Raw genomic sequence first — 115,343 nt, 5'->3', positions numbered from 1 at the left:
GCAACCGGTGCGGTCGCCCCCGATCTTGACTGGGACAGGATCTGCCCGGTCCTGGCCAGCTGACTACGCCAAGAAATCAATCGCACACGCCCCCTGACCACGCCCCTGAAAAGGAAAGCACCATGTCCAACACCCCGCTCGCCCCCGCCCTGCCTGGCTCCGTCACTGAACTGCTGCAGTTCTCGCAGGAGGTTGCCGCCGCGCGTGCCGGCGGACGGCCGATTGTCGCCCTGGAATCGACCATCATCACCCACGGCATGCCGTTCCCGCAGAACGTGGAAACCGCGCGCCAGGTGGAAGCCGACATCCGCGCTGCCGGCGCGGTGCCAGCGACAATTGCCGTTCTGGATGGCCGCATTCGCATCGGCCTCGACGACGCCGATCTCGACCGCCTGGGTCAGGCGACGGGCGTGATGAAATGCTCGCGCGCGGATCTTGCCTTTGCTGTCGCCACCGGCCGTCCGGGTTCGACCACGGTTGCCGCCACGATGATGGCCGCCCATGCGGCCGGTATCGCGGTCTTTGCCACCGGTGGGATCGGCGGCGTGCACAAGGGCGCCGAGACCAGCTTCGACATTTCCGCAGATCTCGATGAGCTCTCCCGCACGCCGGTCTGCGTCGTCTGCGCCGGCGCAAAGGCGCTGCTCGACATCCCCAAGACGCTGGAGGTGCTGGAGACGCGCGGCGTTCCGGTGGTCTCCTATGGTGTCGACGAGGTGCCCGCGTTCTGGTCACGCACCAGCGGCCTCAAGTCGCCCTACCGGCTCGACACCGCAGCCGATTTTGCCCGTCTGATCCGGGCGCGTCAGCTGTTCGGCGATCACGGCGGCGTTCTGGTCGCCAATCCGGTTCCGGTCGAGGCAGAAATCCCGCAGGCCGAAATGGCCGGCTACATTGATGCGGCGATTGCCGAGGCCGCCCGCCGCGACATTCGCGGCAAGGACGTGACGCCCTTCGTGCTGGCGCTGATCTTCGAACTGACCAAGGGCCGCAGCCTTGTCACCAACATCGCGCTGGTGCGCAACAATGCAAGGCTGGCGGCAGGCATCGCCGTCGCCCTTTCGGCGGGCTGAAACGCGGCCTGAAGATTGCCGCCAGAGGTCGCCAAAGCGGGCTGGTGGCAATCTTCCGCAGTGTCACGTTCCGGTTACAGGGCGCACGGATATCATTGACCTGACCTGCCAAGGCGTTGACTTCATCTCGATGCACTGACCTATTTGGTGCACTGCGCAAGGAACGCGAGGCTCGGGGGCGGTTTCCGCCCCTGGAAGCCCGGACGAACAGTGTGCAGATACAAGGGGCAATACCGGATGCGGCACCCGCCGGGCAGAACGGGTGGCACCGCTCCGGACGAGACGGCCGCAAGGCCGGGAAACAAGGCCTGAATGGCCGGCGGATGCCACGACAGGGCACCAAGTCCCTGCGTGAACAAGGAGCGGCAAATGACCGAGACGACTGCGCTTTCTCCCCTTCAGTATCTGGACAAGGCCGTTGGCGCCTTGCGTGACATGGGCCTGATGCCCGAGACCCAGGCCGACGCCCCGATCAACGCGCTGCTGGAGCAGATTTCCGACCTGTCGCCGGACAAGATCGCCGTGATCACGCGCACCCTGGGTCAGGCTTCCACCTTCAACGAAGTGGTGCGCACCCAGATCCAGGCCATGTCCATCGGCGAGCGCTATGAAGCGATCACCGAGGCCTTCAACTCGATCCGCGACGATGCCAAGTCGCTCGTTGACCAGCTTGCCGACGGTAAGATCTCCTTCATGGAGAACCTCTCCAACCGCTGGCGCGACATGCGCCGCGGCACGATCTCCGACCGCTTCGACGACATTCGCAAGACCTACATCGATGTCGCCAAGGCCACCAAGGACCAGATCGAGCGCGAACAGGTCATCCTCAACGCCTACCGCGACTATCGCGGCGCGCTGAAGCAGGCCGAAGTCCTGGCGCTGGAAGTGCTGAACACGGCGACGGCCCGTCTGAACGATGCCAAGACCGCGCTGGAGGCAGCCTCTGCCGAAGTCAGCGCCTACACGGGCACCGATGCGGCCGCCAAGGCCCGTCTGGAACTGGCGCGCGATGAAAAGATGCGCCTGATGCAGGACGAGGAGAAGCGGTACCAGGTGTCGAAGGATCTCGCCGACAACCTGACCATTGGCTACAACACCTCCGAAGTCATCATGGCGCGCCTGCTGCAGACGACCAATGCCAAGGAACGGGTCTACGCGCAGTCGGTGAGCTTCTTCTCCACCAACGAGTCCGTGCTCACCGCCCTCAACGCCTCCTTCACGGGGCTGCAGGGCCTGCATGAATCGACCGAAACGCTCAACGCGATGAAGGACGGGGTCAACAAGAGCCTCGAGACCCTCGCCGAGATCGGCGGCGCGGTGCAGGAAGCAGCGATCAAGGCCGGTTATGGCCCGACCGTTCAGGCCGCCTCGGTCAAGAAGCTTGTCGACAGCGTCATCTCCTTCCAGGAGAATTCCCGCTCGATCATCAACGAGATGCGCGAGATGTCGACGAAGAACTCCGAGGAGATCCGCGTCGCGGTCGAGGACGGCAAGCGCCGTCTGGCCAAGCTCGCCGCAGAAGGCAACGCCCTGCGCTGATCCAGGTCCGGGGCAGCGCCGGAGCGGATCCGGCGCTGCCCCGCCCCCTCTGTTCACGCGCCTTCCACGGGCCCATATGTGGGCCGGAGGATCTCGATGGCCGATACGGCAAATGCAGGGCAACCGCCCCTTGATGACCTGATGATGGCGATGGATGTGGTCGACACGCTGCGCCATGACGATGCACTGGTTCAAAGGGAGCTTGGCAAGGACACCAGCGATGCGGCGTTGATCGCACGCCTGCGCGAGATCTATGCCTCCCAGGGAATATCGGTCCCCGATCACATTCTCGAGCAGGGCGTCAGCGGCCTGAAGCAGGACCGTTTCGTCTATGCTCCGCCTGCCGCCGGCTTCTCCCGCACGCTGGCGCTGGCCTATATCCGCCGCGGCGTGATCGCAAAATTCACCGGCATCGCGCTGGCCTTGATCATTGCCGCCGTTGTCGGCTGGCAGACCCTTGTGGTTGCCCCGCGCGAGCGCGCCGCCGCTGCGCTGACGCAGGAACTGACAAGCGGTATCCCGGCCGATGTCGCGCGGCTGGTGGCGGCCATCAACAAGGTGGCAACCGACCCCGCCGCAAAGACACAGGCTGCAACCCTTGCCGCAGACGCAGACCGCGCCCTCGCCGCCAAGGACGTGACCGCCGCCCGCAAGGCCGTCGCCGATCTGGCCGCACTCGAGACCGAGCTGAATGCGCGCTACGAAGTCCGGATCGTGTCGCGTCCCGGCACGCCGACTGGCGTCACCCGCATTCCCGATGTCAACCAGGGCACCCGCAACTACTACCTCGTTGTCGAGGCCATCGGCCCGGACGGCAAGGCGCTGGAGCGGACGATTGTCTCGGAGGAAGACCGCAAGCCCAAGGCCGTGACGATCTGGGCCCAGCGCGTGCCGCAGTCCGTCTTCAATCGCATTCGCGACGACAAGGCGCAGGACGGGATCGTCCAGGACGCGGTCCTGGGCACCAAGGTGCGCGGCAAGCTTGGCATTGACTGGACCATGAAGGTCGAGAACGGGGCGATCACATCATGGTAACGGCGACAGCTTGCAGAGGGAGACGGCCAACATGCTGAGCGGACGCCAGACCCTCGGCTCCATCGAACAGGCGCTGGCTGACCTGCGCCGCGAGGAGTCCGAACTCAATCATCGCATCGAGCGGGCAACCCGGTCGATCTCCGATCTGCACGCCGAACAGGGCGAGGCGTTCCGCGCGCTGGCCCGGTTCCGGCTCGAGACCGGCAAGGCGAGCGACATCGACAACCGTCTCGAAGGCGCGTCCAAGGGCGCGCGGCAGCTGCTCGAAACGCGCGCCAAGGATATCGCCGCGCTGAACGAGCGCCTGCGCGTCAAGGAGGCCAAGCGCGCCGAGCTGCAGCGCGACCGCGAGAAGCTGGCCGACGAGCGCGACGCCGCGGAAGACCAGCTGGAAGATCTCGCCGGCAAGCTGGGCGAAAAACTCGCCGCGGACAGTGCCTATCAGGCCCTCAAGCAGGCGGCAGAGACGGCCCGGACCATGGCCGACGCGGCTCGGGCCAAGGCGACGACAGCTGCCAACGACCAGGCGGAAAAGGGCAAGGCTTACGAAAACGACCCGCTGTTCGTCTATCTGTGGCAGCGCGGCTTCGGCACCTCGGCCTATACCTCCACCGGCCTCATCCGCTCGCTCGACCGCTGGGTGGCCCGCGTGATAGGCTTCGATGCTGCCCGTCCCAATTATGCAATGCTGACCCAGATCCCCGAGCGGCTCGCCGGCCACGCCACGCGTGTCGAGGCGGAGGCGGTGGAACAGGCCGCCCGGCTGGAGCAGGCCCAGCGCCGCGCCGCCGCCGACCTTGCCGGACAGGATCTCAACGCGGTGATCGAGCAAAAGGCAGCCGCAATGGCGGCGCAGGACCGTGCGCTCGAAGAACTTGAAAAAGGCATCGCCGAGGTCAGTGCCGAGCTGCAGCGCTACGCCAGCGGCGAGGACGACACGTATCGCGCAGCTGAAGCCAAGCTGGCGGAGGCCCTGCAGGGAACCGACCTGACGGACCTGTTCCGAGCCGCGCTCGACACCCCCTCCCCCGAGGATGAGAAGATCGTGCGCAAGCTGCAGGACCTCGAGGCGCAGGTGGCCGACCTCGCCCGCGAAGTGCGCCAGGACAAGGAACTGCAGCGCGATCTGTCGCGCCGTCGCGAGGAACTGACCAAGGTCGCCGGCCAGTTCCGCGAAAGCGGCTACGACGACTGGGACTCCACCTTCAAGGACGACAATCTGACCACGGTTTTGCTCGGCGAACTGGTGAAGGGCGCCATCACGGGGGCCGACTACTGGGCACGCGCCAAGCGCTCGCACAGCCGCAAGCCGTCAAACCGGCGTCAGGCAGGCCTACCCGGTGGATTTGGGGGCGGTTTGGGCGGCGGTTTCCCGGGCGGCTTCGGCGGTGGCCCGTCCGGAAACTCTGGCGGCGGCAACCGTTCCGGCGGCGACGGCTTCCGCACCGGCGAGACGTTCTGATCGGGCTTTGCCTGCAAGTTGCGTGGCAGGGACAAAGCCATGGAACTTTTGTCAGGGGCTCTGCGTTCAGCGCAGGAGGGCCGCGCAAAAACGAGGGGCTGGAACGCGTGGATATGTCGCGAGCCGGACTTTCCTTTGCGGCCAATCTCGCTATCACAGGGCCTTCCCGCTTGTCGGGTTAAGTTTTTTGCAACCAAGTTTTGGCCTGTTGGTTCGGGTGGTCCTGTCCGCCCAGCCACCAAAAGCTCCAGGGATTGTATCCATGCGCCAGCTTCTGCTTCTGCCGCTTCTCGCCGGTCTCGCCGCGTGCCAGTCGTCCAGGCCGGAGCCGGTTGCCCCTGCCCTGCCCGCTCAGCCTGAACTCGCCGTTCCGGCCGGTGCACAGTCGCTGACGATTTCCGCAAGCCCGGAACAGGTTCGCGCCGCCCTCGTGGAAAGCGCCCAGCAGCGCGGCACCCCGGTGGTGCAGCAGGATGCCAACATGGTGGTGATCGAGCGCAAGATGACCGGCGCGAACCCGGCGCTGGATGCCGAATTCGGTGCCTCCGACAATGGGGACCGCGTCATCCGTGTGCGCGTCCGTTTCACCGGCCAGCCCTGCAGCACACTCGCGGTGCAGGATCTGGCCGTCATCAACAATGCCCGCACGGCACTGGAGCAGAGCTTCGTGCTGCCGGGCAATGCCAACACCATGGACAGCCTGAAGGGCCTCAAGTCCCGCGCCGAAAAGACCTCCGGCTGCCCGGCCGTCTGACAGGGGAACTTGCAGCGGGAGGCCGGACGGCAGTCCTCTCGCGGCCACAAGGGAGCCGATGAACCGTGGTGCCGGCCATACCCCTGCCCTTCGTGCTGGCACTGCTATTGCTGATCCTGCTGCTGCAGAACCTGCAGCGCAGCGGCTTCCGCCCGACAGCCTCGACCGTGTTCATTGGTGGCTGCACGCTCCTGACCGCCGTTGTCGGGCTGCGCTGGACGATAGACATGCCCGCGCTGCGAATGCTGCAGCCGGTCGTGGCGTCCCTGTTGCCGCCCTTCGCCTGGCTCTCGTTCACTGGCCTCGCCCGCCAGCCTTTCCGCCATGCATGGCACCACGCCGCCGGACCGGTGCTGGTCCTGATCCTGAGCGCGACCTGGACCCGATGGCATCCGCCGCTTGATCTGGTCCTTGCGGGTCTGTTCTTCGGATATGGCGCCGCGCTACTGCGCCAGGCTGCGGCGGGGACGGACCGGCTCGTCGATGCAAGGCTGAGCGATGCGCCAACCGCGCGTCGCGCGGTACTTTTCGCAGGCCTCGTGCTGGTTGGCTCAGGCTGCGTCGATCTTGCAGTCGCGGTCGATTTCGATCTCTTCGGCGGCCAGCACGCGGCATCGATCGTCAGCCTCGCCAACATGCTGACCCTGCCGGTCATAGCCTATGCCATCATGGTCATCGGCCGCAGCCAGCCCGGACATGAAACAGGCGATGATGCGGCCGCCCGTTCAGACTTTCCGGCCGATGAGAGCAACGGCAATGTCCCGCCACAGGCCATCACCTCCCCGTCCACGGCTGACGATGCAGACGGACAACAGGCAGCCGATGCCGCCATTCTGGACCGTGTCGACCGCGCGATGCAGGAGCGCCAGCTCTACCGCGATCCGGACCTGACGCTGACACGCCTCGCCCGGCGCATCGGCATCCCGGCACGGCAGATATCGGCAGCGGTCAATCGCATCCACGGCCGCAACGTGTCGCAGGTCGTCAATGAGTACCGCATTGCCGAGGCCATGCGGCTTTTGCGGGAGACTGACAGACCCGTCACCACGGTGATGTTCGACTGCGGCTTCCAGACCAAGTCCAACTTCAACCGCGAGTTCGCCCGCGTCGCCGGCATGACCCCAAGCGACTACCGCCGCTCGGGGTCCTAGGCGTTCCGCCTTATCGCGGCGTTGCGAGTGCCTTGCCGAGGAAGTCGATCACCTCGGCCGAGATAGCCGCATGCAGGTCCTCGCGGCTGCGTCCGCGACCATCCTTGCAGACGATGCCGTCGCCGGGGGTTTCTTCCTCAATCAGCTCGACCGCACCTGGCTTGCACAGCTGCATGAAGCTGAAATGCGCCGCATCGGCGATCTCGTTGTAGCGTGCGCTCGACGCTGGCAGATGCTCGGCGAGATAGCCGGACTCCAGCTGCGCCGGCAGATCGCCGATGTCCACGCCTGCACCGAAGATCAGCGCCGGAACGCTCAGCTGGCTCAGGCTTTCCGGCGTGAACCCGCGTGCAAGTCCAAGGTCAAGCGAGACGAAGGCCCCGATGCGCGGATCCTTGAGATCAGCCTCAACACTCGCATTGTCGAGCCCCAGTTCCTGCAGCAGGCCGCAAGCGCGCGGGCTGTGCCCCTTGGCGCAGTCCTTAGCAAAGCGCCGCGTATCGAACCTTGCCCCCGCCGCCGCCGTGACGGTCCAGCCGCCCAGTGAATGCCCAATGGCCGCGATCTGCCCGCCATTCACGCGCGCCCCCAGTGCCGGATCGGCCAGCACGGCATCGATGACCCGGGACAGGTCCTTCGGCCGCTCCCAGATCTGGGCTGCCGCTTCCGGGTCACGGTTGAAGGTCGTGGTGCCGGGATGATCGGGCGCGGCCACCACATAGCCTTCGGCGACCAGACGGTCGGCCAGCCAGTTGAGATTGCGCCAGCTGCCACCATAGCCATGCGACAGCACCACGAGCGGATGGCTCAGCCCCTCTGGCGCCGCATCCCGAACGGCCATGATGCCGTGGAAGACCCGGTTCTCGCCGACTGAGACCGGAGATCCGCCAGCCTCGGCGGGATACCAGAGGCTGACCCGCAGCGGTCGCGGCGTGCCTGCACCTGTTTCGAACTCCCGAAACCCGATGTCGGCAGCAGAAGCGAGGCTGGAGGCGCAAAGAAGCAGGGCGACGGCTGAAAGTGCCGTGCGGTGGAAAAGGGTAGTCTGGAACATGATCCGTCTCCGGTAGGGAATGAACGGCACTGTTCTGCCCGTCCTCGTCCCTCCCGGAGACCTGAAACGTGATCGAGGACCTCAGTCGAAGCCCCGTTTGTCCAGCCCTCAGCTCGACAGCACGTCCTTCACCGTTGTCGCCAGCTGCTTCAGCGTGAAAGGCTTCGGCAGGAAGAAGAACTTCTCGTGCGCCGGCAGATTTTCCTCGAAGGCATCCTCGGCGTAGCCCGACACGAAGATGATCTTGAGGTCCGGCCGCGTCTTGCGCAGCTCGACCAGCAGCGTCGGGCCGTCCATTTCCGGCATGACCACGTCGGACACCACCAGGTCGATGGTTCCGCCGGTCTCTTCCATCACCTCGAGCGCCTCGGTGCCCGACGATGCCTCGTGCACGGTGTAGCCGCGTGAGGCCAGCGCACGGGCGGCAAAGGCACGCACCGCTTCTTCGTCCTCGACGAGAAGAATGGTCGCTGATCCCGTGAGATCCTTGACCTTTTCCGGCTCTTCGACCGGCTTCTTCTCGACAACCGGCGCTTCCTTGGGAATGTGGCGCGGGAAGAAGATACGGAAGGTGGTGCCAACGCCGACTTCCGAGGTGCAGAAGATGTAGCCGCCGGTCTGCTTGACGATACCGTAGACCGTCGACAGGCCAAGGCCAGTGCCCTTGCCCACTTCCTTGGTCGAGAAGAACGGCTCGAAGATCTTTTCCATGATCTCCGGCGTCATGCCGGTGCCGGTGTCGACCACCTCGATCATGGTGTATTCGCCCGGCGGCATGCCGCGCGTGTTGTCGAAGCGGGTGGACTCCTGCTCGCTCACATTGCCGGTGCGGATGGTGAGCAACCCGCCTTCCGCCATGGCGTCGCGCGCGTTCACCGCCAGGTTCATGATGACCTGTTCAAGCTGGTTGACGTCCGCCATCACCGGCCACAGATCGCGGCCATGCGCCATCTTCAGCTCGATGGTCTCGCCCAGCAGCCGGTCCAGCAGAATGGTCAGGTCGGCCAGCACATCATTGAGCGCCAGCTGCTGCGGCCGGAGCGTCTGGCGGCGCGAGAAGGCCAGCAACTGACGCACGAGGCCGGCCGCGCGATTGGCGTTCTGCTTGATGTTCATGATGTCCTGGAAGGACGGATCCGTCGGCCGGTGGCTGGCAAGCAGCAGGTCCGAGAAGCCGATGATCGCCGTCAGGACGTTGTTGAAGTCATGCGCCACACCGCCGGCGAGCTGGCCAATGGCCTGCATCTTCTGGCTCTGGGCAAACTGGGCTTCCAGCGCGCGCTGCTGGGTCGTCTCCAGGGCGTAGACGATGGCCACCTCGCCATCCCCTGCTCCGTCCTGCACCGCCGAAACGTAGAAGGTCGCCGAGCGGCCGTCCGAGGATTTGGCCAGTGGCAGGTCCAGCGGGGCGATGGCGCCGATGCCCTTGGAGGCGGCGGTGAGCGACTTGGTCAGCTCCTCGCGTCCGGGGCCGCTGACGAAGTCCTGCAGGCGCGTGCCCTCGCCCGAGGGGTCCGCCGGGCCGAACAGGCGCAGGAACGGCGCGTTGGTGCGCAGCACCCGGCCTTCGGCATCGAGCGAGGCGATGGCGATCGGCGTGTTGTTGAAGAAGCGGGCAAAGCGCACTTCCGCCGCCCGCAGCGCCTCGGCAACCTCCTCGCCGCGGGAGCGGTTGAGCACCAGCGTGCGGCTGTCACCGGCAATGCCGTCGGCACCGAAGGGCACCCGGTGCAGCAGGCGGACCGGCAGGCCGCGGCCATTGCGCGTGACGAGATCGAGATCGAAGGTCTCGCTCTTCACCTCTCCGGCCGTTCCGCGCACGGAACGGACCAGTTCGGCCCCGTCACCCCGGATGATGTCGGTAAGCGCCACCTCGCCAGCCTGGAACTGCGCCAGGTCATAGCCGAGCCAGTCGGCCAGCGTCGCGTTGAGATAGACCAGCTTGCCGCGTGCATCGCAGGAGAAGAACCCGGCCGGCGCATGGTCGAGGAAGTTGATGACGCGCTGCAGTTCCTGGAACGAGCTTTCCTGGTCGGTGCGGTCGCGGGTGATATCGGCCAGTTGCCAAACGGTGAGACGGCGGCCGGAGCCGCCTTCCTTGCGCGTCACCGACAGCGGGCGCACCAGCACCCGGTACCAGCGCGCGCCGCCGTCACCGCCATCCAGCGCATAGGGCAACCGCACCTCTTCCTGCACCCGACGCCCTTCGCGCATGGCCTGCGACAGACGGAAGATGACATCCGCTGCATCCGGATCGGACGAGAACACCCGCTCGACGGTCCGAACATCCGCAGACGATTCGGCACCAGTCAGCTGGGCATAGGCCTGGTTGGCATAGATCAGACGGCCATCGGCATCGGTGATGACCGCGCCATCATCGAGACTGTCAAGAAAGGCAGAGCCAAGCGGATTGACCGGCGCACGCGGCGCAAAGCGCAACAGGCCAATGGCTCCGGCGAACAGGGAGAACACGCCGACGACCGCAAGGACGCCCAGCAGCCCGAGGACATAAGGCTCGGACGCCTCCCGTCCCATCACCGCAAAGGCCGCCGCCGCGCCCACCAGGGCAAGCGCCAGCACAAGCAGCACGGCAATGTTGCCGGACCGCTCGCCCCGATCGACCACCGGCCCTGCCGGCTCCCCGTCCCGTTCCTTCATTCCCGTCAATCTCCCTCCCGCCTTGCGGGATTCGGTCCATGCGCCAGCATTCTGCGGGCGGCGGTGAAATTCAACTCGCGACGAGCTAATTCCCGCGCCAGCTCCGGCTTTTCCGCATCCGGTAAACGAATCCGATGACTTCCGCGACCGCCTTGTAGTGTTCTTCCGGAATGAACTGGTCAATTTCGACACTGGCATAAAGGGCACGAGCTAACGGCGGGTTTTCAATCACCGGAACATTTGCCCCTTTTGCAACTTCCCTGATCTTCAGCGCGACCGCATCCGTTCCCTTGGCAATACACTGCGGCGCGCCCATGCCCTCGTCATATTTCAGCGCCACGGCATAGTGGGTCGGGTTCGTGACGACCACGGTGGCCTGGGGCACGGCTGCCATCATGCGGCGGCGGCTGCGTTCCATGCGCAACTGACGGATCTTGCCCTTGATCTGCGGATCACCTTCAGTCTGCTTGTATTCTTCCTTGATCTCGCGCTGGCTCATTTTCTGCTTTTCGAACCACTTGCGCCGCTGCCACAGGTAGTCGCCGGCCGCAACGATGGTCATCACCGCCAGGATCGCGCCGATCAGCTGCAGCACCAGCTGGCGCGTTTCTTCCAGCATGATCAGCTCGGGCGCGAAAATGATCGTCTCCGCCCGGTCCCGCTGCGGCCACAACACCGCAATCATCAGAACGGTGACAACGGTGATCTTCAGAAGGCCCTTGACGAAATTCATCAGGCTTTCAGACGAGAACAGCCGCTTGAAGCCCGCCATGGGCGACACCTTGGACAGCTTCGGCTTCAACGCTTCAGCGCTGAAGATCAGCGTGTGCTGCACCATGTTGCCCGCCACTGCCATCAGGAACAGCAGCAGGAACGGCAGGCCCAGCACGGCCGCCATGGCAAGCCCCACATCCCACAGGAGATCCGTCAGCGCATTGCCATCAGCCGGTATGGTCGCGGCCTGCTCGATGTACCATTTCAGATGCGCGCCCAGATCACGCGTGGCCGTCGGGGCAAAGAAGGCAATCACCATTGCCGTTCCCGCCATCAGGAACCAGGTCGAGACTTCCTGGGATTTCGCCACATCCCCTCGCTCCATCGCCTCCGTGAGGCGTTTTTGCGTGGGGTCCTCAGTTTTCTCGGTATCATCACCTTCGTCAGCCATCGCGCTCCTACCCCGCCGTGAATCGGCCGATCTGCTCGGCGAAGTGGGTGAGATACCAGTTCATGATCGTACCGATCAGGACCAGCAGGAGCGCGATGCCGAGCGTGATGTTCACCGGCATCGAAATGAAGAAGATCTGCATCTGAGGCATCAGCTTGTTGAGCAAGCCAAGACCGAAATAGAAGACCAGACCGACAACGATAAAGGGCGCGCTCATGCGCACCGAGATCGAGAAAATATAGGCAAACGTATCGACAGCAACCTTCGTGATGTCGCCGATAGGCATCAGATTGCCCGGCGGAAACAGCTTGAAACTGTCATGCAGCGCCGCAATGACCAGAAAATGCGCGTCGGTCACGAAGATGAGCGTGACAGCTAGGATGGACAGATAGTTGCCGATCAACGCGCCCTGCTGACCCGAGTTGGTCAGGTCCGATCCCATCGCAAAGGACAGTCCGATCTGGCTGGCCATGATCGTGCCGGCCGTCTGCAGCGCCGAGGTGATCATGCGCGCCGTCAGCCCCACGGCAAAGCCGATCATGAACTCCCCCGCCAGAAGCACGCCGAGACGTGGCAGGTTGGTCATGAGATCGGCGGGATAGCTGCTGGATGCGATGGGATAGAGCACGAGCGTCAGGGCGAGCGCGATGCTCAGCCGCATGCGCGCCGGGATCGAGCTCTCCCCGAGCGCCGGCAACAGCATCACCATCGTGCCGAGCCTTGCGAACATCAGCATGAACATGGCCGCGATGCCCGGCAGGAAGGACAGTTCCAGCGTCACCGCCTGCCTCCCGTCAGCCCGTCAACAGGATGAGTTCGCTGATCCGCGCCATGAAGGTGCTCATCAAGCTGCCCATGAATGGCAACGTCAGCACCATGGTTATGAAGATGGCGAGGATCTTCGGCACGAAGACCAAGGTCATTTCCTGGATCTGCGTCAGCGCCTGGAACAGGGCAATGATGACGCCGACGACCAGCCCGACCACCATCGTCGGCGCAGCCAGAAGCACGAGGGTCCAGATGCCCTCGCGCGCCACGTCCATGACTTCAGGTCCGGTCATGCCTGTCCCCGGGGTTAGTCCTGCACCAAATGCCGATCAGATCGGCATGCGCATGATTTCTTCATAGGCCGCAATGACACGGTCGCGCACCGTGACCATCGTCTCCAGCGCGACTTCGGTTTCGGCAATCGCCGTCACCACGTCGACCACGTCCGCCTTGCCCTGGACCAACCCCAGCGCCATCTTGTCGGCCTCGCGGCCCCCATCGACGACGTTGTTCACGGCCTCGCGGACGAGACCGCCAAAGTCGACGCCACCGGACGGATCGGGCGAGACTTCCGCCGCGATCGGCTTGGTCAGCCGCGACATGTTCTGATAGGCGTTGGCCGCAATCGAGGGAATGGACATGGCTACGTCTCCTCAGCGCACCGGCACTCAGCCGCGCAGGATATCAATGGTCCGCTGCAACATGCGGCGGGTGGCTTCGATGACATTCAGGTTCGCCTCGTAAGAGCGCTGCGCCTCGCGCATGTCAACGCTCTCCACCAGCGAATTCACATTCGGCATCCGTACGTTGCCCGTCGCATCGGCGGCCGGGTGGCCAGGCTCGTAGCGGGTGGGAAACTGCGACCGGTCTTCCTCGATACGGCCGAGGGCGACCGTCTCGGCCTGCAGTTCCCGATCGAACTGGTTCTTGAAGGTCGGGATCTTGCGGCGATAGGGGTCTTCATCCGGCGTCCTGCCGGTCGAATCCGCGTTGGCGATGTTTTCCGCGATGACGCGGATACGGCCGTTCTGCGCCTTCAGGCCAGATGCCGAAATGAACAGGGACTTGACCAGATCCATGGCAGTGCTCCTTACGCCGACTTGCCGAGGGCGATGCGGATGAGCCCGATGCTCTTGGTGTAGAGGGTGGTCACGGCCTGGTAGTCCATCTGGTTGGCCGTCACCATCATCATCTGTTCTTCAAGCGACACGCTGTTGCCGTCCGGCGTGACCTCGAACGTGTCGATGCGCGTGTTCTTGTTCGACGACGCGGTCATGAACCCCGCCAGGTGGTTCTTCTGCGTCATCGCGGTCGACAGGCCCTCGCTGCCGGTGTTTTCCAGCTTGTCGAGGTCGAAGGCCTTCATGTCGCGGGCCCGGTAACCCGGCGTGTCGGCGTTGGCGACGTTCTCCGACAGGACGCCCTGACGCGACTGGTGCCAGTGCATCTTGGATTTCAACGCCCGGAACATCGAAAGGTCCGACAAGGCCATGCGAGTCACCATTTGTTAACGAATAGGCAAGTGTTGCCGATCAAATCGTTAACGAAAGGTTAAGGTCGCGCATATTGCATTTTCGAACTTCCGCCGCATTTCGGTGGAAATCATGGATTTCTGCGGCATTTTCTGCCGCTTAGCGTCGGCTGCGCTCGGCAAATTCTGCCGGGCAATGTTAATCTTGGCTAACGAACAGACAGAATCATCGCTCGGACAAGGGCCGACTCGGGTGTCACGCTGTCGGCAAGCTCCGCACAACGACGCAAGAGTATACCTGACCGGCTCCAGATGGTATCTGCACACGACACGGAAGGCCGCTGGCCAGTGGACAGTGCGTCCGGCTGACGGAATAACTGCAGGCCCTCACTCGGCTTCAAGAGGTTCGCATGTACGAATGGATCGCGGAAACGTTTGGCGTGGGAGACGGAATCGCACGGGCGATGTCCTTCATCATCGCCCTCGCCATTGTGTTCGGCCTGATTGGTCTCGTTCTCTTCGTACTGAGGCAACTGACCGGAAACCGGATCTCGACCGGCCGCAACCGCCAGCCGCGCATCGCGGTGATGGATGCCATGCACATCGACCAGAGGCGCCGGCTGCTGCTCGTGCGCCGTGACAATGTGGAGCATCTGATCCTCGTTGGCGGACCGACAGACGTGGTCGTGGAACAGGCGATCGTCCGGGGCAACCCGGTCTCCGCCAGCTATCCGCGTGGCGGCCAGCCCGCACCGCAGTTTGGCTCGCCGCCCTTTGAAGGCGAGCCGGAGCCTTATGCCGCGCAGCCAAACTGGCCGACCGCGCCGGCACCCGTTGCAGCTGCAAGCGCGCCTGCGCAGCAGTCCCCGCAGATGGTTGCGGCTCCCGTGGCTGCGGCGCCGGCCGCTGCCCAGTATCAACCGGCGTCCCAGCAGATGGCCGAGATCACCTCTCATCCGGCTGCAGACCTTGGCAGCGCTCCCGGACAGGACCGCACCCAGGCGGCCGCTCCCGTGCAGCCGCGCCCGTCTTCCTTGCGTCAGACAGCCCAGGAGGCAGCCCTCGCCGCCCTGCGCAGCCGGAACAATTCGCCGCGGATCGAGCCAGCTCAGACCGCGCGTGAGGTAGACGACAGCGACAATGTGAAGTCGCTGCGCCCCCGCATCGCCGCGTTGACCGAGCCGCTCCGCCGCAGCACACCGCAACCAGTACAGGCCCCCGCGCAGACCGCTGTCCGGCTAAGCCATGGACACCGCCGCACCCGTCGAAGCTCCGCGCGCGGCCGCCATTGCGGGCGAAGCCATCGCCGCAGCCGCTTCCAATCTGACGTCGAAGGCAGGCGCATCGGTTGCAGCCATGCGCGCCGCTGTCGCCGATCTCGCGCGCAGCCTGTCCAAGTCGTCTGAGCGTACAGCCGCACCGGCTGAACCCGAAGTCCGGCGGCAACTGACCCCGCCGTCGTCCGGTCCGGCCGCACGCGCACGCACCGCTTTCCCGAATGGAACGCCGCCTGCGCAGCAGGCAGCGCCTGCCGTCGCAATCGATCCAGCACCCGTTGCAGCCGTTGAAACGGCAGCCCAGGCCGAGGTGCAGGCTCCCGTCGTGACCACCTCAGCACCGGCTGCACGGGCACCGGACGTGAGCCCAGCCCCGGTTGCGCCCGCTGCTCCGGCAGTTGCGGCTCCGGCTGTTTCAGCTCCGGCAAGCGTCAAGACTTTCGGCGGCTTCCCGGCCCAGCCGCGCCCCCAGGCCGTGAGCGCAAAGCCGGAGGCTGCTGCGTCTCAAGCGCCCGCAGCGGCTTCGGTCATGGCCGAGGTCTCTTTGAACCTTTCAGCCCCCGCCGCTCCGCTGGCACGTCCCGCGGCCGGCCTGTCCACTGACGTTCGCCTGACGCCGCTCGTAGCAGCCCAGCCCGTGGCTGCAGAACCTGCGACCGCCGCTGACGACGCAGACCCGCAGTCTGGTGCCGGCGACGACATTTTCGAGATCGACGTCCGTCCGGAGCCCAAGCAAGCCTCGGCAGAAACCGTCGCCTCGGCTGCAACACTCGCAGCTCTGACCGTTGGCGAGGAGATCGAGGTCGCAGCACCGGCCGAAGCCCCCGCCTCAAAGCTGTCGCAGGTCATCCCGGAAATCCGCCTGACCGCCGCCGATCTGCAGGATCCGGTTGCCGACGCTCCGGAGGTTGTCATCCCGACGATCGAGGCTCCCGTTGCCACGCGCGACGAGGCGGGTGTCAACGCGATCGAGGAAGAGATGGCACGTCTTCTGTCCGAAATCGGCGTGCAAGGGCGTAAATGACCGGCCTCGGCCATCAGGCTGCACCGGCAGGCAGAAGCCGCCGGCGCAGCCAGGTCCGATATGCTCTGGCTGGCCTGGCAACCCTTGCCGGGATCGCCGTCTTCCTGCTTGGCGCCGGACACGCGGATGCACAGCAGGTGACCATCGGCTTTGGCGAGGGCACCACCGTCACCGAGCGCGCGGTGCAGATGGTCGCCCTGCTGACCATCCTCAGCCTCGCACCGTCGATCCTCATCATGGTGACGTGCTTCACCCGGATCGTCGTCGTGCTGTCGCTGCTGCGCTCGGCCATCGGCCTCCAGACTGCCCCGCCCAACTCGGTCATGATCTCGCTGGCGATCTTCCTGTCCGCCTTCATCATGGCCCCGACGCTGCAGCTCGCCTATGACGAGGGCGTCAAGCCGCTGGTTGAAGGCACGATCGAATTCGAGCAGGCGTTTGAACGTGGCTCGGAACCGTTCCACGCCTTCATGCGCTCGCAGGTCCGCGAAAAGGATCTGGCGCTGTTCCAGGAACTGTCCGGCCAGACCACTCCGGAGACGCCCGAGGAATTGTCGTTCCAGGTGCTGATCCCCGCCTTCATGATCAGCGAACTGCGCCGCGCCTTCGAAATCGGCTTCCTGCTCTATCTGCCGTTCCTGATCATCGACCTCGTGATCGCCTCGATCCTCATGTCCATGGGCATGATGATGTTGCCGCCCGTGGTCATCTCGCTGCCGTTCAAGCTGATCTTCTTCGTGCTGGTGGACGGCTGGAACCTGGTGGCCGGCAGTCTTGTGCGAAGTTTCGGCACCGGCGGTTAGGACGCGCGCGCCAACTGGCCGCGCCTAGCCGTTCGACGCCTGCGCATCGGCCAGCGCTCCGCCGTTGCCCGCCGCCTCCGGCGTCATGTACTGGCGGCGGTATTCTTCCATGAAGGTGCTGAGCGTATCGATGTCGGCGAGGCCCTTGGCGACCTCGAGGAACTCCACACCCTGCGCCTCGATCGGACGTGTCACCACATCAAAGGCAAAGGATTCCGGACTGTCCGACATCTTCGGCGAATATTTGGTCCGCAGACGGTCGAGGCTGAGCTGATCGCCAGCGAGCGAGTAGGCAATCCCCGCCTTCAGAATGTCATTGCGCTCGATCTGTTCGAGCGGGATCGTGTCGGACCAGCGAGACCCGTACATGGCCTCAAGCTGTTCCCCGGCTTCACGCCAGCTCTGCGCCGCCCAGAACGTGTCGGCACGCAGGCGGTCCACTTCGCCACCGCGCATGTTGCGCACCAGCTCAAGCGCCAGATCCGGACGTCCGCTCTCGGTCAGAGCGCGCGCCTCGACCACATTGCGCTGACGCTCCAGCGTTGAGGGCAGATTGGCCTGACGCGTGCGGTTCAGCACACCCAGCGCCTTTTCCGGCTTGCGATCCATCAGATAGATCGCAGCCAGATCCGCCGCGATCTGCGCGCGCGCGGCCCCCTTCAGCCGGTTGTCGACCTGGTGCTGCAGCAGCGCGCTGGCCTGGTCGAGCAGCTCCACTTCAACCAGGCGCTTGGCCAGGCCACGCACCATCTCGTCGCCCTGACGGCCCGGAGGCGTCATCTCGCGGAAATCGTAGAACAGCGCCAGTGCCTTGACCGGCGGCATCTCGTTCGCCTTGCCGTCCAGGAACAGGGTCGCGAACAGGGCGTTCATTTCTTCCTGCAGCAGCCGCGTGGTCTCGGATTCCGAATCCGACTGCACCGCCAGCTTCATCGCCTCGAAGGCCTCGCGGTAGTTGCCCCGCTCCGCCTGCAGCTGCGCGAGGAAGCGCAGCGTCTTCAGCTCGACCTCATCACCGCGCCACCACGTTGCCAGCGCCGCGAGCTCTTCAACGGTCTGGTCCGTGGTCAGCTCACCGTCACGATGGCGGATGCGCAGGGCGCGATAGGTCGCCTCGGCAGCGCGAGGCCGGTCGTCGGTCCGCGCCACCAGATCGAAGGCCGTCAGCGCCTCGAGCGAACGGCCAGAGGCATCGGCCACCCGGCCACGCAGAAGGTCATAGCGCGCGGCCTGAACCGGCGAGATCAGGGCCGGCTCGATTTCCGCCAGAATGGCATTGGCCATGCCGAAGTCGTTCAGCTCCACCATGGCCTGCGCCGCGGCGATGTTGAACTCGGCCTGGATGCTCACCGGATAGTTGCCGATGACAGCGCGGCCGCGTGGCATGGAAATGCGCGCATCCGGCCAGTTGCCGAGCGAAACCTCGACGATGGTCTGCCAGACGGCGGCATCGGGGCTGTTCTTCAGGTCCGGGCGGTTGAGGTGCGGATGCGCTTCCAGCGGCCGCGCGGCCAGCGTCTGCGCCGCGCCCATCATGAGGTTGAACGCGCTCTCCTCCGCCAGCGCCGGCTCCTCCTCCATCGCGAGCTGCATCATGCCCATCGCCTCAAAGGGAAGGAGATGCGCCAGATAGAACCGGGCCAGATCCATGCGCGGTCCGCGGCGGCGCTCTTCGGGCGCGTTGGTCAGGGCCGTCTCCAGCTCCATCCGCCGCTTCATGAACTCTTCCTCGTCCTTGGTCGCAAGGCTGGTAAAGTCCACGTAGTTGGGCTGGTTCGGATCAACGATGGTGTTGAGAACGCGCGAACCGCGCAGGTTGCCGTTCGACAGGGTCAGTCCCTTGTCGCGTTGAAGGATGACGTCATCCCCGGCGAGCTCCGGCACCACGCCGTCGGTCTGCGGCACGATCGCGATACCATGGGCTGAGGCAAGCGTGTCTAGATCCACAAAGCGCTGTGGCTTGAGTAGTCCGCGCGCCGGGCCGAACCCGGTCACCGTCATGATGGTGTCGCCAACAAACGGATCCGTCAGGGTGCGCACCCGCTGCGGCTTCTGGAAGGGAATGCGCAACACGTTGCCACCGTCCGAGCGGATGTTGCGCTCCACCGCCAACGGCCGCGACGGCTCGACGATCATGTCGCCGACAACCAGGTTCCAGGCATTGCCGTCGGCCCCGACGGTCGCCAGGGCCGCCGAGGTCACATCAACCCGCAGCACCTGATAGTCGCCGAATTCCTTCATCTCGATGCCGGTCGCCACGTCCTGCAAAGCGGAGCGGATGGCGCGGATGTCGATGGTCACGCTGGTGTCGAACACCATCCAGATGGAATCGTTGCGCCGGAACACGGAGGTTGCAACCGGCTCGCGGAAGGGAAACACCACGCGCACCGTGTTGCCGATCCGGCGCGCTTCGGCAGCAACGAAGTTGCGAACGGCCTCCGCCGCGTCTGCCGGCAGGCTCTCCGGTGTCGGGGCTTCCGGCCTTGGCTCCGGTATTGTTCCTGATCCGCCGGACGACGCCCCACCAGCGGCGCGCCAGGGATCGGCAGCGGTTGAGGGCGACGGCTGCCGCAGGTCGATGGCTGGCGGGATCCTGACCCCTTCGAGCACCTGAGGCCGCGTTTCCTGCGTTGCATCCGAGAGAACCGTTGTCGCCATGAAGGGCATCGGATCCAGCGGAACGGCATTGATGATCCGGTCTCCGAAGTCCTTCTGCGCACTCAGGACACGCGGACCGGCACTCTGAGCCGCCGGAGAAGCCTGCGCAATGACTGTATTTGCCGGCGCGCTCGGCTTCTGCGGCGCGGCCTCCACCGTCGGCTCAACGAGCGGCACCGAGGCGACCGTTGCCGGATCGCCCGCGTCAGGCAATGGCGCGCCAACGGGAACGTCGGGAGCCGCCAGGACACTTGCAACAGGCTTGGCCCTTGGAAGCGGAAAGGCCGGGTCCGTCACCGGCCCGGCATCTGCCAAGATAGGAAGAGGCACCACTGGCGGCGCGATGGCGCCAGGTTTGGGGATTGACTCGGGATCGGACTTCGGGACGTCACCAGCTGCCGGTGCCGGCTCCTGACCGGCCGGCGGCGCCGCCGGTGTCGATGGCGGCACATTGCCCGCGCCTGATCCGGGCGCGACAATCAGGCCTTGCGCGCCGGCCGGCCGGCCATTCATCGCCGCGCTGATCGCATCATTCACCGGATCGCCAACGCGCCCCTCGGTCGGGGTAATGTCGATGACGTAAGTTTGCTCTTCCCGGAAAGCGCGGATGTCGGCGGTCGGATCGATCCGCATGAGGAACTTCAGCTTGCCACCGTCAAGAAACGACGTCGCATCCACGACGCCGGGAGGCAGATGCGCCCTGAGGTCGCTGACATCGAGCTGGGCGGCCTGGTTGAAGGTCACGCGCACGATATCGTCCTCGCGCACGAACGACGTATCGAAACGGACGGTCCAGTCGAACACAAGCCGCGTGAAGGTCGGATGTTCGCCGACACGCAGATTGACGCGCGGCCCCTCCTCCACCTTCAGCCTCGCCTGCTCCAGCGCACGCACCTGGCGCATCGCCTCTTCCGCACGGCGGGCCAGTTCACGCACCACATCGTCCGGCAACCCCGGCGGCAAGCCCTGCCAGTTCGCGGGCAGGATATCGACGAACAGTTTCTCGCCCGCCTCCAGCGTGTTGATGCGGTACTTGTCCTTCAAGGCAAAACGGATGGCGCTGCCGTCCGGATCCCGGCGGGCAATGGCGACATAGTCCGCCAGCTGCAACGTAACATCATCAACACTGATCGCAATGGGCTCTTCAAAGGCGATCCGCAGGACGCCGCTGGTCACGGTCGCGTCGTAGTGCGGCAGGAGCGTCTTGTCCTTGAAGGTCAGGATCATCCGGCCATAGCCTTCTTCAGCCTTGGCCTGTAGATCGACGATGGTCAGATTCTCGGCGCGGGCGACGGACAGCGGCGCGGCATAGAGAACCAGGGCAAGAAGGATCAGGAAGGACCAGGCAAAAGCAGAGGCATTTCGCTCCAGGCTCCCCCGGGCGACCCATGGGCCCCTTGACGAGGCGAACTCATGCGCTTGCCTCAAAAACATCCACAAAGTCAGGGTTATCCTCTCGCTCGGCATCACGCCTAACCCTAGGGCGCTGGCCTTAACGCGGCCTTACGGCCAGTCCTTAAACTGGCCGGGTCTGTCAGTTTGAACCGATTTTCGGAAGCTGCGCCGGCGCGGACGTATTGGCCGTTTTCTCCGTGTCACCACTGGCGATGGCAACCGTCAGCTTCTCGGCGGCTTCCGGGTTCATCTTGGCGAGAATATCCGCCATCTTGCGCGGCTTCATTTGCCGGACGACCTTCAGCAGGATTTCGAGCTCAAGACGATCGAAGATCCGGGCAGCGTCCTTGGGCTTCATGTTTTCATACATGACCACCAGGCCTGCTACTTCGCTTTCTTCCTGCTTGCGCTTCTCGTCGACCGCCTGCTCGATCTTCTGCTCAAGAGCCTTCAGCTCATCGACCCGTTGCTGCACGCGATCTTCCGTTGCCTGCAATAGCTTTTCGCGCAGGTCCAGTTGCCCCTCCTGGTCGGAAAGGGCCCGGCGACGCTGGCCAAGGCTCTCAAGAACGGCACGTTCCGCTGCCGATCCACCGATCTCCATGTCGCTTGGCGCACTCATCGGCGGGGCTGCAGCGGCCGCCGGATCAGCCGGGGGCGCCGCGCCATCGGCCGGCTGGTGGAGCTGCAGACGCAGCCGGATCGGCCGGCGGCGCAGCCGGATCAGCTGGTGCTGCTGCGGCCGGAGGCTGTCCAGCGGGCGGTTGGCCTGCCGGTGGCGGCGGTGTCTGGTTGGCGGCAGGAGCCTGCGCCTGCGCTTCCTGAATCGGCAAAACGGTCGTCGGGTGCCCGAGCAAAAGCCCGAGCACCTTGAGACCCAGCAGCGCCGAAGCCGCTATGCCGACAATGGGAAGCAGGCGGAGTGTCAAGCTGCGGCCTCCTCCGACTTCTTGCGGAAGCGCTCAAGGCGAGCAGTCGCCTCAGCTGCCGCTGCGCGAATATCCCGTGTCGAAACACCCGCCTGGGAGGGCGCAATCGGTGCTGCCGGCTGGACGGCGGGAGCCTGCACTGGGGCCTGAACATGAGCCTGCGACTGGACAGGTGCGTGCGGCTGCGACAGGGGCTGACGGAACTGGCTGCCAGCCGACGGCTGATAGGCCGGTGCGGTCGGTCGCGGTTGCGGCGCCGGATAGGACGGCGCTGGCTGGCGCGGCGCAGCGTAGGACGGCTGCGGCTGCGGTGCGGTCCGGGCAGCCTGAACGGCAGCCTGACGGGCAGCTTCCGCCTGCTCCTCAGCCGAACGGCGCGCGGTCTCGGCCGTATGCGCGGTGCGGGCGGCCTCTGCAATCTGCGCGATCCGGGTCAGGACCTGTTCGCCCTCGCCCAACTGGTCGGCCAGCAGTTTCGACATCTGCTCGGCCTGGGACAGGCGGCTGCCAAGCGTCTTGTCCGCATCATTGGCCGTTGCCTTGAGGCCGAGGATGGCGCGCTCGGCAATTTCCGTCGCTGTGATCAGCTCGGAAATGGTTGCACGCAGGGTTTCCTCGTCGGCACGCAGGCGCTGCAGCCGGCGATTCAGGATCCAGCAATACCCGATGGTGACGACTAGAAGGACCGCCACCAGGCTCTCGATGATCATTCCGATTGGCAGGGGGCTCATGTGCTTTCCATTTCCTTCTGCATCGCACGCTCAAAGGCCGCCAACGTCATCTTTGGCCGCCTCAGGCTGCGTGTGACCCGAATCGCGATCGAATCCTCAACTCGTCCGAGTGTACCCTCCGTGAGGGGCACATTGCCGCATTTGATGGTGATTGGATCGGTTGGTTCCACATTGAAAACGAGCGTTTGCCCCACATCGAAGCTGAGCACCCGGCCCAGAGGCAGGAACGTCTCGTAGAGCACCGCGTCAACCGTAAGTTCCGCAGCGTGAATTTCGCTCGCAAGATGGCCTTCCCAGATCGGGTCACGGCCAAACTTTTCGCCCATGAACATCTGCAGGAGCAGATCGCGGATCGGCTCGAGCGTGGCATAGGGCATCATGATCTCGATGGTGCCGCCCCGGTCTTCCATGTCGATGCGCAGCTCGACAAGGATGGCCGCGTTGGCCGGGCGCGAGATCGCCGCAAAGCGCGGGTTGGTTTCCAGACGCTCGAGACTGAAATGCACTGGCGAGAGCGGCGCGAAGGCATGCTCGGCGTCAGTGAGGATCAGCTCCAGCATGCGCCGGACGAGGTTGGTCTCGATGGTCGTGTAGGGCCGGCCTTCGACACGGATACCGGTCGTGCCGCGCCCACCGCCCAGAAGCACGTCGATGATCGAGTAGATGAGGCTCGATTCCACCGTGACGAGGCCAAACCCGTCCCACTCTTCGGCCTTGAACACGCCAAGGATCGCCGGCAGCGGGATCGAGTTCAGGTAGTCACCGAAACGCACGGACGAGATCGAGTCGAGCGACACTTCAACGTTGTCGGACGTGAAGTTGCGCAGCGACGTCGTGGTCAGGCGCACAAGGCGGTCGAACACGATTTCGAGCATCGGCAGGCGTTCGTAGGACACCATCGCCGAGTTGATCAGCGCCCGGATGCCGCTCTGGTCGCCTGCGATCGTGTCTTCGATGTTGAAGCCGAGGAGGTTGTCGATTTCCTCCTGGTTCAGCACACGATCGGCGCCGCGCGTCGCGTTTTCCAGCTCCGGCTCGCTGTCGTCGATCATCGCCGCCCATTGGGCCGCCATGTCGTCCGCGTTGCCGACGCCCTGCTCCTCAAGCGCGGCACCCCACGCCGAGGCTAGGTCGTCGTCATCATCGCCAACGCCCTGCTCCGCCAGCGCGGCGCCCCAGGCGTCTGCCATATCGGCATCACTCAGATCGTCGTCGTCGTCGTCAGCCATGCCGCACCATCACTGAATCAGGATTTCCTTGAACAGCACCGCATTCACCTTTGCCGGATAGACCGACATGTTGATGCGCCGAAGCAGTTCTTCCTTGAGCCGGAACAGACCTGCCGACCCCTCCAGATCCGCCGGACGCAATTCGCGCAGGTAGATCTGGAACGCATCAAGGATGCGTGGCAGCAACGGCGTCATCCGGTCGATCATCGCCTGGTCATCCACCTCCAGGGCGATCCTGACCTTCAGGTAGGTCGCCCGGCCAGTCGTTGACAGATTGACCGTCATTTCCGGCAGTTCGTAGAACATCACCGGCTTCTGCTCGACCACTGGCGGTGCATTGGGGTCCGCCGCCGGATCTTCGCCGCCCGCGAACAGGAAGAAATACACTCCGCCACCGATCGCCAGAAGGGCAACCAGCCCGCCAGCGCCAATGATGATGAGTTTTTTCTTGCCGAGGCCTTTTTTGCCCTCTTCGCCGTCTTCGCCTTCGGCTTCAGCTTCCGCAGCCATGCAATGCCCCGCCTGCCTCGCACCCGTCACGCGCGCGTAAAAGGTTTCTAAAGGGTTAATGGTTAACGAGTGGTTACCAAACCCTTAACCCATCACCCGGCAGGTGTTGCCGACTGGTTAATTTTTTCCTCACTTATTTGCCGCCCTGCGACCTGCCGGAAATTTTTATGATTTCTTTTCAATGATTTCGATTTTGGCACGGTTCCTGCTGTGTAGGGCTCGGACGGCAGGCCTGGGGAGGTTTGGCGTCCCTCGGGGAGCAAAGGAATCGTTAACATGGAAAACGCGCAGCTCATCAACCTGTCGCGTCAGATCACATTGCGACGCCAGATGGACGTGACCGCGAACAACATCGCGAACCTCAACACATCCGGCTTCAAGGCAAAGCGTCTGATTTTTGAAGAATATGTCATGCCGGTCGCCGAGGCGACGGCCTTCCCGCGCGGCGATCTGAAGCTGTCCTACGTGCAGGATTCGCGCACTGTCACGAACTTCCTCGCTGGCAGCATCCGGCTGACCGGCAATGAGCTCGACGTGGCTGTCGATGGTGACGGCTGGTTCGCCGTGCAGATGGAAGATGGCACGGAGGCCTTCACCCGCAACGGCGCCTTCCACCTCAACAACACCGGCCAGCTGGTGACGGCAGAAGGCCGCCCGATCCTGACCGAAGGCGGGCCGATCAACTTCACCCGTGAGGACGGCCGGATCACCATTGCCGACGACGGCACGATCTCGACCCAACTCGGCCCCCGCGGGCGCCTGCGCCTCGTGGCAATCGACCAGCCCCAGAATGCCATCGCCATCGGCAACAATCTCGTCACCTATGAGACGCCGCAACCGGTCGGCAAGGTGCGCGTGATCCAGGGCGGCCTTGAGGATTCCAACGTCCAGGGCGTTGTCGAAATCGCCGACATGATCGAAATCACCCGCAAGTACGAGTCCGTGACCAAGATGCTCAAGGACACCGATGACCTGGCCCGCCAGGCCATCGAACGCCTCGGCTCGAGCCAGGCCTGACGGCAGGAGAACTGACAGATGAAGGCACTCCATATTGCCGCCACGGGCATGAAGGCCCAGGAGCTGAACGTCGAAGTCATCTCCAACAACGTGGCCAACATGCGGACCACGGGCTACAAGCGCCAGCGCGCCGACTTCCAGGATCTCTTGTACCAGAACCTGCGCCGCATGGGCACGGACACCTCCGCCAACGGCACCATCGTGCCGACCGGCGTGCAGATCGGTTCCGGCGTGAAGACCGCCGCCACCGCCCGTATCATGAGCCAGGGCAACCTGCAGCAGACCGGCAAGGAGCTCGACGTCGCCATTCGCGGCGAAGGCTTCTTCCAGATCCAGATGCCGGACGGCACCACTGCCTACACCCGCGACGGCTCATTCGAGCGCGATGCCAACGGCACGCTGGTCACGGTTGACGGTTACTCCGTCCTGCCCGGTATCGTGATCCCGCAGGATGCCCGCGACGTCACCATCTCGGCCGAAGGCGCGGTCCAGGCGATCGTCGGCGGCGTGGCACAGCAGCTCGGCCAGATCCAGACGGCCCGCTTCGTCAACAAATCCGGCCTGGAAGCGGTCGGCGACAACCTGTTCCTGGAAACTGAGGCAAGCGGCGCCGCACAGGTCGGCAACCCCGACGCGGACGGCTTCGGCAGCCTGCAGCAGAACTTCCTCGAAATGGCCAATGTCGAGGCCGTCTCTGAAATTGCCGACCTGATCGCCGCCCAGCGTGCCTACGAGATGAACTCCCGCGTCATCAAGGCCGCTGACGACATGTACTCCACCACCACGAACATCCGGTAAGGGAGGGTCTGATGCGTCAAATCCTCGTGGCAGCCTTCGCCATCCTCGCCGCGGTCCTCGCGATCGTGCCGGCAACGGCTGCCGGCACGCCGGTGCTGCGGTCGCAGGTGTCGGTGAACTCGGATGTCGTGACCGTTGGCGACTTCTATTCCAACGCCGGCCTTCTGGCCGAAGTCCCGCTGTTCCGCTCTCCGGACCTTGGCCACAGCGGCCGCGTCGATGCCGCCGTGGTCGCCGAACGCGCCCGCGCAGCCGGTCTCGTTGCTGCCAGCACGGACGGCCTGCGCGATGTTCTCGTCGAACGCCAGTCGATCCTGATGGACGCCGGCCGGCTGTCCGCCATGGCCGCAGATGCCATCGCGGCGCAGAACCCGGATGTGGTGGCAGCAGATCTCGACATCCTGTTCACCCGCAATCCGCAGGCCATGCACGTCGACCCGTCGGCCTCCGAGCCCGTTCGTCTTGAGCAGATCGTCTGGTCGCGCAACGACGGCCGCTTCGACATGACCGTCGAGATGATCACCGCCAACGGGGCCCGCAAACTGGTGCTGACCGGCACCGCGCGCGAGATGACCTCGGTGCTGACCCTGGCTCAGCCGCTCGACAAGGGCCAGCTGATCAAGCCGGAAGACCTGACGGTGCTGCGCTTGCCCCGGGCCCGTGTACCGGCGCGCTCGCTCACCGATGCCGAAGACATCGCCGGTCTTGCCGCCCGCACCAACCTTCGCCCGGGCCGCCCCCTGTCACGCGGCGACTTCGAGCGTCCGCAGCTCATCGCCCGAGGCGACCAGGTCACCCTGGTTTACGAAGTCGGGGCCATGCGCCTCACGACCAAGGGCCAGGCCATGGCAAGCGGCGCCGTCGGCGACCTCATCGATATCATGAACACCCAGTCCCGCCGGACTGTTACCGGAACCGTCATCGGCCGCGGCCAGGTTCGCGTTGGCACCCCGCCGCGCGCCGTTGCAGCCCTCGACGGAGCCCCGGTCAAGGAGACTGCCCAGTGACCCGTCATCCGCTCCGTCCTTTGACGACCCTCGCCACCGTGTCCCTGCTGGGCTTCGGACTTGCGGCCTGCGGCACTGCCGACAAGCTGGCCCAGGTCGGCCAACAGCCCGCACTCAACGCCATTCAGGATCCGACCACCATGCCGGGTTACCGTCCGGTACAGATGCCGATGCCTGCGCCGCAGCCGGCACATTATAATGCGAACTCGCTGTGGAAGTCGGGCAACCGCGCCTTCTTCGAGGACCAGCGTGCCAGCCGCGTCGGCGACCTCATGACGGTTCTGGTCACGATTTCCGACCGCGCGCAGTTCGACAATCAGACCGAACGCACCCGCACCGGCTCGGATTCAGCTGGTGCCGGCGGTGCCCTCGGCACGGCCATCGACACCGTGTTCCTGCCGGCTGGTGTCAGCTCCAGCAACCTCGCCACGTTGAACGGCGCATCCAACTTCAAAGGAAATGGCACCATCGACCGCAAGGAGGTGCTGCAAACAACCGTGGCAGCTGTCGTCACCCAGGTTCTGCCCAACGGCAATCTGGTCATCGAGGGCCGCCAGGAAGTCCGTGTGAACTTCGAAGTTCGCGAGCTGGTCGTCGCCGGTGTCGTGCGCCCGCAGGACATTCAGGCCAACAACACCATCGCCAGCGAGAAGATCGCAGAAGCGCGGATTGGCTACGGCGGCCGTGGCCAGATCACCGACGTGCAACAGCCGCGCTACGGCGCTCAGGTCATGGATATCCTCCTGCCCTTCTGACCTTTCCCCATCATTCCCCGAACATGCAGTCCCCCGGACAGCCTGAAGAACTCGAGCTTCAGGCTGTCTGATGGCGGGCACGGCGTCTCGCTCCCCGAGCGCCGTGCCCGCTCTCACCTTGTTGCCGCAGCGCGCCGCTCCCCACGGCCCGCTTCACACGGCAAACAACAAAAAAGCCCCGGACTCTGCCAGTCCGGGGCTTTCTCAAATTCGGTCGCGGATTGTCAGGTCAATCGTCGCGATAGACCTTCTCGCGGCGTTCATGGGCTTCCTGCGCCTCGATGGACAGCGTCGCAATCGGCCGGGCGTCCAGGCGCTTGACCGAGATCGGATCGCCCGTCTCCTCGCAGTAACCGTAACTGCCGTCCTCGATCCGCTCCAGCGCGGCATCGATCTTCGAAATCAGCTTGCGCTGGCGGTCACGCGCCCGCAGTTCGATCGAGCGGTCGGTCTCTGAGGAAGCACGGTCCGCAAAGTCAGGGTGGTTCGTGCTTTCTTCCTGAAGATGCGCCAGCGTCTCGCGGCTCTCCCGCAGGATGTCCTCTTTCCAGGAGATCAGCTTGTTGCGGAAGTACTCGCGCTGCCGATCATTCATGAACGGCTCGTCCTCGGAAGGTCGATAATCAGACTCAAGTTCAACCGTCATCGAAAACTCCGGTTACCGTTAGGACGGGCGCAATATATCCCTCGTCGGCAGCGGGTACAACGGCTATTCCTCAAAAAAATGTTAACGGTTTCCGGTTTGATTTCAAAAGGTTAAGATTCACGAGGGTCCACAAGGCCCCATGCTTTGCCGGCTCACTCGGGGAATTTGCCAAGCTTGGCAAGCTCAACCCGGACACGAAGTTCGATCTCGTCGATGACGCTGTCGAGACCTTCGTCACCACTGGGCGTCCGGTCCTTGAGCACGCTGACCATGTCTTCCAGGCGCGCATCCGGAACGAGGCCACCCAGCAGATCTGCCTTGAGTGCATCCAGAGCATCCAGCAGAGAATGACCGCGCCGGCTGGCAATGTCGCGGTCATCGGGCGCGACCTCCATCTCCTGCAGCGCGAGGAGCGCGTCGATTCCGCCGAGCGCCGAAGCCGAGCTCGTCGTGGAAGCCGAGGTTGCCTCGCCTTCGGACGACAGGAAAAACCCGTCCCCGCCGCCGCCTACGCGCTTCTTGCCGCCCTTGCCCTGAACAGTCGAGATGGGTGTATTGCCCGTGATGCGCATGACGCCGCCCTTCAGGAAGTTGTGTTTTGGAGCAAGGGACCGGACCGTGCCACAGCCAAAGCGATCCGCCGTGCAGCCACCCGTCAATTTCTTCCCCCCAAGACTACGGCATCCCCCCTGCCCCGGCAACTTTTGCCGCGAAAGCCAGGACAGACTATCCCCGGCCGGATGCACAACTCCTGCATTTGCAGAAAATTAACCAACATTGACAAGCGCTTAAGACATCGGCCGGACACAGGCGCAGAATGTGGCACGCCTCTCGCATAGGGGGTGGCAAAACTCATGTCCGGATTGACCCGAATGACGTCTGCCAACCTGTTCCGCTTCGGCGCCGTTTTCGTCCTGCTGGCGTGCCTCGCCTCCGCAGCAAGCGCGGCCTCGCGCATCAAGGACATCTCGGATTTCGAAGGCATTCGCGACAACCAGCTGATCGGGTATGGCCTTGTGGTCGGCCTGAACGGCACCGGCGACTCCCTGCGAAACGCGCCGTTCACCCGGCAAAGTCTGCAGGCCATGCTGGAGCGCCTCGGCGTCAACACCCGCGGCGTTGATCTCAACACCAACAATGTCGCGGCCGTCATGGTCACGGCAAATCTGCCGCCCTTCACCACGCAGGGCACGCGGATTGACGTCAATGTCAGCGCCCTTGGCGATTCCGACAGCCTGCAGGGCGGCACGCTTCTGGTCACGCCGCTGATGGGCGCTGACGGCGAGGTTTACGCCATCGCACAGGGCTCGGTCGCCATCGCCGGCTTCTCCGCCCAGGCCGACGCCGCGGCCGTCGTGCGCGGTGTTCCGACGTCCGGGCGCATCGCCAATGGCGCGCTTGTCGAGCGCGAGGTCGAGTTCAAGCTGGCCGGACTTACAACGGTTCGCCTTGCCCTGCGCAACCCGGATCTGACCACGTCGCGCCGCGTCGCGCTTGCCATCAATGAGCTGATCGGCATGCCGACCGCCGAACCGATGGACCCGGCGACCGTTCGGATCGACGTCCCCAGGGATTACAACGGCAACATCGTCGACCTGCTGACGGACATCGAACAGCTGATCATCGAGCCGGACATGCCCGCGCGCGTCGTGATCGACGAGAACTCCGGCATCATCGTCATGGGACAGAACGTCAAGGTGTCGACCGTCGCCGTGGCCCAAGGCAACCTGACCGTGACGATCGCCGAAAGTCCCGAGGTGTCGCAGCCCCTGCCCTTCGCCAATGGCGAGACAGCGGTGGTGCCCCGGTCCGACGTCACCGTCGACACGGACTCCGACAAGAAGCTCGCCATCCTGAAGGAAACCGTGACGCTTCAGGAACTGGTCAACGGGCTGAATGCGCTCGGCATCGGCCCGCGCGACATGATTTCCATCCTTCAGGCCATCAAGGCAGCCGGCGCAATGCAGGCTGAGATCGAGGCGCTCTGATGTACACCGGCAACGATCCCATTCCGACCCTGCGGTCCCTTTCGGCGTCTACATTGGCTGCGGCCGGGTCTGGCGTGAACGCGAAGGTCAAGGAAGCTGCGCGCTCCTACGAGGCCGTGTTCCTCAACACCATGCTGCAATCGATGTTCACCGGCATCGAGGAGGGCGGCGCCTGGGGCGGTGGTCAGGGTTCCGAGACCTGGCAAGGTCTGCTCATCGACGAATTTGCAAAGAACATCGCAGCCCGAGGCGGCATCGGCATTGCCGCCTCGGTCGAACGCGAACTGCTGGCCCTTCAGGAGAACTCCCAGTGATTGAACAGGCTGAAGCCCCGTCCACCCTTCCCTTCTCCATCGAGCGGCCGGTCAGCCGTCAGGAAGCAGAGAATTTCTGCAATGCCGTGCGCCGGACCATGGAGCGGCTGCTGGAAGTCGTCGAGCAGGAAACGGAACTCGTTCGAGAAGGTCAGCTGCGCGCGGCAGGCGAGCTGCAGGGCGAGAAGGCTGTCCTGATCCACCATTATACCCAGGGCGTGCTCTACGCGAAGGAGCACTCCGTCGCGCTCGGTAATCTTGCGCCAGCGGCCGTCCAGGGCCTGCGCCGTCAGCACGCCGAATTCCAGCCAGTCCTGCGCATCAATCTCGCGGTTCTGGCCACGGCGCGTGAAGTGACCAACAGCATCGTCAGCACGGTCGCCCGTGCGGTCGGCGCCAAGCAGCGCACCACCACTTATGGGCCAGGCGGCGCGGCCCCTGTTGCGGCACGCCCGGCGGAAGGCATCGCGGTCAATCGGTCGCTCTGAGTCGGACGAATCACAAAATCAGCACTTCGGGACAAGTCTAACCTTTCCGTTAACGACCGATTCACGTCCTTGCCGTAACGTGAGGAAGTAGCATCGGGTCTAGGATTGGACATCCCGAGGAGGCTGCCATGGACACAGGAGTGATCCGGTCGCCGTTGCCGTCCTACACGGCAATCACACCGGAAACGCGGGTAGCGCAACGCAACGAGCCCGCAACGAAAACTGACAACGAGATCTCCCGGACCGTCACACCGTCGTCCGAGAGTGCCGAGCAGCGTCCCGCCAACGAGGAGCGCAACCCTGCCCCTGTGGCTGGCCAGCAGCTTCGCGACCTCGTGCGCAAGAACCGGCTCGATCCGGAAAGCCAGTCTCTGATCTATGTGGCGATGGACCGGGACTCCGGTGAAGTGGTCACGCAGGTTCCCAGCGAGACACTGCGCAAGTTGCGCGCTTATGCGCGCTCCGCCGACGTCCAGGACGTACAGCAGCGCCCGGCGAGCGTCGTCAGAACCGTCTGACCCGGCACAAGACCAAACACACTGGTGACGAAAAAGACCCTCCGCATCCTGCGCGAGGGTCTTTTCGTTTACGCCGTGACGGCCCTTCAGGCCTTGGCCTGCCTTGAGATTCCTCAAGAGGAAAACATGCGTTTACCAATAATCTTAAGGTAAATCCTCAGTAGTAAATTCGTTAAATTTACTTCTATTTAAACTTAAATTCGAGAAACCATATCAATTTACAAGTAATACAGCTCTTTGCCGCCATTGTTCCAGCGTCATTCAGAAAGGATGACAGGCGCAAACCAGAAGGAACAAAAAAATGGCAGGTGTTACACTTTCGAGCGCAGTGAGAACGAACCTCTCCGCTCTTCAGTCCACGTCGCAGATGATGAGCAAGGTCCAGGAGAAGCTCTCCACGGGCAAGAAGGTCAACTCTGCTCTGGACAACCCGAATTCTTTCTTCACCGCGCAGGGTCTTTCGAACCGCGCCGGTGACCTCGGCACTCTTCTTGATGACATGGGCCAGACCGTCCAGACCCTGAAGGCCGCCGACAAGGGGATCACCTCGATCTCCGGTCTCGTCGACGCCGCCAAGGCCAAGGCGAACCAGGCTTCCCAGACGTCGAGCCAGACCCAGCGTGCGCAGTACGCCAAAGAGTTCAACGAACTGATGGGCCAGATCGAGTCTGTTGCCAAGGACTCCGGCTACAAGGGCAAGAACCTGCTCGGCGGCACCGGTAACGACCTTTCGGTGACCTTCAACGAAACCGGCACCTCGAAGCTCGACATTTCCGCGGTCAACTTCACCGACACGACCTCGACCACGGGCCTGAACCTCTCGGATCTCGCGTCTGGCACCAGCGGCACCACGACCATCACGCTGACCAACGGCACGGCCACCACCGCCCTCACCGGCGGCAGCCTGCTGACTTCCGACAGCGAGTTCGCTGCCGGCGACGTGATCAGCCTGACGGACACCAACGGCACCGAAATCGGCAAGATGGAAGTCAAGGCCACCACGACTGTCGGCGATCTGGAAAAGTTCCTCGACGACACCGATGGCGTCAGTGCGTCGCTGGCCACCAACACCATGACGGTGACCTCCGAGTTCAAGCTGACGATGAAGTCGTCGTCTTCGGCCGTCGGCTCCTTCGCTGACCGCACGACCAACAACTCGGCAGAATCGGGCTTTGCCAAGGACACCGACATCGATGCGGCGCTGAAGAAGCTGAAGAGCGCACAGGACACGCTGCGTTCCCAGGCCTCGACCTTCGGTACCAACCTGTCGATCGTGCAGAACCGTCAGGACTTCACCAAGGCGATGATCAACACCCTGGAAGAAGGCGTCGGCAAGCTGACCCTCGCCGACACCAACCAGGAAGGCGCGAACCTTCTCGCGCTCCAGACCCAGCAGTCTCTGGCCTCCACGGCCCTCTCGCTGGCGGCGTCCGCCGACCAGAACGTGCTGCGTCTGTTCTGAATTCGTTACACAGGGAGAGCGTCGGACAACAAGACGCGGAAAGCGGCGGGCCATCGGTCCGCCGCTTTACTTTTTGCCTCCCCCACAAGCCTCTGGCGCACAAGCAAAATGCAAATCGCCACTCGAATAACTTCAGTCGCTGTTAAGGTTAAATAACGCTAACCAAGTTCTTTTACACCTCATTTCCATTTAAAGCGCAGGCTTTCAGCTGTCGAACCCAGGAAGGGTTTGAATAAAACGTATTCCCAGGAAGGAATAAAACGATGGCTGGAATCACCATTTCGAGCTCTGTTCGATCGAACCTTAACGCTCTTCAGTCCACTTCTGAGATGATGAGCCGCGTCCAGGAAAAACTCTCCACCGGTAAGAAGGTCAATTCGGCGCTCGACAACCCGAATTCTTTCTTCACTGCGAAGGGCCTGGAAAACCGCTCGAGCGACCTTGGCACCCTGCTCGATGACATGGGTCAGACCGTTCAGACCCTGAAGGCCGCCGACAAGGGGATCACCTCGATCTCCGGTCTCGTCGACGCCGCCAAGGCCAAGGCCAACCAGGCTGCCCAGACGTCGAGCCAGACCCAGCGTGCGCAGTTTGCCAAAGAGTTCAACGAGCTGATGACTCAGATCGAGTCTGTTGCCAAGGACTCCGGCTACAAGGGCAAGAACCTGCTCGGCGGCACCGGTAACGACCTGAAGGTGACGTTCAACGAAAACGGCTCGTCGAAGCTCGACATTTCCGCCGTTAACTTCACCGACACGACCTCGACCACCGGCCTGAACCTGTCCGATCTGGCGACCGGCACCAGCGGCACCACGACCATCACGTTGACCAACGGCACAGCCACCACCGCCCTCACCGGCGGCAGCCTGCTGACCTCCGACAGCGAGTTCGCTGCCGGCGACGTGATCAGCCTGACCGACACCAACGGCGCTGAAATCGGCAAGATGGAAGTCAAGGCCACCACGACTGTCGGCGATCTGGAGAAGTTCCTCGACGACACCGATGGCGTCACCGCATCGCTGGCCACCAACACCATGACGGTGACCTCCGAGTTCAAGCTGACGATGAAGTCGTCGTCTTCGGCCGTCGGCTCCTTCGCTGACCGCACGACCAACAACTCGGCCGAATCCGGCTTTGCCAAGGACAGCGACATCGACGCTGCCCTGAAGAAGCTGAAGGGTGCCCAGGACACGCTGCGTGCCCAGGCCTCGACCTTCGGTACCAACCTGTCGATCGTGCAGAACCGCCAGGACTTCACCAAGGCGATGATCAACACCCTGGAAGAAGGCGCCGGCAAGCTGACCCTCGCCGACACCAACCAGGAAGGTGCAAACCTTCTGGCCCTGCAGACCCAGCAGTCCCTGGCCTCCACGGCCCTGTCGCTGGCTTCGCAGGCCGACCAGAACGTGCTGCGTCTGTTCTGATCAAACAAGCTTCAATCACAGAAAACGGCGGGCCCCTGGCCCGCCGTTTTGCGTTTCAAGGCCAGCTGCTCACGGTGAGTTCACGTTAATTTACACTTCATTAAGAATGATTTTTTGGAATTAAGACTTTCACTTACATCGTTTACACTCAGTTAACCTTAAAATTGCAGCCGTTTACCTTTGATTAGGGTTACCAAATCATGATGAACCCATACCCGCTCAGGAAGAGCGGCGGGACGTGATGGACCCAGGAAAGGGACTAGTAATGGCTGATATCACCCTGTCGGCTGCCGTACGGCAGAACCTGCTGACCCTGCAGAGCACTGCTGACATGATGTCGAATGTCCAGAACAAGCTGGCGACCGGCAAGAAGGTCAACTCGGCGCTCGACAATCCGAACTCCTTCTTCACCGCTTCGGGCCTGAACAACCGGGCAAACGACCTTGGCACCCTGCTCGACGACATGGGCCAGGTGGTGCAGACGATGAAGGCAGCGGATCAGGGCATCACCTCGATCACCAAGCTGGTTGAAACCGCCAAGGCGAAGGGCAACCAGGCTCTGCAGACCCAGAGCCAGTACGAGCGCGCCCAGTACGCCAAGCAGTACAATGACCTGCTGAAGCAGATCGAAGACGTCGCCAAGGATTCGTCCTACAAGGGCAAGAATCTCCTCGGCGGCGAAGGCAACGACCTGACCGCCATCTTCAACGAAGATGCGACCTCCAAGCTGACGGTCACCGCGGTCGACTACACCGACACCACCCTGTCGGAAGGCCTGAACCTGACCGACCTGAAGGAAGCCAAGGGCGGTGCGTCCTCGCTGCAGATCGAGGGCGGCAAGGCCACGATCACCTTCACCAACACCTCCGGCAACACCCTGACGTCGGGCTCGCTGATCTCGGACGCGACCAGCCTTGACACCGGCGACGTGCTGCAGCTGCGCACAGCAGCCTCCGGCGGCGGTTCGATCGTCTCCGGCACCAACGCAATTACCATCGGTGCTGGCACGACCGTTCAGAACGTCGTCGACGAGATCAACAAGGCCGCAGGTGTTCGCGCCGAGTTCGACGAAAAGACCGGCACCCTGACGATCACCTCGAACGACAACGTCTACCTGCGCAACACCGACGGCGGTGCGGCAACTCCGGCTCCGGCTGATCTCGCGACCGTCACCGCTGCCAACTACACCGCAGCCAGCCAGCTGCTGGTGAACTCCGGCTCCTTCAACGTTGGCGACACGCTGACCCTGGAAGACGGCAACGGTTACGAACTGGGTTCGCTGGAAGTCGGCAAGACCACCACGGTTGAGGACCTGACCGACTTCATCAAGGACTTCAACGGCGTCAACGCCTCGTTCAACACCGGCACCGGCAAGATCACCATCGAAAGTGATGTCTCGCTGACGCTGAAGAGCGACAACAAGGACTTTGCCGCGGCCGCCTTTACCGCCGACACCGATGGTGTGAACGTTGTGGCCCAGCAGGAATCCGGCTTTGCAACCGACGAGGCCATCAACAAGGTCATCGACCGGCTGAACAACGCCCTGTCGAACCTGCGCTCGCAGGCGTCCGAATTCGGTACCAACCTGTCGACCGTGGAAATCCGACAGGACTACACGAAGAAGATGATGAACACGCTGCAGGAAGGCGCCGGCAAGCTGACCCTCGCCGACACCAACATGGAAGGTGCAAACCTCCTCGCCCTGCAGACCCGGCAGCAGCTGGCCTCCACATCCCTGTCCTTCGCGTCGCAGGCGGATCAGACAGTCCTGTCGCTCTTCTAAGAATCAGTCGCGCGACTCACAACCTGACACTCACCGCAAAGGCGGGGCGAAAGCCCCGCCTTTTGTCGTTGTACCCGCCCTCCCCTTGGCGGGACCTGATAGCCCACCTCACTCGTTGTCAGTCCGGCGCGGTTTGCCGCGAACGTAAATTTTTTATCCACATCCGACGGCACGCTTTTGCATAACGCAACGAATTCAGAGGGTTTCGGTAACCTGTCTGCAGATTTGGTAAACAGCACCCGACCCCCGTTAACCTTTGTTTAAGGTTAACTAAAGATGATGATCGCATACCCGCTCAGGACGAGCGGTGCGAGTAAATGCCCCCAGGAAAGGGACATGTAATGTCTGATATCACCCTGTCGGCTGCCGTACGGCAGAACCTGCTGACCCTGCAGACCACCGCTGACCTGATGTCCGGTGTACAGAACAAGCTGGCGACCGGAAAAAAGGTCAATTCCGCCCTCGACAATCCGAACTCCTTCTTCACCGCCTCGGGACTGACGTTCCGCGCGAATGATCTTGGCACCCTGCTCGACGACATGGGCCAGGTGGTGCAGACGATGAAGGCAGCGGATCAGGGCATCACCTCGATCACCAAGCTCGTTGAGACCGCCAAGGCCAAGGCGAACCAGGCTCTGCAGACCCAGAGCCAGTACGAGCGCGCCCAGTACGCCAAGCAGTACAACGACCTGCTGAAGCAGATTGAATCGGTCGCCAAGGATTCGTCCTACAAGGGCAAGAACCTGCTCGGCGGCGAAGGCAACGACCTGACCGCCATCTTCAACGAGGACAACACCTCCAAGCTGACGGTTACCGCGGTCGACTACACTGACACCACCCTGTCGGCCGGGCTCAATCTGACTGACCTCCTTGAAGCAAAGGGCGGCGCATCGTCGTTGCAGATCGAAGGCGGCAAGGCTTCGATCACCTTTACCAATGGCTCCGGCAACGTGCTGACGTCCGGCTCGCTGATCTCGGACGCGACCAGCCTTGACACCGGCGACGTGCTGCAGCTGCGCACGGCAGCCTCCGGCGGCGGTTCGATCGTCTCCGGCACCAACGCAATTACCATCGGTGCAGGTACGACCGTTCAGAACGTCGTCGACGAGATCAACAAGGCCGCAGGTGTTCGCGCCGAGTTCGACGAAAAGACCGGCACCCTGACGATCACCTCGAACGACAACGTCTACCTGCGCAACACCGACGGCGGTGCGGCAACTCCGGCTCCGGCTGATCTCGCGACCGTCACCGCTGCCAACTACACCGCAGCCAGCCAATTGCTGGTGAACTCCGGCTCCTTCAACGTTGGCGACACGCTGACCCTGGAAGACGGCAACGGTTACGAGCTGGGTTCGTTGGAAGTCGGCAAGGCTACGACGGTTGAAGACCTGACCGACTTCATCAAGGACTTCAACGGCGTCAACGCCTCGTTCAACACCAGCACCGGCAAGATCACCATCGAAAGTGATGTGTCGCTGACGCTGAAGAGCGACAACAAGGACTTCAACGCAGCAGCCTTCACTGCCGACACCGATGGTGTGAACGTTGTCGCCCAGCAGGAATCCGGCTTTGCAACGGATGCTGCAATCAACAAGACAATCGACAAGCTGAACACGGCATTGTCGAACCTTCGCGCCCAGGCGTCCGAGTTCGGTACCAACCTGTCGACCGTGGAAATCCGTCAGGACTACACGAAGAAGATGATCAACACGCTGCAGGAAGGTGCCGGCAAGCTGACCCTCGCCGACACCAACCAGGAAGGTGCAAACCTCCTCGCCCTGCAGACCCGGCAGCAGCTGGCCTCCACATCCCTGTCCTTCGCGTCGCAGGCGGATCAGACAGTCCTGTCGCTCTTCTAAGAATCAGTCGCGCGACTCACAACCTGACACTCACCGCAAAGGCGGGGCGAAAGCCCCGCCTTTTGTACTTTTCGCGATGCAGCATCGATTGTCCCCACTCAAATTTTCGCCTGACTTTTCAATGAATTAGAAGAAACCATTTGGTAACCCCCGTCACTGAAGTGTTAACAGGTACACAGCGCATTTACTTTTCATTAAGAAATAAGGTCAGAACATCCGTTAGTGGTTTGTTAATGGACCACATTTGTAGAGATCGGTGAGCACGCCATGAGCGACATTGTCCTGTCCAGCGCCGTCCGGGAGAACCTGCTCTCGCTCAAGAATACCGCCAATCTGATGTCCACGACGCAGAACCGTCTGGCCACCGGGTTGAAGGTGAACAGCGCACTCGATAATCCGAACTCCTACTTCACGGCGGCTGGCCTGAATGATCGCGCCAAGGATCTGAACAACCTGCTCGACAGCATGGGTCAGGCCGTCCAGACCATCAAGGCAGCAGATAACGGCATTACCTCGATCACCAAGCTGGTCGAGTCCGCAAAGGCCATCGCGAACCAGGCGTTGCAGACCCAGAGCGAGTACGAACGCAAGATCTATGCCGAACGGTACAATGCCGTCCTTGAGCAGATCGAAGACATGGCGCGAGACGCCAGCTACAAGGGCAAGAACTTGCTCGCTGGCGCCGGCAACGAGTTAACCGTGCTCTTCAATGAAGACAGTACGTCAAACCTGAAAGTTCTGCCTGTCGACTACACGGACACCACGCTCGACACAGGCCTGGCGCTCAAGGACCTGGCAACTGGCGTCGGTGCCACCTCGTCTTTTTCGCTTCAGGCCTCTTCCGCAACCCTGTCCCTGAACGGTTTGCAGGCGTCGTCCGACCTGACTTCGGTTTCTGGCGGCGCTTGGGCTAACGGCAACGTCATTACCGTTTCGGACGGAACGACCAACAAGACATTCACCGTTGGAACAGGTGCGGGCCAGATCAAGACGGTCCAGGATTACGTCAACGCCCTGAACAGTGTCGGTGGTATCAAGGCCACATTCGATGAAGTGTCTGACAGCATTAAGGTAACGTCTGGCGTCGGTATCGCCGTTACGATCGCCAAAGACAATACTGGTGGCGGTTCGGCAACAAATGGCGGCACAGCGACCGGTACGACGACGCTTACACCCGTGGCGCTGACCCCCAGCTCCAAGCTCGTGAGCTCAGGTAGCTATGAAATCGGTGATGTACTGACGATCTCCGATGGCAACGGATACGAGCCTGCTTCTCTCGAAATCAGCGCCAATACGACCGTTGACGATCTGGTCAAGCTGATCAATGGCGTGAAGGGACTGGATGCCGGCTTCTCAGGCGGCACGATCAGCCTCGTTGGCGACATCTCCTTCAACATCAAGAGCACCAACAAGGACTTCAACATCGGCGCGCTGGCGACGACAGATGGCACCGTGAAACTCACGGCAACGGATTCCGATTTCAAGGATGATACGGACATCGAGCGCACCCTGCAGGCGATCAACGCTGCACTGGATACGCTGCGCTCCAACGCCTCCTCTTTCGGCACCACGCTGTCGACGGTGGAAGTGCGTCAGAAGTTCACCGGTCAGCTGATCAACACGCTGGAAGTCGGTGCCGGTGCTCTGACGATCGCCGACATGAACCAGGAAGGTGCGAACATGCTGGCGCTGCAGACGCGGCAGCAGCTGTCCTCCACGGCCCTCTCGCTCGCCAACCAGGCGGACCAGAGCGTACTCAGCCTGTTCGGCTGATGCAGAAACAGCAAGTCGTTAAGAACCAGACGGGCGGCGTTAACCATTTGGTTAATGGTTGTGAACCAAACTGTGCGGTGGAGGGCTTGTCATGGCGCTCAAGGTCGAGCTGAAGCCAGGCGAGAGGATTATCGTTGGCGACAGTGTCATCACCAATGACAATCAGCGCACGCGGCTCTTCATTGAAGGCCAGGCGCCAATCCTGCGCGAAAAGGACATCCTCACTCCCGCTACGGCAGATACGCCAGCCAAGCGGATCTATCTTGCAGTGCAGCTGATGTATCTTTCCGCAGATATAGAAAAAATTAAGGACGACTACTTTACACTGGTCAACGACATTATCCGGGCAGCCCCGAGTACCATTCCGTATGTTACAAAGGTGAGCAATTCGATCCTGGGAGGTGCCTTCTACAAGGCTCTGAAAGAAGCAAAAAGGCTTATCGAGTACGAGAGGACGCTTATCAGTCATGTACAAGCAGGCAGCGCAGGCTTACCAGAAGACAAGCCAGGTGGCCGTTTCCCCGCGGGAGCTGGAAGCGACGATCCTGATGAAGGCGGCCGCTAGACTGCAGCTCATCAAGGATGAGTGGGAAGAGACTTCGTTTGCCGAAAAGGACGAAGCCCTCACCTACAACCGGAAGCTCTGGACCATCCTCGTCACCTCCGTGACAAGCCCGGAAAACCCCTTGCCGCAGCCGATCAAGGACAACATTGCGACGCTTGGAGTTTTCATCTTCCGGCACACGATGGATATCCTGATCACGCCGGAAGCCGACAAGCTGAATACCCTGATCTCGATCAACCGCAGCATTGCGGAAGGTCTGCGCGCCCAGCCCGCTGCAACCTGACCATCAGGATCAGACGACCCAAACAGGAAAGGCCGCAGCGATCTCTCGCGCGGCCTTTCTGCTTTCTGGAAGGATGTATCAGAGATAGTCAGCCAGCGACATCTTCATCGCGATCGACGATGCCCTGTAGGACGCCTCCAGCATGGTCTGCAGCTGCACGATCTCGACCGCCAGCGTTTCCTTGTCGATCCCCTCGATCTCCGCAATCGTGCCCTTGTAGCCCGATTTCAAGGTCGTATGCCGCTCCGCGGTATATTCGATTGACCGGAACGCAATCGCGACTTCGGTGGTGATGTCGACGATACCGGAGCGCGCGGTGCCCTCTGGCTGGATCGTTGCCTTCATCCGGTCAGCGAGCGCAGAGTAATATTTTTCGTCGGTCGACGTGTTGGCGGAAAAATCGCCAGCGATGAATGTCGAGAGTGCCTTCACGACACTGGCCAGACCGTTCTCATTCGCGCGGACGCCGTAGCCAAGGCGCAAATTGTCGTCAACTGCCGCGATTTTGTCCTGCCTGGGATCGGTTGTGGCGGTGTTTTCTCCGATGTACCACGAGGTGGTCGTCGCAGACCCGTTCACCAGTGTGGTTGCAGTGTCGAACGGAGGGCCAGCCACACGCATCGGCGGATTGCCTGCGAAGCTGTCAAAGAACGAATTGGCGGCCCATTCATCCGAAGCAGCTCGAAGTGTAGTATTCGCCTGTTCCTGCAGGGCAGTGGTCATGGCGGTCCGCAGGTTAGCAGCAGTCTGCGCGAGATCTGCACCAACGAGGAACGTATTTGGTGAATTTCCACTCGCAGCAGCCGTCAGCTCAATCTTGGTCGTCTTTGCACCCGATGGCGGAAGCGCCAGTTCAACCGTGATCTTCTGCCCCGGCAACGGCTGCCCAGTCAGTTGAACTCCAAAATTGTCCGGATCAACACCCGTCGGCGGCGTCAGTGTCACATTGGACATGTTCGACGTTACGGCCTTGATATCAAAGCCGAAATTATGTGCGCCATCCTCGGTCACGGTGAAGGACGACGTCAGCGGCTGGCCAAATCCATCCAGCGTTGTGGTGAGGGCCGACATGTTCAGCCGCCCGAGCTGACTGGCTCCCCGATTGGCCTGCCAGAACTCCGACAACACCTGCTTCAAGCCGGCCTTGCCATCTACGCCATTGAGGATCTGGTCCATCTGCAGGACCGGATTGGTGTTGGCATCGCTGCCGCCGAAAAGAAAGTGACCGCCGACCTCGGAATTGAGCAGGCTGATTGCTTCCGTCAGCAGGATTTCTGCGGTCGCCTGTGTCGACGTCTGACCATCCGCCTGAAGCTCGAAGTTATTGAGATCCATGGCATCCTTGGCCTGGATCCGCAGTTTCTCAAGCCGTTCCAGATTGAGATTGAGCGTCTTGATGTGCAGACGGCTCATCGTGATCGTTTCCTGGTACGCCTCGATCCGCTGCACCTTCTGACCCAGTTCCAGGTCCAGCTGGCGCTGGTTGCCGACGCCGCCGTAGGTAGTCGCAACCTTGCCGGTTGCGAGCTGGCCGGTCTTTTCCGTCAGCGTCCGGCTCAGGGTCGTCAGCTGTTGGGTCAAGTACCCGCGCGACGATGTAATCGTACCAATAGCCATGACAACCTCTAGATCGAATTCAGCAGAGTGTCGAACATTTCACGCGCCGCCTGCATGACACGCGCATTCGCGGAGTAAGCGTTCTGGAGCTGAACAAGAAAGCCAAGTTCTGCATCAACGTCGACCTTGTAATCTTCCTCGTATCGGAGTGCGAGATTCTGGGTCAATGCTGATTGCGCACTGGCATTTTCCTTGGCTGTCTGCGCTTGCTCCCCCTGGAACGTCACAAACTGCGTCACGAAATTCATGACAGTACCCTTGAAGGGGTCTCCCTCTGTGCCGATACCACTCGACGCATCGAAGGACCGATTGGTCTTGCTCAGGGCATCGAGAAGATACTGCGGCCGGGACGAGTCCTTCGGCGAGTTGGTCGTCGGCGTGGTCTGGTAGGTAACCAGCTTGGAACTGTCAGTCTTCAGAGACAGATCCAGAGCGATGGAACGGGCGAAACCAGTCTTCTGCGCACCATTTTCAAGAGCGTCCGTGTAAAGCTTCTGCCCATCGCGGGCGTCAACGAAGACTGCAAGACCGAGACCCTGATTGGTCGATCCCGTAACCGTGACATTCGCCGACAGCGACTTCATCACTGTGCTGGATGCCGTATCGCCCAGCACGCGCAACTTCCCTGTCCCGTCGTTTGCGACGGCAAGATTGGAGCCGGTCAGAGCCGTGGCAATCTGCGTGATGTAATTCGCCGGATTGCCGCTGGAAATATCAATGCCGTAGACAATGTCATCCGGGCGCGCCGTCGTCGAGGCAGGCAAAGGGAGAAGCGCAGGGTCCTTGACCGCAACAAAGCTCACGTTTCGCGTCACACCACCACTGTCGACATACGAAAGCGAGACTGTATTGCCTGCCTGAAGACCTGCGAGATCCAGCGTCGCACCGGTCTCAAGACCGACGGTCGCCGGAGTGCTCGCAACATTTACGTTGGAAAAGGCCAGCGACAACTGCGATGCCAGCTCGTCCAGCTGGGCCTGCGCCTGCGGCAATGTCTCGTCGCGCAGGTTCACCAGCGCCATCATCGAGCCGGACCGCGACGCTGCCACAAGATCGTAAGGCGTTCCGCCCGGCGTAACGACCGTGATGGAATTCCCGGATTGACCGGGCTTCAGCGTTCCCGTTGCCTTGAACTCGATGGCGGCTGCCTTCCCCTCGCCGTAGAGGATCTGGCCGGAATAGGTGTTGATGCGGGTAAAGCCGCTGGTATCAAAAGACACCGACACGTCGAGATAGCTTGAGATCTGCTCGAGATATCGATCGCGCTGGTCATAAAGGTCGACGCCGGGCGTACCCGTGAGTTTCGAAGTCTGGATTGCAGCATCGATATCCTCAATACGCTGCAACAGCTGGTTCACTTCACCAACCTGGTTGGCGATGGCACTGTCGGCACGCGACCGCATGTCCTGAAACGACTCATAGGTCGAGTTCAGACGGCGGGCCAGCAGGTCGGCGGTTCCCAGAAATTCCTGGCGCGCGGCATAGCTGTCTGGCGCACTCACCAGCGCTGCCAGGTTGGTGTTGAGCTTTGACATCAACGACGGCAGCGACGAGGAATCGCTCAGTGTGCCGACCGTGCTGTCGATCTCGGAGGTGTAGGACGAGATGGTCTTGGCGAAGGCGGTGCCGGCGAGACTGTCCCAGTACCCGTCCTGAATGGCACGGTCGACCTCGCGGCGAATGTCGCTGGTCAGCAGCCCCGACACATTGCCATGGCGATCGAAATAGACGTCGGCCTCGACGCGCTTGGCCGTGTAGCCAGCGGTGTTCGCGTTGGCGATGTTGGCCGCTGTGACGTCGATCTGACGCTGGTTGTGCGTCAGGCCAAACAAGGCGGTGTTGAGGGCAGACGTCAGACCCATGATGCGCCTCCGAACCCCTGATCAAGGTGAGGGCGACCGGAGAAGCCGCCCCCACGCTAGCGTGTGCCTTAACGGATCATGCCCAATGCGGCGTTCAGCATTTCGTCGGCCGAGGTGACGACCTTGGAGTTGGCCGAATAGGCCTGCTGGGTAATGATCAGCTTGGAGAACTCAGCCGCGATGTCGGCGTTGGAGGCCTCATAGCTGTTGGACAGGACAGAACCGCCTTCACCGAACACCGGAACGCCGGAAAGTGGCGTCGCAGCAAATGCGGCGCCATCAACGCGGCGCAGGTTGTGCTCAGCGCTGAAGGTCGCGATCGGGATCTCGTAGACCGCGAGCTGCTGCTGGTTCGAGTAGGACGCAGTCACCCGGCCAGCGGCGTCAATCGTGACGCCGACGACCTGACCAGCCGCGTATCCGTCCTGCTTCAGGTCGACAGACGTCGCCAAGCCCTTCAGGTCAGCGTACTGGGTCAGGGTATTGTTCTTGAAGGTGAGCTGGATGTTGCCTGCGTTCACACCGCCAACCGTGAGGCTGTCGATGGTGAACCCGGCGCCACCAGGTGCCAGCGTGTTCGGCGCCTGCGGCGTCAGCACGTCCATCTTGCCAGCCGCGGTGAATGTGACCTGACCGATGCGGTTCCACATCACATCGGCGGGGGCTGCAGTCGCCGCATCCCTGCCCGCAGAATAGTAAGCATTCCAGGTGTTCGCTGAAGTCTGTGCCCATCGAACTTCGACGTTGATCGGCGCACCGTTCGCGTCATAGCCGGTGATGGCCTGACCGGAAATCGACGAATCGAGGAAATCCTGCAGATCCGCGTTGGTGATGTTGGAGGTCGCCGTGATCCCACCCGACGTATCAAGGAACTGGCTGCCGGGAACGGTCTTGTCAGCGTTCCTCGTCAACGGATAGGTCGGCAGGTTGGCCTGATACCGGATCTCCGAGGTGGCTTTTGCCGCCATCGGTGTTTTCGGGATCTGGATAACGGTTGCGCTGTCGCCGACCGCATTGCCCGTCAGCGGATCAAGCTTGTACCCCTTGAGGTAATAGCCGGCGCTGTTGACCAGGAAGCCGTTCTCATCCAGCTCGAAATCGCCGGCGCGCGAATAGAACTCGGCATCGGCGAAGGTCGTCTGACCGTCGATGACGTCGCTGGCTTCGGTCACGACGAAGTAGCCCTTGCCATTGATGGCAAGGTAGGTGTCGACCTGAGACGCGACGATCGCACCTGAGACCGTGTTGGTCGCGCGGGATGTAGCAAGCGTCGTTCCGGACACCTGCTTGCCCTGCACCGCGCCACCGCTCGACACGAGGTCAGAGAAGGTGGTGTCGAGCCGCTTGTAGCCAATCGTCTGGGAGTTGGCGACGTTACCCGAAATGTTCTCCAGCGCCTTTGACTGAGCCGCAAGGCCCGAAGTCGCCGCATTGATAGCCCCGTAAATACTCATTCCGCTTCCTCTTGAACTCTCGAACAGGAATGGCCCTGCCCCTCCCTCGCAAGGCGCGTGCCAGCCTTGAATCACAGGATAAGCGTCTGTTTTTTCGGCACTTTCTTGAAAAATAGCCTAGCAGGACAATCAGTCCTGACCAGCCCAAAACTGCCGAGCGGCGGCAAAAGATGCCGGGCAACACGGAAAAAGCAGCCCTGCCGGCAAGACTTGCGTGGTGCCGACCAGCGCCCTACTCTCCAGCCCGACAAGAGCGGAGCAGATGCTGACATGCGTTTTGAAGGGACCACGAGCTACATCGCCACTGAGGACCTGCGGGTTGCCGTCAACGCCGCCGTTGCCCTTCAGAGGCCCTTGCTGGTCAAAGGAGAGCCTGGAACCGGAAAGACGGTTCTGGCCCATGAAGTCGCCGCCGCACTCGGCGCGCCGCTGCTGGAATGGCATGTGAAGTCGACGACCAAGGCGCAGCAGGGTCTCTATGAGTATGATGCCGTCTCGCGACTGCGCGACAGCCAGCTTGGCGACGAGCGCGTCAAGGACATCCGCAATTACATCCGTAAGGGCAAACTGTGGGACGCCTTCGTCAGTGACGTGCGACCAGTGCTGCTGATCGATGAGGTGGACAAGGCGGACATCGAGTTCCCGAACGACTTGCTTCAGGAACTCGACCGGATGGAGTTCTTCGTCTACGAGACCGGCGAGACGATCAAGGCCCGGCAACGCCCTGTGGTGATCATCACCTCGAACAACGAAAAGGACCTGCCGGACGCTTTCCTGCGCCGCTGCTTCTTCCACTACATCAAGTTCCCTGACCGCGAGACCATGACCGAAATCGTCGCGGTCCACTTCCCGGGGCTGAAGGAAAAGCTGCTGCGCGAGGCGCTGTCGCTGTTCTACGACATTCGCGATGTGCCGGGCCTCAAGAAGAAGCCGTCCACCTCCGAACTGCTGGACTGGATCAAGCTGCTGCTCAACGAGGACATCGACCCGGCACTGCTGCGGGAAAAGGATCCCAAGCGGCTGATCCCGCCACTGCATGGCGCGTTGCTCAAGAATGAGCAGGACGTCCATCTGTTCGAGCGGCTTGCCTTCATGGCGCGTCGCGAGCAACGATAGGTCATGAATCGTTGGTCCAGTCCTTGGCGCCCGGCCTCGCTGACATTCGGTGTTGTCGCCGCGCTCGTCGCGAACTCCGCTTCGCCCGTGGCGCAGACGGCTGCCCCGAAGGTGCAGAGCGAGTACGAAGCTGGCTGGGTCAACGACGCGCTCGGCATGCGGCATTTTTCTGGCCTCAGCTGCCCCAACCGCCTGGGAGACCTCACCCGGACCAAGGTGCTGGCAGCGGCTCGAACCCGGCTCGCCGGATGTATCTATTCGTCCGAGCAAGGGCTGCAGATCGTCGTCCGGCAGCATGCGCCTGACACCGGGCCGGTCGAGGCGCAGCGCTTTGCCGCCTCATACCAGGCGGCGGGCTTTGCACCGGTGCGGCTGAGCGGTGTTTCCAGCCAGGGCATCACATTTCGCACAGGCGGGACGGAGGAGCGTGCGCTGCTCGAAACGTTCTGGCATCTGAAGGGCCGCTCGTCGGACTATTCGCTCTGGATTTCCTACACCCTGCCCGAGCACGAGAACCTGGTCGAACCGGCGTACATGGAGCTCAGGGACCAGCTTGCACGTCTGAAATGACGGGGGCACTTGGCTTCGCGTCGCGACCGCGGCGGGACCGCCATTCCCCTGCCCGATCCATGGCGCGCATCTGCCAGTAGTGCAGCTGAGTGGCCGCTCGTCCCAACGGCCCACCACCCCAGCGCAGGCCAAAGGGCGTGAACAGACGCCAGCGGTCATCCTGTTCCGTGATCGCCGACGCGATCAGCTGCCCCGCCATCGCGGTGGTGTTGAGGCCGTGGCCGCCGAAAGCAGTCGCCACCCAAAGTCCCTGCTTGATCTGGCCAAGCAAGGGCATCTTGTGACGCGCGTAGCCCATCAACCCCGACCAAGCGTAGTCAACCTTGAAGGATCCCAGCTGCGGGTAGATGCGCTGGATGTCCTGACGCAACATATCGGCAAGACGAGCCGGCTCCGCCCGGCGTGTGGTGATCCGTCCGCCCCAGAGCAGCCGATCTCCACCGACGATGCGATAGTAGTCGCCGGCCCGGCGCGTGTCGGACAGGCAGCCGCGAAACCGGATGATGTCGGCCAGTCGCTCGCCGAGGGGTTCGGTGGTGATCACGTAAGTGGCGACAGGCAGCACCGCCCGATCCACCGGGCGGTAAGTCTGGTTGAGGACACCATAGGCGCTGGTTGCCAGAACCACCTGTTCGCAGTGAACCACGCCGCGATCCGTCTCGACGCGCCAGCCCGCGCCTACATTGGCAATTCGCGATACCGGACTGGCTTCGAAGATCCAGACACCGGCTGCGCGGCAGCGGTTGGCCATCAGATCGGTATAGGCGACCGGATCGATGTGAAACGCCGCAGGATCATGGAGGCCGCCAAAATAGGCCGACGTGGCGAGAACCTCGCAAACGGCCTCGCGGCTCCAGACGTCCAGCTTGCAGCCGTAGCTTTCGGCCATCCGCTCCTGGCGGCGCTGCAGCCTGTCGCCAGGCGACGTGCGCACGAGGCTGAGACCGCCGCGTCCTCCGACGATGTCGCGGCGATTGGCCGACACGATGGTCTCGGCGATGTATTGAACACCGAGGCGCGAGAGGTCGAACAGCGCCCGGGAATCGGCAGGCCCGACCTGTGCTTCCAGGGCATCGAGACCCTCGGCAAATCCGCAGGAGACAAAGCCGGCGTTGCGACCGGATGCACCCCAGCCAACCCGGTCCGCTTCCAGAACGAGCACCCGCCGGCCCCGGCGCGCCAGCTCGAACGCCGTCGTCAAACCGGCCAGCCCGGCACCGATTACACAGATTTCAGCGTGGGCGCGCCCATCCAGTCCGATAACGCTGGCAGCAGCGTCCCGACGTTCGTGGCGATAAAATGATGCGACATGTTCATGTGGAACGGACATGAAACCCCAACCATTCGCCTCACCCAATCCGGTCGTATTCAATCCAGTCCAGCGCAGCAACAGAAAAAAAAGTTACGCAAGGTAATAAATAGAAATTTCAGTGTTAACTATATAGCAGAATACTGCGACTTTGATTCAAGATTAGACAGTTCAGCAGATTTCAATTTGAACCGTTCCAAGCTGCATCGCGAGGAGCAACAGTCTTCCGCCTGCGCTTGGGATGCCAATTGTAGGCGTCAGGTGGAACCCCAATGCCGTCAGGAGCGCGATCTGCTATGGGTGGACGACCACAAGGGAGACGCTGATGCGCACACTCATTCTGTATCGCCACGCCAAGTCCGACTGGAGTGATCCGGCGATTGCGGACCATGACCGCTGGCTTGCACCGCGTGGAGAGGACGCCGCCAGACGAATGGCGGCCTGGATCGAGGCCGAGCAACTGTTGCCGGACCTGATCCTGTGCTCGACTGCCTTGCGCACCCGGTTGACCTTGCAGGCGCTGCTGCCGGTGCTCGGAACGCACTGCGAAATCCGCTTGATGCCGGAGATCTACGCCGCCAGCGAAAGCGACTATGTCGATTTGCTGCGCGCGCAAGGCGGATCGGCCGAAACAGTGATGCTGATTGCGCATAATCCGGCGATCCATGACACCGCGCGTGAACTCGTCGCAGAGGGCGACGCGGATGCCCTGCATGCGCTGACCGAAAAATTCCCGACGGCAGCGCTGGCGATCATCGAGGTGCCTTGCGACAGCCTCTCCGGGCTGTTGCCGCAAAGCGGGCGGCTGGTGCGGTTCGTCCGGCCACGCGATCTCAGCTGAGGGTATCAAGACGGCGGCCGGGGCAGAGCGAAACCTGGCGGGTGGACACAGCAACTGTTGTAGCGCTCCCCCCGGCTTCCTACATCCGGCATGAGACAAGGATGCCGCAATGAAACTGACTGCCCTCGCCGATGAAGCCCTGCTCGCCCTCGAAAACCTTGCAGGCACAGCCGGTGACCTCGGCGTTCCCAGCTTGCGGCTCGGCGTCACCGGCCTTGCCCGGGCAGGCAAGACCGTGTTCATCACGGCCCTGGTGCACAATCTTCTGCACGGCGGCCGCCTGCCGCTGTTCGATGCCGCCGCTGGCCGGCGCATTTCGGCCACCTCGCTGCAGCCCCAGCCCGACGATGCGGTCCCCCGGTTTGACTACGAGTCCCATGTGGCCGCGCTGATCAACGAGCGGATCTGGCCACAGTCGACCCGGCAGGTTTCCGAACTGCGACTGACAATCGACTACGAATCCGCCTCGTTCCTGAACCGGACCCTCGGGCGTGGCCGGCTTCACCTCGATATCGTCGACTATCCGGGCGAATGGCTGCTCGACCTTCCGCTGCTTGCCAAGGACTTCCGCACGTTTTCCGACGAAGCGCTGCGTCTTGCCCGCGCGCCCGGCCGCCAGACGCTCGCAGCCGACTATCTCGACATCCTCTCTCGCCTGGACATCAACGCTCCGGAGAACGAGGGCGACGCCCGGGCTCTCGCAAAGGCCTTCACCGCTTATCTTGCGGCCTGCCGGGCTGATGATCATGCGCTGTCGATGTTGCCCCCCGGACGCTTCCTGATGCCGGGCGACATGGATGGCTCACCGGCCCTCACCTTCGCGCCACTCGATCTGGCCAATGCCACGACTACCGCGCCGCAAGGATCGCTCCGCGCGATGATGGAACGGCGGTATGAGGCCTACAAGAAGCATGTCATCCGCCCGTTCTTCCATGATCACTTCGCCCGCCTCGACCGGCAGATCGTGCTCGTTGATGCCTTGCAGGCCTTGAACGCAGGCCCGGCAGCGCTGCGTGACCTGGAGACGGCGCTTGGCCAGGTGCTGACCTCGTTCCTCCCGGGCCGCTCCAGCTGGCTCTCATCGATCCTGACCCGCCGGATCGACCGCATCCTGTTTGCAGCGACCAAGGCCGACCACTTGCACCGGGATGACCACGACCGGCTGGAAGCCATCCTGCGCCGGCTCGTCGCGCGCGGCATCGAGCATGCCGAATTTCGTGGAGCCGAAGTGGAGGTTCTGGCGCTGGCGGCTGTTCGCGCAACGCGTGAGGCAACCGTGCGCCATGCCGGCGAGGAACTGCCGGCAATCCTCGGCACACCGCTGCCGGGTGAGACGGTCAACGGCGACCACTATGATGGGCGAACTGAAATCGCCATGTTTCCCGGGGACTTACCGAAGGATCCGGACTCACTTTTCGAGCCGCTTGACTCAGAATCATCACCTTCAGAGCTTGAGGCTGAATCAGAACATCACCGCCTTCAGACGGAGGTTGCGGACGGGAATGCCTTGCGCTTTGTCCGGTTCCGCCCGCCCGTCCTTGAGCGCACGGCGGAGGGGCTGACCCTGTCCCTGCCGCATATCCGGCTCGACCGTGCCATCAACTTCCTGATCGGAGACCGGCTCGCATGACCGACGACAGCCGCAAGCCGCGCCGCCCGACCGCCTTCAAGCTGGACGATGCCAATGTGCGTTTCGAAGACGGAACGCTCGGCACCCCGCTGCGCAATGAGGCCCGCATCATCCCGGCAGCCGCCGACGTTGACGAGGTGCCGCCCAGTCTGGCGCAGCCTGCGAAGGGAATGCGCTTCGGCCGCTGGCTGCTGGCCGGCCTTGGCGGCCTTGCAAGCCTGGCCATCGGCCTTGCCATCGACAGCTTGATCCGTGACCTGTTCGCCAGAACCGACTGGCTCGGCTGGGCTGGCCTTGGCCTCGTTGTATTGGCGGTACTTGGACTGGTCGGACTGACGGTTCGTGAACTGGCCGGGCTTGCACGCCTTCGCCGCATCGACAGGCTGCGCGAGGCGATGGCCGCCGCGGCAGAGGCTGATGATGTGCGCGCGGCCAAAGCCGCCATTGGCGAGCTGATCGGTCTTTATGCCGACCGGCCGGAGATGGCCCGTGGACGCGCCGCCATGAAGGGGCACCTGGCCGAGGTAATCGACGGCCGTGACCTGATCCTGCTCGCCGAACGGGAACTGCTCGCCCCGCTGGATGCAGCGGCTCGCCGGATCGTCACGGACAGCGCCAAGCGCGTGTCCTTGATCACGGCTGTCAGCCCGCGCGCTGCGCTCGACCTGATCGTCGTCCTGGCGGAGAACATCCGCATCATCCGCAGGCTCTCGGCGCTCTATGGCGGGCGTCCGGGCACACTGGGCTTCATCCGGCTGGCGAAAGAGGTCGCAGGCCATCTGGCGGTGACCGGCGGAATGGCCGCAGGTGACAGCCTCATCTCGCAGTTTCTCGGCCACGGACTGGCGGCAAGGCTCTCCGCACGGCTGGGCGAGGGCGTCATTAACGGACTGCTGACGGCCCGCATTGGCGTGGCCGCCACAGACATCTGCCGCCCGGCCCCGTTCCTTGGTACCAAGGGACCAAGGATCCAGGACTTCCTTGCCGAGCTGACCCGGTCCGAGCCGAAGGATACGGCCACGCAGTGACCCACCACCAAAGCTGACAGCCATGACTGGCTGGCATGACCGGCATGTGATTTTGATCAAGAGCCTGTTTGTGTTTGCCTGCTAATCTTCCCGCAACGGAATTCATTGCGTTGGAGGAGCGGCATGGCAGACGAAAACAGCACAACAGGCAGCACGGCAGGATCCAAGGCGACGCCCCGGACACCGCGCCGGTCGAAAGCCGCGGTTGCCGCGCCTCAGGTCGACGCTGTCACCCTGAGCACAAGCGACGCTGTAGCCGGCACGAGTGCCGAACAAGGGGCTGCGCCGGAGGCCAATGCCGTCATCCCTCCGATTGCTGCCGCGCCAGCGCCTGTAGTGGAACACAGGCCCAGCATCGCGGCCATGCGCCACGATCCGGCAACGATCCACCAGATCTTCGAGAGCGGCGAGTATCCCTATGCCTCACGCATGCGATCCGACCCCTATGAGAAACGCAAGGCGAAGCTGCAGGCTGAGCTTCTGAAGGCACAACGCTGGATCAAGGAAACCGGACAACGGGTGATCATCCTGTTCGAAGGCCGTGACGCTGCCGGCAAGGGCGGCACCATCAAGCGCTTCATGGAACACCTCAATCCGCGCGGCGCGACCGTGGTTGCTTTGCAGAAGCCAACCGAGCGCGAGGCAACGCAGTGGTACTTCCAGCGCTACATCCAGCACCTTCCCTCTGCCGGCAGAAATGGTGCTGTTCGACCGGTCCTGGTACAACCGGGCCGGCGTCGAGCGCGTCATGGGGTTCTGCACCGCCAGCCAGTATCTGGAATTCATGCGCCAGTGTCCGGAATTCGAACGCATGCTGGTGCGGGACGGGGTCCGGTTGTTCAAATACTGGTTCTCGGTCACCCAGGAAGAACAGCGAAAGCGCTTCACCGAACGCCAGACAGATCCGCTGAAGCAGTGGAAGCTCTCCCCGATCGACCTTGCGTCACTCAACAAGTGGGACGACTACACCGAGGCCAAGGAGGCAATGTTCTTCTATACCGACACGGCGGATGCGCCCTGGACCATCGTGAAATCCGATGACAAGAAGCGCGCGCGTCTCAACTGCATGGAGCATTTCCTCAGTTCCCTGCCCTATCCCGACAAGGATCATCATCTGGTCGGGACACCGGATCCGCTGATCGTCGGCGCGGCGCATCACGTGATTGGCCAGAGCACGCATATCCTCGGCAAGAAGCTGCATCCGGAGCTGAAGTCCGGCGACACCGGCGGCTGAGAGGGAACCAACGCCGACCGGGCCAGCCCCTCGACAAGCCGGGCGGGCCCGCCTACCTTCAAGATATGTTCATCACCTTCTTCACTGAGCTGAAGGGGGCCGGCGTTCCGGTTTCCTTGCGCGAATATCTGGACCTGATGCGGGCTCTGGAACTCGACCTTGCCGGACGCAAGGTCGAGGATTTCTACTATCTCGCCCGCACGGCGCTGGTGAAGGATGAGTCGCATCTCGACCGCTTTGACCGGGTGTTCGGGCATGTCTTCAAGGGCCTCGACCTGATGAGCGAGGCCCCGGGTGCCGAGATCCCGGAAGACTGGCTGCGCAAGCTGGCCGAGAAGCACCTCAGCGAAGAAGAAAAAGCCCTCATCGAAAGCCTCGGCGGCTTCGAGAAGCTGATGGAAACGCTGAAGCAGCGGCTGGAAGAACAGAAGGAGCGCCACCAGGGCGGCAACAAGTGGATCGGCACGGCCGGGACATCTCCCTTTGGTGCTTACGGCTACAACCCGGAAGGCGTGCGCATCGGCCAGAAGGAAAGCCGCCATCGCCGCGCGGTCAAGGTCTGGGACCAGCGCGAGTTCAAGGATCTCGACGACAGCGTCGAAATCGGCACGCGCAACATCAAGGTGGCGCTTAAGCGGCTGCGCAAGTTCGCCCGCACCGGTGCAGCCGACGAACTGGATCTCGATGACACGATCCGGTCGACCGCCCACAAGGGCATGCTGGACGTCAAGATGCGGCCCGAGCGGCGCAACGCGGTGAAAGTGCTGCTGTTCTTCGACATCGGCGGCTCTATGGATGATCATATCCGCGTCTGCGAGGAACTGTTTTCAGCGGCGCGGTCCGAGTTCAAGGTCATGGAGCATTTCTACTTCCACAATTGCCTCTACGAGCATGTGTGGAAGGAAAACCGCCGCCGCCATTCCGAGCGGCTGCCGACGATGGACGTGCTGCACAAGTATCCTGCCGACTACAAGGCGATCTTTGTCGGCGACGCCTCGATGAGCCCATACGAGATCGCCTATCCCGGCGGCTCGGTGGAACACTGGAACGAAGAGCCGGGCAGCGCCTGGATGCAGCGGGTGCTGAACATCTATCACCGCTCGGCCTGGCTAAACCCGGTGCCGGAACAGCACTGGGACTACACCCACTCCATCCGCATGATGCGCGAGCTGATGGGTGGGCGGATGTATGGCCTGACGCTGGAAGGCCTGACCGACGCCATGCGCGACCTCGCCCGCTGAACCAGCCCGGCTGCAACCTCCTGCATCTGGAGATCGGCCCAGGCAGAGGTGTCAGCCTCCGCCCGGGGTTGGGCGCTTACTTGGTCGGCCGGAGCACCATCACCGAACAGGTCGAGTGCCGGACGATCTTGGCCGCATTGGAACCAAGCAGATAGGTCGACAGGTCCGGGCGATGGGATTCCATCACGATCAGGTCGGCGCCCGTCTCTTTCGCTTCTTCGATGACCTCATGATAGATCGATCCAACCCGCACGGAGACGGCGACCTTGTCCTTCGGCAGGCCAAGCCCGTGCGCCAGATCATCCAGCATCGCGCGGGTATCGGAGATCGCCTTTTCCTCGAAATCGGCCGGCAAATAGCTGGCGACAAAGCCCTGCGAATGGGCGAGCACGGCGACCAGATGCAGGCGGCTGCCATAGTCACGGGCAAAGCGGCTGGCCGCATCCAGCGCGGGGGCGGAGAATTTCGGTTCGCCCGGATCCACCGGCACGACAATCGTCTTGAACATCAATCCCTCCTCTAAGGTACTGCGGGGCAAACAGTTGCACTCCCTGCAAGGACTGACGTTGAGATGGATCAAGATCTCGCAACAGTATCGAAATATCGACCGGGCGTGACGCCGAATGCCTTGCGGAACGTGGATACGAAGGCACTTGGACCTTCGTAGCCGAGGCGGAAGGCGACATCCGACACGCTGTCACCGGAGGCGAGCAGTTCCAGCGCCCGGAACAGTTTCGCTTGCCGGCACCAGCTGCGGTAGGAGAGCCCGGTCTCGGCCTGGATGCGCCGTTCGAAAGAGCGGACCGACAGGGCACATGCAGCAGCGGCATCGGCAAGTACAGGCGCCTTTGCCGGATCCTGCACGATCGCCTCGCACACCCCGCGCAAACGCCCTTCAACGGGTAATGGCAGCTCCAGTCCCTGCGCCGGAAGCAGGTCAAGCTGGTCCAGAATGACCTCGCCAATCCGGGCCGCGGGGCCGGAAACCGTCTGGGCGCGCGGATAGGTCATGTAGGCGAGGATCAGTTCGCGCAGCAGCGCGGTCATCTGCAGGATCCTGGGTTCCTGCGGCAGGCGGGCTGCCACGCTGCGGCTGATGTAGAGGTAGCGCACTTCCGACTGTGTGAGATAGCGCGTCTCATGCGCAAATCGGGGCGGCATCCAGACCGCCCGCTCCGGCGGCACGAAGAAGGTGCCCCGCTCCGTGTCGATGGCTAGGGATCCGCGCACGACATGGAACAGCTGCGCAGCATCGTGGCAATGGAGGAGTGTCACCTCGCCCGCCGTTTCCTGCGTCGTATAGGCGTAGATCGGTGACAGCACGGGGCCGTCCGGCAACCGGTGCAACTCGGGATGAATGGCCATGCCGCTCCCCGCGTTTTGGCAAGTCAGCGACATATGATGACAAAACGACGCTAACGCGCAAGGCGCACAAGGCGATAATTAAGAGAGAACTGGACCGTACCGTACGGTTCGCAACCTCTGTCGCCGCGCGGCCCGACCTGACCGGACAGGCCCACAAGCTACCTCACACGGGTTCCTTCACATGAGTTACTTCACACGCGCCAGCGACCCGATGACCGCCACCGGCTGGCGCTCGCCGCTCGTGCTGCTGATGGTGATGGCCGGCGCGATGCAGCTGTCCTTCGCCGGCTGGTGGAACCTGGTCAACAATTTCGCAGTCCAGGAACTGCAGTTCACCGGACGGGAAATCGGCATCCAGCAGTCAATCCGCGAGATCCCGGGGTTCCTTGCCTTTACCGCCGTGTATCTACTGCTGCTGATGCGCGAGCAGACGCTGGCCTATGTTTCGCTCGCCTGCCTCGGTATTGGCGTGGCGGTGACGGGCTACTTCCCGACTGCATTCGGTTTCTATGTGACGACGCTGTTGATGTCGGTCGGCTTCCACTACTACGAGACCATGGCGCAGTCCCTGTCGATGCAGTGGCTGCCCAAGCAGACGGCCGCGGCGGGCATGGGCAAGATCCTCGCCGTCGGCGCCTTTGCCCAGCTGATCGCCTATTCCCTGATCCTGCTTGGCTGGAAGACCTTCGGGCTGACGTTCGAGACCGTATTCCTGATCTCCGGCGCGACCACCATCGTGGCGCTTGCGGCCCTGTTGATCATCTTCCCGAAGTTCCGAGAAGGTGTGCCGCAGCACAAGAAGCTGATCCTGCGCAAGCGTTACTGGCTGTACTACGCCTTGACCTTCATGGCCGGCGCGCGGCGGCAGATTTTCACGGTGTTCGCCGGGTTCCTGATGGTCGAACGCTTCGGCTATGACGTGCACGAAGTCGCCGGGCTGTTTCTGATCAATGGAGCGGTCAACATGCTGATCGCACCCAAGATCGGACAGATGATCGGGCGCATCGGCGAAAGACGCGCCATGGCGATCGAATACAGCGGGCTGTTCCTGGTGTTCGTCGGATATGCCTTCGTCTCGGACGCGACGGCGGCGGCCGCACTCTATGTGATCGACCACATGTTCTTTGCCATCGCGATCGCCATGAAGACGTATTTCCAGAAGATCGCCGATCCGGCCGACATCGCACCGACGGCCGGCGTCGCCTTCACGATCAACCACATCGCGGCGGTGTTCATCCCGGTGGTGTTCGGGCTGCTGTGGCTGATTTCACCCGCAGCCGTTTTCCTGGCCGGTGCCGCGATGGCGCTGTGCAGTCTCGCCCTGTCGCGACTGGTTCCCCTTGCCCCGGATGTGGGCCATGAAGTTGTCCTGCCCTGGAGCAGCACGCCCGCCCGACCGGCGGAGTGAGGGTTGGACACACGAAAACGCCCGCGTCTCCCAGCGCGGGCGTTTTCTCTATTCCAGGGGCCGCGCCAGCAGTGACAGCTGGCTCAATCAGGCCTGGCGTTCGGGCACATGCACGACGATGCCGTCGAGCGCGTCGGACATCTTGATCTGGCAGGACAGGCGCGACGTCGGGCGGACATCATAGGCGAAGTCCAGCATGTCCTCTTCCATCGGCTCCGGGCTGTCGGCCTTCGCCATCCAGGCCTCGTCGACATAGACATGACAGGTGGCGCAGGCGCAGGCGCCGCCACACTCGGCCTCGATGCCGGGAACCATGTGCTTGATGGCGCTTTCCATGACGGTGGCGCCTGCAGCGGCGTCAACCTCGTGGCGCGAGCCGTCTGCGGAAACGAAAGTGATGTGAGGCATGAAAACGCGTCCGTCCGATAAGAAAAGTCTGACCTTCCCGAGATAACGGTTCACGGCAAAAGGTCAAGCAAGCTTGCTGCCGCAGCCGAAGGTGCCGCGGCTTGGCGGATCAGCGCAGCAGCTGGTGCCGGATGTAGTCGCAGGTTTCCTCGACCAGGCTGACGAGGGTCAGGAGCGCGGGGCCCTCGCCAGCGCGCAGCTCTTCCTCGACGGTCTCGCAGACATCCGCAAGTCGGCCTGCCCCAATCGCCCGGGCCGAGCCCTTGAGGGTATGAACGTGGTCGGCCGCTTCAACTGTCGCGCTGGCCTCGGCGATGCGGCTGATCAGCATCTGGGACTGCGACAGGAACAGCCGCAGCACCTCCTGTTCAAGCTCGGCATTGCCAAAGGTACTGACGGCCAGGACGGTTCGGTCGACTGGGGCGACTGGACCATAGCGTTCCCGGCTCATGTCCGCCTCGGCCTCGGCAGAAGGGGCCATCTGATTCTCCCGGCGACGGCTGGACGCAAACTGCGCGAACAGCAAACAAGCAGAATGTTTAGAACAATTTGCGCCCGGTTCCGGAAATTCGGGGTTAAGAAATGGCCGCCCCGACTGTGCAGACGGGCAACTCTCCCCAACAAAGTGAATCTTTGGTTAACGCGACTTAACAATACCCGTAAAACGAGTCTCGCGGCGCAGCATGCCTGTCCTGACGAGGCTCCAGACAGCGCTTGAATTCGTCGTTTCAGACCGCATCAGTGCCCGCATCACCCGCCACTCCGGCGACAGCCCGACCGTCATCCGCCAGACGGCACACAAGCCAGTCAGGCTTAATTGGATTGAAAAACCAAGGCTCTGCCCATCCGGCAGCAATGCACGCGCGGATGGTTCTGGGGGAGACCTGCCGCCCTGCCTCGTCAAAAAGCGGGAGCTTGCCGCCGGCCTGATCGAGCCCCCGGCGCAGCCATCGCAACTGCACAAGCGTAGGGCGAAGATGCCTCCCGCCCTGCTCTCCGCTCTCGCGAAAAGAGGCATTGTTGCGGGATTTTACGCTGCGTTCCGGCATGGCTCCAGCCCCTCGAGAGACCTGATGCATAACGGCGTTTCTTGTTCCTTAACGCGGATTGTGCCATTAGATTGAGTAATGCGGCAAGGTGGGGAAAAGGCTGTCCGGCGATGCGGCGGACAGCAGATGCGGCGGCACCCGGCCTTGCTTCACCCCATGCGGCGACCGTCAGCCAAGTTGGCTGGCTCAACGTTGCAGGGACCGTGTTCGGTGGCTTCGGCCCCCGACTTGTAATGCGTACGGATGTGAGGCGATCCAAGATGGCAAATCCCCCGAAGGTGAAAGATCCTGCGGAAGCGGCTCTGTCCGCTGTCGAAGAGGCGCTGAAGCTTGACTTCGGCGGCCCGGACAAGGCGGCAGCCAATGGCGACGATGCGACCCGTGATGGCGCGCGCGCTGCCCTCGGCGAAGCTCTGGCGGAAAAGCCGGCTCTTGGAACAGGCGAGCGCACTTCGGCAAATGATGCCGGCCCCGCTGAAGGCCGTCGTGGCCGTGGCCGTGGCGGACGTCCGCCCGCCGCCAACGATGATCGCCGCAGCATCGGCAACCTGATCTTCGCCCTGCAGAGCCGCCCGTCGGCCGCCCCGTTCTGGGTCGCCCTCGCACTCAGCATTGCATGGGGTGCGATCGGCACGACCCTGGTTCTGTCCGGCTTCAGCGCGGAGATCGCCGCGCTCAACGGTGCCGGCAGCCTCGCCGCCTCCCCGGCCCTCGTTCTCTCCGGCGTCGGCATCGTTGTCCCGATCCTGTTCTTCTTCGTCATGGCCATGATGATCTGGCGCGCGCAGGAAATGCGCATTGTCGCCCGTGGCATGACCGAAGTCGCCCTGCGCCTTGCAGAACCGGAAGACATGGCCAAGGAGTCCGTGCTGTCGGTCGGCCAGGCCATTCGCCGCGAAGTTGCGGCCATGGGAGACGGCATCGAGCGCGCCATTGCCCGCGCCAGTGAACTCGAGGTTCTGGTCCACAACGAGGTGTCCTCGCTGGAGCGGTCCTACAACGACAACGAACTCAAGATCCGCGCACTGATCGACGAGCTGATCTCGCAGCGCGAGGCAATCATTGCCAACGCCGAGCGCGTCCGCGAGACGATCTCCGGTGCGCATGAAAGCTTCGCCGGCCAGCTCTCCTCGACCTCGGAAGAGATCTCGCGCACGGTCGACACCGCCACGTCGCGCCTCGTCAGCGCCGTCGAGGATCGCATCAACGACCTCACCGGTTCCGTGGACAGCCGCATCGAAGCGCTCAATTCCTCGCTCAACACCTCCGGTTCGGAACTGGTCGAGGCTCTGACCGACCGCGCGGGCGACTATGTTGCGCGTCTGACGGCTTCGGGCAGCGAAATGGTCGACAACCTGTCGCGCACCGGCAACGAGCTCTGGGAAACCCTCAGCCTGCGTGGCCAGGACGTGAACGAGCGCTTCGCCTCGACGGCGAAGGAGTTCGTCGAAACCCTGTCGATCCGTGGCAACGAGATCAACTCGACGCTGTCGCAGCGGACCCAGGAATTCACCGAAGCGCTTGACCGCACGGGTACGTCCGTCGGCGACACCATCGCGCTGCGCGGTGACGAGATCAACGCGACCCTCGCCCTCACCAGCGGTCGCCTGATCGACACCATCACCGCCCGGACGACGGAACTGATCACCACCGTCGACACCCGCGTCACCCACCTCGACAATTCGCTGAACGAAACCGGCAGCCGCGTTGTCGAGAGCATTTCCCAGCGCGGACAGCAGGTGACCGATACCATTTCGGTCAAGGGCGCCGAGATCGTCGAGACCCTGTCCGAGCGCAGCGCCGAAGTGGCGGAAATCCTGCGCGGAACCGGCGAATCCATCGTCGTCGACCTGTCGCTGCGCGGCGGCGAGATTGCTGCCAAGCTGGACGAGACATCTTCCAGCCTGACGCAGACGATCACCGTTCATGGCGGCGCACTGGCCGAGCGCCTCGGCACGATCAGCGACCGCATCGAAACCGCCATCACCGTACATGGCGAAGAGCTGGATCATCGCCTGGGTGCCCGCGGCACCGAGATGGCCCTGCTCATCGAGAGCCAGACCATCGGCTTCCGTGAGACACTTGCCGCCGCCTCGTCTGAAATCTCGACCACGCTTGGCCAGCGGACGACTGATCTGGCCCAGAAGCTGGCAGAAACCGGCACCGAACTCGCTCGCCTCATCGGCACGCGCGGCGACCGGGTCAGCACGGATATCGGCACCGTCGGTGACCGTATCGCTGCAACTCTCGACGAGCGTGGCCAGGCTCTGCAGGAAGGCCTGTCTGCCCGCCTGACGGAACTCGAGAAGATCGTTGCGGAGCGCGGCTCGCACCTGGTGCAGTCCTTCGACGGCCGGGCGCAGGTTCTCGCCCAGACGCTCGACAGCCGCCTGGAAAGCCTTGATGCAACATTCGAAACCCGTGTTGGCGGGCTCGACTCCTCGCTCGACAGCCGGATCAGCAGCCTTGACCTGACGCTGGAACAGCGCACCGCCTCGTTTGAAGCTGCGCTGGAATCCCGCACCACCTTGCTGGCCGAGGCGATCAGCACCCGGACCGAAGCCCTCAGCGACACGCTGGAGCAGAAGTCCCGCACCATCGCCGAAGTGCTCGCTGACCGGTCTGACGCGATCACCTACGAACTGTCGCGCCGCGTTGACTCCGCCGGTGAGCAGCTGGTCGAACGCGCAGAGCTTGTTGGTCAGATCATTGCCGACAAGGTCGAAGTGGCTGCCACCTCGATCGGCGAACGCGTTGAAATTGCAACGAGCATGATCGGCGAACGCGTCGATGTCGCGACGTCCCTGATCGGTGAGCGTGTTGACATCGCCGCCAGCTCGATCAGCGACAAGGCCGAACACCTTGCCCAGAGCATGGCCGCCGGCACTGAACGCATCGACCAGACCCTGGACAACCGCGCCCGCCAGATCAGCGAGACGCTGATCTCCCGCACCCGCGAAATCGCCAAGGCGTTCGTTGACGGCCAGGCGGAAATGACCAACGCCCTGGACAGCCGCCTGGACGAAGCTGGCAGCGTGCTGGCCCGCCAGAGCGCGGAACTCACCGAGTCCCTGTCCGAACGCATTGCCGAGATCAATGTCTCCCTGGGTGCCAAGGTGTTCGAAGTCGCAGAGACGCTCGACACTCGCGCAAGCCAGCTCGAGGCCGTGCTCAATGAACGTCTCACCGCCATTTCGGGCACGCTGTCCAGCGAAACCGAAAAGGCGCGCGACACGCTGACCGGTGCGATGATCGAGGCCAGCTCCGTGCTGTCCGGCGAGAGCAACCGTGTTCGCGACATGGTGCTCGAAGTTGTCGGTCAGGCCGCCACGGCTCTGGCTGACGAGCGCGAGCGCACTGTCGAGACCGTCAACGGCACCTTCACCGACGTCACCGGCAAGCTGGCTGGCGAAGGCGAACGCCTGCGGCAGCTGGTTCTGGGCGCCGTCGGCGAAGCTCGCGGCGTTCTCGTTGGCGAGAGCCAGCGCGCGGCCGACACCGTGACTTCGGCCATGTCGGAAGCCACCGGGCTTCTGTCCGGCGAAGGCACCCGCGTACGTGACCTGGTTCTCACCGCTGTCACGGAAGCCGCGCGCTCCATGGCGGCCGAGAGCGAAAAGGCACGCACGCTGTATGTCGGCACCCTGGCCGAATTCTCCGGCTCGCTGACCGGTGAAAGCGAAAAGGTCCGTTCGGACCTGTCGCGCACCATCGCGGAAATCTCCGGCAACCTGACCGCCGAAAGCGAGCACGCCCGCGTGACCCTGACCCGCACGGTCGAGGAAATGCGCAACCTGATGTCCGGCGAGGCCGACAGCGTTCGCACGCGTGTCAGCAGCGCCGTGCAGCAGGCCGCGGATCTTCTGTCCCAGCGCGGCAACACCGTCGCCAAGGAGATGCTCGACAAGGCAGCCGAGCTTAACGAGGCCTTCGGCGCGCGCAGCGGCGAGTTCGCCCGCCTTGTTGGCACGGACGGCAACGAACTGGTGAGCGCGATCGAGACGCGTGCGAGCGAGCTGACCTCGCGCGTCGGCGAGATCCACCGCGCCATTCTCGACGCCATCTCGGTCAAGGGCCGCGATGTTGCCGATACCTTCGCCCAGCACGGTCTGGAAGCGACCCGCTCGCTGGTCGACGCCGGCGAACGCATCATCACCGGGATCGACGACCGCTCGATGCGTGCCGTCTCCCTGCTCGAAAAGACCAAGCAGCAGCTTGAAGCCGATGTCTCGGCCATTCTCGACCGCCTCGACCAGTCCAATTCGACCCTGCAGGACGTCATGTCCCACGCTGGCGCGAACCTGGCCGATGTCGAGACCAACCTGGCGCGTCGTGCGGGCGAATTCCGCAACGCCGTCGACCGGGCGGTCACCGAGACGAGCGCCTCGACGAACCTCATCGATGGACAGGTCGGCGCGCTGCGCGACGTGACCACCGTGGTGCTGGCCGACATCCAGGCCCTCACCTCGCGCTTCGACCAGCAGAGCCAGAGCCTGATCTCCGCAGCGCGGCATCTGGAAGAGACCAACCGTCTGGTCGACAACCGGATCGGCGAGCGCAAGACCGCCATCGAGACCGTTGCCGACACCCTGCTGGCCAAGACCGAAACGGTCGACACGCTGATGCGCACCTTCACCAACACCCTGTCCGAAACGCTGGAAACGGCTGACGACAAGGCACGGGAAGCCGCAGGCATGCTGGCAGCCGCCGCTGAAGCGGCGTCGCGCCAGGTGGCCGAGCAGTTCGAGTCGATGCGCCTGACGGCCGGCATGGAAGGCCAGCGTGCCCGCGATGCCATCCGCACGGTGCAGGACGAGATCATGAAGGAGATGACCCGCACGGTTGCGGAAGCCTCCGAACGCTTCGGCGAAGCGGCAACGCGCATGCGCGACGTCGCCCGCGAAGTGCACATCGAGCTGGAAAGCACCCGCAAGGAGCTGAAGCAGGGCGTTCTCAACCTGCCCGAGGAAGCGGAAGAATCCACCGCCGCCCTGCGCAAGGTCGTCAACGAGCAGATCCGTGCCCTCAGCGAGCTGTCGGAGATCGTGTCGCGCCAGTCGAATGCGCTCGACATCTCCCGTCCGCAGCAGGAGCGCGTGTCAGCCTCGGCAGCTGCTCCGGCAGCCTTCCCGGCGCAGCCAGCACCGCGCCCGGCAGCTCCTGCCCGCACCGACATCGAACGGCTGCAGCCGCGCGCTGAAGCCCCGCGTCGGCAGGCGCCGCAAGACGCACCGGCTCCGGCATCTGAAACGGCTGCCAAGGGCTGGGTCAGCGATCTGCTGCGGCGTGCATCCCGCGACGAGGAAACCCCGGCTGCCCAGCCGAAGGCTCCGCGCTCGCCGTTGCACATGGTCGAGAGCCTCAACTCGCTGTCAATGGACATCGCCCGGGCGATTGACCATGAGACCTTCATTGACCTGTGGGACCGGTACAAGCGCGGCGAACGCCACGTCTTTACCCGCCGGCTCTACACGTTGCAGGGTCAGCAGACCTTCGACGAGATCCGTCAGAAGTATGGCCGCGATCCGGAGTTCCGGACTGCCGTGGACCGCTACATCGCGGACTTCGAGGCGCTGCTTGCCCAGGTCTCGCGCAATGATCGCGACAACATGCTGGGCCAGACCTACCTGACGTCGGATACGGGCAAGGTCTACACCATGCTCGCCCATGCCAGCGGACGTCTCGACTGACACCGCTCTGAACCAGACAAAATGAAAAGCCCGCCGGATCGTTCCGGCGGGCTTTTTCGTGCGATCGAGGAGGCAGAACTATGCCCTCCCCTGCCCTGGCAGCGAAAACAAAATGACCCGCCGCGATCCGCGACGGGTCATGCAGAACGATAGATCACAGATGAACTGACGTGGCCCCTTGGCGCAAACCTGTTCAGACCTTGGACAGAACCCAGGCCGCCATGTCGCGGAACACCTGACTTGCAGCCTGGTTCATCGCAGCGACCGCCTGATCGACGCCAACACCGCCGGCCGGAACGCTGGCCGTGAACACACGGCTGTCAACCGTGCGGCCATTGCGGTCATTGACCAGCTTGGCCGCGATCTCGACCACTGCACGATCCGCACCATCGACCTGTAGCTGGAACGCCCGCAATTCGGTCTGCAGCTGGAAGTCGATCAGCAGGCCTTCGCCGGGAAGTCCGACGCCCTTCAGGCGATTGGTGTTTTCCAGCGTCTGGACGAGCCCGGCCTGCACCACGTTCGACAGCTGGTCGGCCCAGGCGGCCTGCGAGAAGTAGCTGTAGGCAGGCCCCTTGTCGACGACGGCGATGTTCGAGGTGTCCAGCGCACTCAGCGCACGCGGTGCCGCAACAAGGATCTGGACAGAGCGCTTCTGGCCGGTTTCGAATTCCGACGGTGCCTGAAGCCCGTAAAGCGCATTTGGTGCCGTCGACGCGCAAGCCGACAGCAGCAGCGCGAGGCCTGCGCAGCCCGCAATCAACGTCCCGCGCGGGGATTGCCGTCTCATCGTCATGGCCTGCCTTGCCCGTTCACTCATTGCACTGGTCCTGTCCGTAACCGGTCTCACCGCCGCTGACCGCCGCCGAAGCGGGGCACGTCGTCGCCGCCGAAGATCACCCGGTTCGGTGCCCGGTCAAAATTGTCCACGGCCCGCTGGATTGCCGCGAAGGTGCGGTTGATCTGATCCAGCGTCGCAGCGAAATCGGTCGATCCCTGCTGCGCGAATTTGGTCAGGCCGTCGGCAATGCCGCCTGCCCGGCTCTCGAATGTCTCGGCGATCTTGCGGATGGCCGCAGCTGCCTTCGTCGCCTCGACAATCAGGCCTTCGCCATTGCCTTCGACCATGGAGTTGACGTTGTCCATCAACCCATTGAGCTTGCCGGAAGCGGTGTTGAGGTTCGCTGACACGACCTTCGCATCGGAGATGATCTGATCGACATCGCCGCGACGGCCCTGCAGATCCTTGGCCAGCGTTTCTATATCGGCAGCGGCGTTGCGGGCCGAGTTGACCGTCGCCGTGATGGCCTCACCCTGGCTGGCGAAGTCACCGACGACCTTGTCGACATTGGCCAGAATGCTGCTGACGCGCGCCGGATCGACGGACGCTACCACACCACCCGCGTTCTGGACGGTCTTCAGCAATTCGCTGACGAGAGCACGGCCTTCAGACATCAAAGTTGTGAAATCCGCCTCGCGGGAGCGAACGGTGTCCGTGATCTGGTCAAGGTTTTCCATGGTACCCGCCGTGGCGGAGATCACGCTGTCGATGTCCTTGGAGCGATCGCTGAGCACGGTTCCGAGCGCGCCCATCCCGTCGACAGCCTTGCCAACCGCTTCCGGCTTGACGGCCGCGACGACGGCCTCGACCTGGGCCAGAGAGCCATTGAGCCGTTCGGTGAACTGGTTCAGGTTCGCCGTTGCGGACTGGGCGTCCGCGACGATCTTGTTGATCTCCGGCCCGGCATCGCGCAGCGATTGGGAGAATGTGGTCACATTACCGACCAGTTCCTCGACCTTGTCGGATGGAACCGCGGCCAGAATGCGCTCACCTTCGACGACGAGGCCCTCCATCCGGCCCGCCAGCGACTTGAAGGCGGTCGTCGCCTCGCCAACCGAGGCCATGAATTCCTTAACGCCATCCGAGTTCTGCGCAAGCGCTGCAGAGAATGTCTCCACATTGCGCGCCGTTGCCGAAATGGCAGGCCGGTTTTCCTGAATTACCAGATCGATAGTCGACAGCGTCTGATCGGCTTTCTTCAGCACGTCGCGGCCATGATCGATGATGTCGTCAAAGAAAGAGCGGTCGGCGTAGATGACCGGTTCCTGCCCATTGGTATTGTCGAGAAGCAGCGTCGACGCGGAGGTGCCGCCTTTCAGATCGACATAGGCAACACCCGTCAGCCCTTGGAAACCAAGCGTTGCCTTGACATCCTTGCGCAGCGGCGCAGTCGGGGAGACGCGAATGGTCGCAATAACGATGCGTGGGTCCTTGGGATCGAAATCGAGCGTACCAACGTCACCGACCTTGATGCCGTTGAACAGGACCTGTCCACCGACCGGCAAGCCTGTGACCGGCCCAGGGAACACGACTTTCACGTTCACGCTCGACGAACTGTCGGACGTTGCCGCCAGCCAGTAGATGAACAGGAACGCAGCAAACAGCGCTCCGAGGACAAAACCGCCGATCAGGACGTAATTGGCGCGGGTTTCCATCTGACTTCCTTCAAACCCGGCGAAGGGCACGCTCGCCCCGGAAATAGGACTTAATCCAGGGGTAATCGCTCGCCATCATGTCTTCGATTGTTCCAGCCAACAAGACCCGGCGTTCGCCAAGCACTGCGATTCGATCGCAAATCGAATGCAGACTATCGAGGTCATGTGTCACCATGTAAACGGTAAGTCCAAGCGTTTCCCGCAACTTGGCGATGAGATTGTCGAATGCGGCGGCACCGATCGGATCCAGTCCAGATGTGGGCTCGTCGAGGAAAACCAGATCCGGATCCAGAGCCAGCGCGCGCGCAAGACTTGCGCGCTTGACCATGCCGCCCGAGAGCTCGGACGGGTACTTGTCGGCTGCATCGCGCGGTAAGCCCACCAGTTCGAGCTTCAGCCAGGCCAGCTCATCCATGAGCACCTGGGACAGGCCCGTGTATTCACGCATCGGCACCTGGATGTTCTGCTTCACGGTCAAGGACGAGAACAGCGCCCCTTGCTGAAACAGGACACCCCAGCGGCGTTCGATGTGGTTGCGCTGTGCCGGAGTAGCAGTGTCAAGATCCTGACCAAACACCTCAATCTGGCCGGCCCGGCGCGGGGTCAGCCCGAGAATGGTGCGCATCAAGACCGACTTGCCTGTGCCGGACCCACCGACGAAGCCGAGCACTTCCCCGCGATAGACATCGAGGTCGAGGTTTTCCAGGATCAGCTTGGAGCCAAAGCCCACGGTGACGCCACGGGCCGAGAGGATCACAGGACGTGCCTTGCCTGCTGCCGTCACGCTGCCATTTGTCGGTTCACTGGCGCTCACGACGGCCTCATACATTAATGGCAGCGAAGAAGATGGCGAAGAGACCATCGACGACGATGACGAGGAAAATGGCCTTCACCACGGACATGGTGGTGTGCTGGCCGAGCGAATCCGCCGAGCCGCCAACCTTGAGCCCTTCCACGCAGGCGATCAGGCCAATGATCAGCGCCATGAAAGGCGCCTTGACCATGCCAACGAGGAACGTCTGCAGGTTGATCGCGTCCTGCAGGCGCGACAGGAAGGCCTGCGGCGGAATACCAAGATAGGACCAGGAGACGAGGCCAGCGCCAGCGAGCGCCGCAATGTCCGAGACGAATGTCAAAACGGGGATCGCCGCCATCAGCGCCAGCAGACGTGGCAGGATCAGCACCTCGGTGACGTTGAGGCCAATGACATGCAACGCGTCGATCTCTTCCTGCATCTTCATCGCGCCGAGTTCAGCGGTGAAGGCAGAGCCAGACCGGCCGGCAACCATGATTGCAGTCAGAAGCACGCCGATTTCACGCAGGACCAGAACACCGGCCAGATCGACGACAAACAGATCAGCACCGAACTGGCGCAGATAGAAGCCGCCCTGCTGCGAAATGATAGCGCCAATCAGGAAGCTCATGAGTGCGACAATCGGAACCGCGCCAATGCAGGTCTTGTCGAACTGGACTGCAATGGCAATCCCGCGCAGCCGCTTGGGATGGAACAGCACCGTCGCAACGACCATGCTGAGCGAGCCCAGGATATGCAGCATTGCAATGAAGTCTTGCCACGCCTCGACAACGGATCGTCCCGTCAGCTCGAAGGCACGAACGATGGAAAAGCGGTGGACGTCCGGGACGAAGCCGGGCGGATGATGCGCATCCACTTCGTTCAGCAAGAGCCGGTGCTCATCGGTAAGACCTGCCAGCTGCACCCGCGTGCCGGCAAACTCGATCCGGCCGCGCAGCTTGTGCAGAACCCAGGCTCCTGCTGTGTCAAGGCGACCAATGGCCGAGAAATCGACCACGGCAACGACCGCATGCAGGTCAGTACAAAGCGGCTCGACCAGTGTTTCAGCAGCCATGGCCGAAAGAATGGTCCAGTCGCCTGACAACGACAGGATGACACGCTCCCCCTCATGCCGAAGGGCGCATCCAGGCTCGTTCAGTTGATTGAGAAAGGCCATGGCGCGGTGGCGAGCCCCTTGCCGCTGTGAAGGACAACCCCCTATACCTGAGAGGACCGCAGGGCGTCCAGCCACACTGGACCTGCAGCCTCGGCAAAGGCGGATACGACCATGGATATTGCAAACCCCTACCTGATGTTCCTCGGCGACGTGCCAGATGCGCTGGCCGCGAAAACCGCGCTCGGTGTCGTCGACTGGCGCCGCGACTGGTGCCTGGGCCAGAATCGCCTGCCCGGATGCCAGGCCGATGCCGGTCTTCCGGACATGTCCATCGAGGCAGCAGCAAAGGCCGGCGCGCGCACCATGATCGTCGGCGCGGTAAATGCGGGCGGCCGGTTGCCCGACCACTGGGTGGCCTCCATCGTCGCAGCCCTTAATGCCGGCATGGATGTCGCCAGCGGACTGCATGTGAAGCTGGGGTCGATCCCGGCCATTCGCGAGGCCGCCGAGCGCAACGGACGCAAGCTCTTTGACGTGCGGCACAGCAGCGAGACCTTCGCCACGGGCAAGGGCAACAAGCGCTCCGGCCGGCGGATCCTGACCGTCGGCACCGACTGTTCGGTCGGAAAGAAGTACACGGCCCTGGCAATGGAACGCGACATGCGCGAGCGCGGATATGCCTGTGACTTCAAGGCCACGGGCCAGACAGGCGTGTTCATTTCGGGCAGAGGCGTCGCAATCGACGCGGTCGTGGCAGATTTCATTTCAGGAGCAGTCGAATGGCTGTCCCCGGCCATGGATGAACGTCGGTGGGACGTGATCGAGGGTCAGGGCTCGCTGTTCCACCCGTCTTTCGCCGGCGTCACGCTGGGCCTGCTGCATGGCGCGCAGCCGGACGCCTTCATCGTCTGCCATGAGCCGACACGCCGGACGATGCGCGGCGTGGAAACACCCCTGCCCTCGATCCAGGCGGTGATCGATCTGACGATCCAGTGCGGCAAGCTGACCAATCCCGCCATTCGGTGCATCGGGTTGTCCGTCAACACGGCCGCGCTCGGCGACGCCGAGGCCCGGACCTATCTGGCAGACCTTGAAAAGAAATACTCCCTACCGGCAACCGATCCGGTTCGTTACGGCATGGGACCGGTGATCGACCGCCTCGCGACCGAGTTCGGAGGCGCATGATGATCCGGGTCGAGGTTACCCACGAGCGGTTCGAGATCGCCGGAGGTTTTACGATCTCGCGCGGCAGCCGAACCCATGCCGACGTGGTCGTCGTGACCCTGACTGACGGAACGCATGTGGGACGCGGCGAATGCGTCCCCTATCCGCGGTATGGCGAGAGCATCGACAGCGTCATGGAAGCGATCCGGCAGACGACCGCAACGCTTGACGGACGTCTCGACCGGCAGACGCTGGCGGCGCAGCTGAAGGCGGGCGCGGCGCGCAATGCCATCGACTGCGCGTTGTGGGACCTCGAAGCCAAGCGCAGCGGACGCCGCGCCGCGGATCTCGCCGGTGTCGGTCCACTGAGGCCCTTGATCACCTGCTTTACCTTGAGCGTCGGGACCCCGGATGCCATGGCCGAGGCCGCCCGCAAGGCAGCGGATCGGCCGCTGCTGAAGGTGAAGCTCGCCGGACCGGGCGATGCCGAGCGCATTGCAGCTGTGCGCGCGAATGCGCCCAGATCTCGTCTGGTGGTCGATGCCAACGAAGCCTGGACCGAGGACTGCTATGCCGAAAACATGGCCGCCTGTGCCGCAGCACAAGTCGAGCTGATCGAACAGCCGCTCCCCGCAGGCAAGGATGCAGCTCTAGAGATCTTGCCCCGGCCTGTCCCGGTTTGCGCCGACGAGAGCCTGCATGTGCGCGGTGACCTGCCCGCCATGCGCCAGCGCTACGACGCCGTCAACATCAAGCTCGACAAGGCCGGCGGGCTGACGGAGGCGCTCGCCCTTTATTCGGATGCGCGCGGCCTCGGCTTCAAGGTCATGGTCGGCTGCATGCTCGGCACGTCGCTGGGGATGGCCCCGGCGGTCCTGGTGGCCCAGCAGGCCGACTATGTCGACCTCGACGGACCGCTGCTCTTGTCCCAGGACCGGGCCGGTGGCCTGGTGTTTGAGGGAAGCACACTGATCCCGCCGGACAGTTCGCTCTGGGGTTGAGGCGTCAGGGAGCGTTGGCCGTTGCCAGCGTGACGCGCCTTGCAAGAACAAGCAGGGCGAGGACGCCCAGCAAAGACAGCCCGGCCATTGCCCAGAAGGCGTGCGCCGGAGCTTCCGCATAGAGGGGGCCGCTGCCCCAGGTGGCGAGCGCATTCAACAGGCCGATTGACGTGGCCATCAGGCTTTGCCCGGTCGCCGACCAGCGCGGCGGGACGATGCGGCCGAGCAGGCTGACCGTTCCCAGATGCACCGCCCCGAAACTGAGCCCGTGCAGCCCCTGCAGGGCGATGATGAAGGTCAGGTCTGTCGCCTGCGCAAACAATGTCCACCGCAAAATCCCGGCCAGCCCGCCGATCAGAATGAGCCGCAGCGGTGTGAACCAGGATGGCAGGCGGCTGGCGTAGATAAAAAGACAGATTTCCGTCACGACGCCCAGGGACCAGACCAGGCCGATCGCCGTGTCCGGAACGCCAGAGGCGCGCCAGAAGATGGTCGCGAAAGCATAATAGCCAGCATGGCTTGCCTGGATGAGGCCGATGCCACCGAGGAGAGCCAGGAACCACGCCTGCCGGAATACGACCGGCCGCTGTGCATCCTGCGCAGGAGTGCCCCCCTCCCGCGCGCCGGCTGGCGGCAAGGTGATGGCCACCACGGCGGTTGCCAGCAGGGACATCAGGATCGCAGAAAGATACGGTAGGTCAGTCGCGAAAGAGATGAGCCAGCCGCCGGCAAGATTGCCCGCGATGAAAGCCACCGACCCCCACAGGCGCATACGGCCGTACTGGCCGCCCGACTTGCGCACCACATCCAGCGCATAGGCATCCGCCAGGGGAATGATCGGAGCCCAGAAGATCATCAGGCCAGCCACGGCAATGAGCGTTGCGATGTAGCTGTCCGTTAACGCGAACAGCGCGAGGAAAACCACCCCAGCCAGCGAATAGAGAAAGATCGACAGTCTTCGACGTCCAGTCTTGTCCGAAAGTGAAGTCAGAATCGGTGCGGCCAGAATGCGAGCGAAGGTTGCAAGCGCCAGAGCGGTCGCAATTTCCGAAACGGAAAGCGCGCGATTGCTCAGGAGAAGCGGGAAAAAGGGCAGAAAAAGGCCAGACCCAACGAAGTGGGCCCAGAAAAGACCACTGACGCGTGTAGACAAGCCGGTTTGAATTTTTATCATGATCGGTGACCCAAGCGGTTCGGGCCTAAAGAGATGTTAACTGTTGAGGCCTAACTTTGCCTGAGAGTATCGGCGTTTGCGTCGAATCACGGGCCGAACGCGGCGAAGAGGACATCGAGACGTTTACGATGGCAGCAATCGAACCGCCAGTCCTGATCCAGGAAACCGAGTACACCGTTCTCGAGCAGACACTTATTGAGTCTGATCGTGGTCGCCGTTTTCTCGCCGAGTATCTGCGCCGGCATCGCAGCTCGGAAACAAACACCATTCTGGACGCAATCGGACGTCTGGAACGAGTGATGCACCGGGAACGCACCGTTCCCGATCTCAACCGCATCAAGCTTGATCTTGCAGACATGCAGGAGGCGATCGAGCGCACCAAGCGCGAGATCGCCAATATCAAGCTGGAAGAAGATGACGGCAACCGCTTCACCAATACATCCAGCGAACTCGATGCCATCGTCACCCAGACTGAACGGGCGACTCAGGACATCCTGGCTGCAGCCGAGCGCATCCAGGAACAAGCCTGGACCTTGCGCGAGAACGGCGCGGACGACAGCGTCTGCGACGAGATCGACGCCAAGGCGACCGAAATCTTCATGGCCTGCTCGTTCCAGGACCTGACCGGCCAGCGCACCCAGAAGGTCGTTCAGGTCATGCGCTACCTGGAAAGCCGCATCAACCTGATGATCGGCATCTGGGGCATCGCCGAAATGAAGGCGGAAGACAAGGCTGGTCCGGTCGACACGCGTCCGGATGCCCATCTGCTGAACGGCCCGCAGCTCGACGGCAAGGGCGTCAAGCAGAACGAAGTCGATGACATGCTGTTCATGTCGGCCGCAGCCACGCAAGCCGCCGAGCCCTTCGACATGGAATTCGTGCGCAATGACAATACTGCGCCCGAGGCCGATGAGCCGGTCAATATCACCACGTCGGCCAAACAGCTGGACGCTGCCACCATCGAGGCAATTTTCGATGAAACCGGCGACGACTTTGCCACGGCCGACGAAGACGACAGCGCCGATGAAGTGATGGACGCCGACAACATCGCGGCGCTCTTCGACACGGACACCTCGGGTGCCGATGCAGTCGAGGAAGCCTCGGCAGACGCAGCCTGGGAAGAAGAGGAAGTCATGGCAGCAGCAGATGGCGATGATCCGCTTGCCATGTTGTCCGAGAACGAACGCCAGGCTCTTTTCAGCTGAGACACGCCAATCCAGGAAGTTTTCAAGGCCCCGGTTTCCGGGGCCTTTTCACTTTGCTTTGGCCGTGAAAAAATCCCACCCAATCATCAAGCTTATTCTGAGATCAAAAAGGCGTTTTCGCTGTGGTTGCATAACCAGCGCATGTTGACGCGGCATTCTGCCAGAACGAATAATTCACTCTTATCTGCAAATCTACGGAGATAAACAGAACAAGCCCAAAGATCGGCGACATCACAGAGCAAGTGGGCCAATGCTCCTGAACCGTCTAGAACAACTTGCCAGAAACAGGGACGCGTCAGCACGATCCGAGCTGATCCGGACCCTGGGCGCCGAATTCTCCAGCCCGGCGAACCCGGATCCGTCTCCGATGGAGCGCGAGCTGTTTTCGGCCCTTGTTCTCGATGTCTTTCATCAGCTGGACCGACCGACACGTTTCGATCTGGTGGTGCGCCTCGCCAAGACGAACCGGATCACCTCCGCACTCGCGGATCGCCTGGCCCAGGAGGACTTCGAGCTTAGTGAGCCGGTGCTGGAGTTTTCACCGACGATCAGCACCACTGCCCTGCGTGAGATCGTCAACAACCGGTCCGACCGGCACCGGGCAGCGATCGCGCGCCGGAACGATCTGAGCGACGCGCTCGTCGACACGATGATCGCCAGGGCCAGCCGTCCGGTGACGCACATCCTGCTGCGAAACCTGAACGCTCCGTTCTCTGCCAGAGGCATCCTCGCCCTGCTGATCTTCGCCAATGTCGAGGAACCCGTTCTGGGCGGGATCGCCCTGCGTGCCCTTCAGGATCCCGGTTTTCATTCGGATCTGCAGACCATCATTGATGCGCAGTGTCCGCTTGTTCCGCCGGCACTGGCGCGCGCCATGGAAGAAGACGACCTGGAGCGGCTTGCCCGCAAGGCGAGCTCGGATGGCAAGACCGCGGACTTCGAAATCGACGGCCGTTCGGTGTCTTGCCACGAGGCCCACATCCAGATCGCGTCAGGCGAATTATCTTTCGATTCCATTCTTCTGACATTGATCGACCAGAACCGGCACGATGCCTGCTGCTGGCTGATCGCGCGCAAGATCAACATGCCCGAAAGCACGGTCACGAAAATCATCAAGTCCGATGCCGACAGCGCCGTCACAAACCTGATGCGGGACACCGGCATCGATCACAAGACCTATCGCAGGTTCCTTGAAGCGCGCTGCGTCTGGTTCAATCGCAGCCCGCGCACGATCCCGGACGAAATCCTTCGCTTCCGCACGGGTCGTCGGCTCGTCTTTGTCTAGGCTTCCCGCCCCGCTGTCCGTCAGACGTTGCCCGCGGATTGCGCTGCGCTAGCCCTGGAGCGCGCGCTGCATCATCGCCGGATCGACATTTCCACCCGACAGGACAATGGCAACAGGCCCTGTTCCGCCCGGCACCTTGCCGGAGAGCAGCGCGGCGAGCGCGACAGCGCCACCTGGTTCCACGACGAGCTTCAGCTCGGTAAAGGCAAAGGCCACGGCGGCGAGCGCCTCGCGGTCCGTCACCACGAGCCCTTGTGCCTTGCGGTCACTCAGGATGCCGAAGGCGGTTTCGCCGGGGCGGTCTGTCAGGATGGCATCGCAGATCGACCCGCTGGCGGCGGCATTGCCCTGGCGCGTCCCGCTTGCCAGCGAGCGGGCATAGTCATCGAAGCCCTCAGGTTCGCATGTGCAGACAAGGGCGTCCGGCGCGTCCTGCCCGACCCCGAGCGCAATGCCGCTGGTGAGCCCGCCGCCGCCCGTACAGGCGACGATCACGTCCGGAACCATGCCAAGCGCCTTTGCCTGGGCGGCAATCTCCAGCCCGACCGTTCCCTGGCCGGAGATCACGCCAGCATCCTCGTAAGGATGCACGAAGGTCGCTCCCGTGCGCTCGCAGATACCCGCCGCGATCTCATCGCGGTTGTCCACGCCGCGGCGATAGGTGATGACGTCGGCCCCAAGCGCACGCGTCCGCTGCAGCTTTATGGCAGGCGCATCTTCCGGCATGATGATCGTGGCTTTGAGCCCAAGGATGCGGGAGGCTTCCGCGACGCCCTGAGCGTGGTTGCCGGACGAACAGGCCACAACGCCCCGCGCCCGATCCTCAACCGGGATCATCGACACCCGGTTGAAGGCGCCGCGAAACTTGAAGGACCCCGTGCGTTGCAGCGTTTCCGGCTTCACCAGCACCGGACGCCCGACCACAGCATCAAGAACAGGAAACCGCAGCAACGGGGTGACCACGGCGTGGCCAGCAAGGCGCTTCTGAGCCGCAAGGATGGTCGCCAAACTCGGTGCATCTGTCATGTCTGTTCCTCCAAGGCCACCCCAAGGGCGTATCAGCACCGGAAGAAAGGAACAAGGCGAACAGGCTACTCTGGGCTACTCTGCAGCTGATGCCACGGCTGCAGCGGCAGCTTGCCTGCCCTTGCCGATCTCATGCGCCCGTTCGGCATTCTCAAGGAACTGCCGCGAGCTGTTCGCCCAGGAGTAGCCCTGCGCGACCTTGCGGCAGAAGTCCCGCGGGATATCCAACGCGGCCAGCGCTGCCTCTCGCAGATCGTTCGAGAGAACGCCGGCACCGCTCTCGCCGATGACATCCAGCGGCCCCATGACCGGATAGGCCGCAACGGGCACGCCGCAGGCCAGCGCCTCGAGAAGCACATTGCCGAACGTATCGGTCAGGGAGGGAAACACGAACACATCCGCAGCCGCGTAATGGCGCGCGAGGTCGGCGCCGAATTTCGCCCCCGTAAAGACCACGTCCGGGTAGGCCTTGCGGAGCGACTCAAGCTGTGGCCCCTCTCCAACCACGACTTTCGTTCCCGGCAAATCCAGATCGAGGAATGCCGTGATGTTCTTCTCGACCGCAACACGGCCGACATTCATGAAGATCGGACGCGGCAGATCCGCCGGCAGGACGGAGTCGCTGGACGGCTGGAACATCGTGTCATCGACACCACGCGACCAGCGCATCAGATGGGTAAAGCCCCGCGCGGTCAGATCGTCCTCAAGCGAACGCGTCGCCACCATGCAGCCTTGTCCGGCGTTATGGAACCGGCGCAGCCAGGCGTAAGTCCAGTCCAGCGGGACCGGCAGGCGGGCGGAGAGATACTCCGGGAAGCGCGTGTGGTAGCTGGTGGTAAAGACCTGGCCAGCCTTCAAGGCGACACTGCGCGCCAGAATGCCGAGCGGCCCCTCAGTGGCGATGTGCAGATGGTCGCAGCTGAACTGACGCATGATCCGCGCCACCCGCCCGCGCGTTGTCAGCGACAGGCGGATCTCCGGATAGGTCGGGCACGGCAGGGTGCGGAACAGCTGTGGCGTCAGGAACTCGACGCGCACACCCATGCGCTGCAGCTCTTCAGCCGTTCGCTCCAGCGAGCGCACCACACCATTGACCTGCGGATGCCATGCATCCGTCACGATGAGAACGGAGGTCATGCCGCGACGGGCTGCTCCTGCGCCGCCTCGTCCAGGGTTTCCGGCTTCGCGTGTTCCACCCATCGGATCACCTCGAAGGTTCCGTCATGATGCTCGGCAACAGCCGTGCAGCTCTCAACCCAGTCACCGGTATTGATGTAATGGATGCCATGCGTCATGTGGCTTGCAGCGTGGTGGATGTGGCCGCAGATGACGCCATGAGTGCCCTGGCGGCGCGCTTCGTCCGACAACGCTTCCTCGAAACGCCCGATGAAGCTGACCGCGTTCTTCACCTTGAGCTTTGCCCAGGCCGAGAGCGACCAGTAGGTCAGGCCGAGCCGCCGGCGCAGGAAGTTCAGGGTCGTGTTCAACCCAAGCGCAGCGACATAGGCCTTGTCACCGAAGAAGGCCAGCCACTTGGCATGGCGGATCACCACGTCAAACTGGTCGCCATGGATGACGAGATACTGCCGGCCATCCGCTGACGTATGCACGACACTGTCGGCAACCTCGACGCCGCCGAAATGCGTGCCAAGGAAATCGCGCAGAAACTCGTCGTGATTGCCCGGGATGTAAAAGATCCGGGCGCCCTTGCGGGCCTTGCGCAGGATCTTCTGGATCACGTCGTTGTGCGCCTGAGGCCAGTGCCAGGCACGCTTCAGCCGCCAGCCGTCGACGATATCGCCAACGAGGTAGATGGTTTCGGCGTCATTGTACTTGAGAAAATCAAGCAAGAGATCAGCCTGGCAACCCCGGGTACCAAGATGAACATCGGAAATGAACAAGGCCCGATAGTGCCGCGCTTCCTGTCGCGCTGTCATCGCCCGCACTCCACGTCAAAGTCGGGATCCTTAGACGCGATTCAGGTATCAGGAATATGACACATCTGCGGAAGTGGCGGTTTCCCGCCGCACTTGGCAGCTTCCCGGCTCAATTCAGCAAGCCATTATGACAACATACTTAACACTGGCCGTCCGGGCATGACGGCCCGGCAATAGAAAAAGGCCGGCGTGGTACGCCGGCCTTCTCATGATCCCGAAGGACTTCAGTCTCAGAGCTTGCCGCCCCAGCGATACCGGAAGGCCGCCGTGAAGATGTTGACGTTGCTGTCAACATTCGCGGTCAGACGGCCGACGGCCGGGTTGTAGTCCTGATGGCCGGGGCCGATGTTGATCTTGGTGCTCTCGGGAATGATGTGCGTGTAGCCGAGGTCGAGAGACATGTTCTCCATGACCTTGTAGCTCAGGCCCGCCGACAGCCAGTACCGGTTGTTGTCCGGAAGACGCGCAGAGCGGATCTTCTCGTCAATCGGCGACAGTTCGTAGGCGAGGCCGGCGCGCAGCGTCAGCTTCTCATTGTAGTCATATTCACCACCGAGGGCGAAGAACCAGCCGTCGTTGTAGTTGAACTTCAGATCCGGCGTCGCCATCGAGCCGGACTTCGGCTTGGTGTGGATCGTGCCCAGACGGCTCCAGTTCGTCCACTCGACCGTACCGGCAACCCGGAACGCATCGGTCACGCGCTGCTTGACCGAGAAGGTCAGCATTTCCGGGGTCATCGTGGATGCGGTGATGCCGGTCGTGGAGGCCGCGAACGGGGTGCCGGACGGCAGGGAGACGCCTGCCGGCTGAATGTATTCGCCATCCAGCTTGTGCGACACGGCGGAGCGGAAGCCGAGACCGAACTCGGTGCCGTCAGTCGGCTTGATGGTCACACCGGCGTTGAAGCCGAAGCCGATGTCGTCACCCTTGACCTCTGCGGTCTGGGCAGAGGACGACAGCGGGAATGCGGATTTCAGGCGGACCTGCAGGTACTGGATCTGAATGCCGGCACCAACGGAGATCATGTCGTTGATCTTGTAGCCCACGGTCGGGTTGAAGTTGACCGAGAACACTTCGGACGAACGGTTGTACCACTTGCCAGCCCAGTTCGGGTTCGGCTTGGTGGCAAGACCAAACGGCGCGGTAATCGACATGCCGACGAAGAGGTCGTCGTTGATCTTGTAGGCGTTGTAGCTCGCCGGGATCCAGGCGTCGGACCCGATGTCGCCCGTCTTGCCGGAGCCGGAGCCGATCCACGGAATAGCGCCCTTGGTGAAGGTCGCGTCCAGATCCGCGTTCGGGACAATGAACGAGCTGTGCGATTCAAAGGTGATGCCGTCGCCAGCGCCGGTGATGGTCGCCGGGTTCCAGAAGATCGAGGAAATGCTCGGGCCGGTGGTGCCATTACCGGCGAAGGACATGCCCTGGTAGTAGGCGCTCTGTTCGCGCAATGCGAAGCCACCGGCCTGTGCCTGGGTAGCCACCGCGATCAGGCTCAGCGCCGAGCCGCAAAGTGCAGCAGCCTTCAATGCACGGTTCATATCGAAGTTCCCTCCCAAAAACATTCGTGTCAGCCCTGCCTAGCTTTCACTATTGAAAACAGGATCAATAAAACCCGCGCCAAGTGCAATTGCGAAAATCAGCGAGGCAGCGCATCGGATTTGCATGTTGCAGTGCAAAAATGACCTGAACTTAACCGAGTATCGCAACGTCACCCCTTCCGATAACGTCAATTTCCACTTCTGGACGGCCATTCCGGCAGCCCGCAAGAACGACTACGCGTGAATGCCTACTTTTTAGGCAAATTCAACCAGACACAGAACCGACATATTTTCACCAACCGCGTTGCCAAACTGCAACATCTTGCAAGCGGGCAGAGTGGTCGAAAAACACAGGCGGTGGCCTTGCGCAAACGGGCGCTGCGTCGACAATCGCCGCCACGAGGGGCGCGGAGCGAAAATGCCCGTTCCTGACCAGGGAGATGCAGTTATGAAGCTTTGTCGATTCGGACCAGCCGGCGCAGAACGTCCGGGCATCATCGCGGCCGATGGCAGCGTGCGTGACCTCAGTGCACATATGTTGGACCTGGATGCCGATGCCTGGAGTGCTGCCAGCCTCGCCCGCCTGTCGGCGCTGGACCTCGACAGCCTGCCGCGCGTCGAGGGGGAAGTCCGGTTCGGGTCACCGATCCGCCGCCCCGGACACTTCATCGCCATCGGATTGAACTACGCCGATCATGCGGCCGAATCCGGAATGCCCGTGCCGGCCGAGCCGGTGGTGTTCTCCAAGGCACCCAGCTGCATCTGTGGTCCAGACGACGCCGTCATCATCCCCAAAGGTTCAACGAAGCTCGACTGGGAGGTTGAACTGGCCTTCGTGATCGGCACCCGGGCCTGGCAGGTCAGCGAGGCGGATGCCCTTTCGCATGTTGCTGGCTACATGATTTGCAACGACGTTTCGGAACGGGCCTGGCAGATCGAGGGGACCGGCCAATGGATCAAGGGCAAGAGCGCCCCGACCTTCGGCCCGCTCGGCCCGTGGATTGTGACCTCGGACGAGGTTCCGGACCCGCAGGCGCTTGATCTGTATCTCGATCTCAACGGCACACGCGTGCAGACCGGCAGCACCCGGACGATGATCTTCCCCGTCGCCACCCTGGTGCATTTCCTGTCGCACAAGATGGTGCTGGAACCCGGCGACGTCATCACCACGGGCACGCCTCCCGGCGTCGGCATGGGCAAGAAGCCACCAGTCTACCTGAAGGCTGGCGACGTGATGCAGCTTGGCATTTCCGGACTGGGCACGCAGCGCCAGACCGTTGTCGCTGATGCCTGAGCTGACGAAGGCAGGCGCTGCCAAGCGCCTGCCCTCACCTGGCATCACTCAGGCGCCGTCGCGCGCCGACAGGAAGCGCTGAACCGAGACTCGGCTCCAAGGCGCGAGCCGCGCGACTGCGGCCTGATAGCTTTCAAGGATCTTCGCCGACAGCGGATCCTTGTCGGCAAAGCCGGCAAGCACCGCTTCGCTTTCCTTGCGCAGGCCAGCCAGCACGTCATCGGGATAGAAACGCACCTCAACGCCATCCTTCTGCTGCAGGGTGGCGAGTGAGCCGGCGTTCATCCACTCGCTTTCGGTCAGAGCCAACGCGTTTTCCGCGCGGCAGGCCTCAAGCACGATCGCGCGAAGATCTTCCGGCAGACCGTCAAGCGCCACCTTGTTGAACAGGGCCTCGCCGGTTCCGTTCGGCTCGTGGAACCCAGGGGCGTAGTAGTATTTCGCCACCTTCTGGAAGCCCATGGCCTGGTCACTCCATGGCCCCAGAAACTCGGTCGCATCAATCACGCCGGACTGGAGTGCCTGGAAAATCTCGCCAGGCGGCAGCGCCACCGGAGTTGCGCCAAGCCGCCGCAGCACTTCACCGCCCAGTCCCGGCATGCGGATCTTGAGGCCAGCCAGATCATTCAGCGACGTGATCTCACGCTTGAACCAGCCGCCCATCTGCACGCCGGTGTTGCCGGCCATTACCGGTTTGATGCCGAAGGGAGCATAAAGCTCATCCCACAGCGCCTGACCGCCCCCCTGTTCGATCCACGTCATGTGTTCGAGCGGTGTCAGGCCAAAGGGGATGGCGGTGAAGAACACGGCGGCCGGCATCTTGCCCTGCCAGAAGAACGATGCGGTGTGCCCCATCTGTGCCGTGCCGGAGGAGACAGCATCAAGCACGCCGAGCGCTGGCACCAGCTCGCCGGCAGCGGCCAGTTGCACCCGCATGCGGCCACCCGACAGCCTGCCGATCTGGTCGCAAATGCGCTGTGCTGTCACGCCCGGACCTGGCAGGTTCTTCTGCCAGGATGTCACCATCTTCCATTCGATGGTAGCAAGCCCCTGGGCGAGTGCGGGCGCCGCAAGCGTGCCGGAAAGCGTGCCTGCAGCGCCAGCCAGACCAAGGCCAAGCGCCTTGCGGCGGGACAGTGTCAGATCACGAGTCATTCAGCAGTCTCCCAGACGGCGTGGAAATGGTGCACCGGTCCATGTCCGGTGCCGATTGCAAGATGATCGGCGGCACGAATGGCCGCGGTCACATAGGCCTTGGCTGCGGCAACGGCATCCGGCAGCGCGAGCCCGCGGGCCAGTCCTGCCGTGATGGCCGACGACAGGGTGCAGCCCGTGCCGTGGGTGTTGCGTGTGGTGTGACGCGGCGCCGAAAACCAGTTCTCGCTGCCCTCAGCGGTCAGCAGCAGATCCTCGCTCTCCGGACCTTCGCCATGACCGCCCTTGAGCAGAACTGCGCGGGCGCCAAGGCCGAGCAGTGCTCCAGCCTGGATCCGCATGTCATCGCGGCTGATGGCTGCGGGAGCGCCGAGCATGCGCGCGGCCTCGGGAAGATTGGGCGTGATGAGCGACGCCCGTGGCAGCAGCTCCGCGATGATCACCTGCACCGCCTCAGGCACCAGCAGCGGATCACCGGACGCCGCCACCATCACGGGGTCGAGAACCACCGGACGCGGCTTGTAGGCATCAAGCCCGGCCGCAACGGCGAGGATGACGTCCGGACGGGACAGCATGCCGATCTTGATCGCATCGACCGACAGATCCTCCAGCACCGCATCCATCTGCGCCCGAACGAACTGCGGCGGCACATCATGAATCGCGGTGACGCCGTGGGTGTTCTGCGCCGTCAAAGCGGTCAGAACACTGGCGCCGTAGACGCCGAGCGCCGAAAAGGTCTTGAGATCGGCCTGAATGCCGGCACCGCCGCCGGAATCCGAGCCCGCAATGGTCAAGGCAATTGCTGTCATCGGGATGCCCCAGGTTTGAGGAGACAGGAAAAGTCAGTCAGGCGAGACGCAGCTGCGCCGCGAGGGTTCTGGCGTCGAGGCCGTAGAGCGCATCGAGGAACGCGGGCACGAAGCTGCCCGGTCCCCTCGCCTCACGCGCAGCCAGCTCCCCTGCAATCGCCACAAAGCTGAGACCGCTCGCGGCTGCCAGCAGCGGATCAGGCTCCACCGCCAGGCAGGCCCCCAGCACGGCACCAGCTGCACAGCCCGTGGCCGTCACGCGGCCCATCATCGGATCGCCATTGGCAAGACGGAGCTGGCGGCCGCCGCAGGACACGACGTCGACGGCCCCTGTCACGGCATAGGAACTGGCACCCAGCCGATCCGCCCCGCCCATCGCCGCAAGTTCGCCGGCGTTGACCTTGAGCAGGGTTGGGCTCCGCAAAAGCAGGTCCCCGGCCAGTGCCAGACGGGGCGGCGAGCGGTCAACGAAGACTGGATCGAGCACCCACGGTTTGCCGTCCCGTTCGGCGACCTCCAGCCCGAGGGCAAAGGCGGTGCGGCGTGTGTCATCCAGCGTGCCCAGATTGAGCAGCAAGGCATCGGCACTTGCCGCAAAGGCCGGGACTTCCTCGGCTGCCAGCGTCATCGAAGGGATGGCCCCGAGTGCCAGAAGCACGTTGGCGGTGAAGGCCTGGGCAACGGCGTTGGTCAGGCAATGGACGCGCGGAGCCCGCTGGCGCAAACGCTCCAGGACGCCGGCCATGGCGTCCGAAAGCGCCTCACGTGAGTGATCGATCGCAGCGTTCATGCCGCCTCTCCAAATAGATGAAAGGCGCGCGGATGCTCAGCGAAGGGCAGCAGCAATGTCGAGGAATTCATCTGGCAGCGCATCGAAGGCGCGGCCGAATACGTCTGGCCTGTCATCCCAAATCCCTCCGCCGGCACGACCCGGATCAGGTTCAAGGAGTTGGCACGATGCCTCTCAGCCCGGATATCGGGCACCCCCATGAGACGGGAAGACAGCTAACAAGAGCGGCGGCGCAATGCAAGAGGCGATGGCATGTGTTGACGCGGCCGCGCCGATCGGCCATTCCACCTGTCACAGGGCAGCATCCGGAAGCTGCCCCGCGAGGAGCCGCCATGAAGCCGTTTTTCATCATGATCAAGTGCAACCTGGGCGACACCTACAAGGTGGCCAACGCGATTGCCGATGCCGAGATTGCCTCGGAAATCTACTCGACCAGCGGCGACTATGACCTCCTGGTGAAGGTCTACATCGAAGACGGCGAGGACATCGGCCACTTCGTGAACCAGAAGCTGCACTGCCTCGATGGCATTCGCGACACGCGCACCATCATCACCTTCAAGGCCTTCTGAGCGCAGGCCCGACCTTTACGGAACAACCGCGCAAGAACGCCGCCGGAGGACGCCATCACGGCCGCATTGGCCCTCCGGCCTTGCGCGCCCGTGTGTCGTCGCGGCCAAGCTGCCGTTCGCGGAACATCACGAAAAGACCTGCGGCCGTCACGATGAGCGAGCCGACGATGACCTGCCAGACCGGAACCTCGGCAAAGAACATCCAGCCCAGCAGCACTGCCCAGATCATGTTGGTGTAATCGAACGGGGCAATCGTCGAGGCGTCGGCATAGCGGTAGGACTCGGTCATGATGATCTGCCCAACCCCGCCGGCGAGCCCGACGAAGATCAGGAGCCCTGCGGTCTCCCAGTCCGGCAGCACCCAGGCATAGGCAGGATCAAACCAGCCAGCCGGGATCGTCAGCAATGCCATCAGCGATGCGCTGGCCGAGAACCAGAGAACAATCGTGGATGTCCGCTCGGTCTCGCACAGCTTGCGCACGAAAATCATCGCCATGCCGGAGAACAGCGCCCCGACGGCAGCCGCAAGGGCGCCAAACCAGGTCGCTTCCGTGATCTGCAATCCGCCCATGTGCGGCGACAGGATGATCATGATCCCGGCGAATCCGACAGCCACCGCACTCCAGCGGTAGACGCGGACCGTTTCACCCAGGAACAGGAAAGCCAGAACGACGGTAAACAGCGGCGAGGCAAAACCGATCGCCGTGGCATCGGGCAGAGGCAAGTATCTCAGCGCGGTGAAGGAACAGGCCATGGCCAGCATGCCCACGGTCGCGCGCCCGATATGCCCGAGCGGCTGGCGGGTGTGCATTGCCGAAACCAGTTCACGTCGCCAGAGCAGGATGACCAGAACCGGAACAATGCCGAAGAAGTTGCGAGCGAACACAACCTGTCCGATCGGCACCCGCTCGGCTGCGATCTTGAGCGCGACCACCATGATCGAAAAAACAAGCGTGGACGCAACCTTCAGGCCGATGCCGAGGAGAGGCTTGTGCTCCGTCCGGTCGATAACCGAAGCTAAAGCGGCCACCTGGTTGCCGTGGTCAGGCTCTCCCTGCGGGGCCGGCGGCTCTCCAGCGTCTCTCAACGCCATCGTATACGTCCTTCCTGTCCGGTGAATGATGGGCTGTCCGGAGAAAGCTGGCGCAGAACGGCGCCCAGTCAGCGCCGCGATTCCCCGCGTTGGCCCGACTGGTCATACCAGCATTCCCCGGTTTGAACCGCAAAAAGTGGCAATGGAAAGGCCAAGGCGGAGGCAACGACGGCTTTCGCACGCGGTGCGGGTCCAGCAGCGGAAGCACGTCGGCAACACATGCCGGTCCTGCAGGTCGGTCAGAGTAAATCCGCTGCAATTTTACGGGATAACTCGCCCCGATCACAGAAAGTCATGATGAACATGACGCGATTCTCCCCCTACCCTTTTGCAACGTCAGGAGGGTTTCGTCATGTTCAGATCCTTTTTCATGAGCAGGCAGTGGTTTTTCTGGGCCTGGCTGGGGTCAGCGCTGATCCTGTCGGTGACCTGGTACAAGGTCCAGCTCGATGTCCAGATCAACGAATGGTTCGGCAGCTTCTTCGACATGGTCCAGAAGGCGCTTGGCACGCCCGGAGCCGTGACCCTCGAAAGCTATCTGGGCGAGATGTCGACCTTCCTGCGGATCGCGGGCCTCTACATCGTCATCGCCGTGGTGCTGGAATTCTTCGTCCGCCATTTCATCTTCCGCTGGCGTCATGCGATGAACGATTTCTACATGGCCAACTGGCACCTCGTGCGTGATGTCGAGGGCGCGGCTCAGCGCGTGCAGGAGGACACGATGCGGTTCGCGCGCATCATGGAGGGCCTCGGCGTCCTGTTCATGCGCTCGCTGATGACTCTCGCTGCCTTCATACCGCTGCTGTGGGGCCTGTCCGAAAAGGTGACCGAGCTGCCCTGGATCGGGCCGGTGCCCCATTCGATGGTCTTCGTCGCGCTGCTGTCGGCCGCCTTCGGCACGGTGCTTCTGGCCGTTGTCGGCGTCAAACTGCCGGGGCTGGAATTCCAGAACCAGAAGGTAGAGGCGGCCTACCGCAAGGAACTGGTCTATGGCGAGGACAATGCAGACCGCGCGTCGCCGCAGACGGTGGTCGAACTGTTCGCGCAGGTCCGGAAAAATTACTTCCGGCTGTTCTTCCACTACCTCTACTTCGATGTCGCCAAGTGGAGCTATCTGCAGGCCACCGTGCTGGTGCCCTACATCGCGCTCGGGCCGACGGTTGTCAGCGGCACGATCACGCTGGGCGTGATGCAGCAGATCACCCGGGCCTTCGACCGGGTCGAGAGCTCGTTCCAGTTCCTGGTCAACTCGTGGTCGACCATCATCGAGCTGATCTCGATCTACAAGCGCCTCGCCGCCTTCGAGGAACGTATCCGGCTGGCCAAGGCCGCAGCCCCCGTCGCCGCGGCATGACACGCAAGACGGGCCCCTGAGCACAAGGGAGCTGCGACGGGCTCTGCCCGTCTCAGCTCCCGCGCCTGTGCGTGCTGCCCGTCAGCCCCGCGCCGCCTGGATCGCCTGCCACACCTTCTGCGGCGTGGCTGGCATGTCGATGTGCTGCACGCCCGCGCCCTCGCGCAGCGCCATCTGCAGCGCATTCATCACGGAGGCGCAGCCGCCGATGGTGCCCGCCTCCCCGGCGCCCTTGATGCCCAGCGCATTGGTGGTGGAGGGGATGTTGTTGGTCTCGAAATGGATGTCCGGCAGGTCGGCAGCGCGGATCAGCCGGTAGTCGAGCAGCGAGGCCGTCAGCAGCTGGCCGTCGGCATCGTAGACGGTCTCTTCGCACAGCGCCTGGCTGATAGCTTGGGCCGTGCCGCCGATTACCTGGCCGGCGAGCAGGATCGGGTTCACCGTGACGCCGAAATCGTCAACGATGGTGTAGTTGGTGATGGTGATGTCGCCCGTCTCCGGGTCCACCTCCAGCTCGCAGACATGCGTCCCGTTCGGATAGGTCGCCTCGACCTGCTTGACTTCCTCCTGACCGGCAAGCGGCTCGGGCGCACCGGCGGCGATCTCGGCCAGCGTCACCATCCTGTCCGTGCCGACGACCCGCACGGTGCCATCGACCAGCTCCAGATCCTCCGGCCCGGCCTCCAGCTTCTCGGCCGCCTGGTCCTTGATCTTCTGCACGAGGCTCTTCGACGCCTTCAGCACGGACGGCAGCCCCAGCGGAATGGAGCGCGAGCCGCCTGTGCCCCCGCCCTTGCGCACCCGGTCAGTGTCGCCCTGGATGACCTCGATCCGGTCCATGTCGAGACCGAGTTCCTCGGCGATGACCTGGGCATAGGAGGTGGCATGGCCCTGGCCGTTGGTCTGCGTGCCGATCAAAAGCGTCACCGTGCCGTTGCCATTCAGCTCGACGGTCGCTTCCTCCCCGCCCGGGAAGGCGCAAGCCTCGATGTAGCAGCACATGCCGATGCCGCGGAACTTGCCACGGGCGGCGCTGTCGGCCTTGCGCGCGGCAAAGCCGGCCCAGTCGGCCACCTGCAACGCCTTGTCCATGTGGGCGGTGAAGTCACCCGTGTCGTAGAGGCGTCCCGTCGGCGTGCGATAGGGCAGCGCCTCCTTCGGGATGAAGTTGCGGCGGCGGATCTCGTCGCAGGCAAGGCCCAGATCCAGGGCAGCCTGCTCGATGAGCCGCTCGATCAGATAGGCCGCCTCCGGTCGTCCGGCGCCGCGATAGGCATCGGTCGGCACCGTATGCGCATAAACGCCCGTCGCCGTCACATGCAGCGCGGGGATGTCGTAGAGCCCGGTCGACATGGACGTGCCGACAAGGGGAATGAACGGCCCGAACTGGTGCAGATACGCCCCCATCGCCGCCAGCACATGAATGCGCAGGCCGAGGATCTTGCCGTTTGCGTCGAGTGCCAGCTCCGCCGTCGTCACGTTGTCGCGGCCATGGGCATCGGTGACGAAGTGGTCCATGCGCTCCCCGGTCCACTTCACCGGCCGGCGCAGTTTCTCGGCCGCAAACAGGCAGAGCGGATACTCGCGGTAGACGAACATCTTGGTGCCGAAGCCGCCGCCGACCTCGGGCGTGACAATGCGCAGCTGCGAAGGTTCGATGCCGAGGATGTCGCGGGCGATGATGTCGCGCATGCCGTGGCCGCCCTGGGTGCCGGCGGTCAGCGTGTAGCGTCCGCTCGCCGGATCAAATTCGGCAACGCAGGCGCGCGGCTCCATGTAGTTGGCCACAAGCCGGTTGTTGTGCAGCTTGATCTGCGACACATGTGCGGCCGAGGCAAAGGCCGTTCCCGTCTTTGCGGCATCACCATGGCCGAGCGTGAAGGCGCGGTTGGTGCCGAACTCGGGCCAGACGAGCGGTGCGTCATCCTGCAGTGCCGCCTCGATGTCCACCACCACATCCAGCGGCGTGTAGTCCACCTCGATCAGCTCCGCAGCGGATTTCGCGGCATTGACGCTGTCGGCGACGATGAAGGCGATGGCGTCGCCCACATGGCGGACGGTGTCTGAGCACAGGACAGGCCGCTCAGGCACCTTGTGCGTGGTGCCATCGACCTGCCGCATCACGGCTTTGGTCGGCATCGGCTTCATCGTACCGAGATCGGCGGCGGTCAGCACCAGATGGATGCCGGGCGCGGCCCGGGCGGCGTCGAGCCCGTCCAGCTTGATCGTGGCATGGGCCATGGCCGAGCGCAGCACGAAGGCCTGCAGCACGCCCTCGGGCGCGAAATCGTCGGTGTAGCGGCCGCGCCCGGTGATCAGGGTCGCGTCTTCCTTGCGCCGGATCGGTGCCCCGATTCCGAACTTCTTCGGCGTCATGTCGTTCATCTGGAGGCGGCCTCAAGCTTTGGGGGAAGCCGGCGACGGGGGAAGAAGCCGCAGGCTTGTCTTGCATTGCGGAAAGAATAGCGCGCGGATGCCGCCCCGACCACCCCTGCCAGGCATCACCTGTCTCACGCGCTTTCGTTCAGCTTCAGTCCGTTCAGCACCAGATCGACATGGGCCGCCTTGAACGCGTCCAGATCAATGGGTTGGTGCCGCGCAAAGGTCAGCTGCCAGATCGCCGCCATCAGTCCCGGGGCAAAGAGAACCATCGGCAGGCGGGCCAACGGCCCATCGCGAAACTCGCCGCGCTCCACGCCCAGACGGACCACAGCACCGATCAGCGCCGTACCCTTGCTGATGACCTCGCGGTGATAGAATTCGGTGATGCCGGGAAACCGTGGTCCCTCGGCAATCAGGATGCGCATCAGCACATGTGCCTCCGACTTCAGAACCAGCTCATAAAGCTGCCCGATCATGTGCTCCAGCAAGGCCGTAGCACTGCCCGGGTAGCTTGAAATCGCCATGCCGATCGCGTCGAGATTGCTTGTCAGGCGGGAGCGGACGACGGCCTCGAACAGCGCCTCCTTGCTGTCGAAGTAGCGATAGATCGTTCCCTTGACGACCCCGGCCCGCGCCGCAACGTCCTCCAGCCGCGTGCCTTCAAAGCCATTCGCCGCAAACTCCGCAAAACCTGCGGCGATGATTTCGCCCGGCCGCTGTTCCCTGCGGCGTTGTCTCGGCTTCGGTGGTGCGGTTCCCGCCGCTGCGTCGTCGATCATGCCAGTTGCCTCGTCGCGGTTATAACGATATTAATGACTCATGGGTCATTAAAAAGATCTCCCTCAAGATGTCCCGAACCGACAGGGAACACAATGGACAGCCAGCCTCATGTCGCGAGCACGCAGCCTGCGCCCGTGCATCCCGCCCAGCCCTCGCGCCGACGCGGACTTTGGGGCCGTCTGGTGGTTGGCGTTGCGCTGATCGGGCTGGTGGCGGCTGGCGGCTATGTGGCTCGGCAGCGGCTGCTGAGTGCTCCGATTGCGGCCAGCCCCATAGTGGTGCGGCCGGCGCCACGGGATGCCGCCATTGGTCTTGCCACACTATTGCCCGCAAGCGAGATCCGCACCCTCGCCCTGCCCTCCGGCTCGACAGACGCGCGAATTGCCGTTCTGGACGTGGAGCTTGGGGATCAGGTCAAGGCCGGCGACGTTCTCGCCCGGCTCGACAATGAGGGACGGCTGCAGCACGCCGTCCGGCTGGCAGAAGCAACCGTCAATGTGCGCAAGGCCGAGCTGGATCTGGCGCGCGACCGCAATCAGGCGAGCATCGGCGAGGCCCGCGCTGCACTCGCCCGCGAGGAAGCGGCAGCGCTGGTCGCAGACCAGGAACTGGAGCGCACCCGCAGTCTCTTCAATCGCAACTTCGTTGCCAAGGCCGCATTGGACCAGGCCGAGGCAACGGCCAGCCAGGCCCGCCAGCGCGTGGAAGCGGCCAGTGCCACTCTGTCACGCTATGTCACTGGCGAAGGCCTCCCCGCCTCGGTGCTGGAACAGGGCGACATCCGGCTTGCGCTCAGCAACCTCGACCAGGCCGAACGCCAGCTCGATGCGAGCCGGCAGGATCTGGAGCAGGCCTACATTCGCGCCCCGATCAACGGCACGATCATCGCCATCCATGCCCGTGCGGGCGAAAAGCCATCCGGCAGCGGCATTCTGGAGCTGGCCGATACGTCCCACATGATTGGCCGCGCGGAGATCTATGAAACCAGCATTGCGTCAGTGGTCCTGGGTGCGAAAGCGACGCTTCAGTCCTCCGCCCTCTCGCACGAGCTGCAAGGCACGGTGTCACGCATCGGACTGCAGGTGCAGCGCCAGAGCATCATCGACAAGAACCCCGCCGCCAACACCGACGCCCGGGTGATTGAAGTCGACATCACGCTGGACGGCCCGTCCACAGTCCTTGCCGGCCGCCTGATCGGACTGCAGGCGCTGGCGCGGATCGCCTCCGGGCACGCGTCCGGAAACCAGACCACGCAAGGTGGCCAATGATGACGGCGACGCGCAAGCCGATCATTGCGCGCGTCCTGACGCTTCTGCTGGGACGGCTGCCGATCGGCTGGCTGCAGCTGACGCACAACAGGACGCGCCTGATCGCCGCAGTTGGCGGCGTGGCCTTCGCCAACATTCTGGTCTTTATGCAGCTCGGCTTTTTCGGGGCCTTGCTGGAGACAATCCGGATGCCCTACCGCCTGCTGGACGCCGACATCTTCCTGACGGCCGCAGACGCCAACACCCTGACAGACGGCAGCTATCTTCCCCGCCAGCGGCTGTACGAGGCTCTGGCACGGCCCGACATAGAGGGCGGACACGCCTGGTATGTAGGCAAGCTGGACTGGGATCTGGCTCCGGGGCAGTCGATTTCCTTGCAGGTGTTTGGCTTTGACCCGGCAACGCGGCCATTCCGGTCACAGGAGCTGAATGCCCAGCTGACGGCGTTGTCCGTCCCCGATACCGCCCTGCTCGACATGGCAGCGCGCACGCTGGACAGCTCCCGTTTCGCCGGTGCCTCGCTCACCAGCCCCGTGTCACTGGAGCTTGACCGGCCGGCAACTGGATCTGATCGGCGGTTTCCGGATCGGTGGCGGTTTCGAAGCAGATGGCTATCTGATCGTCTCGGACCAGACCTTCATGCGGCTGTTTCCCGCCAGAAGCCCCGGCGCACCGAACCACATCCTGCTGCGCAAGACGGACGGGACGCTGGCAAACCCTGTCGCCGCAGACCTGCGCCAGGTGCTGCCAGCGGAAGACACCCGCGTCGAGACGCTCGCGAGCGCCATAGCCAAGGACCAAAGCTACCAGACGACAAAGCGTCCGGTCGGCGTCGTCTTCGGCTTTGGCGTCATCATCGGCATGCTGGTCGGGATCATCATCGTCTATCAGGTGTTGTCGACCGACGTCGCCGATCACCTGAAGGAATATGCGACTTTCAAGGCGATGGGCTATCCGCGCCGGTTCTTCCTTGGCATCGTCTTTGAAGAAGCCGTGCTGCTGGCCCTGCTCGGCTTCGTGCCGGGCCTCCTCATCGCCACCGGGTTTTACGCCGTGGTCTCGAAGGCAACCGGATTGCCGCTCGAGATGAACATGATGCGGGCCAGCGCGGTGCTGATCGGCACAATTGCCGCCTGTGCACTTTCCGGCGCGCTTGCCACCCGGCGCCTCAATGCTGCCGACCCGGCTGACCTGTTCTGATGCGAGGATCCAACGCATGAACGCGCATTCCAGCTCCGATGTCCTCACCGTCATGGGACTCAATCACTGGTTCGGCGAGGGCGAGGCACAGAAGCAGGTGCTGCATGACATCAACCTGACGCTGAAGCCGGGTGAACTCGTCATTCTCATGGGCGCGTCCGGTTCCGGCAAGACAACCCTGCTGACCTTGGCCGGCTGCCTGCGCTCGGTGCAGTCCGGCAGCATTCGTCTGCTGGGACGGGAACTGTCCGGAGCGAGCGAGGCAACACTGATCACCAGCCGGCGCCAGCTCGGCTTCATCTTCCAGGCGCACAATCTGCACGAAAGCCTGACCGCGCTGGAAAACGTGCGCATGGGACTTGAGGTGCATGGCCGGGCAGCGATGAGAGACTGGGAGAGCAAAGCCCGCGCCATGCTGGGCGAGCTCGGGCTCGGCGAGCGCCTCAACTATCTCCCCTCCCGCCTGTCCGGCGGACAGAAACAGCGTGTGGCCATCGCCCGCGCGCTGGTGGCGAACCCGCCCTTGATCTTTGCCGACGAGCCGACGGCGGCGCTCGACAAGGACAGCGGCCTTGCAGTGGTGCAGTTGTTCCTGCAACGCGCCCGCAGCACGGGCACCACCATCCTGATGGTGACCCATGACAACCGGATCCTCGACCTTGCCGACCGGATCATCGTCATGGAAGACGGACGCCTCAAGTCCGACACCACCCGGCACGCAGCATGACAAAGCCCCCGCCCGGACGACCGGACGAGGGCTTTCTGCAGGTTCAGTCGAGCAAAATGAGAAGGTTCAGGCCGCTGGTGCCTTCGCCCGCTTGGCGGCTTCCTCCTCGACCAGTTCCTTCTTGGACAGTTTGCCGACCATGGTCTTCGGAAGCGCTTCGCGGAACTCGATCTCGCGCGGCAGTTCGATGGCAGACAGATGTCCCTTCAGGAAGGTCTTGATGTCATCGGCCGAGACGGAATGCCCACCGCGAACCTTGATGAAGGCCTTTGGCGCCTGTCCGCGATACTCGTCAGGAACAGCGATCACGATCGTCTCCTCGACCGCCGGGTGCTGATACAGCGCTTCCTCGATCACACGAGGGTACACGTTGTAGCCGGAACACAGGATCAGGTCCTTGATGCGATCAACCAGGTAGATGAAGCCATCCGGATCGCGGTAGCCAACGTCGCCGGTGTGCAGGAAACCGTCCTCGATGCTCTGCCCGGTTTCGTCCGGCCGCTTCCAGTAGCCCTTCATCACCTGCGGACCCTTGATGCAGAGCTCGCCCTTTTCGCCTTCCGCAACCGCCACCGAGCGATTATCAAGGGCACGGAACTCGATGGTGGTCCAGCTCACGGCCCGGCCGATCGAACCGGCACGACGCGTGTCATCAAGCGGATTCACGGCGGCAACCGGCGAGGACTCCGTGAGGCCATAGCCTTCGACCAGAACGCAATGGGTCAGCTTCTCGAATTTTTCCTTCACCTCAACCGGCAGCGGCGCACCGCCCGACAGGCAGAGCTTGATGCAGGTGAGGTCGTAATTGGCCGTCATCGGCGAGTTGTTGATCGCGGTGTAGATCGTCGGCACGCCCGGGAACAGGGTGGGCCGGGTGCGCTTGATCGTGTCGAGCAGCATCTTCAGCTCGAACCGCGGCATCAGCACCATTTCCGCCCCAAGCACCACGGCAAGGTTCTGCGCCACCGTCATGGCAAAGACGTGGAAGAACGGCAGCACGCTGAGCATCTTTTCCTTGCCCATCTCGGCGGCATGGAAAACCAGCTTCATCTGCTCGATATTGGCCGAAAGGTTCGCATGCGTCAGCATCGCCCCCTTCGGCACACCGGTGGTGCCGCCGGTGTACTGCAGGACGGCCACGTCCTCCTCCGGATTGATGGCAACAGGCGTGACCTTGCCGCCCCGGGTCAGGAGCGAGGCAAAAGGAATATGCGCGGCATCGTCCGGAACCTTTGCCCGTTCCTTGCCCTTGAACAGCGAGAACAGGAATTTCTTCGGCTGCGGCAGGATATCTGTGAAGGGGCAGACGATGATCTTCTCGAGCATGCCGTCGCGGCGGACGGCCTCGACCTTGTCGTAGATCACCTTGAGATCCAGCGTCACCATGATGCGCGCATCGGCATCACGGGTCTGGAAGGCGATCTCGCGCTCGACATAGAGCGGATTGAAGTTGACCACCGTGGCGCCGATCTTGAGCAGCGCGAAATAGAAGATCGTGTAGTAGGGCGTGTTGGGCAGGCAGAGCCCGACCTTGGTGCCCTTGGTCACGCCCATGGCCTGCAGACCGGCCGCCGTGCGGTTCGTCAGTGCGCCGATCTCGGCATAGGTCCAGGTCTTGCCCAGGAAGTCGACAGCCCGGCTTTTGCCATAGCTGCGAACAGTCTCCTCCAGATACTCATGCACCGCACGCGCCCGGAATACCGGGCCAAATTCCTCCGCAGTCGTCATGGCGGTCTCCACCGTGGTTATTCCGCCTGCCTCGTCCAGTCCGCCGACGTCAGCGGGCTCCTCAACCCGCCGATCCGGTCACCCGGATGTCCTTCCCCGTCGTACAGTCCGCAGGCAGGAGGGTGTTCCCTTCTGTCCAGAACAGTCAGCGTCAGCTTTGATCAGGCCTTCCGTTTGCGTCAACCCGCAACGTAACGGCACCTGGCCAAAAAATCATGCTCTGCGCACAGGCTGATGCCAGTCAGCATGTACTGTCAACAAAACACCTTGCAGCTAAATAAATTTGCGTCAGGATGTGGCCAAGCGCAACCTCGGGGAGAACGGCACCGTGACCGCACCCGGCGGCACGATAGGGGCGCAAACCGATGTTTCTTACGTGCATGCCGCAGGGCTTTCCTGATCTTTCTCGCATCGCACCGTCGAAATGCGGCACTGCAAAACAGTTTCCTCATTGACCCAGACGGCGTCGCGTCTATTAATTAATCCAACAATAATTATTCGGTGCTGCCGGCGGAACTTTCCCGGCAGGGAGGACGCTGAATGAGCAGGGCAGGAACAGCCGGACAGTCGGGCACAGGGGCGGGGCGCGGCAGCAACTCGGCCCAATTGCGCCGGTACAATGAGCGCCTTGTGCTGCAGATCCTGCGGCGCGCCGGCGAGGCCTCGAAGGCAGATCTTGCGCGTGCCGCCAACCTCACAAATGCAGCGATTGGTGCAATCATTCAGGATCTCGACACCGAGGGACTGATCGAGGACGTCGGCAAGCGCCATGATGGTGGCCGGGGACAGCCGGCGACAATGCTGCGTCTGGCACCGCGCGGGGCCTTCGGCTTCGGCGTCCGGCTCGGCCGCGCTGGCATCGAAACCGTGCTGGTCGATTTTGCAGGCCGCGTCATCGGACGCAGCGCACATGACATGGTCCTGCCAGTTCCGGACAAGGCCATCGACATCATGCGGCGCGACATCGAAGGCCTGCATGAACTGCTCACGCCGGCCGAGCGCCGGCGCATCACCGGAATTGGCCTGGCGCAACCCTTCAACCTGGGCGCTTGGCTGCGGGAACTTGGTCTGCCGGCGGAAAACTTCAAACCGTGGGACGAGGTCGATGTGGCCTCGGCACTGGAGCAGGCGACCCGGCTGCCGGTTTTCGCAGAGAACGACGGCACCGCCGCCGCTGTCGCAGAGCTGTTTTATGGCATCGGACGCAATGAAGACGACTTTCTGTACCTGTTCATTGGCCCGGCCATCGGCGGTGGCCTGATCCTGCACGGCGATGTGGTTCGCGGCCGCACCGGCAACGCAGCCGATGTTGCCGTCATGCCGGTCCTGCCGAGCCGTCTCGCCAGTGCGCCACGGCCCAAGGGACAGTGGGATATCCTGCTGACACGGGCCTCGCTGGGTGCGCTGGCCCGTCATCTGACGCCGGGCACGGGCCTGCGGCCCCTGCGCTCCGATCTCGAACAGGCGATCTCGGCTGGCCGGCCGGAAGTGGCCGAATGGCTTGACGACTGCATTGACGCCCTGACCCCGACGATCCAGGCCGGACACGCCCTGCTGGATGTGCCGCTGGTCGTGGTCGACTGCGATGTCGATGGCGGCCTGCTGACGACGCTGCTCGCCCGGCTGCAGGCGGCCCTGGAGGCTGGAGCGCCGGAGGCAAGGCACGCGCCGCGCGTTGCACGCGGCAGTTTCGGTCAGGATGCCGGTGCGCTTGGCGCCGCCAGCCTGCCGATGTTCTTCAACTTCTCTCCAAGGGCCTCGATCCTGACTGGTGGGGCCCAGGCAGTTGCCGTGAACGGCAACGCACGACCGGAGATGCTGCCCCGGGATTGACGGGGAAACTGGACATGCGTGCGCTGCACGCCCGAAATCGCCCTGCAGGCAACTGGTCGGCCTGCGGACGGGAGGACTGTTGCCAACGGCCAGGGAGGAAAACCAATGATCCGCAAGATGCTTCTCGCCGGTTCCATTCTCGCCGCCATGGGCGCAATGCCCGCGCAGGCAGCCGGAACCAGCGCCTGCCTGATCACCAAGACCGATACCAATCCCTTCTTCGTCAAGATGAAGGAAGGCGCGACCGCCAAGGCCGCCGAGCTTGGCGTCACGCTCAAGGCCTATGCCGGCAAGATCGATGGCGACCATGAAAGCCAGGTCGCTGCCATCGAGACCTGCATCGCCGACGGCGCGAAAGGCATTCTCATCACGGCATCGGACACCAAGGCCATTGTCGACAGCGTCAAGCAGGCGCGCGACGCCGGCATTCTGGTGATCGCACTCGACACCCCGCTGGAGCCGATCGACTCCGCCGACATGACCTTCGCCACCGACAACTTCAAGGCCGGCACGCTGATCGGGTCCTGGGCCAAGGCAACGCTGGGCGACAAGACCAAGGACGCCAAGATCGCCATGCTGGACCTGTCCATCAGCCAGCCGTCGGTCGACGTACTGCGCGATCAGGGCTTCCTGACCGGTTTCGGCATTGACGTCGCCGACCCGAACAAGTGGGGCGACGAAAAGGATCCGCGCATCGTCGGCAACGAAGTCACCTCGGGCAACGAGGAAGGCGGACGCAAGGCGATGGAAAACCTCCTGACCAAGGATCCGATGATCAACGTCGTCTACACCATCAACGAGCCGTCCGCTGCCGGTGCCTATGAGGCGCTCAAGGCCGTGGGCCGTGAAAAGGACGTACTGATCGTGTCCGTCGACGGCGGCTGCCCGGGCGTGAAGAACGTTGCCGAAGGCGTCATCGGTGCCACGTCGCAGCAGTATCCGCTGCTGATGGCGGCCCTTGGCATCGAAGCCATCAAGACCTTTGCCGACACCGGCGCGAAGCCGAAGCCGACCGAAGGCAAGGCCTTCTTCGACACCGGCGTTTCGCTGGTCACCGACAAGCCGGCTGCCGGCGTTCAGTCGATCGACACCAAGGAAGGTCTCAACAAGTGCTGGGGCTGACCCTGGCGCCGTCTGACCTGACCTGACACCAGATCCCCGGCCTCACGGGCCGGGGATCACTGGCCAGCCACGCTGAGGGGGAGAGCATGAGCGAACAAAGTCCGGCGCGACAAGATTTCGAAAAGGGACTGGAGGGCAGCGCCACGCGCGTCGCCAGTTTCGAAACCCAGGACCGATCGCCCTTGGCGCGGCTGCAACACGCCCTTCATGCCAACCCGGCCGGCGTTCCGCTGATCGTATTGAGCGCATCGGTGCTGATCTTCGGCATCATCCTCGGCGAGAAGTTCTTCACCCCGTTTTCACTCACCCTGATCCTGCAGCAGGTTGCCGTCGTCGGCATCGTCGGCGTCGCGCAGTCGCTGGTGGTCCTCACCGCCGGCATCGACCTTTCAGTCGGCGCGATCATGGTGCTGTCGTCGGTGGTGATGGGGCAGTTCACCTTCCGATACGGCTTGCCGGCGGAAATTGCTGTGCTCTGCGGCCTGGCAGTCGGGGCGCTGTGCGGCTTCATCAACGGCGTTCTGGTTGCCGTCATGCGGTTGCCACCCTTCATCGTCACGCTCGGCATGTGGCAGATCGTGCTGGCCTCGAATTTCCTCTATTCAGCGAACGAAACGATCCGCAGCCAGGACATCTCGGCTGAAGCGCCGATCCTCCAGTTCTTCGGCGAGAAGATCAATATCGGCGGCGCGGTGTTCACCTACGGCGTCATCCTGATGATCCTGCTGGTGCTGCTGTTCAACTACCTGCTCAACCACACCGCCTGGGGCCGCCATGTCTATGCCATTGGCGATGACCCCGATGCCGCCGAACTGGCAGGCGTCCGGGTCTCCAGGGTCCGGATCTCGGTCTACACACTGGCTGGCCTGATCTGCGCCTTTGCCGGCTGGACCCTGATCGGCCGCATCGGCTCGGTGTCGCCGACGGCCGGCCAGTTCGCCAACATCGAATCCATCACGGCCGTGGTGATCGGCGGCATCTCGCTCTTTGGCGGCCGCGGGTCGATCCTCGGCATGATCTTCGGGGCCTTGATCGTTGGCGTGTTCTCGCTGGGCCTGCGCCTCATCGGCACCGACCCGCAGTGGACCTATCTCCTCATCGGCGCGCTGATCATCGCCGCCGTCGCCATTGACCAGTGGATCAGAAAGGTTGCGTCATGAGCCAGACCCACGCTCACCCCGCGCCGGTTCTCACAGCCCGCGGCCTCGTCAAGCGCTATGGCCGCGTCGTCGCGCTCGATCACGCCGACTTTGACCTCTATCCCGGCGAGATCCTGGCCGTGATCGGTGACAACGGCGCTGGCAAGTCGACACTGATCAAGGCCATTTCCGGTGCCGTAACGCCGGACGAGGGCGAGATCCGGCTCGAGGGCCAGACAATCAACTTCACCTCACCGATGCAGGCCCGTGAGGCAGGGATCGAGACAGTGTACCAGAACCTGGCCCTCTCCCCTGCCCTGTCCATCGCCGACAACCTGTTCATGGGGCGGGAGATCCGCAAGCCCGGCTTTCTCGGAAAGTATCTGCGCACCCTCGACCGCAAGGCAATGGAGCGGATCGCCCGCGAAAAGCTGAGCGAACTGGGTCTCCTGACGATCCAGAACATCAATCAGGCGGTGGAGACCCTCTCCGGCGGGCAGCGCCAGGGCATCGCGGTCGCCCGCGCCGCCGCTTTCGGGTCAAAGGTGGTGATCATGGATGAGCCAACCGCCGCCTTGGGCGTGAAGGAAAGCCGGCGTGTGCTCGACCTCATCAAGGACGTGCGCGCCCGTGGTCTGCCGATTGTCCTGATCAGCCACAACATGCCGCATGTGTTCGAGGTGGCGGACCGGATCCACATCCACCGCCTCGGCAGGCGCGCCTGCGTCATCCGCCCGCAGGACTACAGCATGTCCGATGCCGTGGCCATCATGACCGGGGCAAAGGAACCGCCGCAGGATCTGGCAGCCTGATCTGCGCCGTGCTCCACGCGCTGGCCCGCCAGCTCCTCCGGCGGGCTTTCGCCGTAACGGAAGTCTGCGTCCTTCGGCATTGCACAAAAGAACCGCTTCCCTTATTAAAACGATTGAAAATTTCTGGCTGCCCTGATTTGGCGCCTGTCTCGGGAGATCTGGCTAATGGCCGTACGCGTGATCGAGGTGGATGATTTCGACCTGGTGGTGTTCGGAGGCACCGGTGACCTTGCGCACCGCAAGCTGCTGCCCGCCCTGTATCATCGCGATCTCGATGGCCAGCTTCCGGCCGGCGCACGCATCGTCGTCACCTCCCGCCGCGAGTTCTCGGGCGAGGAATACCGGGCCTGGGCGGAAGGCGCGCTCGGCGAGCACGTCAAGGATCTGGAGCCGGGCGCGCTGAAGCGCTTCCTCGACCGGCTTATCTATATCGCCATCGACGTTGCAACCGATGCAGGCTGGGCCGAACTCGGCGCAATCCTCGCCAAGCGCCCGAAAGTCATCCGGGCCTTCTACCTGGCCGTGGCACCCGACTTCTTCGGCACCATCTGCGATGGCATCGGCCGGCATGGGCTGGTCACTGCCAACACGCGCGTGGTCATCGAAAAGCCGATCGGCAAGGACGGCGCCTCTGCTCATGCCCTGAACGAGAGCATCGGCAAGGTGTTCAAGGAACACCAGATCTTCCGTATCGACCACTATCTCGGCAAGGAGACGGTGCAGAACCTCATGGCGCTGCGCTTTGCCAATGCCCTGTTCGAGCCGCTGTGGAACGCTGCCCACATCGACCACGTCCAGATCACCGTCGCCGAGTCGCTCGGCGTCGGCGGTCGTGCCGGTTACTACGACACGGCCGGCGCACTGCGCGACATGGTGCAGAACCACATCCTGCAGCTGCTTTGCCTTGTCGCCATGGAGCCGCCGGAGTCCATGAATGCCGACAGCGTGCGCGATGAGAAACTGAAGGTTCTGAAGGCGCTCGCGCCGATCACGCCGGAACTGGCCGAAAAGCACATCGTGCGCGGCCAGTACAAGGCCGGTGCATCCGAAGGCGGCGCCGTTCCCGGCTATCTCGACGAACTCGGCCGCGACGACAGCCTGACCGAGACGTTTGTGGCCCTGAAGGCCCAGATCGCCAACTGGCGGTGGGCCGGCGTGCCGTTCTATCTGCGCACCGGCAAGCGGCTGGCGACGCGCGTGTCCGAGATCGTCGTGCAGTTCCGCCCGATCCCGCATTCGATTTTCGGGCCGGAAGCGGGCGTCATTTCCGCCAACCGTCTCATCATCCGCCTGCAGCCGGATGAGGGCGTCAAGATGCAGGTCATGATCAAGGATCCGGGCCCGGGCGGCATGCGCCTGCGCCAGGTGCCGCTGGACATGAGCTTTGCCGATGCCTTCAAGGTCCGCAATCCGGATGCCTATGAGCGTTTGATCATGGATGTCATCCGCGGCAACCAGACCCTCTTCATGCGCCGCGACGAGGTGGACGCAGCCTGGGCCTGGGTTGACCCGATCCTGGAGTCCTGGGCGGCAGCCAAGGACCAGCCAAAGGCCTACACCTCCGGCACCTGGGGCCCGTCCGCCTCGATCGCCCTGATCGAACGCGATGGCCGCACCTGGGCCGAAGACGGCATCTGATACCGAAAACGGTGACGGCGAGACGCCGCCGTCACCGGACCGGCGGCACGGCAAGGCCCTTCGGGGGCCTTTTCCGGCACTAGCTTTAAATCGATTGAAATCAACTGCTTGCATCGCGCATTCGCGTGACCCCGATATCGGCACTGGGCTGGGGACGGCATCGGGGGCAGCCTGAGGGAGAGGTCCATGACCATTCACGCTCGCATCGGTGAAGTCACCGAACGCATCGCTCGCCGCAGCCATGACAGCCGCGCGCTGTACCTGGACCGCATCCGCGCAGCCGCTGAGAAGGGCCCGGTGCGCTCGCGACTGGCGTGCGGCAACCTCGCCCACGGCTTTGCCGCTTGCGGCCCGTCCGACAAGGCCGCCCTTGCCGGCGACGTGGTGCCGAACCTTGGCATCATCACCGCCTATAACGACATGCTGTCCGCCCACCAGCCCTACGAGACCTATCCGGAACTGATCCGGCAGGCCGCGCGCGAGGCAGGAGCTGTGGCGCAGGTCGCCGGCGGCGTGCCGGCCATGTGCGACGGCGTCACCCAGGGCCAGGACGGGATGGAGCTGTCTCTGTTTTCGCGCGATGTCATCGCCATGAGCGCCGCGATCGGCCTGTCACACCAGATGTTCGACGCGGCCGTATTCCTCGGCATCTGCGATAAGATCGTCCCTGGTCTCGTCATGGCCGCCCTGTCCTTCGGCCATCTGCCTGCCGTGTTCATCCCGGCCGGTCCGATGACCACCGGAATCTCCAACGATGAGAAGGCCAAGGTTCGCCAGCTCTTTGCCGAGGGCAAGGTGGGGCGCAAGGAACTGCTGGAATCCGAAAGCAAGTCCTACCACGGCCCGGGCACCTGCACCTTCTACGGCACGGCCAACTCCAACCAGATGCTGATGGAGATCATGGGCCTGCACCTGCCGGGCGCGTCCTTCGTCAACCCGAACACTCCCCTGCGCGACGCGCTGACCCGCGAAGCCGTCAAGCGTGCGCTCGCCATTACCGCATCCGGCAATGAATACACACCGGTCGGTGAGGTGATTGATGAACGCGCCGTGGTCAACGGTGTCGTCGGCCTGCATGCCACCGGTGGCTCGACCAACCACACCATGCATCTTGTTGCCATGGCCAATGCGGCCGGCATCAAGCTGACCTGGGACGATATTTCGGACCTGTCCGACGCCGTCCCCCTGCTCGCCCGCGTCTACCCCAACGGCAAGGCCGATGTGAACCACTTCCAGGCGGCAGGCGGCATGGGCTTCCTGATCCGTGAGCTTCTGTCGGGTGGGTTCCTGCACAAGGACGTGCGGACAGTGAACGGCACCGGCCTCGATGGTTACACGGTCGAAGCGCATCTCAACGACGATGGCAGCCTGCGCAAGGATCCGTCCCCGGCCCAGTCCGGCGACGAAAAGGTGCTCGCGCCCCTCGGCAAGGCATTCCAGTCCAATGGCGGCCTGAAGATGCTGACCGGCAACCTTGGCCGTGCGGTCATCAAGATCTCGGCCGTGGCGCCGGAGCGGCACATCATCGAGGCTCCGGCCCGTGTCTTCCACTCCCAGGACGCGCTGCAGGCAGCCTTCAAGGCAGGCGAACTGACGTCGGACATTGTCGCCGTTGTCCGCTTCCAGGGCCCCAAGGCCTGCGGCATGCCGGAACTGCACAAGCTGACGCCCGCGCTCGGGATCCTGCAGGACCGTGGTCACAAGGTTGCCCTCGTCACCGACGGTCGCATGTCCGGTGCCTCCGGCAAGGTTCCTGCCGCAATCCACGTGACGCCGGAGGCCTGCGCCGGCGGCTCCATTGCCCGTATTCAGGACGGTGACATCATCCGTGTTGACGCGGTGACCGGAACGCTGGAAGTGCTGGTGGATGAGGCGACCTTCAATGCCCGGCCGCTGGCGACGCAGGATCTGTCCGCCAACCAGTTCGGCGTCGGCCGCGACCTGTTCGCCGGCTTCCGCGCCCTCGTTGGCACCGCGGACGAAGGGGCTCATGTCTTCGGTGCCTGATCGTACCGGCACCCCGACCATCATTGCATAAGGAAATTCAGGAATGGCCCAGGATACCGCCCGTATCGAAGCTGTCATGCGTGCAGCCCCCGTCATCCCGGTACTGATCGTCGATGATCCGAAGAGCGCCGTGCCGATGGCAGAAGCTCTGGTCCGGGGCGGTCTGCCGGCAATCGAGATCACTCTGCGGACCCCGCGTGCGCTCGAGGCCATCAAGGCCGTTGCCGATCATGTTGAAGGGGCGATCCCCGGTGCCGGCACCGTTCTGGATGCCGCACAGTATGAGGCCGCGGTAAAGGCCGGTTCAAAGTTCATCGTGTCTCCGGGCGCGACCCCGAAACTGCTGGATGCTGCCGCGAACCATGATGTCCCGCTGCTGCCTGGCGCTGCGACCGCATCGGAAGTCATGGCCCTGATCGAACGCGGTTACCTGCGGCTGAAGTTCTTCCCGGCCGAACAGGCCGGCGGCGCTGCCTATCTCAAGTCGCTGTCTTCGCCGCTGTCGCAGGTGAAATTCTGCCCGACCGGCGGCATCAGCCTCGACAAGGCTCCGACCTATCTTGCCCTGCCGAATGTCCTGTGCGTCGGCGGATCCTGGATTGCCGACGCAAAGGCGATCGAGGCTGGAGACTGGTCCGGCATCGAAGCTCGGGCGCGTGAAGCAGCAGGCTTGCCGCGGTAATCGGGGAACGTCGACTCCCCCTTCGCCAAAAAGTTGCCACAATCCGCGCGGGCGGCCTTGAAAAGGCTGCCCGTCTTCCTTATGTCCGCGCGGCAACGGCGGGCGGTCGTAAGGGGTTTCACGTATTTTCAGCGGCACCCCTCGCACCCAGCCACAATTCGCTCGGATTCAGGTCTGTCGTGTGAATACGGCAGCGACGATCCGTCACCGCCGGCCGATCCGGCACATGTTTGAACAAGGGACATGCCACGCAATGGCGCTTGATATCGTTTTCCTCCTGGTCGGCCTCGTCCTGCTCTTCGCCGGTGGCGAAGGGCTCGTCCGCGGCGCTGTCGCACTGGCTGCCCGTCTCGGCATGTCTCCCCTGCTTATCGGCCTGACGGTCGTCGGATTTGGCACCTCGATGCCGGAGCTGGTTGTTTCGCTGAAGGCAGCTTTTGCCGGATCGCCTGACATTGCTGTCGGCAATGTGGTTGGGTCCAACACGGCCAACATCCTGCTCATCCTCGGCATTGCGGCGGTTATCTATCCGATCCCGACGTCCATCCCCGGCATCCGGCGCGACCTCTTCGTCATGCTGGCAGTTGCTGTCCTGACACTCGGCCTCGGCTACATGGGCGCACTGGATCGCCTAACGGGCGGCCTGATGTTCGCTGCTCTTGTTGGCTACATCGCTTACGCTGCCCTGTCCGGCAAGCAGGATGCTGACGAAGGCAGTCAGCCGACAAACATGCCGCTCTGGCAGCAGCTGGCGTTCATCGTCGTCGGTCTGGCAGCCCTCGTCTATGGCGCGGACCTGCTTGTCACTGGTGCAACGTCGATTGCCCGCAGCTTTGGCATTCCGGAAGCGGTCATTGGCCTGACGATCGTCGCGGTCGGCACCAGCCTGCCGGAACTGGCGACCTCAGCGGTGGCGGCGTTCCGCAAGCATTCGGAAATTGCCATCGGCAATGTCATCGGCTCGAACATCTTCAACATCCTGGGCATTCTGGGCATCACGGCGGTGCTGCACCCCGTCACCATCGCACCGACGATGGCGGCCTTCGACATTCCGCTGATGCTGGGTGTGACGCTGATGCTGGTCGCCCTGCTGCTCGCCGCCAAGAGCCTGTCTCGGGCTATCGGCGCAAGTTTCATGCTGCTCTATGTCGGCTATTGTGCCTGGCTCTTTACACAGACACCCGCAGTCTGACGTCTTCAGGACCGGCGCGCGTCAGGCGCGCCGCTCCACCTTGCCGCCGGCCTTCGTCCAGGCGGAAAAGCCACCTTCCAGGTGCACCACCGGCTTCAGCCCCATATCGAGGGCTGTTGCAGCCGCAAGCGCTGAACGCCAGCCACCCGCGCAGAAGAAGACAAAGGTCGCATCCCTGGCAAAGACGTCATTGTGATAGGGGCTTGCCGGATCGATCCAGAACTCAAGCATGCCGCGCGGGCAATGGAAGGCCCCGGGCATCATGCCTTCACGCTCCAGTTCGCGCGGATCGCGCAGATCAATGAAGATGTGATCCTCCCGGCCCAGAAGCGATTTCGCCTCCTGCGGCGGCACCGCCCTGACCCGAGCATTGGCTGCATCCAGAAGCGCCTGATAGCCTGTCGTGATCTCCTGTGGCATGTGCCCCTCCTTGCGTATCCGCCGTAATGCGGACCTCCTCTGTTCTTGCCAACAGTGGTGCCTGCCCTACAAACCTGACAAGCCCTTCCCGGCCTAAAACAGCCTAGGCAGAGCTACGGCCTATCGCAAACGGATCAAATGGCGTAAGGGACGCAAAATTCTTCAGGATCCGGAGTTGCAAATGCCCCTTTCTGCCGCCGAGCGCGACCTTCTGATCACACGGGCCGGCGGATGCTGTGAGCTTTGCGGTGCAACCACAGAACTGGCTGCCTTTGCTGTGGCTCCGCGACCGGGCGACACTGCCGACGAATCGATCCTCGCTTGCCGCGCGTGCCGGGACGGCCTGAACGGTGTTGCAGAACCCGATCACCGGTGGCGCTGCCTGACAGAAAGCGCCTGGAGCCAGGTGCCTGCTGTCCAGGTCGTCGCCTGGCGTACGCTCGAAGGCCTGAGCAGCGAGGACTGGGCTCGCGATCTCCTAGAGCAGCTCTACCTCGACGAAGAGACGATGGCCTGGGTCCATGCCAAGGCCGAAGCAGAGGCCGGCGCGGACGAAGGCAGCCAGCACAAGGATACGTTCGGCGCGGTTCTGAACGCCGGCGACACCGTGACCCTGATCAAGGATCTCAAGGTCAAGGGCGCCAACTTCACCGCCAAGCGCGGCACTGCCGTGCGCAACATTGCCCTTGTTCCCGACAATCCGGAACAGATTGAAGGCCGGGTCAACGACCAGCGGATCGTCATCCTCACCGAATTCGTCAAGAAGAGCTCCTGACGGACGCAGCCCCAACTGGAACCGGTCATTTCCGCCTGCAATCGGCAGCGGTCTGTGCTATCCCAAGCCCGCGCCGCCCTCAGGGTGGATTTCGATTTAAATCGATTTAGGAGCTCGCATGTTCACCGCTGATCATTGGCAGTCGCTGAAGTCTCACGCCGAAGCCCTCAAGGGCACCAGCCTGCGGCAGCTCTTCGCCGCCAACCCGGATCGTTTCGCAGAACTCAGCCGGTCTGACGCGGATCTCCTGATCGACTTCTCGAAGTCACGCCTGACGCCGGAGCTGCTGGCACTGCTCTGCCGGTTCGCGCGTGAAGCCGGCGTCGAAGCCCGCCGCGATGCCATGTTCGCCGGCGAGAAGATCAACGCGACCGAAAAGCGCGCCGTCCTGCATACCGCCCTGCGCAACCTGTCCGACAATCCGGTCATCGTCGACGGCGAGGATGTCATGCCGGACGTGCGCGAAGTGCTGGCGACGCTTGGGGACTTTGCCGAAGGCCTCAGGGCCGGCGAGATCACCGGCGCGACGGGCAAGGCATTCACCGATGTCGTCAACATCGGCATCGGCGGTTCGGATCTCGGTCCGGTCATGACCACCCTGGCGCTTGCGCCCTACCATGATGGCCCGCGCCTGCATTACGTCTCCAACGTGGACGGCGCGCATCTTGCCGACACGCTGAAGGCGCTCGACTCGGAAACAACCCTTTTCATCGTCGCGTCGAAGACCTTCACCACGATCGAGACCATGACCAACGCCCGCTCCGCCCGTCTCTGGGTGGCCAATGCGCTCGGCGAGCGGGCCGTGGGCGACCATTTTGCTGCCGTCTCCACCGCTATCGACAAGGTCGCGGCCTTTGGCATCGAACCCTCGCGCGTCTTCGGCTTCTGGGATTGGGTTGGCGGCCGCTATTCTGTCTGGTCGGCCATCGGCCTGCCGCTGATGATCGCCATTGGCCCGGACGCCTTCGCGGAATTCCTCGAGGGCGCCCATGCCATGGACCTGCATTTCCAGACCGCATCGGTCGAGGACAACCTGCCGATGCTGATGGGGCTGGTTGGCGTCTGGAACCGCAACGCGCTTGGCTATGCTGCCCGCGCCGTCCTGCCCTATGACCAGCGCCTGTCGCGCCTGCCCGCCTATCTGCAGCAGCTCGACATGGAATCGAACGGCAAGGGCGTGACCCTCGATGGCGCTCCGGTCAGCGTCGAGACCGGCCCGCTCGTCTGGGGCGAGCCCGGCACCAATGGCCAGCACGCGTTCTACCAGCTGCTGCACCAGGGCACGACGGTGATCCCGTGCGAGTTCATCGTCGCTGCGCAGGGGCATGAGTCGGACCTTGCCCACCACCACGAAATGCTGGTGGCCAACTGCCTGGCTCAGTCGGAAGCCTTGATGCTGGGCCGAACCGAAGCTGAAGCCCGCGCTCAGCTGGCAGCCGCAGGCCTGTCGCCGGAAGAGATCGATCAGCTGGCTCCGCACAAGGTGTTCCCGGGCGATCGCCCGTCGATCACCATCGTCCACGACCAGCTGACGCCCTTTGCGCTCGGCCGTCTGATTGCCCTCTATGAACACCGGGTGTTCGTGGAAGGCGTCATCTGGGGCATCAACTCGTTTGATCAGTGGGGCGTCGAGCTGGGCAAGGAACTGGCGACTGCCTTGCTGCCGATGGTCAAGGGCGAAGCGGATCCGGCGGCGAAGGACAGCTCCACGCGCGGCCTGCTGCAGGCGCTCAAACAGAACTGACGCTCTTGCGCGATGCAGGCTTCTGCCCCAAACATGACGCAGGGACCCGGGAACAAATCCGGGGCCCTGCGCGTTGACCAAGTGATTTAGATCACCGCATTATCGCCAAGTTAGCCTAGTATCGGCTAGGGCATTGGCTGCGGGACATTGACGCCTCGTCCGCAGGTTATGGGAGACCCATGATGAAGAAGTTTGTAGTCCTGGCCGTGGCAGGCCTCGCACTGGCCGCTTGCCAGTCTGACAGCCAGCGTGACCGTGCTCTGGTCGGCGGTGGCCTGGGTGCAGCGACCGGCGCCATCATCGGCGCAGCAGCAACCGGCGATGTCGGCGGCGCTCTGGTCGGCGGCGTGATCGGCGGTGCCGGTGGCGCGATCGTCGGCTCGGCAACCACTCCGAAGAACTGCGTTGCCTACGACCGGTATGGCCGTCCGTACCGCGTGGTTTGCCCGTAATCGGATCAGATCAAGGCCCGCGCCGGGTTTGGCTTTCGCCGCCCGGCCGGGCTCGTCTTGCCTTTCCGTGACGCTGGAGACCGCAGCATGGCATTGCGCCGTCTCGCGCACATTTCCGTTCTCTTGATTTGTGGCAGCCTTGCCGCCTGTTCGAGCACCAGCCAACGCGACCGGATTCTGGTGGGCGGGGGTCTTGGCGCTGCAACGGGCGCAGCGATTGGCGCTGCAGCCGGTTCGACCGCTGGCGCAGCACTGGCAGGCGCTGCCATCGGTGCCGTCGGCGGTGGCCTGATCGGGGCTGCGACCGCCCCACGCGAATGCATCGCCCGCGACGCCAACCGGAACCCCTACAAGGTCCCCTGCCCCTGACCGGCAGAGCCTGATGTCTGGACAATCCCAAAGGAAAAAGCCCCGGGCCAGTCACCCGGGGCTTTTCTGTTTTCTAGGGCTAACCCGATGATGCAATCAGGCGCTCAGGGCCGCTTCCGGCGCGACGTAGTCGTAGCCAAGTGCGTCAGCCACGGCCTTGCAGGTGACCTTGCCCTTGTAGACGTTCAGGCCCGGCAGGAAGTTCGGGTTGGCCAGCAGCGCCTTCTTTGCACCGTGGTCAGCCAGCGCCAGCGTGTAGGGCAGCGTGACGTTGTTGAGCGCGAAGGTCGAGGTGCGCGGAACCGCGCCCGGCATGTTGGCAACGCAGTAGTGCACGACGCCGTCGACAACATAGGTCGGCTCGGCGTGGGTCGTGGCATGCGCCGTCTCGAAGCAGCCGCCCTGGTCGATGGCGACGTCAACGACGACGGAGCCGTTCTTCATCCGCTTGATCATGTCAGCGGTGACGAGCTTGGGAGCAGCAGCACCGGCAACCAGGACCGCGCCGATGACAACGTCGGCATCCAGAACGTACTGCTCAAGAGCAGCCTTGGTGGAGTAGACGGTGCGCAGGGCAGAGCCAAACGAGCGCGACAGGCTGGCGAGAACGTCGACGTTGCGATCCAGAACGGTAACTTCCGCGCCAAGGCCAAGAGCCATGGTGATGGCATGCGCGCCAACGACACCGCCGCCGATGACAACGACCTTGGCCGGAGCAACGCCCGGGACGCCGCCGACGAGAATGCCCGAACCGCCGTTGGCCTTCTGCAGCGCGTTGGCAGCAGCCGTGATCGACAGGCGGCCAGCGACCTGCGACATCGGGGCCAGCAGCGGCAGACCGCCGCGACCGTCGGTGACGGTTTCATAGGCGATGCAGGTCGCGCCCGACTTGACGAGGTCAGCGGTCTGCTCTGCATCCGGAGCAAGGTGGAGATAGGTAAAGAGCGTGTGGTCCGGGCGCAGCATGGCGCGCTCGACGGCCTGCGGCTCCTTGACCTTGACGATCATCTCGGCGCTGTCAAAGACTTCCCGAGCGGTCTTGAGGATCTTGGCCCCAGCAGCGACATAGGCTGCATCATCAGCTCCGATGCCAGCACCGGCCTGGGTTTCTACAAATACTTCGTGTCCATGCGCGACGACTTCCATGACGCTATCTGGCGTCAAGCCGACGCGATACTCATGGTTTTTGATTTCTTTCGGTACACCGATACGCATTGCTTGCCCCCCTATGGACTAAGTTCGATTTGTCGACAGTAGCGGAGCAGCTTTCGAATTGGATTGCGTTCTATGCGAAGGAATACGTAAACTCGCAACATTCTGCGAACTGAAACCCTCAACTTCGCAGAATATTCGAAAGTTCCGCAATGAAGCTCGACAGACTCGACAAGCGCATCCTCGCCGTCCTGCAACAGGATGGCCGTATCCCGAACGCAGATCTTGCCGAAAAGGTCGGCCTTTCCGCCTCCGCCTGCCTGCGCCGGGTGCGGGCGCTGGAGGAAACCGGCGTCATCAGCCGCTATGTCGCCCTGCTGGACCAGCGCAAGATCGGCCGGCGCATGGACGTCTTCGTCGAGATCTCGCTGGTCGGACAAGCCAACGAGGTGCTCAATGCCTTTGAACAGGCCGTCGCGCAGTACCCGGAAATCATGGAATGCTACCTGATGGCCGGAGACGCGGATTATCTCCTGCGCCTGACCGCAGAAGACCCGAATGATTTCGAGCGCATCCACCGCGAAACCCTCGCCCGCCTGCCGGGCGTCTCCCGCATGAAGTCCTCCTTTGCCATCCGGCCCATTGTCCGCAAGACCGCCTTCTCGCTTGACGCGCAGGGGCGGCCGAATGACGAGGGCGGTCGACGCACCGGTTGACCGCCGCTATAGTCCGGCCAGCCTGAATCGATTGAAAATCTGAGGAGTTTCCGCGTGTCGCTTGACTTCACCTGCCTGCTCGATGGCCGCTATGCCCTGGGCGAATGCCCGACTTGGGACGAGAAGACCGGCACGCTTTACTTCGTCGACATCAAGGGCAAGACGATCCATGCGCTGGAGTGGGCAAGCCGCGTCCTCACGGCAAGCTGGCATTTCGAGCGTGAGGTCGGCTCCTTCGGGCTGGCAGCGGACGGGCGCTTCGTCGTGGCAGAGTGGGACGAAGTCTATCTCTTCGATCCGGCGACCCGCGCCCGGGAGCATCTGGCCAGCATCGAAGCTGACCTGCCGCATACCCGGCTGAATGATGGCAAGGTTGGCCCCGATGGCGCCTTCTGGGTCGGCACAATGGACATCCGCACCCCGCGCGAACCTGTTGGTGGCCTCTATCGTATCAGCCCTGACGGATCCCTCACCCGGATCATCGGCGAGTTGCGCGTCTCCAACGGACTGGCCTGGTCGCCGGACGGCCACACCCTGTATCACGCCGACAGCGGCCCCGGCTGGATTGACACCTGGGATTTCGACCCGGCCAGCGGTGAGGCATCGAACCGCCGCCGCTTCGCACAGCTCGTCACCGAGACCGGCCGTCCGGATGGCGGTACCGTTGATAGCAACGGCAACTACTGGAATGCCGGTGTGTCTGCGGGTGTTCTCAACTGCTTTGCGCCAGATGGCACGCAGATTGGGGCTTATGCCGTTCCGGTTCCGCGCCCGACGATGCCCTGCTTCTGCGGCCCGGACCTGTCGGATCTGGTGCTGACGAGCCTGCGCCCGGACGATGCAGCGGCCATTGAGGCAGCGCCGCAGTCGGGCAGCCTGTTCCACGCCGTACCGGGCGTACGCGGCCTGCCCACCTATCGCTTCGGCGCGCGGGCCTGAGCCCGCGCCGCGTCCTCAGGCAGCTTCGTCCGAGACGTCCCGTCCGGCCCGGACGAAGCCCTTGGCCGCTTCAGGGATGACCTTGCCCCAGCAAGGCTTGAGGTCATGGTCGACCGAGACGCGTTCGTCGAAGACGAAGCATTCGCCGGACCACAGGCTTTCGGACTGCGGCATCTTCTCCAGATAGTTGAGGATGCCGCCGTCCAGGTGGAACACGTTCTCAATCCCCAGATCCATCAGGTAGGACGTCGACTTTTCGCAGCGGATGCCACCTGTGCAGAACATCGCGACCTTACTGGCCTTGCCGAGATCGCGCTGCTGCTTGAGCCAGTCCGGAAACTGGCGGAACGACCGTGTCTCTGGATTGACCGCGCCCTTGAACGTCCCGAAGGCGAATTCATAGTCATTGCGGGTGTCGATGATCAGCACATCCGGCTCGCTGATCAGGCTGTTCCAGTCTTGCGGCGAGACATAGGTGCCGACGTGCTTGCGCGGGTCCACGCTTGGAACACCCAGCGTCACGATCTCCTTTTTCAGCCGCACCTTCATGCGCTTGAACGGGATGTGCTCGCACCAGCTTTCCTTATGCACCAGATCGGCAAGGCGCGGATCGCCGCGCATATGCTCCAGAACCGCCCGGATCCCCTGTTCAGGCCCGGCGATCGTTCCATTCACACCCTCGCGCGCGAGCAGAAGACTGCCAAACACCCCGTTCGTTGTGCAAACTTCGTGGAGGGGCAGGCGAAGGTCGGCGTAGTCCTCAAGCGGAACGAACTTGTAAAGGGCAGCAACAAGAAACTGGGTCATGGTCCGGCGTCAGCAAGGTCTGGATGCGGACTGTATGCCCCCAAAGCTGGCAAAACGCAAAAAGGAACGCTTGCCTCCGGCCAGGGAGCCAGCGGAAAGCGTCCCAGTTTGGTCCCGGGAGGAAGCCGGGAGGATGCCGTCAGCGACCGCCGCTGAAGGCGTTCAGAACGGTCAGAAGGCTGGTGAGGTTGTCGGCAACGCCAGTCTGGGCGACCTTCTCGGTCGCACCGGCGGCAGCCGTGGTGTCGAGCGAGTAGATCTGCATGATGCCCTGGTTGACAGCAGCCTGGGCCAGCGACGTCTGCTGCTGCTGCGCCTGCACAGCATTCTCGAACAGGATGCCGGTGGAGTGCGCCATCGCCTGGTACAGCGTGCTGATGGCAATGGCCGGGGCTTCACCCACGACCTTGACGTTGGACTGCGTCACCGCATCGGTGACCATCGGGTTGACGGTTACGGGATCTGCCATGGGTCTTGCTCCTTTGAGGGTGGCCGCTCGTCACTCGGCCTTTGCATCTGATAGGACGCCCCTGATGGGGTGTTGTGACGGGAAAGCACTGGGTTTCTTTATCTTTTCAGTCGATCGCGATGCGTGTCCGGCCTGGGGTTGCCAGGCCGGCGGGGGCCACGGCGATCCGGTCAGCTGAACGAGTTGAGGATCGTCAGCAGGCTGGTCAGGCTGTCGCTCGTGCCGGTCTGGGCGATCTTTTCGGTCGCACCGGCGGCAGCCGTGGTGTCGAGCGAATAGATCTGCATGATGCCCTGGTTGACCGCGGCCTGGGCCAGCGAGGTCTGCTGCTGCTGCGCCTGCACGGCATTCTGGAACAGGATGCCTGTGGAATGCGCCATCGCCTGATACAGCGTGCTGATGGCGATCGCCGGGGCTTCGCCCACGACCTTGAGGTTGGACTGGGTCACGGCGTCGGTGACCATCGGATTCACGGTGACAGGTACGGCCATCTGTTTGCTCCTGATTGCGGGGGGTGATGCCCTCCCCGTTGCCTTCATATCGACGCCTGAACTTGGCTTACGTGAAAACTAACTCATTATTTTTGTTATTCTTTTTCGGGATTTCACCCCAATGCACCTATCCCCGGCCGGCGCGTTTCTGCTCCAGTCGGGCGGCAAGCTGGGCCAGCAGACCGGAGATCTTCCGGTCGACTTCCTGGGCAACGACCCCGCGGACATCGCCCATTCTCTGGTTCATCTGCATGGCCATGCCCCTGGGCGTCGCCTGGGGCATGGCACCTGCCTGGGCTGCAGGTTGCCCTTGTCCGGCTGCTGGTGCCGGTTCACTCCCCGGGGGTGCCCCGAGCCCATGTCCAAGCGTGTTGGCTGCGGCGAGTGCGACAGAGGCAGATGATGTGAGCTGTCCGAGCAGGTCCTTGTCCGACAGGAGACGCAGCATGGTTTCGTGCTCGCTGCGCATCGAGGTCGACAGCTGCGCGGCCGTATCGCGCGTGGCAGCCAGGATCTTGGCCGCTGTCGCGATGCCCTGCTCGAACGCCGCATCAGCCGCGCGCTTCTGACGCCCGGCTTCAATTCCGGCTGCCAGAATGGCCGGCAATGAGCGGGAAACGGCCTGATATCCCGCCTGCAAGGCCGCCACTTTCAGATGATCCTGCAGGAGGCGGCGCATCAGCTGGTCGCCTTCCGGCACGCTGAGCCCGGACGCCGGCCCCGATCCCGCCGCCGCAGCAGCAGCAGGATCACCCGCCGGGCCAGGCGCCACCGGGGGCACCGCAGGTTGGGCAACGGACGGTTCGCTGCCGCTGGCAGATGCCGCAGGCGCAGCAGATGCGGGCGGCGGGGTTTCCGGCTCGGGAACCCCGCCAACCATCACCTCGATCTTGGGCACGGGCACCACGGGCGCAGTCACTTCGGGCGCATCAGCGGTCGGGATCGGAACCGTTGGTGCCACAACGTTCGGCGCGACGAGCGTCGGGGTTTCAGGCGCGGAAACGATCAGCGTTTCGGTCATCGCTGCTCTCCTCGGAATTGCGGTCATCCTCGCGGCCGGCATCCCGGCCCGAAGCCCTTGCGGTTGCGCTGCTGACTTCCCGCTCATAGTCACGGTCAGACGGACGGATCACATCCCGGTCGGAGGTCCGCTCAGTACCGCGCGGATCCGCATGTTCATGGCAGCGGCAGCCATGATCGCCGCTGCGGGCGACATAGACCCCGCTCACGCCGGAGCTGCAGGGATGGCCACATCCACCGCTCACATGCATGGCCCGCAGCTCGACTTCAGGTGCCGGGGCAAAGCGCAGATTGCGGGCGACCGCCATCATCTGGTCTGCGCCCCACAACGAGGCCCGGGCGCTGGCGATCTGGCTGATCACGCGCGGATACATGCAGTAGAGCCGTTCAAGCTCGGCAGCGTCGCGCTCCTTGCCCAGATCCTCGGCCCAGCTGGTCAGAAAGTCAGCCAGCAGGCTGTCCAGTTCGGTACAGATGACATTGATTTC

The 115,343-nt window shown here is 63.2% G+C and carries 102 protein-coding genes, 1 pseudogene and 1 riboswitch (2 of these 104 cut by a window edge); of the genes and pseudogenes, 57 read left to right on the top strand and 46 right to left on the bottom strand.

Annotated elements, in window-relative coordinates:
* From OVA12_RS06855 to OVA12_RS06825, 7 genes are all read left to right on the top strand, one after another.
* Positions 1-63, top strand: the 3' end of a protein-coding gene (locus OVA12_RS06855) for a PfkB family carbohydrate kinase (protein WP_268135701.1). It extends 852 nt beyond the left edge of the window; only the last 63 of its 915 coding nucleotides appear in the window; its start codon lies off the left edge, out of view; it ends in the stop codon at positions 61-63.
* Positions 64-122: 59 nt separating this feature from the next.
* On the top strand, positions 123-1,073 hold the full coding sequence (locus OVA12_RS06850) for a pseudouridine-5'-phosphate glycosidase (protein ID WP_268135700.1): 951 nt from the start codon (positions 123-125) through the stop codon (positions 1,071-1,073).
* Between the two features lie 369 nt (positions 1,074-1,442).
* Positions 1,443-2,612: a cell surface protein gene (locus OVA12_RS06845; RefSeq protein WP_268135699.1), complete on the top strand. Its 1,170-nt coding sequence runs from the start codon at positions 1,443-1,445 to the stop codon at positions 2,610-2,612.
* A gap of 96 nt (positions 2,613-2,708) precedes the next feature.
* Positions 2,709-3,647 carry a DUF6384 family protein gene (locus OVA12_RS06840; RefSeq protein ID WP_268135698.1) on the top strand — a complete coding sequence of 313 codons (939 nt, stop codon included), beginning with the start codon at positions 2,709-2,711 and terminating at the stop codon, positions 3,645-3,647.
* 31 nt (positions 3,648-3,678) lie between these two features.
* Complete coding sequence (locus OVA12_RS06835; RefSeq protein ID WP_268135697.1) at positions 3,679-5,109, top strand: hypothetical protein; 1,431 nt, start codon at positions 3,679-3,681, stop codon at positions 5,107-5,109.
* 262 nt (positions 5,110-5,371) lie between these two features.
* Positions 5,372-5,863: a hypothetical protein gene (locus tag OVA12_RS06830; protein WP_268135696.1), complete on the top strand. Its 492-nt coding sequence runs from the start codon at positions 5,372-5,374 to the stop codon at positions 5,861-5,863.
* Between the two features lie 68 nt (positions 5,864-5,931).
* Entirely contained in the window at positions 5,932-7,014 is a 1,083-nt protein-coding gene (locus OVA12_RS06825) for a helix-turn-helix domain-containing protein (protein WP_268135695.1), read from the top strand.
* A gap of 10 nt (positions 7,015-7,024) precedes the next feature.
* Here the strand turns inward: OVA12_RS06825 and OVA12_RS06820 are convergent, their stop codons facing one another.
* From OVA12_RS06820 to flgB, 8 genes are all read right to left on the bottom strand, one after another.
* Complete coding sequence (locus OVA12_RS06820) at positions 7,025-8,068, bottom strand: alpha/beta hydrolase family protein (protein ID WP_268135693.1); 1,044 nt, start codon at positions 8,066-8,068, stop codon at positions 7,025-7,027.
* A 108-nt stretch (positions 8,069-8,176) separates the two neighbouring features.
* Positions 8,177-10,726 (bottom strand): cell cycle histidine kinase CckA, encoded by a 2,550-nt coding sequence (cckA, locus tag OVA12_RS06815; protein ID WP_268135691.1) that lies wholly within the window; start codon positions 10,724-10,726, stop codon positions 8,177-8,179.
* A gap of 85 nt (positions 10,727-10,811) precedes the next feature.
* Complete coding sequence (gene flhB / locus OVA12_RS06810) at positions 10,812-11,891, bottom strand: flagellar biosynthesis protein FlhB (RefSeq protein ID WP_268135689.1); 1,080 nt, start codon at positions 11,889-11,891, stop codon at positions 10,812-10,814.
* A 7-nt stretch (positions 11,892-11,898) separates the two neighbouring features.
* Positions 11,899-12,672, bottom strand: coding sequence for a flagellar biosynthetic protein FliR (fliR, locus tag OVA12_RS06805; protein ID WP_268135687.1), 774 nt, complete (start codon positions 12,670-12,672; stop codon positions 11,899-11,901).
* 13 nt (positions 12,673-12,685) lie between these two features.
* The gene (gene fliQ, locus OVA12_RS06800; protein WP_268135684.1) at positions 12,686-12,952 is read right to left on the bottom strand and encodes a flagellar biosynthesis protein FliQ; all 267 of its coding nucleotides are present in this window, start codon (positions 12,950-12,952) and stop codon (positions 12,686-12,688) included.
* Positions 12,953-12,988: 36 nt separating this feature from the next.
* Complete coding sequence (gene fliE / locus OVA12_RS06795; RefSeq protein ID WP_268135681.1) at positions 12,989-13,300, bottom strand: flagellar hook-basal body complex protein FliE; 312 nt, start codon at positions 13,298-13,300, stop codon at positions 12,989-12,991.
* A 27-nt stretch (positions 13,301-13,327) separates the two neighbouring features.
* A complete protein-coding gene (flgC, locus tag OVA12_RS06790; RefSeq protein ID WP_268135679.1) occupies positions 13,328-13,738 on the bottom strand; it encodes a flagellar basal body rod protein FlgC in 411 nt (136 codons plus the stop codon).
* Between the two features lie 11 nt (positions 13,739-13,749).
* A complete protein-coding gene (gene flgB / locus OVA12_RS06785) occupies positions 13,750-14,151 on the bottom strand; it encodes a flagellar basal body rod protein FlgB (RefSeq protein WP_268135677.1) in 402 nt (133 codons plus the stop codon).
* A 1,224-nt stretch (positions 14,152-15,375) separates the two neighbouring features.
* On the opposite strand from flgB, the gene OVA12_RS23880 reads away from it, so the two are divergent.
* Together OVA12_RS23880 and fliP are read left to right on the top strand one after the other, a co-directional pair.
* Positions 15,376-16,431, top strand: coding sequence for a hypothetical protein (locus OVA12_RS23880; RefSeq protein ID WP_326493890.1), 1,056 nt, complete (start codon positions 15,376-15,378; stop codon positions 16,429-16,431).
* Positions 16,428-17,234: a flagellar type III secretion system pore protein FliP gene (fliP, locus tag OVA12_RS06775; protein ID WP_268135673.1), complete on the top strand. Its 807-nt coding sequence runs from the start codon at positions 16,428-16,430 to the stop codon at positions 17,232-17,234. The genes OVA12_RS23880 and fliP overlap by 4 nt, the downstream gene beginning before the upstream one ends.
* 24 nt (positions 17,235-17,258) lie before the next feature.
* Here fliP and OVA12_RS06770 read toward each other — a convergent pair whose 3' ends face one another.
* The 5 genes from OVA12_RS06770 to OVA12_RS06750 form a co-directional block, all read right to left on the bottom strand.
* Positions 17,259-21,326 carry a hypothetical protein gene (locus OVA12_RS06770; protein WP_268135671.1) on the bottom strand — a complete coding sequence of 1,356 codons (4,068 nt, stop codon included), beginning with the start codon at positions 21,324-21,326 and terminating at the stop codon, positions 17,259-17,261.
* A gap of 100 nt (positions 21,327-21,426) precedes the next feature.
* Positions 21,427-21,909 carry a MotE family protein gene (locus OVA12_RS06765; RefSeq protein ID WP_268135669.1) on the bottom strand — a complete coding sequence of 161 codons (483 nt, stop codon included), beginning with the start codon at positions 21,907-21,909 and terminating at the stop codon, positions 21,427-21,429.
* Between the two features lie 303 nt (positions 21,910-22,212).
* A complete protein-coding gene (locus OVA12_RS06760; RefSeq protein ID WP_268135667.1) occupies positions 22,213-22,947 on the bottom strand; it encodes a DUF6468 domain-containing protein in 735 nt (244 codons plus the stop codon).
* Positions 22,944-24,137 carry a flagellar motor switch protein FliM gene (gene fliM / locus OVA12_RS06755; RefSeq protein WP_442793852.1) on the bottom strand — a complete coding sequence of 398 codons (1,194 nt, stop codon included), beginning with the start codon at positions 24,135-24,137 and terminating at the stop codon, positions 22,944-22,946. Before fliM ends, OVA12_RS06760 begins: the two co-directional genes overlap by 4 nt.
* A gap of 48 nt (positions 24,138-24,185) precedes the next feature.
* Positions 24,186-24,686 carry a flagellar basal body-associated FliL family protein gene (locus OVA12_RS06750; RefSeq protein ID WP_268135663.1) on the bottom strand — a complete coding sequence of 167 codons (501 nt, stop codon included), beginning with the start codon at positions 24,684-24,686 and terminating at the stop codon, positions 24,186-24,188.
* A 276-nt stretch (positions 24,687-24,962) separates the two neighbouring features.
* Between OVA12_RS06750 and OVA12_RS06745 the strand changes: the two genes are divergently transcribed.
* From OVA12_RS06745 to flgH, 4 genes are read left to right on the top strand one after another with little or no spacing between them, the layout of a single operon-like run.
* Complete coding sequence (locus OVA12_RS06745) at positions 24,963-25,703, top strand: flagellar hook-basal body complex protein (protein ID WP_268135661.1); 741 nt, start codon at positions 24,963-24,965, stop codon at positions 25,701-25,703.
* Positions 25,704-25,721: 18 nt separating this feature from the next.
* Positions 25,722-26,501, top strand: a complete 780-nt coding sequence (flgG, locus tag OVA12_RS06740; protein WP_268135659.1) for a flagellar basal-body rod protein FlgG — start codon at positions 25,722-25,724, stop codon at positions 26,499-26,501.
* An 11-nt stretch (positions 26,502-26,512) separates the two neighbouring features.
* The gene (flgA, locus tag OVA12_RS06735) at positions 26,513-27,508 is read left to right on the top strand and encodes a flagellar basal body P-ring formation chaperone FlgA (protein ID WP_268135656.1); all 996 of its coding nucleotides are present in this window, start codon (positions 26,513-26,515) and stop codon (positions 27,506-27,508) included.
* Positions 27,505-28,263, top strand: coding sequence for a flagellar basal body L-ring protein FlgH (gene flgH, locus OVA12_RS06730; protein ID WP_442793819.1), 759 nt, complete (start codon positions 27,505-27,507; stop codon positions 28,261-28,263). Before flgA ends, flgH begins: the two co-directional genes overlap by 4 nt.
* 229 nt (positions 28,264-28,492) lie before the next feature.
* On the opposite strand, the gene dksA is transcribed toward flgH, so the two are convergent.
* On the bottom strand, positions 28,493-28,909 hold the full coding sequence (dksA, locus tag OVA12_RS06725) for an RNA polymerase-binding protein DksA (RefSeq protein WP_268135654.1): 417 nt from the start codon (positions 28,907-28,909) through the stop codon (positions 28,493-28,495).
* 152 nt (positions 28,910-29,061) lie between these two features.
* The gene (locus OVA12_RS06720) at positions 29,062-29,481 is read right to left on the bottom strand and encodes a flagellar assembly protein FliX (protein WP_268135652.1); all 420 of its coding nucleotides are present in this window, start codon (positions 29,479-29,481) and stop codon (positions 29,062-29,064) included.
* Positions 29,482-29,781: 300 nt separating this feature from the next.
* Here OVA12_RS06720 and OVA12_RS06715 point away from each other — a divergent pair, with 300 nt between their 5' ends.
* The 11 genes from OVA12_RS06715 to flaF all read left to right on the top strand — a co-directional run bounded on the left by OVA12_RS06715 (position 29,782) and on the right by flaF (position 41,366).
* Complete coding sequence (locus OVA12_RS06715) at positions 29,782-30,897, top strand: flagellar basal body P-ring protein FlgI (protein WP_268135650.1); 1,116 nt, start codon at positions 29,782-29,784, stop codon at positions 30,895-30,897.
* Positions 30,897-31,211, top strand: a complete 315-nt coding sequence (locus OVA12_RS06710; protein WP_268135648.1) for a rod-binding protein — start codon at positions 30,897-30,899, stop codon at positions 31,209-31,211. The genes OVA12_RS06715 and OVA12_RS06710 overlap by 1 nt, the downstream gene beginning before the upstream one ends.
* Positions 31,208-31,699 carry a flagellar protein FlgN gene (locus OVA12_RS06705; protein WP_268135646.1) on the top strand — a complete coding sequence of 164 codons (492 nt, stop codon included), beginning with the start codon at positions 31,208-31,210 and terminating at the stop codon, positions 31,697-31,699. Before OVA12_RS06710 ends, OVA12_RS06705 begins: the two co-directional genes overlap by 4 nt.
* 128 nt (positions 31,700-31,827) lie before the next feature.
* Positions 31,828-32,217: a hypothetical protein gene (locus OVA12_RS06700; RefSeq protein ID WP_268135643.1), complete on the top strand. Its 390-nt coding sequence runs from the start codon at positions 31,828-31,830 to the stop codon at positions 32,215-32,217.
* Between the two features lie 301 nt (positions 32,218-32,518).
* Positions 32,519-33,679 carry a flagellin N-terminal helical domain-containing protein gene (locus OVA12_RS06695; protein WP_268135642.1) on the top strand — a complete coding sequence of 387 codons (1,161 nt, stop codon included), beginning with the start codon at positions 32,519-32,521 and terminating at the stop codon, positions 33,677-33,679.
* Positions 33,680-33,942: 263 nt separating this feature from the next.
* Positions 33,943-35,103 carry a flagellin N-terminal helical domain-containing protein gene (locus OVA12_RS06690; RefSeq protein ID WP_268135640.1) on the top strand — a complete coding sequence of 387 codons (1,161 nt, stop codon included), beginning with the start codon at positions 33,943-33,945 and terminating at the stop codon, positions 35,101-35,103.
* Between the two features lie 265 nt (positions 35,104-35,368).
* Complete coding sequence (locus OVA12_RS06685) at positions 35,369-36,886, top strand: flagellin N-terminal helical domain-containing protein (RefSeq protein ID WP_268135637.1); 1,518 nt, start codon at positions 35,369-35,371, stop codon at positions 36,884-36,886.
* Positions 36,887-37,227: 341 nt separating this feature from the next.
* Positions 37,228-38,745 carry a flagellin N-terminal helical domain-containing protein gene (locus OVA12_RS06680; RefSeq protein ID WP_268135635.1) on the top strand — a complete coding sequence of 506 codons (1,518 nt, stop codon included), beginning with the start codon at positions 37,228-37,230 and terminating at the stop codon, positions 38,743-38,745.
* Positions 38,746-39,012: 267 nt separating this feature from the next.
* On the top strand, positions 39,013-40,518 hold the full coding sequence (locus OVA12_RS06675; RefSeq protein WP_268135633.1) for a flagellin N-terminal helical domain-containing protein: 1,506 nt from the start codon (positions 39,013-39,015) through the stop codon (positions 40,516-40,518).
* A gap of 91 nt (positions 40,519-40,609) precedes the next feature.
* Positions 40,610-41,083 (top strand): flagellar biosynthesis repressor FlbT, encoded by a 474-nt coding sequence (flbT, locus tag OVA12_RS06670; RefSeq protein ID WP_268135631.1) that lies wholly within the window; start codon positions 40,610-40,612, stop codon positions 41,081-41,083.
* Positions 41,028-41,366: a flagellar biosynthesis regulator FlaF gene (gene flaF, locus OVA12_RS06665; RefSeq protein ID WP_268135629.1), complete on the top strand. Its 339-nt coding sequence runs from the start codon at positions 41,028-41,030 to the stop codon at positions 41,364-41,366. The genes flbT and flaF overlap by 56 nt, the downstream gene beginning before the upstream one ends.
* Before the next feature lie 78 nt (positions 41,367-41,444).
* On the opposite strand, the gene OVA12_RS06660 is transcribed toward flaF, so the two are convergent.
* From OVA12_RS06660 to OVA12_RS06650, 3 genes are all read right to left on the bottom strand, one after another.
* Entirely contained in the window at positions 41,445-42,983 is a 1,539-nt protein-coding gene (locus OVA12_RS06660; RefSeq protein WP_268135627.1) for a flagellar protein, read from the bottom strand.
* 8 nt (positions 42,984-42,991) lie between these two features.
* Entirely contained in the window at positions 42,992-44,845 is a 1,854-nt protein-coding gene (gene flgK, locus OVA12_RS06655) for a flagellar hook-associated protein FlgK (RefSeq protein WP_268135625.1), read from the bottom strand.
* A gap of 68 nt (positions 44,846-44,913) precedes the next feature.
* Positions 44,914-46,299 (bottom strand): flagellar hook protein FlgE, encoded by a 1,386-nt coding sequence (locus OVA12_RS06650; RefSeq protein WP_268135623.1) that lies wholly within the window; start codon positions 46,297-46,299, stop codon positions 44,914-44,916.
* 270 nt (positions 46,300-46,569) lie between these two features.
* On the opposite strand from OVA12_RS06650, the gene OVA12_RS06645 reads away from it, so the two are divergent.
* Both OVA12_RS06645 and OVA12_RS06640 read left to right on the top strand, forming a co-directional pair.
* Positions 46,570-47,415: an AAA family ATPase gene (locus OVA12_RS06645; protein WP_268135621.1), complete on the top strand. Its 846-nt coding sequence runs from the start codon at positions 46,570-46,572 to the stop codon at positions 47,413-47,415.
* Between the two features lie 3 nt (positions 47,416-47,418).
* Positions 47,419-47,985 (top strand): hypothetical protein, encoded by a 567-nt coding sequence (locus OVA12_RS06640; RefSeq protein WP_268135619.1) that lies wholly within the window; start codon positions 47,419-47,421, stop codon positions 47,983-47,985.
* On the opposite strand, the gene OVA12_RS06635 is transcribed toward OVA12_RS06640, so the two are convergent.
* On the bottom strand, positions 47,957-49,315 hold the full coding sequence (locus OVA12_RS06635) for an NAD(P)/FAD-dependent oxidoreductase (RefSeq protein WP_268135617.1): 1,359 nt from the start codon (positions 49,313-49,315) through the stop codon (positions 47,957-47,959). The two genes, OVA12_RS06640 and OVA12_RS06635, sit on opposite strands and share 29 nt — an antisense overlap.
* Before the next feature lie 304 nt (positions 49,316-49,619).
* On the opposite strand from OVA12_RS06635, the gene OVA12_RS06630 reads away from it, so the two are divergent.
* The 5 genes and pseudogenes from OVA12_RS06630 (at position 49,620) to OVA12_RS06610 (ending at position 55,268) form a co-directional block, all read left to right on the top strand.
* A complete protein-coding gene (locus OVA12_RS06630; protein WP_268135615.1) occupies positions 49,620-50,135 on the top strand; it encodes a SixA phosphatase family protein in 516 nt (171 codons plus the stop codon).
* Positions 50,136-50,244: 109 nt separating this feature from the next.
* Entirely contained in the window at positions 50,245-51,765 is a 1,521-nt protein-coding gene (locus OVA12_RS06625) for a YcjX family protein (RefSeq protein ID WP_268135613.1), read from the top strand.
* Positions 51,762-52,793, top strand: a complete 1,032-nt coding sequence (locus tag OVA12_RS06620; protein WP_268135611.1) for a YcjF family protein — start codon at positions 51,762-51,764, stop codon at positions 52,791-52,793. The genes OVA12_RS06625 and OVA12_RS06620 overlap by 4 nt, the downstream gene beginning before the upstream one ends.
* Before the next feature lie 123 nt (positions 52,794-52,916).
* Positions 52,917-54,027 (top strand): annotated as a pseudogene (gene ppk2, locus OVA12_RS06615) (polyphosphate kinase 2).
* Positions 54,028-54,092: 65 nt separating this feature from the next.
* Positions 54,093-55,268, top strand: coding sequence for a vWA domain-containing protein (locus tag OVA12_RS06610; protein WP_268135609.1), 1,176 nt, complete (start codon positions 54,093-54,095; stop codon positions 55,266-55,268).
* Between the two features lie 76 nt (positions 55,269-55,344).
* On the opposite strand, the gene OVA12_RS06605 is transcribed toward OVA12_RS06610, so the two are convergent.
* A complete protein-coding gene (locus OVA12_RS06605; RefSeq protein ID WP_268135607.1) occupies positions 55,345-55,776 on the bottom strand; it encodes a universal stress protein in 432 nt (143 codons plus the stop codon).
* A gap of 68 nt (positions 55,777-55,844) precedes the next feature.
* Complete coding sequence (locus OVA12_RS06600) at positions 55,845-56,633, bottom strand: AraC family transcriptional regulator (protein WP_268135606.1); 789 nt, start codon at positions 56,631-56,633, stop codon at positions 55,845-55,847.
* 181 nt (positions 56,634-56,814) lie between these two features.
* On the opposite strand from OVA12_RS06600, the gene OVA12_RS06595 reads away from it, so the two are divergent.
* A complete protein-coding gene (locus tag OVA12_RS06595) occupies positions 56,815-58,041 on the top strand; it encodes an MFS transporter (RefSeq protein ID WP_268135604.1) in 1,227 nt (408 codons plus the stop codon).
* Positions 58,042-58,128: 87 nt separating this feature from the next.
* Here OVA12_RS06595 and OVA12_RS06590 read toward each other — a convergent pair whose 3' ends face one another.
* Complete coding sequence (locus OVA12_RS06590) at positions 58,129-58,449, bottom strand: 2Fe-2S iron-sulfur cluster-binding protein (protein WP_268135602.1); 321 nt, start codon at positions 58,447-58,449, stop codon at positions 58,129-58,131.
* 109 nt (positions 58,450-58,558) lie between these two features.
* Complete coding sequence (locus OVA12_RS06585; protein ID WP_268135600.1) at positions 58,559-58,930, bottom strand: Hpt domain-containing protein; 372 nt, start codon at positions 58,928-58,930, stop codon at positions 58,559-58,561.
* 828 nt (positions 58,931-59,758) lie between these two features.
* Between OVA12_RS06585 and OVA12_RS06580 the strand changes: the two genes are divergently transcribed.
* On the top strand, positions 59,759-65,188 hold the full coding sequence (locus tag OVA12_RS06580; protein ID WP_268135599.1) for an antitoxin: 5,430 nt from the start codon (positions 59,759-59,761) through the stop codon (positions 65,186-65,188).
* A 193-nt stretch (positions 65,189-65,381) separates the two neighbouring features.
* On the opposite strand, the gene OVA12_RS06575 is transcribed toward OVA12_RS06580, so the two are convergent.
* The 4 genes from OVA12_RS06575 to OVA12_RS06560 are packed head-to-tail and all read right to left on the bottom strand — an operon-like array spanning position 65,382 to position 69,654.
* Complete coding sequence (locus tag OVA12_RS06575) at positions 65,382-65,978, bottom strand: ABC-type transport auxiliary lipoprotein family protein (RefSeq protein WP_268135597.1); 597 nt, start codon at positions 65,976-65,978, stop codon at positions 65,382-65,384.
* Positions 65,979-66,034: 56 nt separating this feature from the next.
* Positions 66,035-67,684, bottom strand: a complete 1,650-nt coding sequence (locus tag OVA12_RS06570) for an MlaD family protein (protein ID WP_268135595.1) — start codon at positions 67,682-67,684, stop codon at positions 66,035-66,037.
* 10 nt (positions 67,685-67,694) lie between these two features.
* The gene (locus OVA12_RS06565; RefSeq protein ID WP_442793851.1) at positions 67,695-68,468 is read right to left on the bottom strand and encodes an ABC transporter ATP-binding protein; all 774 of its coding nucleotides are present in this window, start codon (positions 68,466-68,468) and stop codon (positions 67,695-67,697) included.
* Positions 68,469-68,505: 37 nt separating this feature from the next.
* The gene (locus tag OVA12_RS06560) at positions 68,506-69,654 is read right to left on the bottom strand and encodes an ABC transporter permease (protein ID WP_268135591.1); all 1,149 of its coding nucleotides are present in this window, start codon (positions 69,652-69,654) and stop codon (positions 68,506-68,508) included.
* A gap of 111 nt (positions 69,655-69,765) precedes the next feature.
* Between OVA12_RS06560 and dgcN the strand changes: the two genes are divergently transcribed.
* On the top strand, positions 69,766-70,779 hold the full coding sequence (gene dgcN, locus OVA12_RS06555; RefSeq protein WP_268135589.1) for an N-acetyltransferase DgcN: 1,014 nt from the start codon (positions 69,766-69,768) through the stop codon (positions 70,777-70,779).
* Positions 70,779-71,759 (top strand): N-acetyl-D-Glu racemase DgcA, encoded by a 981-nt coding sequence (gene dgcA, locus OVA12_RS06550; protein WP_268135587.1) that lies wholly within the window; start codon positions 70,779-70,781, stop codon positions 71,757-71,759. The genes dgcN and dgcA overlap by 1 nt, the downstream gene beginning before the upstream one ends.
* Before the next feature lie 4 nt (positions 71,760-71,763).
* Here dgcA and OVA12_RS06545 read toward each other — a convergent pair whose 3' ends face one another.
* Positions 71,764-72,933: an MFS transporter gene (locus OVA12_RS06545; protein ID WP_268135584.1), complete on the bottom strand. Its 1,170-nt coding sequence runs from the start codon at positions 72,931-72,933 to the stop codon at positions 71,764-71,766.
* Between the two features lie 128 nt (positions 72,934-73,061).
* Here OVA12_RS06545 and OVA12_RS06540 point away from each other — a divergent pair, with 128 nt between their 5' ends.
* Both OVA12_RS06540 and OVA12_RS06535 read left to right on the top strand, forming a co-directional pair.
* Positions 73,062-74,138 carry a protein phosphatase CheZ gene (locus OVA12_RS06540; RefSeq protein WP_268135582.1) on the top strand — a complete coding sequence of 359 codons (1,077 nt, stop codon included), beginning with the start codon at positions 73,062-73,064 and terminating at the stop codon, positions 74,136-74,138.
* A gap of 367 nt (positions 74,139-74,505) precedes the next feature.
* Complete coding sequence (locus tag OVA12_RS06535; protein WP_268135580.1) at positions 74,506-75,423, top strand: DUF2336 domain-containing protein; 918 nt, start codon at positions 74,506-74,508, stop codon at positions 75,421-75,423.
* Positions 75,424-75,471: 48 nt separating this feature from the next.
* Here the strand turns inward: OVA12_RS06535 and OVA12_RS06530 are convergent, their stop codons facing one another.
* From OVA12_RS06530 to OVA12_RS06515, 4 genes are all read right to left on the bottom strand, one after another.
* The gene (locus OVA12_RS06530) at positions 75,472-76,449 is read right to left on the bottom strand and encodes a threonine ammonia-lyase (protein ID WP_268135578.1); all 978 of its coding nucleotides are present in this window, start codon (positions 76,447-76,449) and stop codon (positions 75,472-75,474) included.
* 75 nt (positions 76,450-76,524) lie between these two features.
* Positions 76,525-77,586, bottom strand: a complete 1,062-nt coding sequence (locus tag OVA12_RS06525) for a glycosyltransferase family 4 protein (protein ID WP_268135576.1) — start codon at positions 77,584-77,586, stop codon at positions 76,525-76,527.
* On the bottom strand, positions 77,583-78,386 hold the full coding sequence (locus tag OVA12_RS06520; protein WP_268135574.1) for a UDP-2,3-diacylglucosamine diphosphatase: 804 nt from the start codon (positions 78,384-78,386) through the stop codon (positions 77,583-77,585). Before OVA12_RS06520 ends, OVA12_RS06525 begins: the two co-directional genes overlap by 4 nt.
* A gap of 230 nt (positions 78,387-78,616) precedes the next feature.
* Positions 78,617-79,927 carry an OmpP1/FadL family transporter gene (locus tag OVA12_RS06515; RefSeq protein WP_268135573.1) on the bottom strand — a complete coding sequence of 437 codons (1,311 nt, stop codon included), beginning with the start codon at positions 79,925-79,927 and terminating at the stop codon, positions 78,617-78,619.
* A gap of 448 nt (positions 79,928-80,375) precedes the next feature.
* On the opposite strand from OVA12_RS06515, the gene OVA12_RS06510 reads away from it, so the two are divergent.
* On the top strand, positions 80,376-81,221 hold the full coding sequence (locus OVA12_RS06510; protein WP_268135570.1) for a fumarylacetoacetate hydrolase family protein: 846 nt from the start codon (positions 80,376-80,378) through the stop codon (positions 81,219-81,221).
* A 48-nt stretch (positions 81,222-81,269) separates the two neighbouring features.
* Here OVA12_RS06510 and OVA12_RS06505 read toward each other — a convergent pair whose 3' ends face one another.
* The 3 genes from OVA12_RS06505 to OVA12_RS06495 are packed head-to-tail and all read right to left on the bottom strand — an operon-like array spanning position 81,270 to position 83,975.
* Positions 81,270-82,376, bottom strand: coding sequence for a TRAP transporter substrate-binding protein (locus tag OVA12_RS06505; RefSeq protein WP_268135568.1), 1,107 nt, complete (start codon positions 82,374-82,376; stop codon positions 81,270-81,272).
* On the bottom strand, positions 82,373-83,185 hold the full coding sequence (gene thiD, locus OVA12_RS06500; RefSeq protein ID WP_268135566.1) for a bifunctional hydroxymethylpyrimidine kinase/phosphomethylpyrimidine kinase: 813 nt from the start codon (positions 83,183-83,185) through the stop codon (positions 82,373-82,375). The genes OVA12_RS06505 and thiD overlap by 4 nt, the downstream gene beginning before the upstream one ends.
* A 37-nt stretch (positions 83,186-83,222) precedes the next feature.
* Positions 83,223-83,975, bottom strand: a complete 753-nt coding sequence (locus OVA12_RS06495) for a hydroxyethylthiazole kinase (RefSeq protein WP_268135563.1) — start codon at positions 83,973-83,975, stop codon at positions 83,223-83,225.
* A 104-nt stretch (positions 83,976-84,079) separates the two neighbouring features.
* Positions 84,080-84,183, bottom strand: a riboswitch (TPP riboswitch).
* Between the two features lie 124 nt (positions 84,184-84,307).
* Between OVA12_RS06495 and OVA12_RS06490 the strand changes: the two genes are divergently transcribed.
* Positions 84,308-84,544: an Lrp/AsnC ligand binding domain-containing protein gene (locus OVA12_RS06490; protein WP_106752999.1), complete on the top strand. Its 237-nt coding sequence runs from the start codon at positions 84,308-84,310 to the stop codon at positions 84,542-84,544.
* A 55-nt stretch (positions 84,545-84,599) separates the two neighbouring features.
* Here the strand turns inward: OVA12_RS06490 and OVA12_RS06485 are convergent, their stop codons facing one another.
* Positions 84,600-85,637, bottom strand: coding sequence for a DMT family transporter (locus OVA12_RS06485; protein ID WP_268135559.1), 1,038 nt, complete (start codon positions 85,635-85,637; stop codon positions 84,600-84,602).
* 352 nt (positions 85,638-85,989) lie between these two features.
* Between OVA12_RS06485 and OVA12_RS06480 the strand changes: the two genes are divergently transcribed.
* Positions 85,990-86,991, top strand: a complete 1,002-nt coding sequence (locus tag OVA12_RS06480) for a putative transporter (protein ID WP_268135557.1) — start codon at positions 85,990-85,992, stop codon at positions 86,989-86,991.
* Between the two features lie 81 nt (positions 86,992-87,072).
* Here OVA12_RS06480 and OVA12_RS06475 read toward each other — a convergent pair whose 3' ends face one another.
* Both OVA12_RS06475 and OVA12_RS06470 read right to left on the bottom strand, forming a co-directional pair.
* On the bottom strand, positions 87,073-89,376 hold the full coding sequence (locus OVA12_RS06475; RefSeq protein ID WP_268135555.1) for a xanthine dehydrogenase family protein molybdopterin-binding subunit: 2,304 nt from the start codon (positions 89,374-89,376) through the stop codon (positions 87,073-87,075).
* A 125-nt stretch (positions 89,377-89,501) separates the two neighbouring features.
* Entirely contained in the window at positions 89,502-90,152 is a 651-nt protein-coding gene (locus tag OVA12_RS06470; RefSeq protein ID WP_268135553.1) for a TetR/AcrR family transcriptional regulator, read from the bottom strand.
* Between the two features lie 93 nt (positions 90,153-90,245).
* On the opposite strand from OVA12_RS06470, the gene OVA12_RS06465 reads away from it, so the two are divergent.
* The 3 genes from OVA12_RS06465 (at position 90,246) to OVA12_RS06455 (ending at position 93,348) form a co-directional block, all read left to right on the top strand.
* Positions 90,246-91,421, top strand: a complete 1,176-nt coding sequence (locus OVA12_RS06465; protein WP_268135551.1) for an HlyD family efflux transporter periplasmic adaptor subunit — start codon at positions 90,246-90,248, stop codon at positions 91,419-91,421.
* A gap of 546 nt (positions 91,422-91,967) precedes the next feature.
* Positions 91,968-92,621 carry an FtsX-like permease family protein gene (locus tag OVA12_RS06460; RefSeq protein ID WP_268135549.1) on the top strand — a complete coding sequence of 218 codons (654 nt, stop codon included), beginning with the start codon at positions 91,968-91,970 and terminating at the stop codon, positions 92,619-92,621.
* Positions 92,622-92,637: 16 nt separating this feature from the next.
* Complete coding sequence (locus tag OVA12_RS06455; RefSeq protein ID WP_268135547.1) at positions 92,638-93,348, top strand: ATP-binding cassette domain-containing protein; 711 nt, start codon at positions 92,638-92,640, stop codon at positions 93,346-93,348.
* 66 nt (positions 93,349-93,414) lie between these two features.
* Here the strand turns inward: OVA12_RS06455 and OVA12_RS06450 are convergent, their stop codons facing one another.
* On the bottom strand, positions 93,415-95,076 hold the full coding sequence (locus OVA12_RS06450) for a long-chain-fatty-acid--CoA ligase (protein ID WP_268135545.1): 1,662 nt from the start codon (positions 95,074-95,076) through the stop codon (positions 93,415-93,417).
* 540 nt (positions 95,077-95,616) lie between these two features.
* Here OVA12_RS06450 and OVA12_RS06445 point away from each other — a divergent pair.
* The 8 genes from OVA12_RS06445 to OVA12_RS06410 all read left to right on the top strand — a co-directional run bounded on the left by OVA12_RS06445 (position 95,617) and on the right by OVA12_RS06410 (position 105,501).
* Positions 95,617-96,909, top strand: a complete 1,293-nt coding sequence (locus tag OVA12_RS06445) for an ROK family transcriptional regulator (RefSeq protein WP_268135542.1) — start codon at positions 95,617-95,619, stop codon at positions 96,907-96,909.
* A gap of 105 nt (positions 96,910-97,014) precedes the next feature.
* Entirely contained in the window at positions 97,015-98,031 is a 1,017-nt protein-coding gene (locus tag OVA12_RS06440; RefSeq protein WP_442793817.1) for a sugar ABC transporter substrate-binding protein, read from the top strand.
* Between the two features lie 86 nt (positions 98,032-98,117).
* Entirely contained in the window at positions 98,118-99,191 is a 1,074-nt protein-coding gene (locus OVA12_RS06435) for an ABC transporter permease (RefSeq protein ID WP_268135540.1), read from the top strand.
* Positions 99,188-99,982 carry an ATP-binding cassette domain-containing protein gene (locus OVA12_RS06430; RefSeq protein ID WP_268135538.1) on the top strand — a complete coding sequence of 265 codons (795 nt, stop codon included), beginning with the start codon at positions 99,188-99,190 and terminating at the stop codon, positions 99,980-99,982. The genes OVA12_RS06435 and OVA12_RS06430 overlap by 4 nt, the downstream gene beginning before the upstream one ends.
* A gap of 165 nt (positions 99,983-100,147) precedes the next feature.
* Positions 100,148-101,620: a glucose-6-phosphate dehydrogenase gene (gene zwf / locus OVA12_RS06425; protein WP_268135536.1), complete on the top strand. Its 1,473-nt coding sequence runs from the start codon at positions 100,148-100,150 to the stop codon at positions 101,618-101,620.
* A gap of 186 nt (positions 101,621-101,806) precedes the next feature.
* Positions 101,807-103,627 (top strand): phosphogluconate dehydratase, encoded by a 1,821-nt coding sequence (gene edd / locus OVA12_RS06420; RefSeq protein ID WP_268135534.1) that lies wholly within the window; start codon positions 101,807-101,809, stop codon positions 103,625-103,627.
* Between the two features lie 43 nt (positions 103,628-103,670).
* Entirely contained in the window at positions 103,671-104,309 is a 639-nt protein-coding gene (locus OVA12_RS06415; RefSeq protein WP_268135532.1) for a 2-dehydro-3-deoxy-phosphogluconate aldolase, read from the top strand.
* Positions 104,310-104,562: 253 nt separating this feature from the next.
* On the top strand, positions 104,563-105,501 hold the full coding sequence (locus OVA12_RS06410; protein WP_268135530.1) for a calcium/sodium antiporter: 939 nt from the start codon (positions 104,563-104,565) through the stop codon (positions 105,499-105,501).
* A 21-nt stretch (positions 105,502-105,522) separates the two neighbouring features.
* On the opposite strand, the gene OVA12_RS06405 is transcribed toward OVA12_RS06410, so the two are convergent.
* Positions 105,523-105,921: a rhodanese-like domain-containing protein gene (locus tag OVA12_RS06405; protein WP_268135528.1), complete on the bottom strand. Its 399-nt coding sequence runs from the start codon at positions 105,919-105,921 to the stop codon at positions 105,523-105,525.
* Positions 105,922-106,102: 181 nt separating this feature from the next.
* Between OVA12_RS06405 and OVA12_RS06400 the strand changes: the two genes are divergently transcribed.
* From OVA12_RS06400 to OVA12_RS06385, 4 genes are all read left to right on the top strand, one after another.
* Entirely contained in the window at positions 106,103-106,696 is a 594-nt protein-coding gene (locus tag OVA12_RS06400; RefSeq protein ID WP_268135525.1) for a PhnA domain-containing protein, read from the top strand.
* A 118-nt stretch (positions 106,697-106,814) separates the two neighbouring features.
* Entirely contained in the window at positions 106,815-108,440 is a 1,626-nt protein-coding gene (pgi, locus tag OVA12_RS06395; RefSeq protein ID WP_268135523.1) for a glucose-6-phosphate isomerase, read from the top strand.
* Between the two features lie 182 nt (positions 108,441-108,622).
* On the top strand, positions 108,623-108,892 hold the full coding sequence (locus OVA12_RS06390) for a glycine zipper domain-containing protein (RefSeq protein WP_268135521.1): 270 nt from the start codon (positions 108,623-108,625) through the stop codon (positions 108,890-108,892).
* An 87-nt stretch (positions 108,893-108,979) separates the two neighbouring features.
* Positions 108,980-109,261 carry a glycine zipper domain-containing protein gene (locus OVA12_RS06385; RefSeq protein ID WP_268135519.1) on the top strand — a complete coding sequence of 94 codons (282 nt, stop codon included), beginning with the start codon at positions 108,980-108,982 and terminating at the stop codon, positions 109,259-109,261.
* A 96-nt stretch (positions 109,262-109,357) separates the two neighbouring features.
* Here the strand turns inward: OVA12_RS06385 and ald are convergent, their stop codons facing one another.
* Complete coding sequence (gene ald / locus OVA12_RS06380) at positions 109,358-110,476, bottom strand: alanine dehydrogenase (protein ID WP_268135517.1); 1,119 nt, start codon at positions 110,474-110,476, stop codon at positions 109,358-109,360.
* Between the two features lie 149 nt (positions 110,477-110,625).
* Here ald and OVA12_RS06375 point away from each other — a divergent pair, with 149 nt between their 5' ends.
* Together OVA12_RS06375 and OVA12_RS06370 are read left to right on the top strand one after the other, a co-directional pair.
* Positions 110,626-111,129, top strand: coding sequence for an Lrp/AsnC family transcriptional regulator (locus OVA12_RS06375; RefSeq protein WP_106753020.1), 504 nt, complete (start codon positions 110,626-110,628; stop codon positions 111,127-111,129).
* Between the two features lie 54 nt (positions 111,130-111,183).
* Positions 111,184-112,068 carry an SMP-30/gluconolactonase/LRE family protein gene (locus tag OVA12_RS06370; RefSeq protein ID WP_268135514.1) on the top strand — a complete coding sequence of 295 codons (885 nt, stop codon included), beginning with the start codon at positions 111,184-111,186 and terminating at the stop codon, positions 112,066-112,068.
* Between the two features lie 15 nt (positions 112,069-112,083).
* Here the strand turns inward: OVA12_RS06370 and trhO are convergent, their stop codons facing one another.
* The 5 genes from trhO to OVA12_RS06345 all read right to left on the bottom strand — a co-directional run.
* The gene (gene trhO, locus OVA12_RS06365; RefSeq protein ID WP_326493889.1) at positions 112,084-112,875 is read right to left on the bottom strand and encodes an oxygen-dependent tRNA uridine(34) hydroxylase TrhO; all 792 of its coding nucleotides are present in this window, start codon (positions 112,873-112,875) and stop codon (positions 112,084-112,086) included.
* Between the two features lie 139 nt (positions 112,876-113,014).
* A complete protein-coding gene (locus OVA12_RS06360; RefSeq protein ID WP_106753023.1) occupies positions 113,015-113,344 on the bottom strand; it encodes a RebB family R body protein in 330 nt (109 codons plus the stop codon).
* Positions 113,345-113,514: 170 nt separating this feature from the next.
* Positions 113,515-113,835: a RebB family R body protein gene (locus tag OVA12_RS06355; RefSeq protein WP_268135512.1), complete on the bottom strand. Its 321-nt coding sequence runs from the start codon at positions 113,833-113,835 to the stop codon at positions 113,515-113,517.
* 127 nt (positions 113,836-113,962) lie between these two features.
* The gene (locus OVA12_RS06350; protein ID WP_268135511.1) at positions 113,963-114,856 is read right to left on the bottom strand and encodes a hypothetical protein; all 894 of its coding nucleotides are present in this window, start codon (positions 114,854-114,856) and stop codon (positions 113,963-113,965) included.
* On the bottom strand, positions 114,825-115,343 hold the 3' portion of the coding sequence (locus OVA12_RS06345) for a hypothetical protein (protein ID WP_268135509.1). It continues 9 nt past the right edge of the window; 519 of the gene's 528 nt are visible here — the last part of the coding sequence; the start codon falls outside the window, past its right edge — the gene reads right to left on this strand; it ends in the stop codon at positions 114,825-114,827. Before OVA12_RS06345 ends, OVA12_RS06350 begins: the two co-directional genes overlap by 32 nt.

Source organism: Pannonibacter sp. SL95 (genome assembly GCF_026672425.1).
GTDB lineage: Bacteria > Pseudomonadota > Alphaproteobacteria > Rhizobiales > Stappiaceae > Pannonibacter.
This window is presented reverse-complemented; position numbering and strand designations above follow the sequence as displayed.

Coding starts and splice junctions, on each gene's coding strand:
- fliP (WP_268135673.1), top strand. CDS start 16,428: ATGACCGGCCTCGGCCATCAGGCTGCACCGGCAGGCAGAAGCCGCCGG.
- OVA12_RS06495 (WP_268135563.1), bottom strand. CDS start 83,975: ATGAACGCTGCGATCGATCACTCACGTGAGGCGCTTTCGGACGCCATG.
- OVA12_RS06465 (WP_268135551.1), top strand. CDS start 90,246: ATGGACAGCCAGCCTCATGTCGCGAGCACGCAGCCTGCGCCCGTGCAT.
- flgB (WP_268135677.1), bottom strand. CDS start 14,151: ATGGCCTTGTCGGACCTTTCGATGTTCCGGGCGTTGAAATCCAAGATG.
- flhB (WP_268135689.1), bottom strand. CDS start 11,891: ATGGCTGACGAAGGTGATGATACCGAGAAAACTGAGGACCCCACGCAA.
- OVA12_RS06820 (WP_268135693.1), bottom strand. CDS start 8,068: ATGTTCCAGACTACCCTTTTCCACCGCACGGCACTTTCAGCCGTCGCC.
- OVA12_RS06590 (WP_268135602.1), bottom strand. CDS start 58,449: ATGCCTCACATCACTTTCGTTTCCGCAGACGGCTCGCGCCACGAGGTT.
- OVA12_RS06415 (WP_268135532.1), top strand. CDS start 103,671: ATGGCCCAGGATACCGCCCGTATCGAAGCTGTCATGCGTGCAGCCCCC.
- OVA12_RS06750 (WP_268135663.1), bottom strand. CDS start 24,686: ATGGCTGCGGAAGCTGAAGCCGAAGGCGAAGACGGCGAAGAGGGCAAA.
- OVA12_RS06630 (WP_268135615.1), top strand. CDS start 49,620: ATGCGCACACTCATTCTGTATCGCCACGCCAAGTCCGACTGGAGTGAT.
- OVA12_RS06405 (WP_268135528.1), bottom strand. CDS start 105,921: ATGCCACAGGAGATCACGACAGGCTATCAGGCGCTTCTGGATGCAGCC.
- ald (WP_268135517.1), bottom strand. CDS start 110,476: ATGCGTATCGGTGTACCGAAAGAAATCAAAAACCATGAGTATCGCGTC.
- OVA12_RS06575 (WP_268135597.1), bottom strand. CDS start 65,978: ATGAGACGGCAATCCCCGCGCGGGACGTTGATTGCGGGCTGCGCAGGC.
- flgK (WP_268135625.1), bottom strand. CDS start 44,845: ATGGGTCTGACGTCTGCCCTCAACACCGCCTTGTTTGGCCTGACGCAC.
- OVA12_RS06515 (WP_268135573.1), bottom strand. CDS start 79,927: ATGAACCGTGCATTGAAGGCTGCTGCACTTTGCGGCTCGGCGCTGAGC.
- OVA12_RS06690 (WP_268135640.1), top strand. CDS start 33,943: ATGGCTGGAATCACCATTTCGAGCTCTGTTCGATCGAACCTTAACGCT.
- OVA12_RS06770 (WP_268135671.1), bottom strand. CDS start 21,326: ATGTTTTTGAGGCAAGCGCATGAGTTCGCCTCGTCAAGGGGCCCATGG.
- OVA12_RS06520 (WP_268135574.1), bottom strand. CDS start 78,386: ATGACAGCGCGACAGGAAGCGCGGCACTATCGGGCCTTGTTCATTTCC.
- OVA12_RS06475 (WP_268135555.1), bottom strand. CDS start 89,376: ATGAACGACATGACGCCGAAGAAGTTCGGAATCGGGGCACCGATCCGG.
- flgC (WP_268135679.1), bottom strand. CDS start 13,738: ATGGATCTGGTCAAGTCCCTGTTCATTTCGGCATCTGGCCTGAAGGCG.
- OVA12_RS06710 (WP_268135648.1), top strand. CDS start 30,897: ATGTACACCGGCAACGATCCCATTCCGACCCTGCGGTCCCTTTCGGCG.
- OVA12_RS06840 (WP_268135698.1), top strand. CDS start 2,709: ATGGCCGATACGGCAAATGCAGGGCAACCGCCCCTTGATGACCTGATG.
- flbT (WP_268135631.1), top strand. CDS start 40,610: ATGGCGCTCAAGGTCGAGCTGAAGCCAGGCGAGAGGATTATCGTTGGC.
- flgG (WP_268135659.1), top strand. CDS start 25,722: ATGAAGGCACTCCATATTGCCGCCACGGGCATGAAGGCCCAGGAGCTG.
- OVA12_RS06605 (WP_268135607.1), bottom strand. CDS start 55,776: ATGTTCAAGACGATTGTCGTGCCGGTGGATCCGGGCGAACCGAAATTC.
- OVA12_RS06435 (WP_268135540.1), top strand. CDS start 98,118: ATGAGCGAACAAAGTCCGGCGCGACAAGATTTCGAAAAGGGACTGGAG.
- OVA12_RS06625 (WP_268135613.1), top strand. CDS start 50,245: ATGAAACTGACTGCCCTCGCCGATGAAGCCCTGCTCGCCCTCGAAAAC.
- dksA (WP_268135654.1), bottom strand. CDS start 28,909: ATGACGGTTGAACTTGAGTCTGATTATCGACCTTCCGAGGACGAGCCG.
- OVA12_RS06525 (WP_268135576.1), bottom strand. CDS start 77,586: ATGACCTCCGTTCTCATCGTGACGGATGCATGGCATCCGCAGGTCAAT.
- pgi (WP_268135523.1), top strand. CDS start 106,815: ATGTTCACCGCTGATCATTGGCAGTCGCTGAAGTCTCACGCCGAAGCC.
- OVA12_RS06570 (WP_268135595.1), bottom strand. CDS start 67,684: ATGGAAACCCGCGCCAATTACGTCCTGATCGGCGGTTTTGTCCTCGGA.
- OVA12_RS06480 (WP_268135557.1), top strand. CDS start 85,990: ATGTTCAGATCCTTTTTCATGAGCAGGCAGTGGTTTTTCTGGGCCTGG.
- OVA12_RS06745 (WP_268135661.1), top strand. CDS start 24,963: ATGGAAAACGCGCAGCTCATCAACCTGTCGCGTCAGATCACATTGCGA.
- OVA12_RS06355 (WP_268135512.1), bottom strand. CDS start 113,835: ATGGCCGTACCTGTCACCGTGAATCCGATGGTCACCGACGCCGTGACC.
- OVA12_RS06470 (WP_268135553.1), bottom strand. CDS start 90,152: ATGATCGACGACGCAGCGGCGGGAACCGCACCACCGAAGCCGAGACAA.
- OVA12_RS06640 (WP_268135619.1), top strand. CDS start 47,419: ATGAATCGTTGGTCCAGTCCTTGGCGCCCGGCCTCGCTGACATTCGGT.
- OVA12_RS06635 (WP_268135617.1), bottom strand. CDS start 49,315: ATGTCCGTTCCACATGAACATGTCGCATCATTTTATCGCCACGAACGT.
- OVA12_RS06835 (WP_268135697.1), top strand. CDS start 3,679: ATGCTGAGCGGACGCCAGACCCTCGGCTCCATCGAACAGGCGCTGGCT.
- OVA12_RS06720 (WP_268135652.1), bottom strand. CDS start 29,481: ATGCGCATCACGGGCAATACACCCATCTCGACTGTTCAGGGCAAGGGC.
- OVA12_RS06400 (WP_268135525.1), top strand. CDS start 106,103: ATGCCCCTTTCTGCCGCCGAGCGCGACCTTCTGATCACACGGGCCGGC.
- OVA12_RS06545 (WP_268135584.1), bottom strand. CDS start 72,933: ATGATAAAAATTCAAACCGGCTTGTCTACACGCGTCAGTGGTCTTTTC.
- OVA12_RS06715 (WP_268135650.1), top strand. CDS start 29,782: ATGACGTCTGCCAACCTGTTCCGCTTCGGCGCCGTTTTCGTCCTGCTG.
- OVA12_RS06760 (WP_268135667.1), bottom strand. CDS start 22,947: ATGAGCCCCCTGCCAATCGGAATGATCATCGAGAGCCTGGTGGCGGTC.
- OVA12_RS06850 (WP_268135700.1), top strand. CDS start 123: ATGTCCAACACCCCGCTCGCCCCCGCCCTGCCTGGCTCCGTCACTGAA.
- dgcN (WP_268135589.1), top strand. CDS start 69,766: ATGGATATTGCAAACCCCTACCTGATGTTCCTCGGCGACGTGCCAGAT.
- trhO (WP_326493889.1), bottom strand. CDS start 112,875: ATGACCCAGTTTCTTGTTGCTGCCCTTTACAAGTTCGTTCCGCTTGAG.
- OVA12_RS06450 (WP_268135545.1), bottom strand. CDS start 95,076: ATGACGACTGCGGAGGAATTTGGCCCGGTATTCCGGGCGCGTGCGGTG.
- OVA12_RS06620 (WP_268135611.1), top strand. CDS start 51,762: ATGACCGACGACAGCCGCAAGCCGCGCCGCCCGACCGCCTTCAAGCTG.
- OVA12_RS06650 (WP_268135623.1), bottom strand. CDS start 46,299: ATGAGTATTTACGGGGCTATCAATGCGGCGACTTCGGGCCTTGCGGCT.
- OVA12_RS06540 (WP_268135582.1), top strand. CDS start 73,062: ATGGCAGCAATCGAACCGCCAGTCCTGATCCAGGAAACCGAGTACACC.
- thiD (WP_268135566.1), bottom strand. CDS start 83,185: ATGACAGCAATTGCCTTGACCATTGCGGGCTCGGATTCCGGCGGCGGT.
- OVA12_RS06600 (WP_268135606.1), bottom strand. CDS start 56,633: ATGGCCATTCATCCCGAGTTGCACCGGTTGCCGGACGGCCCCGTGCTG.
- OVA12_RS06360 (WP_106753023.1), bottom strand. CDS start 113,344: ATGGCAGATCCCGTAACCGTCAACCCGATGGTCACCGATGCGGTGACG.
- OVA12_RS23880 (WP_326493890.1), top strand. CDS start 15,376: ATGGACACCGCCGCACCCGTCGAAGCTCCGCGCGCGGCCGCCATTGCG.
- OVA12_RS06675 (WP_268135633.1), top strand. CDS start 39,013: ATGAGCGACATTGTCCTGTCCAGCGCCGTCCGGGAGAACCTGCTCTCG.
- OVA12_RS06385 (WP_268135519.1), top strand. CDS start 108,980: ATGGCATTGCGCCGTCTCGCGCACATTTCCGTTCTCTTGATTTGTGGC.
- OVA12_RS06695 (WP_268135642.1), top strand. CDS start 32,519: ATGGCAGGTGTTACACTTTCGAGCGCAGTGAGAACGAACCTCTCCGCT.
- OVA12_RS06410 (WP_268135530.1), top strand. CDS start 104,563: ATGGCGCTTGATATCGTTTTCCTCCTGGTCGGCCTCGTCCTGCTCTTC.
- OVA12_RS06680 (WP_268135635.1), top strand. CDS start 37,228: ATGTCTGATATCACCCTGTCGGCTGCCGTACGGCAGAACCTGCTGACC.
- OVA12_RS06535 (WP_268135580.1), top strand. CDS start 74,506: ATGGAGCGCGAGCTGTTTTCGGCCCTTGTTCTCGATGTCTTTCATCAG.
- OVA12_RS06440 (WP_442793817.1), top strand. CDS start 97,015: ATGATCCGCAAGATGCTTCTCGCCGGTTCCATTCTCGCCGCCATGGGC.
- OVA12_RS06765 (WP_268135669.1), bottom strand. CDS start 21,909: ATGAGTGCGCCAAGCGACATGGAGATCGGTGGATCGGCAGCGGAACGT.
- OVA12_RS06375 (WP_106753020.1), top strand. CDS start 110,626: ATGAAGCTCGACAGACTCGACAAGCGCATCCTCGCCGTCCTGCAACAG.
- OVA12_RS06445 (WP_268135542.1), top strand. CDS start 95,617: ATGAGCAGGGCAGGAACAGCCGGACAGTCGGGCACAGGGGCGGGGCGC.
- OVA12_RS06595 (WP_268135604.1), top strand. CDS start 56,815: ATGAGTTACTTCACACGCGCCAGCGACCCGATGACCGCCACCGGCTGG.
- OVA12_RS06700 (WP_268135643.1), top strand. CDS start 31,828: ATGGACACAGGAGTGATCCGGTCGCCGTTGCCGTCCTACACGGCAATC.
- OVA12_RS06645 (WP_268135621.1), top strand. CDS start 46,570: ATGCGTTTTGAAGGGACCACGAGCTACATCGCCACTGAGGACCTGCGG.
- dgcA (WP_268135587.1), top strand. CDS start 70,779: ATGATCCGGGTCGAGGTTACCCACGAGCGGTTCGAGATCGCCGGAGGT.
- cckA (WP_268135691.1), bottom strand. CDS start 10,726: ATGAAGGAACGGGACGGGGAGCCGGCAGGGCCGGTGGTCGATCGGGGC.
- OVA12_RS06510 (WP_268135570.1), top strand. CDS start 80,376: ATGAAGCTTTGTCGATTCGGACCAGCCGGCGCAGAACGTCCGGGCATC.
- OVA12_RS06505 (WP_268135568.1), bottom strand. CDS start 82,376: ATGACTCGTGATCTGACACTGTCCCGCCGCAAGGCGCTTGGCCTTGGT.
- zwf (WP_268135536.1), top strand. CDS start 100,148: ATGGCCGTACGCGTGATCGAGGTGGATGATTTCGACCTGGTGGTGTTC.
- OVA12_RS06845 (WP_268135699.1), top strand. CDS start 1,443: ATGACCGAGACGACTGCGCTTTCTCCCCTTCAGTATCTGGACAAGGCC.
- OVA12_RS06390 (WP_268135521.1), top strand. CDS start 108,623: ATGAAGAAGTTTGTAGTCCTGGCCGTGGCAGGCCTCGCACTGGCCGCT.
- OVA12_RS06580 (WP_268135599.1), top strand. CDS start 59,759: ATGGCAAATCCCCCGAAGGTGAAAGATCCTGCGGAAGCGGCTCTGTCC.
- flgA (WP_268135656.1), top strand. CDS start 26,513: ATGCGTCAAATCCTCGTGGCAGCCTTCGCCATCCTCGCCGCGGTCCTC.
- edd (WP_268135534.1), top strand. CDS start 101,807: ATGACCATTCACGCTCGCATCGGTGAAGTCACCGAACGCATCGCTCGC.
- OVA12_RS06350 (WP_268135511.1), bottom strand. CDS start 114,856: ATGACCGAAACGCTGATCGTTTCCGCGCCTGAAACCCCGACGCTCGTC.
- OVA12_RS06610 (WP_268135609.1), top strand. CDS start 54,093: ATGTTCATCACCTTCTTCACTGAGCTGAAGGGGGCCGGCGTTCCGGTT.
- OVA12_RS06560 (WP_268135591.1), bottom strand. CDS start 69,654: ATGGCCTTTCTCAATCAACTGAACGAGCCTGGATGCGCCCTTCGGCAT.
- OVA12_RS06685 (WP_268135637.1), top strand. CDS start 35,369: ATGGCTGATATCACCCTGTCGGCTGCCGTACGGCAGAACCTGCTGACC.
- OVA12_RS06585 (WP_268135600.1), bottom strand. CDS start 58,930: ATGGCCCCTTCTGCCGAGGCCGAGGCGGACATGAGCCGGGAACGCTAT.
- OVA12_RS06660 (WP_268135627.1), bottom strand. CDS start 42,983: ATGGCTATTGGTACGATTACATCGTCGCGCGGGTACTTGACCCAACAG.
- OVA12_RS06530 (WP_268135578.1), bottom strand. CDS start 76,449: ATGACAGATGCACCGAGTTTGGCGACCATCCTTGCGGCTCAGAAGCGC.
- fliM (WP_442793852.1), bottom strand. CDS start 24,137: ATGGCAGACGCCTGGGGCGCCGCGCTGGCGGAGCAGGGCGTTGGCGAT.
- OVA12_RS06830 (WP_268135696.1), top strand. CDS start 5,372: ATGCGCCAGCTTCTGCTTCTGCCGCTTCTCGCCGGTCTCGCCGCGTGC.
- fliQ (WP_268135684.1), bottom strand. CDS start 12,952: ATGACCGGACCTGAAGTCATGGACGTGGCGCGCGAGGGCATCTGGACC.
- OVA12_RS06430 (WP_268135538.1), top strand. CDS start 99,188: ATGAGCCAGACCCACGCTCACCCCGCGCCGGTTCTCACAGCCCGCGGC.
- OVA12_RS06490 (WP_106752999.1), top strand. CDS start 84,308: ATGAAGCCGTTTTTCATCATGATCAAGTGCAACCTGGGCGACACCTAC.
- fliE (WP_268135681.1), bottom strand. CDS start 13,300: ATGTCCATTCCCTCGATTGCGGCCAACGCCTATCAGAACATGTCGCGG.
- OVA12_RS06455 (WP_268135547.1), top strand. CDS start 92,638: ATGAACGCGCATTCCAGCTCCGATGTCCTCACCGTCATGGGACTCAAT.
- OVA12_RS06485 (WP_268135559.1), bottom strand. CDS start 85,637: ATGGCGTTGAGAGACGCTGGAGAGCCGCCGGCCCCGCAGGGAGAGCCT.